The sequence below is a fragment of the Actinoallomurus vinaceus genome, assembly GCF_039542055.1.
GTDB classification, from domain to species: Bacteria; Actinomycetota; Actinomycetes; order Streptosporangiales; family Streptosporangiaceae; genus Actinoallomurus; species Actinoallomurus vinaceus.
This window is the reverse complement of the sequence record NZ_BAABHK010000013.1, coordinates 1-113,496: the sequence shown is the minus strand read 5'-3', so window position 1 is coordinate 113,496 and position 113,496 is coordinate 1. Positions and strand designations below refer to the sequence as shown.

Genomic DNA, 113,496 nt, shown 5'->3' with positions numbered 1-113,496 from the left:
CCACCCGGCCCACGGCTGAATCGCTACGCGTCCCGCGGCATGCGCGGCAGGGCGAGGATGAGGGCGAGACCGGCGAGTACGAGGGCCAGGGCGAACGCGCACCCGGCCGCGAACGCGTGGTCCCAGCCGCGGGGGACCGCCCGGAAGACCACCACGCCGACCAGGGCGACGCCCACGGAGCCGCCGACCTGCTGGGCCGTTGCCAGCACGCCCGAGGCGGTGCCGACGTGCCCCTCCCGTACGCCCTTCAGGGCCACGTTGAGCAGCGGCGTCTGCACCAGCCCCATGCCCCCGCCGAGGACGACCGTCGCCGCCATGATCGAGACCGTGGTGTACGGCTCCACGAGCAGCACGGTGAGCCCGGCCGCCGCGATCAACGCACCCACGACGAGCAGCCGGCGGCCGAGGAGCGGGGCAAGCCTGCCGGCGGCCAGCGACCCCGCCAGGAAGGCGAGCGCGAACGGCGTGAACGCCAGCCCGGCGCGCAGAGCGGACAGCCGCAGGCCCTCCTGCAGCTCCAGCGCCATCACGAAGTTGAAGCCGTTCACCATCACGTACCAGGTCAGGACGATTACGACGCCGAGGGTGAACGGACGGTCCCGGAACAACCGCAGGTCGACGAGCGGGTCGCCGGCCCGGCGTTCCGCGGCGGCGAAGGCGGCCAGCACGAGGGGAGCGGCGGCCAGGCAGAGCCACGTCCACACCGGCCAGCCCAGCTGACGGCCTTCGATCAGGGGCAGGACGAGGAGGATCAGCGCGGCGCTGAGCAGGGCCGTGCCGGGCCGGTCGATCCGGCCGGCGGTCGCGGCGCGCGACTCCGGGATCAGGACCCGGGCGGCCAGGAAGATCACCGCGCCGAGGGGCAGGTTCACGAGGAACACCGCACGCCAGGGCAGCATCTCGAGCATGACCCCGCCGAGCACCTGCCCCGCCACCGAGGCCATGCCCAGGACCGCGCCCATGACGGCGAACGGCCGGTCCCGGCGGTCCGGCGGGAAGAGCACCTGAATGAGGGAGAACGCCTGGGGCAGGGCGAGCGCGGAGCCGACCCCCTGGACGAGCCGGGCGGCGACCAGGAGTCCGGCGTCCGGCGCCAGGCCGCTGGCCACCGACGCCACGGTGAACAGCGCGACTCCCGCACAGAACATCCGCCGCCGGCCGTACCGGTCACCTAGGCGCCCGCCGGTGACGAGCGTGACGGCGTAGGTGAGCTGGAATCCCGCGAGCACGAGCTGTCCGACGGCCGGGGACGCGTGCAGGGCGCGTTCGATCGCGGGGACGGCCACCAGCACCTTGAACAGGTCGCTGATCGTGAGGAAGACACCCGCGTACGCCGCGATCAGCGCGGGCCACGGCCGGATCCCCGCCTGCTCGGGGGCTTGCGTGAGAGCTGTCATGCCTCCCACGATGGGAGGAACAGTAAACGGGTACCAGATGTGCTTCATCCTGGTATAAGGAGTACCGCCCAATGCCCAGCCGTGATGAGCTCGCCACCTTCCTCCGATTCCGCCGCGAACGCCTCACCCCTGAGGACGTCGGCCTGCCCGGGGGCGGGCGGCGCCGTACGCCGGGGCTGCGCCGGGAGGAGGTCGCCACGCTCGCCGGCGTCAGCACGACCTGGTACACCTGGCTCGAGCAGGCCCGTGACGTCACGCCAAGCCGGCAGGTGCTCGACGCGCTCGCCCGCACGCTGCAGCTGTCGCCGGCCGAGCACGACTACCTGTTCACCCTGGCCGGTCAGCCGGCCACGCCGGCGGCCGAGAAGGCCGACGTGCATCCGACGATGCGGGCGTTCGTCGACTCCCTCGACCCGCATCCCGCCTACATCGCCAACGAGACCTGGGACGTCCTCGCCTACAACCGCGCGCAGGCGGCACTGATCGCCGAGTACGACGAGCTGCCGCCGGAGCAGCGCAACGTGATCTGGCTGATGTTCAACCGTCCCGAGATCCGCGCGCGCGTCGTCGACTGGGAGGCCGACGCCCGCTCGATGGTGGCCAAGTTCCGGGCGGCGGCCGCCGAGCAGGCGGGCAACCCGCGCATGCGCGCGCTCACCGACGACCTGGTGAAGAGAAGCCCGGAGTTCCGCGACCTGTGGGCCGGCCACGACGTCCGTGGCCACGGACCGGCCCGCAAGCGCGTCGACCATCCGGCCGTCGGCCTGATCGAGCTCGACTACGTGAAGCTGGAGTGCGTCGGCCGCCCCGGGCAGGTCCTCACCGCCCACCTTCCCGCCGACCCCGAATCCGCCGCCAAGCTGCGGGCGCTGGTCGACGCCTCCTGACGCCGGGCTGCGGGCGCAAGCGGGGATGGCCACCCGGATTCTGCCTTTCGGCTCTTGCCGCTCTCTCGGCCGGCGGTGTTCCGGCGTGGGCGGGTGGGCCCGAAACAAAGTCCGTGTCACCCGCATTCGACGGCGTTGTGTACATTTGTACTTGTACTGATGTACACGAGCGGGCCAGGCCAGCAGGGCGGGCTCGGACGTGGGGCATGAGGTGGAGGTGTTCTGTGGTTGCTGCCCGTGATCCGGAGGGGCGACGCCGCGCCATCATCGAGGCGGCGGGGCAGCTGATCGCCGAGGTCGGCGTCGGCAAGCTCACCCATCGGCTGGTGGCCGAGCGCGCCGGCGTTCCGCTGGGCTCCACCACGTACTACTTCTCCTCGCTGGAGGAGCTGATCGACGAGACGATCGGGTACGTCGGTGAGGTGTTCGTGCAAGCGGTGCATTCGCTGTCCGAGGGCATCGCCTCCAGTGATGACGTGGCGGCCTCATTGGCGGAGCTGTTCACCGGGCAGATGCGGGACGCCAAGCAGTCGGTGCTGATGGTCGAGATGTACCTGGCCGCCGCCTACCGGCCCGAGTTGCGCCCGATCGCCCGCCGCTGGTTCGAGGAGATGGTCGATCTGCTGACCGTCCACGTTCCCGGACCCGCTGCCTTGGCCATCACGGTGTACCTGGACGGCGTGATGATCCAGGCGATGCTGCACGATGAGCCTCCCCTGGGCCGGGAGGCCCTAACCGATTCCCTGCGTGCGCTGCTGACCCTGCGGTGACGAGCGCGATGGGCGGCCGGCCGCCTGCTGTACGGCTGGTGATCGACTTTTGGTGCCCGGGTAGCTCGGGTGGATCTGTGCTGGGGGAACGGTAGAGATGGCTCAGGCCGGGGTTGAGGTACCTGCTCAGAAGGGCGAACAGGACAGGACGCCAGGGCGGGGTTGGCGGGGTTGGTTGCTGGAGGGGCTGACCGGGCAGAGCGCGCGGCACCCGGGTCCGCACGGGACGGTTTCGAGCGAGCGACACCGGCGCCCGTGGTGGCGGGTGATGTGCCTGACGGGCGTCGACTATTTCTCCACCCTGGGCTACCAGCCGGGTATCGCGGCGCTGGCGGCGGGTCCGCTGTCACCGGTGGCGACCCTGGTGCTGATCGCGTTGACCTTGTTCGGGGCACTGCCGGTCTACCGGCGGGTGGCGGCCGACAGCCCGCGCGGCGAGGGCTCGATCGCGATGCTGGAGCGGCTGCTGCCCTGGTGGGCGGGCAAACTGCTGGTGCTGGTGCTGCTGGGGTTCGCAGCGACCGACTTCATCATCACGATCACGATGTCGGCGGCGGATGCGACAGCCCACCTGGTGCACAATCCGCTGGCCCCTGCGGGGGCCGCCGGCAGCAGGGTGTGGATCACCCTTGTCATGGTGGGCGCGCTGGGCGCGGTGTTCCTCAAGGGGTTCCGGGAGGCGATCGGCATCGCCGTCGCGCTGGTGGCGGTCTTCTTGTCGCTGAACCTGGTGGTGCTGGTGACGGCGGCCTGGCACGTGGCGGCCAGGCCGGTCGTGGTGGAGGACTGGTGGGCGGCGGCCACCACCCAGCACAGCTCGGTCCTGGGCATGATCGGGGTGGCCCTGCTGGTGTTCCCCAAACTGGCGCTGGGCATGTCGGGGTTCGAGACCGGTGTGGCGGTGATGCCGCAGGTGCGCGGTGACGCCTCCGATACCGAGGCCCACCCGGCCGGGCGGATCCGCAACACCCGCCGCCTGCTGAGGACCGCCGCGCTGATCATGAGCGGATTCCTGCTGCTGTCGAGCCTGGCCACCACTCTGCTCATCCCGGCCCACGAGTTCCAACGCGGCGGGCAGGCCAACGGCCGCGCCCTGGCCTACCTGGCCCACCGGTACCTGGGCGGAGCGTTCGGCACGGTCTACGACGCCGCAACTATCGCGATCTTGTGGTTCGCAGGCGCGTCGGCTCTGGCCGGCCTGCTCAACCTGGTCCCGCGGTACCTGCCGCGCTATGGCATGGCCCCCGACTGGGCACGGGCGGTCCGGCCGCTGGTTCTGGTGTTCATGACGATCGCGATGATCATCACGGTGCTGTTTCAGGCCGACGTCGACGCCCAAGGCGGCGCCTACGCCACCGGCGTCCTGGTGCTCATGCTGGCGGGGGCGTTCGCCGTGACGATCGCCGCCCGCGCCAAGGGCCGGCACGCCGCCACCGTCGGATTCGGCCTCATCACCGCGGTGTTCGGCTACACGCTGGCCACCAACGTCGTCGAACGGCCCGACGGCATCAAGATCGCCTCAATGTTCATCCTCGGGATCTTGATCACCTCGTTCGCCTCCCGGGTGCACCGGGCGTTCGAACTGCGCAGCACCCGAGTCACCTTCGACGCCACCGCGACCACGCTGATCGACCGGGCCGTGGCCGCCGGACCGCTGCGGATCATCGCGCATGAACCCCAGCGCCGCGACGCCGCCGAATACCGCGACAAACGCAACGGCTTCCGCGAGGAGACCGCGACCTCGGCCGCCGACGACCGGCTCTTCTTGGAGGTCACCGTCAGCGACTCCTCAGACTTCACCACCGACCTGGACGTCACCGGCGAAAAACGCTACGGCAACGCCATCCTGACCGTCCGGGGACCGGTCGTCGCCAACACCATCGCCGCCGTGCTGATGGCCCTGCGCGACCGCACCGGCCAGATCCCCCACGCCTACTTCAACTGGACCGAAGGCCACCCCCTCGGCCACCTCCTGCGCTTCCTGATCTTCGGCGACGGCGAGGTCGCCCCCGTCACCCGCGAGGTCCTACGACGCGCCGAACCGGACCCCGAACAACGCCCCCGCATCCACGCCAGCTAAGTGGGAGCAAGCGCGCTCAGTACTCGGTGATGTGCTCTCCGATTTCGACAACCTGGGGGTTGGTGGGCCACTTGGCGGCCATGCGGGCGTGTACGCGGGTGATCTCTCCGAGGGTTTTGAGCCCTGCGGTCGCGGAGACGATCGCGTGGGCTTGCCGCAACCCCACCGATGCGGCGTCGGGTTCACCTCCGGCGGCGAAAGCGGCAGCGGCTCGGACGCGGTACGAGGCGACCCATTCGGAGTCGCGTACGACAGGGGGCAGGGCCTCGAGGGCGTCTGAGATCGTGTTGGCCGCGCGGACGTAGGCGGTCGGGTTGTCCGCCAGGTAGGTGAGGATGATGCCACGCTGCATCGTGAGGAGCTGTGGCCCGTAGAAGTAGAGGGACTCCGGGTCATCGCCGGATTTACTCCAGGTGATGACCTGTTCTGCCTCACCGATGGCGTGCAGAGCACCGTCCTCGTCGCCCATGATCGCGAGTGCGCGGCCTCGTTGCTGGATCGCCATGGTCCGGGTCCCGGTGGCCGTGGCCATCTCGGCGGCTGCATTCGATAGAGCGGCCATCGAGCCGATATCACCGGTCACCCACGCCAGATGCCCTTGCATGGACAAGGCGGTGGCCGTCAGGTCTGCGTTGCCTGCCTGGATACCGAGCCGTAGTGCCTGGTCGTACAGGGTTCCCGCGGCGTCGTGGCGGCCTGTGGCGGTATGGAGCCAGCCGTTGAACTGCGACGTGCCGGACGCGGTGGCGGCCAGATCCCCGGCCAGAGAACCGCGTGCTTCGCGGAGAAGCCGCAGAGTGAGCTTGAGTTGTTCCTTGGCCGGCTCGATGATCGCTGCGGACCCGATCATGTCCTCGATGCGGCGCTGACCTGCAAGCGTTCCGCTCAGGTCGGCAACGACGGCGGCGTCAACGCGCGATGGATTGCGCGCGGCCCGGATCAGCCGCTCTTCATCATCAGGGGTGCGCTGTCGGCCGTCGCCGTTCCCGGTTACGGCCGAGACCTCTCCTTGGCGAACCGCTCTGGTGATCGAGGCGGCCTCCTCCAACATGCTCAGCTCGACACCGAGCGCGATGGCTAAAGCGGGGAGATGAACGGTCGGAATGCGCCCACCGCGTTCATATCGCGAAATGTCCCAACGAGTCAGGCTGGATCCCGAGATCTCATTAACTCGTCCTGATAGGTCGGCCTGAGACAACTGCGCTTCGGCGCGTAGACGCGCGAGGAGTAGGGCGATCGGAAGTCGCGTCTGCTCGTTCATATGGCGGCTTTCGTCGGCTGCTGTGGGCCTGTCACCGGCCCACAGCCGGGGCTCCTCTCATCATGCCTCAGCGGGTGTGAGGTGGGAACGCATAGTTACCCACTCGACACGCATGCAAAGGAGATACGGATGGGAGAGGAGATCCCCGCCCGGAGGACCTGGAGCCATGCTTGGAAGGTTGATCGGCTGACCGAGTTGTGCCGGGAGCTGGTCAAGCGCGGGATCCGGGTCGAGATGAGCGACGCCCGCCCGGCATTGTCGGTGCGTTTGAGACTGACGACGCCCCGGGTCTCCATCCAGATCGCCGATGGGGCGTTCGTGTGGCGACGCGACGACACGGACCGGCACGCGGCCGACGACGTGTCCGGGGCGGCACACCGAATCGCCGCATACCCGAAAGCGCGTGACGGGGACGACGCGTCATGACGGGACGGCTGCGGTGGACGAGCGTGTTCCTCTGTCGGCTGTGGTTCGGATGGGAGCGTCCCGCCCGGCCCGACAGCGGCTTGTCATGAACCCCGATCAGGCCTGGGTGATCTCCCGACGGTTCCCGGGGCTGGTCTTCTGGTTCGGGCGGTGTACCCGGTCGTGGTGGGCGCTCGTCTGGGTTCCGTCCGGATGGCGGCTGGTCGAGGCCGCCGATACCGACCAGCTCACCCGCGCGGTGCTGGAGGCCCGCACGTGGCCGTGGCCTCGGACGGCAACGGTATCCGGCAGTGGGGGTGAGCGGCAGCCGTCGGGTGAAATGCGTATGCGGTGATATGTCGCCTGATATCGTTTAGGCTGATTCGCCAATGGCCGATCGTCCTGTCGGACGAGAACTCACATATCATCGGCCCGCAATCCCTAGGTTTCGGGATAACGCGTTTCCGTCGCCGTTCCTACCTTGGACTCGTCGAGATTCTTCGACCTCCAAGAGAGGAAATCTCATGCGAAACATCGGGATCCCCGCGCGGGTCGGGTTCAGGGGTGCCGTGGCCGCGGCCGCCCTGGGCGGCGCTCTCCTCGCGTCCATTCCCCCGGCCAACGCCGGCTCGGCTCGTAGCGTCGAGGTGTTCCTGAACAACCTCACCCGCTGCGACCTGCTCCTCGTCACCGCGCGCCTCGACCACGGCGAGTGGGAGAGCCAGCCGCCGCAGCTCATCCTGCTGGGCGACCAGGGACGGTGGGAGTCGGTGTCCCACGGGGTCGCCACCGGAACCGAGGGAGAAGCGGACTACTTCACTCAGTCCTGCCGGAATCCGGGCAACAACAACAAGCGGATCCATTTCCACTGGGACAATCCATTCATCGGATCGAACTCCTATGACAGCGCCGGCACCGACGGGGCCTTCCGCTCCAACATCGTCGGCGGCTCCGGAAACCACGCGGGCGTGTCCGTGAGCTTCCTGCCCGCCTGACGGATCCGGCGGGAGATGCCCCATGCGGCATCTCCCGCCGGCTTCATGAGGCCATCGCTCGCTGGAGATCGTCGGGGTCGGGGCCGTCGCCGCAGACCTCCGGCTCGGGCGGGCGCACGCGACGCGACCCTCGGGCGAGGGCGACGGCGGGGATGGCGGCGGCGAGGATGCTGATGGCGGCCAGGGCCGCGAAGCCGTACCGGGTGTCCGAGCGGTCGGTGATCGTCGCCACGACGAGCATGACGGCGACCGTGCCGGCGAGGGCGCAGGCGTTGGCGACGCCGAACACCCGCCCGATGCGGTGCTCGGGGGCCGAGGCGAGCAGCAGCGCCCGCGACGCGATGCGCGCCTGCCCGAACCCGCACGCGCCGATGAGCACCAACGGCATCAGCCCGGCGACGCCGTACCGCGGTTGCAGGATCAGCAGGCCGTTGCACAGCAGGTACCCGGCCAGGGCGATGCGCAGGTCGCCGAGCCGGTGGCCGACCAGGCGGTACGCCGCCGCCGCGAGCAGGAAGCCGGTGCCGCCGAGGGCGTCGACCAGGCCGAGGATCGCGCTGCCGCGATGCAGCTCGCCCACGACGAGGACGGGCAGGAGCGCGTTGAAGACCGTCACGACGACGCTGCCCTGGGCGTACAGGAGGATGAGCCAGCCGGTGGCCATGCGCCGGCCCGCCTCGGCGGGCGCGTCCTGCGGGCCGGTCACCGGCTCGGGGTCCGGGTGCGCGGGCCGGCGGCCGACCGCGAACACGCACAGCGCCGAGGCGGCGAACGTGCCGGCGTTGAACGCGAAGAGCGGCACGGCCCCGAACCACTGGACCGCGAAGCCGCCGACCGACGCCGACAGCAGCATCCCGGCCTGCATCGCGATCTCGTAGTTGGCGTTGAACCGGCGCAACTCGGCGGGCCGGACCCGCTCCTTGATCAGGCCCGCGCTGACCGGCACGAACAGGGTGGCGACCACCGCCAGCGCCAGGTTGGCGGCGTAGACGACGGCGTCCGTCGGCGCCCCGGCCGCCAGCCCGGCCGGCAGGGCCAGCGCGGCGACCGCGCCGGCCAGATCACAGCAGACCCAGAGCGTACGGCGGTCGAAGCGGTCGGCGACGCGGCCGAAGAAGGGGGACAGCACCGCCTGGGGAGCGGCGACCGCGATGAACAGCCAGCCGACCGCCAGCATCGTCCGCTCGGCCCGGACGAGCAGCAGCGCCGCGGCGATCAGCTGGATGTTGTTGCCCAGCGAGGTGATGAAGGTGGCGGGGATCAGCAGGCGCTCGGCCCGCCGGATCCGGGCGTCGTTGTGGGGGTGCACGGCGTCCTCGGCAAGTGTGGTCGGTCGGCCGCGGTCGGCGGCCGTACCGATGATCGCCGGTCCCGGCTGACATCTCCTGTCAGGAATCCGCCGCGATGATTCGCGCGACGTACTTGCCGGTGCCGCGCCCGTCGGCGAGCAGCTGGTGGGCGGCGGGGGCCTCGGCCAGCGACCCGATCTCGGTGACCGGGACGTCCAGCCGCCCCTCGGCGACGAGGCCGAGGACGCGGCGCAGCGCCACCGCCACGCGTTCGGGCGCCGTGACCGCCAAGGCGCTGATGCTGAACCCGCCGATGGCGACGTTTCCCGCGCGCAGTCGGTCGAGGCCGGGGAGCGCGGCGGCCTGCCCGCCGCCCGCGTTGCCGAACAGCACGACACGCCCGCTTGGATTGATCACCTCCAGGTCGGCGTCCAGCAGCGCGGTGCCCAGCGGATCCAGGACGACGTCGACGCCGTCGCCGGTGGCCGCTCGTACCGCCTCGGCCAGGTCGCCCTCGCGGGCGACGGCGGCGTCGTAGCCGCTCTTCAGGGCCGCGGGGATCTTGTCGGCGCGGCCCACGGTGCCGACGAGCCGTCCGCCGCCCAGCGCCGGGACGAGCTGCGCCACCGCGCCGCCGACGCCTCCGCTCGCCGAGTGCACCAGCACGGTCTCGCCGGGGGCGAACCGGGCGGCGTCCGTGAGCAGCAGCAGGGCGGTGGCGAGCATCAGCGGGGCCGCCGCGGCGACGGCCGACGGCACCTCGTCGGGGACCGGGACGGTGAGCGCGGCCGGTGCGACGGCGACCTCCGCCAGCCCGCCGGCTCCCGGCAGGAGCGCCGCCACCCGCTGCCCGGCGGCCAGGCTCGTGACGCCCGCGCCGACCTCCCGAACGGTCCCGGCCACCTCCTTGCCCGGCGCGAAGGGCCAGGACGCGTAGCCGGTGTCGCCGCGGCGGGCCATCACGTCGATGAAGTTGATCCCCGCGTGGGCGACGTCGATGGTCACCTCCCCGGCGCCGGGGCGCGGTGCCGCCACGTCCCGGACCTCCGTACGGTCGGGGCCCTGCGATGGCGCGGTCATGACCAGAGCACGCATGACGTCTCCTCGTTCGACTTTCGACGTTCGTCGTATGACGAAAGTCGTACCACAGTTGTACGATGGTTGTCGAAAGAGAGGTCGTCTCGATGCCCCGATCGCAACGCCGTGCGCTGACCCACCCGGAGGCCGACGAGCTGGACGTGCTGGACATCCTGCACGCGCTGTCGGATCCCACGCGGATGACGATCGTCCAGACGCTGCGCGCCGATCCGGAGCGGGCGTGCGGGACGTTCCCCGTGGATGTCGCGCCCTCGACGCTCACGCACCACTTCCGGGTGCTCCGCGAGGCGGGCGTCATCCGTCAGCGGGAGGACGGCAACCGACGGTGGACCACACTGCGGCGGGACGACCTGGAGGCCCGCTTCCCGGGGCTGCTCGACGCCGTCGTCACGGCGTACGAGCGGCAGGCGTCGCCGCCCGTCTCAGCGGCGGGCGGTCCCGGTCAGCCGCACTGATCGCCGTCGCAGGCGGCCGCGTCCGCCGCGGCCCCGGCCGCCACCGGCTCCTCGGAGGACGCGACGGCGGCCGCAGGTGAGTTCTCGGCGAGTAGGCGCCGGGGGCCGGAGCCCTCCTCGCCCAGCCGGTCGAACGGGTTGGACAGGCGGCACCGGCTCAGGGACAGGCAGCCGCAGCCGATGCAGTCGGTCAGGTCGTCGCGCAGTCGTTGCAACTGCTCGATGCGCTCGTCGAGCTCGCTCCGCCACGTGGCGGACAGCCGTTCCCAGTCCTTGCGGGTCGGGGTGCGCTCCTCCGGGAGCTGGGCGAGGGCCTCCCGGATCCGGCTCAGCGGGACGCCGACGCGCTGGGAGACCCGGATGAACGCCACGCGCCGCAGGACGTCCCGGGCATAGCGGCGCTGGTTGCCCGCCGTGCGGCGGCTGCGGATCAGTCCCTTGGCCTCGTAGAAGTGCAGGGCCGAGACGGCGACGCCGCTGCGCGCGGCCAGCTGTCCCACGGTGAGCTCGCCGGCGTCCCATCGGGGGTGTTCCATGCTCCCAACCCTAGATTCCTGAGAGCTCGGTCATGTGACTCCACCTACGCGTGACCGCGCGGGCTTTCTGTGTCGGTGGCTAGGCCACGTCGCAGAGGGCCAGCCCGGCCCTGTTGAGGACATTCGTCGCGCCGACGTGGTCGGCGTTGGCGGTGAGGCCACACGCCGTGCACTGGAACCTTGCTTGGGTGAGGCGGTTGTCCGCGCTGAGGTGCCCGCAGCCTCCGGCGGAAGGCGGGCAGGTGCGGGAGGTGTTGCGGGCGTCCACCGGGATCACCAGCCGACCGGCGCTTTCAGCCTTGTCCGCCAGGATTGCCAGGAACTGCCCCCAACCCGCATCCAGGATGCTGCGGTTGAGCCCGGCCTTGGCGGCGGCGCCGTTCGGCAGGAACGCCGCCGGGATCCTCAGCGCGGATCGCCTTCAACTCCGCCGACTGCTCGCCATAACGGATCGTCACACCCGCCCTGCGGTAGGCCGTCCGACGGTGCTCCAGAGCGCCGTTGTACAGCGAGCAGTGATCCCCCAACATCTCACCCAGCACGAGGGCCTGACGGGCCGTGGGACGCAGGAGGAACTTGTAGGCGCGGATCACGAGCCGTCCTCCTTCACCTTCGTCCAGGGCCGTTCGGACTGGGTATCGAGGTACCACTGCACCGTCTCGGCGCTCACCTCGCCGGCCGAGGCCGCGAAGTACGACGATGGCCACAAGGTCGGAAGCTTCGACCGCAGGTGCGGGAACTCCTGGCGCAGCACACGGGAGATCAAGCCCTTGAACTGGTTCGCGACATACGAGGCCGACGACTTCGGATCGTGCTTGACGAACAGATGGACGTGGTCGGGCATCACTTCCAGCGCCACGATCTCCCACCCCCGTTCGTCGACCTTGACCCGGACCAACTCCTCCAGGCGTGCCGCGACCCGGCCTTCGAGGACCGGGCGGCGGTACTTCGAGCACCACACCACGTGCAACCCCAGGTCGTACACGCCGCTGGAGAACCGGCGAACCGCCCTGGTCACAGCCACCCTACTAACACACAGGCATCACTTGCACACGAATTGTAGGGTCCTGGGCTCGCCACATGCGTGGTGGGCGGCCGTCCCGGCCGTGAAGGGCCCTGAAGGGGCCCTTCACCTCCCCTGCCGACCGAAGCCGGTGATTCCCTTGGAGAAGCCTGATGGACGGGCGAGCGGGGCGAGGTAAGCTCGTACTGACCGAATCGTGTTCGGTTCTTGTTGGGACGGAACCCCGAGAAGAGACTTGGAGGCGTCGTGGCCGAGGCGTACATCGTCGGAGCGGTCCGTACCCCGGTAGGCACGAAGAAGGGCGCGCTCGCCGCCGTGCACCCGGCCGACCTGGGCGCGCACGTGCTCAAGGAACTGGTCGAGCGCACAGGCGTCGACCCCGAGGCGGTCGACGACGTCATCATGGGCTGCGTCATGCAGGTCGGCCCGCAGTCGCTCGACCTCGCCCGTACGGCGTGGCTGTCCGCCGGGCTGCCCGAGCGGGTGCCCGGTGTCACCATCGACCGCCAGTGCGGATCGTCCCAGCAGGCGATCCACTTCGCCGCCCAGGGCGTCCTGTCCGGCACCCAGGATCTCGTCGTGGCCTCCGGCGTGGAGAACATGGGCATGGTCCCCATGGGCTCCAGCGTCGCCATGGCCCTGGAGAAGGGCATGCCGTTCCCGTACGGCGAGGGCTGGTCCGCGCGGTACGGCGACCAGGAGATCTCCCAGTTCCGCGGCGCGCAGTTGATGTGCGAGAAGTGGGGTTTCAAGCGTGGTGACCTCGAGGCGTTCGCCCTGGAGAGCCACCGGCGCGCGGTCAACGCGATCGAGAACGGCTACTTCGACCGGGAGACCGCGCCGATCGCCGGAGTGACCAAGGACGAGGGTGCCCGCCCGGACACCTCGCTGGAGAAGATGGCCGGGCTGAAGCCCCTGCGCGAGGGCTGGGAGCTGACCGCGGCCATCGCCTCCCAGATCTCCGTCGGCGCCGGCGCGCTGCTGATCGCCTCGGAGGAGGCCGTCCGGGAGCACGACCTGACCCCGCGGGCGCGCATCCACACGCTCGTCGTCGAGGGCTCCGACCCGGTGTACATGCTGACCGGGCCGATCCCGGCGACCGAGAAGGCCCTGCGGCGCGGCGGCCTGACGATCGACGACATCGACGTGTTCGAGGTCAACGAGGCGTTCGCGCCGGTCCCGCTGGCGTGGGCCCGGGAGACGGGCGCCTCGCTGGAGAAGACCAACCCGAACGGCGGCGCGATCGCCCTCGGCCACCCGCTCGGCGCGACGGGCAGCATCCTGATGACCAAGCTCCTGCACGAGCTGGAGCGCACCGGCGGCCGCTACGGCCTGCAGACGATGTGCGAGGGCGGCGGCCAGGCCAACGCCACCGTCATCGAGCGACTCTGACGGCCGACACGGAGGGCGGGGCGCCCCGCCCTCCGTGTCGCGGAGAGCCGCTCACCTCCCCTGCGGGAGGGAGTGAGCGGCGGGGCATCGGTCGCGCCGGTGAGGGCCGAAGATCGCGCACGTCGGCGATCCCATCGCCGGCGCCGGTCCCGAGGATGAGGGTCATGAAGAAACGAGCCTCCCTCGCAGCCCTCGCCCTGACCGCCGTCGTCGGCGCCGGCCTCGCCCCGGCCGCCTCAGCCGCGGCCACGGCACCTCTGCCGCCGCTGAAGCCGGACCTCCTGCGCGCGGCGATCTCCGGGCTGCCGAACGGGACCGTCACCAGCGCCATCGTCAAGGTCACCGGCCCGGCGGGGCGGTGGCAGGGCACCTCGGGAGTCGGCGACGTCGAGACCGGGGGGCCGGTACCCGCCGACGGCCGGTTCCGGATCGGCAGCGCCACCAAGGTGTTCACCGCCGCCGTGATCCTGCAGCTCGCCGCCGAGCGCCGGATCGACCTCGGCCAGTCGGTCCAGCACTACCTGCCCGGCGTGCTGCCCGCCTCCTTCCCGAGGATCACCGTCCGGCAGATCCTGAACCACACCAGCGGGCTGCCCGACGGCACCCTCGGGTTCGGCGACGCCCAGTGGTTCGTCGACCACCGCCTTCAGAGCTGGACGCTGGCGGAGATCGTCGCCGACTCGGTCAAGAACCCGATGGTCTTCCCGCCCGGTACCAAGCAGCAGTACAACGGCACCAACTACTTCCTCGCCGGAATGCTCGTCGAGAAGGTGACCGGCCGGTCGTACGGCGACGAGGTGCGGCGGCGGATCATCCGGCCGCTCCACCTGCGCGACACGTACGCGCCGGACCGCGACGACGTCCGCCTGCCCGGTCCGTACGCGCACGGGTACGTCGCCCTCACCGAGGACGGGAAGACGACGCTGCACGACGTGTCCGAGCAGAGCCCGTGGCCGTCCGCGGAAGGCGGGATGATCTCCACGACCGCCGACCTCACCCGCTTCGTCAACGCGCTGTTCCGGGGACGGGTCGTGCCGCGCCGGCAGCTCACGGAGATGTTCACCACGCCCGACGTCCCGTACATCGACGACAAGGAGTGCAACAGGGGCCCGGCCGCGGGCCGGGCGTGCTTCAGCGTCGGCATGACGAAGGTGACGATGCCGAACGGCGTCACCATCTGGGGCAAGACCGGCTCACGGCCCGGCTACACGAGCGGTATGTTCGCCACCCGCGACCTGCGCCGGACGGTCGTGTACTCACTGACCCCGACGGGCAACAAGGACGGCTCCGAGAGCCCGTACGTGAGCAAGATCGCCGCCGCCACCATCGACCCGGATCTGCTGTCGGGCGGCTGACGCGGCATCGTCCGAAGGTCGCGCCTTCCCGGGCGCGGCCTTCGTAAAGAAGCCCACAACCCGGGCGTGTAGCGCCCATGCGACGCGTGCCCCGTGCCCGACGATGGCACGCGTCATGGTCCTCACTGAAGAAGAACACCGGCCGCTGTACTCCGTCGGGCAGGCCGCCGCGATGCTGGAGACACGCCGGAGGTTCCTGCATCGTCTTGATCGGTACGGCGTCGTGAGCCCCCGGCGCACCCCCGGCGGCCATCGCCGTTATTCGGCGTACGAGATCGGCCGGATCCGGCGCGTCATCGAGCTCGCCGATGAGGGTGTCACCCTGGTCGGCATCCGCCACATCGTCGGCCTGGAGAAGCGCATCCGGGAGCTGGAAGCGCAGCTCGACGCGGCCTGGGACCGCGTCTTCCAGCTGGAGAAGCGTCCGGCGATCCCGCGGATGCGACGCGAGCGGATCCCTCCGATCTGAGGGCTCACGGGACCGGCCAGGGCCTGACCTCCAGGTCGCCGAGCCGGGCCAGGTCGACCCGGTCCTCGTCGGCGAGGACGCCGATCAGCTCCTCCGCCTCGGACGGCGTCACGTGGCGGCCCCGCGAGCACCGCGCGTCGGAGTCCGGGCTCTCCAGCCACAGCCGGGGACCGTCCTCCCACATCACCTGCACGATCGCGCCGGACCGGCCCTCGAACGTGGCGAAGTTGCCCTTCCGGGGCGTCAGGTCGACCAGAACGCGGCGGGACTCCGCGAGCGACATCGCGACCGCGTCGTCCTGCGTGCGGCCCCGGGCGTAGTCGCAGTAGGTCACCTGGAGCGGGCCGGCGACCTCCGGCTCGGGACCTCCGGGCCAGGCGGCGAGCTCGCCGAAGCGTCGTTCTCGCCAGGTCATGGAGACGGAGATCCGCGTGGCGAGATCGCCGTTCCACTTGGGAGCCAGGCCGTGCCGGCGCAGCGTCGCGGCGACCTCCTCGCCGATCCGCGTGGCGGCGGCGTCGTCTCCGTCGAAGGCGCCGTACGAGAGGTAGAGCGCGGATCCCTCGACGGCGGCCTCGACGTCCTGGCGGTGGCAGAAGGTGTAGCCGCGCGTCTCGGTGCCCTCCGGCACCTCGCCGCCGATCTCGGTGACCCCGCAGTTCTGGCAGCAGGTGAAGTCCGCCCGCGCCACGATGCCGGCCGCCTCGAGGTCCTGGAACGCCTGGAACAGCCGGTCGGTGTCGAGGACGTCCGGCCAGGTCGCCTGGTCGGCGAGGTAGGCCGCGAACTCCTCCTTGGCGATCTCGGTGGCCGCCTCGGCGACCAGGTCGGAGTCGGGTGCGGTGTCGAGGTAGTCGACGCACTCCTCGACGATGGTGTCGAAATCCTCGTCGCCGATGGCCAGGGCTTGGCGGATGAAGTTCCGCAGCAGGTCGCGGTCCTCGCTGTCGATCATCCGGCGATTATGACGACCGGCGGTGACACTCCGTCGTGGATCCGCGCGATCTCATGTCCGGGTGCGGTCGTAGTGCCGCCGGGCCTTGGTGCGGTTGCCGCACCGGCGCATCGAGCACCACTGCCGGTTGCGCGCCGGAGAGCGGTCGACGAAGCGGATGCCGCAGTCGTGCGCGGCGCACACCCGCAGCAGGTCGTCGCCGGTGAGCAGTCCGACGGCGTCGACCGCCAGCACGGCCAGCGCCGCCGCCGTCGACTCGTCGCGTGGCGCGCTGATGGGACGTCCCGCGCCGTCCAGCGCCAGGCGGGGGACCGGCGGCGCCGCCGCGATCGCCGCGTTGATCACGTCCGCCGCCTCCCGGGCGGTGCGGGGAAGGGCGTCGCCGGCCTCCGCGACCGTGCCGCGGTCCGGGGCGCTCGCGGCGGGGAACGCCAGGAGGTCGATCGCCTCGCGCAGGCGGCGGGTGGCCCGCAGGTCGTCGTCGGCGGGAACGCCGGGCAGGTCGGCCGCGCGCAGCCACGCCTCCAGGTCGGCGGCGGTGCGCAGCGTCTCGCGGCCGCCGAGTTTGCGGTCGCGGATCGTGTTGACCAGGTCGACGCTCGGCCGGCCTCCGTACCAGAGCCAATCTCCCATAACCCCATCTTATGGTTAGAATCGGCGCTAACCGCATAAGGGGGTTAGAGATGGCGATCGCAACGGTCAACGGCATCCGCCTGCACTACCGGCGGACGGGTGACGGGCCGCTTCTCGTCCTGCTGCACGGCTGGCCGCAGACCGGGCACTGCTGGCGGCACCTCGTCGGGCCGCTCGGCGAGGCGTACACGGTCCTGGTTCCCGACCTGCGCGGCTACGGGCGCAGCGACCTGCCGACGGACGGCCACGACAAGCGCACCCGCGCCGAGGACCTGCATCGGCTCATCCACGACCTCGGGTACGACTCGGCCACGGTGATCGGCCACGACCGGGGCGCCCGCGTGGCGCACCGCTGGGCGCTCGACCACCCCGGGGACATCGAGCGGCTCGTCGTCATGGACATCATCCCGACGCGCGAGATGTGGCGGCGGATGGACGCCGACCTGGCCCGCCGCACCTGGCACTGGCTCTTCCACCTGCAGCCCGACCTGCCCGAACTCCTCGCCGGGGCGAATCCCGAGGCGTACGTGCGGTACCTCATCGACAGCTGGGCGCACGTGCCGCTCCCGGAGGAGGACATCGCGGAGTACGTCCGGGCGTTCTCGCGGCCGGGCGCGCTGCGGGCGGGCTTCGACGACTACCGGGCGTTCCGGGAGGACGAGGAGCACGACGAGGCCGACGCCGGCCGGCGGATCCCGATGCCGCTGCTGGCCCTGTGGGGCGAGCACAGCTTCCTGCAGACGATCGACGCCGTCGCGGTCTGGCGCGACTACGCCGAGAACGTCACCGGCCGGATGATCGAGGACTGCGGCCACTTCCTCGCCGAGGAGCGCCCCGACGCCGTCCTGGAACGGCTCTGCCGTTTCCTCCCTCGGCTCTGAAGCCGTCTGTGGCCGTCCGCGGGGTGGCGGCTCCGGGAGCCGGGATGGTCAACGGCAGAGCTCCGTCACCAGTCGTTTCAACCGCCGGTCGTCGAGCGCGGTGCGATGGGCTAGGCGGTTGCGGGCGTCCCACAGCACGTGAAGCCGGTCAGCCTCCGTGCGGGACAGCCTGACGTGACTGTTGAGGTGGGCTCCCCACATGGCGCCGAGTTCCATTCCCATGAGCGCCTCGGCGGTCCCACCATTCGCCGAGAACGCGGGCGAAGTGCCCACCGGGCGCGAACGGTAGCGCTCAACGAGCTGGGGGGCCGGCAGCCGGGACCTGTGTCGGATCACCTCGGTGAACTCCTCACGTGCGTCGTCGAGCAGGGGGAGGAGGACACGGTTCTGGGCGAGCCACAGTCTTGTTTTTACGGTCTGCGCCAGATCGGGCTCGCACCCCGGATGGCAACGCAGTTGCCCGTCCCACGCATCGAGCAACCCCAGATCCCAGCCAGGTCGCAGCGTGTTGTCCGGCTCAAGGGCTGAACGACGCGCCCGGTGCGTGATGGCCATCAGGGCATGCCCCCTGGTGACGGCGCTGACTGCATGTCTCAGCTCATCGGGAAGGGTTTCCGGAACACCGTCCCAGCGGGCGGCGAGTTCCGTCGCCAGGTCGAGGAAGGGCCCACATACCTCGACCACCGTCGCTTGTACGACCGATTCCAGGAGCTGGTGGTGTGCTGCCGGGCCAGGTGAGTGTGGCCGGGTGACGGAGACGACCGTGGCGGTGTCCAACCGGCCGAGGACTCCCCACCACCAGTGGACGGTGGTGTCCTCGCGGGAGATCTGATCTGGCAGCTCTGGGGGTAGATCTGATGGGGTGGCCACGACGAGCATGCGCGGGCGCCGGGCTGGGGGCAGCCCGGCCTCTTTGACGGCGGCGGTCAGCCGCCGGAGCAGGTCGGTCGCGGCGGTGGGAGACGTCTCACGCCAGGCCCGTACGACGATCACCCGTGTGTCGGGGGAAACCGGCCGGTCCTCGGTCAAGCGCGCCAGTACATCATCCAGCCCCTCCGTGGGAGGGCTTCCTTCCCAGTAGGGATCGCGGAGCTCCTTGGTCAGCCGTTCCAGCAGTTCTGCTGCCGCGGACCGCATGGGGACCGATGGATCGGGCGCCGCTGTCGCCGGTGGGGATGGCCGGGCGTGGCTGTCGAAGTCCGACAGGCCGTCGTCGTAGTCCAGCGTCGGCTCCGCCGTCGTCCACTGGCCGGTCGGTGAGGCCTGTGGGGCACGCGGCGATGGTATCCGTGGAATGCGATCCGGCTCTGCGGGCGGCAGGAGCAAGAAGTCGCCGAGCTCGTGCAGCATCTCGCCCAGAAGTGTCTCAGCCGGTGCGTCCCTGTGGACATCGGGAAGCAGGCAGAGGCAGCTTCTTCCGCGCTCAAGGTCCCCCAAGAGACGGCGCAGCCAGACCCGTACGCCAGGCAGAGCGATCGGATCGGTGGTCAGGGCGAGAGTCACCGAGAGTCCCGTAGTGACTTAAGCGCACGGAAGGTCACCCAGTCGAGTGCGTACCCGTCCTCCCCGTCGTCGAGCACCCCGTGTTCGACCAGCCGCCGCGTCAGCGCGTGGATCTCCTCCAGCTCGAGGCCGGTGACAGAGGCGATGTCGGCGGGGCTGGAGGCCTCACCCGGCTCCAGATACGCGGTCCATTCGGAGAGCAGCCCGAGCTGACGGGCGTCGAGCTGTACATCTTCGATGTGCTTGTGGGCGAACTCCATCCGCCCCGTGAAAAGGAGCATCTCGTCCAGTGCCGCCTTCAAGGTGGCGCCCTGGCGGGAAGTGCGGTGCACGGTGCGCTCCACCAGCTTCGGCCACCCTCCGGTGACCTCCACCAGCTGACGTCGGTTGTCCGGTGTGTCGAAGGGACACTCAGGCCAGGCCCGCAGGCTGTCGGCGTTCCACCGTTCGGGGTGCACGACGCTGGTGACCGCTTCGTCCTGTCGGCCGTCCCAGGTGATGGGATCGACCAGGAGCACGGCCCCGCGGTGCAACTCACCCCGCGATGTGTGCCGGCTGAGCCGTTCGATACATCCCGTCAGGACTGCCTCCGGACAGCCGCGCAGGTCGGCCAGGACGATGCTGGGCTTGCGGCCTCGTACGTCCTGGGCCAGCACGTCGGGCAGGTCGTCGGCCGTGGCGTCGCGCACGCGCAGGTCCCGGGCATCGGAGTAGGACCGCACCGCCGCCTTGACGAGCGCGGGGGCGAACGCCGCGGTCAGGCAGACTGCCGACAGTCCTCGGCTGGTGGCAAGGTGCAGCTGATCCTCGGTCAGCGGGCTGTACCGGGTGATGCCCTCCTTGTCCTGTCCCACCAGGCGCCGGGAGAAGCGGGGGTTGTAGTCGTACGGCAAATCGAACTCGGTCTGTCGCAACTCGAGTTCGAGATCTTCGCGGGTACCGAGCATGTGCACGACGTTCGGGCTGCGCACGGCGTAGCGCCTCCGGTCGGCTTGCTGGATCAGCAGGCCGAGTCCGACCATCTCGTCCAGGTAGATTCGTACGTCGCTGGCGGTGAGCGAGCTGAACCCCTCCCGCCAATGCTGCTTGGCGGCGCGCAGCAGTTCGTCAGCGCTGTAGCCACGGTTGAAGCCGTCCGCCTGGCTGCGCAGGGCGATCACCAGGGCGAGCACGCGGTAGCGGTCCTCAAGGTTGATCGTGATCCGGAGCCGCTCGGCGATGTGGCGGTGCACCTGAGCGGAGCTCGCCACCGCGCGAACGTCCTCGTCGGTCACGGTGATCGGCCATTGCGCCGAGCCCAGGGACTTCTCCCGCAGCGCCGCCACGAGCCGATCACAGAAGATCTGGACCAGGCATGCCTGGTAGTTCGTCGCGGCGAGAACGCGCCAGACGAGTTCCGGACGTTCGAAGCGGTAGCCGAAGGCGGCCATCGGTTCGACCACGAGGCGCTGTGCTTCGGCCGGCTTCAGCGGCCCGATGAGCACGTCCGGCCCGCCGTGCGTCAGCGGCACGTTCGACAGGTGGCTGAAGCGCTGCACTTGGTGCAGGCCCGCAAAAACGATCTTGAAGCGCCGGTCGGTGCGGTCCATGAGGCCTTTGAGCCGGACGACATTCGCGAACGTTCCGTCGCCGCCACGGCCGGGCACCGGTTTCGAATCGGCGGTGAGGAAGGCGTCCGCCTCGTCGGCGAGCACCAGCACCCGCCGCTGGGGATTCTCCTCCAGCCAGCGGTGCACCTGGCTCAGCATCACGTCCGGCCCTGCCTCGGGCGAGACCTTGCTGCCGAGAACTCCAACGCGTTGCAGTTCAGCGGCGAGCACCGGCCAGATCCGTTCGGCGGGCTCGGCCTCGCCTACCCCGCGGGCCTTGAGGTCGAGGTAGATCGCCTTGCGCTCGGGCGTGTCGGGAAATGTCGCCTCCACCTTGCGAAGCAGCGCCGACTTGCCCAACTGACGTCCGCCGTAGAGGAACAGGGCGCCGAGCGGGTCGGTGACGGTAGTCATCTCCTGCCCACGACCGTAGAAGACCTCCGGCGGCACCAGCCCAGCGACGAAAGGCGTATACGGGTTGAAGGCTGTCCAGGGCAGGGTCACCCGCTGAGCCGCACGGAAGGAACGCGGCGACCGTGCGGCGACCCAGCCGAACACGGCCGGATCCACCACGAGCGCCTGCTGAGACGATGTGCGCACCTTTTCGGCCATCACCCGGCGGCCCCCGAGCCCGAGGGGGTACAGGTAGATGATGATGCAGGCGCCGGTGTCGCCGCTGTCCAGCAGGTCCAGCGGGCTTCGGCCGCGCTGCTCGTCGGAGACCACCAGGATCGTGTAGGCGGAGGCCGCGGAACCGAGCGCGGCGACGTAGCCGGGCGCCGATTCGATCGGCGTCGCGCGGGCCGTCAGCCGGAGCAGACCGCGCACACGGCGGTCCTCGCGTACCGGCGTGTGCGCGCACTCCAGGCCGAGCAGGCGCAGTACCGAAGGTACGTGTTTCTGCCACTCCGAGCCACGGACGCCCGGGTCGCATAGCTTGTCCCAGGCGTCCAGCGCGTTGTCGGCGCTCGCCGTGAGCGGCTGCCCTTCGCGGAAGTGATCGGCCCAGGGACGGGCGGAGTAGCCCTGTGGGCCGGCCTTGACGGCCGACTCGAGTTCCAGGCCGGCAGTGAAACCGTCGAGCTCCGCACCCCAATCGGTACCGCTCCAGTCGGGGAGGGGGTCACCTTTGCGTAGCAGCGCGAGGCACTCTTCGGCGGTCACCGTGTCCCCCGCGTCGAGCAGTGCGGTGAGCCGCTCCCGCTCGTCCACAGGCAGGTTCAGCGCGTTGAGGCTGCCCCGAAGACGTTCGACGTACTCCTCGACCAGCGAACGCAGCTCATCCTGTAGCGACCGGATCCGGGCGACCGTACCGCCGAAGGCCCCCTCCGGCACGGGCCGTCCCAACTGCTCCAGCCGTCCGGTGTAATCGCGCTCCGTCTGCGGGTCCAGATTCTGCTGGGTCCGCAGCTCGGCCAGCAGACCCGTTGCGGCCAGGTGCGTCTCGCGGTGTTCGTTCGACCAGCGCGCCCATTCGGTCTCGCGCCACTGACGCCAGTCGACCGGAATGGCATCGCGACCCGCCGGCACACACGGAACCAGGTCGCGCTCGAGGGCGGCGACGAAAGCGTCGGCCAGATGGAGGTCGCCGCGCCGACAGTAGGCGCGCAGCACCGCGCGGCTGTCGATGGGATCCAGCAGTGACAGGAGCGCATCGGCGAACCCGTCCGCGTCGGGGAGGGGAGTGCCTTCGTGAGAACGCGGCAGGTCCGGGGCGGCAAGCAGCGACTCGGCCCCTGGTTGTTCCTCGGGCTGCCGGGCTTCGGCTTCCAAGACGGGCACCGGGGCGATGGGGCGATCCTCGCCGAGCAACCATGTGCGCAGCCGTATGAGGGCGGCTCCCTCAACGCCCGGCAGCGGTGCCTCATCGCGGACCCGCTCCAGGGACCGGCGTAGCGCCGTGATGCAGTCGGCGCGGTCGTCCGCGGGCGCGGCCAGTGCCCGAGCGCGGGAGAGCAGGTCGGACACCTGGTCGATGCTGCGCAGCAGCGCTCGTTTCGCCGCCGCCTCGATCGGTTCCTTGGCCTGTTTCGGGGTGCGGATCGCCGCGTCCGCTTCCTCGATCATGCGCTCGGCCGAGCCTCGCTTGCGGAACAGCTCCCAGACCGCTTCGAGCGCCGTGGCATCGGCCTGCCCGTCGGCCCAGGAGCGGATGACGGCCAAGGCCCTCCCGAGCGGTTGTTCCTGGCGGAGCAGCCGCGTCCTGACCTGGGTGGCGCGCGTGTAGCCGATCCGCTGGCGCGGCAGGTCGGTCACGAGCTCGGTCGCCTCGGCCGCCAGGCGCTCCCGGGTGAGAGCCGGTTCCCTGGTGGCGCTCAGCCCGTTCCCCACGGGGTCGACCCGTTTGTAATGGCGCAACACGCCGACGGCGCTTTCGAGGAACCGTCCCCACACACCGGTTGTCATGCTGGAGAGGTCGGTCTGAAGCAGGAAGTCATTCTGCCAGCCGACCAGCATGCCCGCCCGCACGGACGCCACGGCGGTCAGTACGAATGCCGGCCGGTCGGGCCGGAGCACATCGACGTCCGGAACGAAGCCGGTCAAGACCGCGGCCGCCTCGCCCTCGCCGCCGCAAGAGAAAGAGGCGTGGGCGAAGGCCAGACACTCGGCCCGGTGCGTCTTCTCGCTCGAGCCGGCGGTCAGCCAGTAGGCCTCCTGGAGCCTGCCCTCACCCACGAGCCGCGCGACCGGCGACTCCTGCACCCCAGGATGCGCGGTGTCGGCCTCTGTGGCGAGCGGCTGCCAAGGGAGGAACCCGGTATTCGGCGCCTGACCCCCGCTTGAGGCGGGCTCTTCCGCGCTGGGTGACGAGTCGGGGGGTGCGGTCGCGACATTCTTGTCGTGCGGTGTCGCGGGTACAGGGTCGGGTGGGCCCTCATCTGGGATGCCCAAGAGCACCGACTTCGGCTCGCCGTCTGCCGCCGACGTGCCAGGGGCGTTTGGTGTATCTGGGCCGGCTGGCGTCGCCGTCGGCACCACGGGTGTCTCGCGGCGTCGGTGGGTGGCCGACGCCGGATTCTCCGCGTGTCCTCCAGCCTGTGACGGCCCGGGAGCATCGGACGCATCGGTGGATGGGCCCTCCGAGGGAGGCTTGCGCTCGTCCGAGGGTGCCCTATCGGGCGCAGTCACTCCGCCGAGCAGGGCAGATATCCGGTCTTCCAGGATAAGGAGGGATGCGTGAAGCGGCCTGACATGCGGCGCGCCCGGTGACGTCGCCGCGATGATCCCGGAGAGTTGCTCGTGCTGAGCGCGCAACTCGGCCAGTTCCTCGGCCCGCCTGGTCTCCGTCTCTTCCTCGGCCCGGATCTCTTCCGCGAGCCGATGCAGTTCGGCGAAGCCGGCCTCGCCCGGCCAGGAGCGACCGGCCTCGACGAGCCGGGCGGACAGCCTGGCCCGCTCCGTTGACCACATGGACAGCTCATCGATGAGCCGCTCCGGTACTCGCGAACCGGCACGAACCTGTGCGGCCGCATGGTCCAGCGTCTCCGCCAGGGAGGCGGCCCGGGCGCGAAGCGCCTCGGCCGCGGCGGTCAGGTCGGCTCCGGTGGTTCGTTCCGGCACAGCGTCGCCCTCTTCCGTTTCCACCGCCCGCTCCGGCGGCCGCGTCGATGAAGGAAGCCCGGCGGAGGCGCCGTCGTCCTGTCCCGACCCGCAGGGCTCGCCGGGGCCGGCAGCGGCCACCAGGAGCTCATCCCAGTGCTCTAGCACCAGCCGACTCGCCGGAGCCTCGCGGATGACGATGCCGTACATGGTCAGCCGTGCCAGCACGGGCTCGAGGCGTCCTAACATCGCGGTCAGCGCGGGCAGGTCCGGTTCGGCGAGATCCGACTCCGAGTACCCGAAGCGTCGTTCCAGCGTGTACCTCGCGTGCGCGACGGCGGCTTTTGCCACCAGGGTCAGCTCGCGGCTCTGGGCACGGCTCAGTGCGACGCGGGCGGAGAGCAGCTCACGCCGCCCGATCCGCAGTGCGGCGCCATTGCGTGTGGCTCCGATACCCGACAGCACCGGCAACGGTCCCGGAAGAAGCAGCAACGCTCGAAGCGAGTGGTCGTCCAGACCCATCAACCATGCCCTGAGCCCTGCCTCCGACGTCCCCATGCCGGGATACTGCCAGAGCGGTCACGCAACGCCAAGAGGGTTGCAAGGCGATGAAACCGGTCGAAGGGATGACCCACGCTGGCCCTATGGGGCGAGCACAGCTTCCTGCAGACGATCGACGCCGTCGCGGCCTGGCGCGACTACGCCGAGAACGTCACCGGCCGGATGATCGAGGACTGCGGCCACTTCCTCGCCGAGGAACGCCCCGATGCCGTCCTCGAAGAGCTGACGCGATTCCTGAAGCGCTGATCCCCCGGCGGGCGCGCCGCGAGAGACGCGGCGGCGACCGCCGGGGATCGGGAGCCCGGTCAGCGGGGGGCGGTGTTCGCCCAACCCATCTCCAGGAACAGCTCCTGCGTGAAGACGGTCCCCGGCTTCATGCCCTGGGTCTCGGCGCCCCGCCCGGACACCAGCACGGTCTCGGTGCCGAGCACCTGATAGGTGCCGGGCCGCAGCAGCAGTTCGACGTCGAACGTGCCGCGCGCGTCGGAGCTCCTCGCCGCCAGCGCGGTGGCGGTCCGTCCGCGGACGTCCGTGGTCCGGCCCTTGTTGCGGATGCCCTGCATGCCGGCGAGCGTCCGGAAGACGGCGGCGCGCAGCTTCGGCGAGCCGGGTTTCGCCAGGAAGTGCGCGGCGTTGGTGAGCGCGGCACTCGGGCCCCCCTTGCCGCCGGGGCTGAGCAGGTACGCCCGCAGCGCCGACGGGTCCTTCGGGAGCGCCTCGCGCTGGGCCTGGGTGATTTGCTGGGCCGCCGGGCATATCCGCGGCTTGGCGGCGCACTCCTTCCGCGCCCGGGCCAGCATCTTCTCGTAGCCCTTCCGCTGCGCCGGCGTCGTCCGTACGAGATCCCACTTGTCCGGGGTCGCGGTCTGCGCGATGTACTGGCCGTTGGAGAGCACGCGCCAGGTCGACGGCGATCCCGCGCGCTGCCAGGCGGCCCGGTCGGCGGACGTCTGGGGGATCGCCCCGGCGAACCGGCTGCGGAAGACGTCGTCATCCCCGTCGGTCCGGGCGATCCACTGGTCGATCTCGTGCCGGGCGCCGGTGATCACATAGTCGCCCTTCGCGACGTGGTACGCCTGACCGTCGATCACGTGGGAGTGCCAGTAGCGTCCGACCGGTTCGGAGGCGGCCTTCTGCGCGGCGGCGAGCAGCACCTGCTGCGCGGTGAGCTGCGTCGTCGGCATGGTCCGGGAGGCGGGGGAGCCGCCGCTCACCGTGAGGGCGACCGCGGTCGCGGCGGCCGCCGTCGCCACGCCCAGCCCGCCCAGCCCCAGCCGGAAGGTCGTGCCCCGCGGCCGTGGCCGGGGCTTCGCCTGGGCGAGGACGCGCCGCCGTCCCTCGGCGATCACCTCCGCCGACGGAGGCGCCTCCGCCAGGAAGCTCCGGATCATGCGCTGGTCATCCATCGTTGTCCTCCCCGAGTGCGGAGCGCACCTTCTTGCGGGCCCGGCTCAGGCGGGAGCCGACCGTTCCGTACGAGATGCCGAGCGCCACCGAGATCTCCTCATGGGAGAGCTCGGAGACGGCGCTGAGCAACAGGACGTCGCGCTGCCCGCGCGGCAGCGCGGCGAGCGCCTTGGCCAGGCGCGGCTGCAGGCCCTCGGCGCGAACCCAGTTCACGACGCGGTTCTCGTGGCTGTCGGCGACCTCTTCCGGGCCGAGCTTGGCCAGGGCGCGGTACCGGCGCATCTCGTGCCGCCGGTGTTGCGCGACGAGCCGCGTCGCGATGCCGAACAGCCAGGGCCGTACGGGGCCCTTCTCCGGGTCGTAGCCGCCGTGTTTGCGCAGGGCGATGACGAACGTGTCGGCGGCGATGTCGTCGGCGACGTCCCGGCCCAGGCGGCTCGCGACGTAGTCGTAGATGGCGGGGAAATGCTCGTCGTAGAGCGCGGCGAAGGCGTCGGGCGTGCGTGCGGCCGGCTCGGCGATCCGCGCGCCCTTCACGTTCTGACGTCCATCGTGGGCACCTTCCGGTGAGCGAGAGCTGTCACCGGTACTCCGACGAAGGCCCTGGGGCCTTTCCCGCCGCCCGACATGATCGACCCCCGGTTGCCGCCGCACTCTACGCGCGGCGGCCGCCGGGGATCTCCTCGTTCGTGCCTCCGTCCCGCCGTCATACGACGGTGCGGATCAGTCAGGGCCGGGGAAGGTCCAGGCGGTATTCGTTGGTGCGGTGATGCAGGCGGAAACCCAGGTGCCGGTTGACGGCCAGGAGGTCGGCGTCATGCTCGGCGTTGTCCGTGGCGACCTGGTCGACCTGCGGGTACTCGTCGTGCAGGGTGCGCAGCATCGCCGCTTTGATCCACAGGTCGAGTCCGAGGCCACGATGACCGGCGACCAGCGGGTGGTCGTGCTGGGTGACGCGTGTGCCGATACCGCCGGGGATCACGACCTCGGTGCAGCCGACGACCTGGCGGGCGTGCTCGGCGGCGACGGTCAGCAGCACATCGCCGGGGACCCTGCCGCGCCGGCCGGGCCGCGTGACATCCGCCGTCCCGGCCAGGCGGTAGCCCGGGTGCTCAACCGCGACCAGTTCGTCCAGCCAGGCCGGATGCACGTCGTCCATGGACAGCAGCAGGTGGTGAAGCGTACGGACCCGGGTCAGCCCCCGGCGCAGGCAGAGACCGTCGCCCGGCCCGTCCGCGGGCGCCGCCAGGATGACGCCGTTCCGCCCGCGGGCGCGGGCCTCGGCGGCCAGCGCGGCCAGCAGCCCGCTGCCGATGCCACGGCACCGGTAGGCCGGATGGACGTGCACCTGTGCCTTCGCGGTGGCGACAGGGGTGGACAGGCACAGCATCGCCAGCCCCACGACCTCGCCGTCCACGGTGGCCGCCCACGCGGCCGTCGGACCGGTGGCCAGTCGCATGCGGAACCGTTCGAGGTCCGGCGGCGCCAGACCGGGCAGGTCGTGGGCCATGGAGGCGACGACCACCGCATGCCAGGCCCGGACCTGCTCGGCCGCCGGCTCCCCGAGGGACACGATGGGGTCGACACTCATCCCTGGCAGCGAGGACGGTGAACCGCCGGATGCCGTTGTCATCGCCGGTGGGCGGGACGGGATCGCCCAAGCGTCCCCGCGCACCACACGGTGTCCTGATGAAGAGTCATGCACCGCAGCGTGGCGCGGACACCAGACCGCGATCAATGCCAGATTTGCGAACAGACCGATTAGCGAAACTTATGAGTACGATCCGTCTCAAATGGAGCTGCGCGATATCGAGATCTTCCTCACGCTGGCGGAGGAGCTGCACTTCGGCCGGACCGCCGACCGGCTGCACATCACCGCTGCCCGGGTCAGCCAATCGATCAAGCAGCAGGAACGCCGCATCGGCGGCCCGCTGTTCGAACGGACCACGCGCAGCGTCCGCCTCACCCCGCTCGGCCGGCAGCTCCGCGACGACCTGGCCCCCATGTTCCACGGGCTGCAGCAGAGCGTGGAGCGGGCCCAGCAGGCCGCCAGCGGCACCTTGGGGACCCTCACCCTGGGCACCATGGGCCCGCAGGGCTGGATGATCGACCAGATCGTCGAGCTGTTCCAGGAGCGGCACCCGAACGCGCGGCTCGTGCACCGCGACATCAACCCGGTCTACCCGTTCGACCTGCTGCGCTCCGGTGAGGTCGACATCGCGCTCCTCTGGCTGCCGGTCCGCGAACCCGACCTCACCGTCGGCCCGGTCACCCACACCTCCCCGCAGGCGCTCATGCTCGCCGCCACTCACCCCTACGCCGACCGTGACTCGGTCTGCCGGGAGGATTTCGGCGATCTCACCTTCATCGCGCACAGCTCCTCGGTCCCCGCGTACGTGGAGGAGGTGTTCCAGCCCTTCCACACTCCCTCCGGCCGTCCCGTCCCTCGCGGGCCCCTGGTCGCCAACTTCGACGACGAACTGAAAGCGGTCAGTTCGGGGCAGGCGGTCCTCGCGGTCCCGGCCGAGGCCGCGCGCTTCTACCCCTGGCCCAACCTCGTCTCCCTGCCCATCCGCGACGCCCCGCCCATACGATGGGCGCTCGTCTGGCGCACCGCCGCCGAAACCCCGATCGTCCAGGCCTTCGCCCAGGCCGCCACCGATCACACCGCCGACGGCTGACGTTCCGCCGGTCGGCGGAACCGGGCAGTGCGCCGCCGACGCCCCCGGGCGGGTGCGCCGTGCGCCGCGGTCCGGGCGCCGGAACACGGGTGCGCACCCTCGCACGCCGGTCAGGCCGCTGCCGGAGGACAGCGGGCCGAGGGCCGGAACGCGGGCGCGCACCCTCACGTGCTGGTCAGGTCGCCGCGGGCGGGCAGCGGTCCGGGCGCCGGAACAGCGGGCGCCGCACCCTCGCATGCCGGTCAGGTCGCGGTGGGCATGCGAAGGCCCGTCCGGCTGCGGGTCCGGACGGGCCTTCCCCGTCGACCTCAGGCGACGGTGCGGTGGACGTTCTCGCGTTCGGCCGGGCCGGGCTCGGCCTCGGCGATCCACGGGCCGGGGATAGACGGGTCGAGGACGCCCTCCTCCAGCCAGGTGAAGCGGCCGTCCAGCACCTGCCGGGCGACCTTCCCGTCGAGGGCGTCGGTGTTGTGCCAGAGCCGGTCGAACAGCTCGCCGATCCGCACCCGCGCCTGTTCGCAGAACGCGTCCGCCAGCTCGTACGCCTCGGGCCGGTCGTCGGCCTTGGCCCGGACGCAGACGGCGCTGATCGCGAAGAGCTCGGCGCCGATGTCGACCATGCGTCCGAGGAAGCCCTGCTTGCGTTCGAGCGCGCCCTGCCAGCGCCCGGCGGCGTAGAACACCGAGCGGGCCAGCTTGCGCGCGGAGCGCTCGACGTAGCGCAGGTGCCGCGCCAGCGGGCCGAACTCGGTGTACGACCCGGGGCGCTGCCCCGCCCCGGCGAGGAGCGTGGGGAACCAGGTGGAGTAGAAGCCGCCCGCGCGGCCGACCGCCTTGGCCTTCGCCTTCAGGTCGGCGTCGGGGTCGATGATGTCGCCGGCCACGGACAGGTGCGTGTCGACCGCCTCACGGGCGATGAGGAGCCGCATGATCTCCGAGGAGCCCTCGAAGATGCGGTTGATGCGCAGGTCGCGCAGGAGCTGCTCGGCGGGCACGCCCCGCTCGCCGCGCGCGGCCAGGGACTCGGCGGTCTCGTAGCCGCGACCGCCGCGGATCTGCACGAGTTCGTCGGCGACGCGGCAGGCCATCTCCGAGGCCCACAGCTTGGCCAGCGCCGCCTCGATGCGGATGTCGCCCCGCTCGTTGTCGGCGAGGGCGCTGGACAGGTCGACCATCGCCTCCAGCGCGTACGCCGTCGCGGCGATGAAGGAGATCTTGGTGGCCACGCCCTCGTGCTCGCCGATCGGGCGGCCCCACTGGACGCGCTCCTTCGACCACTCGCGGGCGATCTTGGTGCTCCACTTGGCCGCCCCCGCGCACATGGCCGGCAGCGACAGGCGCCCGGTGTTGAGCGTGGTCAGCGCGATCTTCAGACCCTGGCCCTCTTCGCCGATGAGGTTCGCGGCGGGCACGCGGACCTGGTGAAGGCGGGTGACGCCGTTCTCGATGCCGCGCAGGCCCATGAAGGCGTTGCGGTTCTCGACGGTGATGCCTTGGCTGTCCGCGTCGACGACGAACGCCGTGATGCCGCCCCGGTGGCCCTCGGACTTCGGCACCCGCGCCATGACGACGAGCAGGTCCGCGACGACGCCGTTGGTGGTCCACAGCTTGACGCCGTCGATGACGTAGTCGTCGCCGTCCGGAACGGCGACGGTGCGCAGCCGGGCCGGGTCGGAGCCGACGTCGGGCTCGGTGAGCAGGAACGCGCTGATCTCGTTGACACAGCGTGGCAGGAACGTCCGCTTCTGCTGGTCGGTGCCGAAGAGCTTGACCGGCTGGGGGACGCCGATGGACTGGTGCGCGGACAGCATCGCGCCGATGGCGGAGTGCGCGGACCCGGCGAGCATGAGCGCCTTGTTGTAGTAGACCTGGTTCAGGCCCAGGCCGCCGTACTGCTCGGGGACCTTCATGCCGAAGGCGCCGAGGGCCTTCAGCCCTTTGATCACGTCGTCGGGGATGCGGGCCTCGCGCTCGATGATCCGGGCGTCCACCTTCGTCTCGCAGAACTCCCGGAGCCGGGACAGGAACTCCTCGCCCTTGCCCCGCTCCTCCTCATCGGCCCGGGGGTGCGGATGGATGAGGTCGAGGCGGAAGTCGCCGAGGAACAGCTGCTTGCCGAAGCTGGGCAGGCGCCATGACGTCTCGCGTGCCTCTTCGGCGACGCGGCGGGCGGTGCGTTCGTCCACGTGCGCCATGAGGATCACCTCCGTAGGAAGTTACTCCTTGGTTCTACCCGCCAGTAGATCCGGTATTCGGGAGGTTCTCTCCGGCTTGCGGAGGCGGGGCGACGTACGGGTCGGCCGGCAGCGGACGGGTGACGCCTCGGTCCTCCCGGGTCAGCGGAGGCGGCGTGTTCGGGGGCGGGATGGCGCCTGCGCCCTCCCCGGTTCGCGGAGGCGGGGTCTGCGAAGGCGGAGTTTGTGGGGACGGGGTCTGTGGGGGCGGGATGGCGCTCGGGCCGCCCCTGGCTTGCGGGGGCGGCGCGACGCGTGGCAGCTCGACGCGGACGACCGTGCCCGCGCGCGGCGCCGAACGCAGCGCGGCGCGCCCGCCGTGCGCCGCCGCGATCGCCGCGACGATCGCCAGCCCCAGGCCGCTGCCGCCGCTGCCCTGAGCGTGGTGGAACCGGTCGAAGGCCCGCGCGGCCTCCTCCGGAGCCATCCCCGGCCCCTCGTCGGCGACCTCGAGGACGACCGCGGAGTCGGTCCGCGCCAGCCGTACGGTCGCCGGCGTGCGGGGCGGGGTGTGCGCCCGCACGTTGGCCAGCAGGTTCGCAAGGATCTGCCGGATCCGCGCCTCGTCGGCCACGGTGACCAGCGAGTCCGGCACCTCCAGCCGCACCGGCCGGCCCGGCTCCACGGCCGTCGCGTCCGCCGCGGCCTCCCGCGCCAGCGCCGCCAGGTCGACCGGTTCCGGAGAGAGCGCCGAGCCCTTGTCCAGGCGCGCGAGCTCCAGCAGCTCGTCGACGAGGCGGCCCATGCGCGCCGCCTCGCCGGAGATCCGCCGCATCGCCTCCTCGGCGGTGACCGCGCCCTGCTCGTACAGGTCGGAGTAGCCGCGGATGGTCGTCAGCGGCGTGCGGAGCTCGTGCGAGGCGTCCGCGGCGAACTCCCGCACCTTCGCCTCCGAGCGCAGCCGCGCGAGGAACGCCTGCTCGATCCGGCCGAGCATGACGTTGATCGCGCCGGCCAGCCGGCCCACCTCCGACGGCGACTCCTCCATCCGGGCGCTCAGGTCGCCGCCGCCCGCGATGCCGTGAGCCGTGGCCGCCATCCGGGACAACGGCGAGAGTCCCCGCCGGACCAGTCCGCGGCCGAGCAGGGCGACCAGACCGAGGATGACCAGCCCCGTGGCCGACTCGGCGACGAGGAGACCAGCCACGGTCGCGTGGACGTCGGTGAGCGGGTCCACGATGACGGTGGCGTTCCCGCGCGGCCCCACGAGACCGATCGCACGCATCCCCCCGAACCGGAACGGCTTCCCCCGCCGCGCCTCGGCGAAGAGTGGATCCAGGCCCAGCGTCCGTGCGCGCTCCAGCGCACGGGTCGGATCGGGATAACCGTTCCCCGCCGCCCAGAGCCGGCCCGCCGGGGTCACCTTGAGCACGACGTAGCGGCCGGAGACGCCGTTGTCCACGGTCGTGGCCAGCTTGGGGCTCCGGCGTACCGCCTCCAGCTGGTTGTTCACGCGGTGCAGCAGGTAGGTCCGCATCGCGACCGCGCTGGCCAGGCCCATCAGCGTCAGCCCCACCGCGGTGACGACGATCAGCCCGGCGACGAGCCGGGAATTGAGCGACCTCATGCCGGGGGCCGCAGAGCGTAGCCGACACCCCGCTGGGTGTGGATCAGGTCGGGCCCGAGCTTGCGGCGCAGGTAGCTGATGTAGGTCTCCACGACCGGCGAGCCCGCCGAGTGGTCCCAGCCCCAGACGTTCTCCAGCAGTTGCGCCCGGGTCAGCACCCGGCCCGGGTTGCGCATGAAGAACGCGAGCAGCCGGAACTCCGTCGGCGACAGCTCGATCTCGGCGCCGGCCCGGCGCACCGTCCAGTGGGCGACGTCGACCTCGAGGTCGCCCACGCGGAGAACCTCGTCGGCGGAGCCGCGCGGCCGGGCGCGCCGCAGCACCGCGCGTACGCGGGCGACGAGCGCGTCCACCGCGAACGGCTTGGTCACGTAGTCGTCGCCGCCGAGCGTCAGCCCCGTCACCGTGTCCGAGGGCGTGTCGCGGGCCGTCAGGAAGATGATCGGCGTCTCGTCGCCGTCGCCGCGCAGGCGGCGGCAGACCTCGAAGCCGTCCAGGTCGGGCAGCATGATGTCGAGCACGATGAGTCCGGGGCGGTCGTCGTGCACCCGACGCAGCGCCTCGGCTCCCGTGGCCGCCGTCACGACGGCGAATCCGTGGAAGCGCAGGGCGACCTCCACCAGATCCCGGATGTTCGGCTCGTCGTCGACGACGAGCACTCGTGGGTTGTCCATCGGCTCCATCATCGCGCCGTTCCCGTCCCCGGGGCAGGTGCGCCATCGACCCCAGGACGACGGCCACCGTCCCGGGACCGGTACGGCAAACGCCCCCGGGACGGCGGCCACCATCCTGGGAGCGGTACGGCCACCGACCGCAGTAGGGCGGCAAGCGCCCCCGGGAGGGCGGCCACCGACCTCGTCAGGGGCATCACCGACCGCAGGAGGGCGGCCACCGACTCCGTAAGGGCACCACCGACAGCTGGAGCGCGGCCACCGACCCCGGGGGGGACGGCCACCGACCGCAGGCGGGTGGCCATCGCCCCGTGAGGGGGGCCACCGACGCCGGGAAGCGGCCATCATCCCCGGGAAGGCGGGAACCGGCTTCCGGGGCGGGGCGGCGGGTCAGCTGTGGGAGGGGGTGGGCGACGCGGTCTCCTGGGCCGGGACCTTCTTCGGGACGACGACTCGTTTCGCCGTACGGGCGCCGCCGGCGTCCAGGCCCGCGACCACGACGAAGTCGCCCGTGGCCAGCTGCGACACGGTCGACTTCGCCCCGTTCTTGCGGACCCGGGTCTTGTCGTCGGTCTTCCACTGCCAGGTGACGCCGTCGGCGCTGCGGACGCTGAGCGTCCCGCCGCTCGTCGCGGTCAGCCGCCCTCGCTGCCAGTCGACCTGGGCGAAGCCCTTCTTCGTCCGGACGGTCGCCTGCCCGTGGATGCCGCGGACGGCGCGGACGCCGCGCAGCGGGTGCCGCTTTCCACCGTGGGCCGCCGCGGGCCGGGCGCCCCCGGACGCGCCCGCGGACGCGGGAACGGCCAGGTAGACGCCCGTGCCGACGACGCCGACGGCAAAGGCGGAGACACCGCCAACGATCTTCTTGTTCAACTTCGGCCTCCTTTCAGGTTGCCCTCATCCAGTGAAGAAGAAGGTCTTGAAGAACCCGGTGGAGGAATCTGGGAGATCCGTGGGAGATGGCCAGGAACGGTCCAAGACGGAGAGATTGCACAAAGCGCTTGACCGTGCCACAGGAGCCGGGGTTCGCTGTGCGTGATGAATGAGACACGGAGGCCAACCCTCATCGTCTCCGTGCAGCGCGCGCTGCATCTTCTGGAGGCGGTGGCGTCGCACCCCGGCGGCGCACCGGCCAAACAGCTCGCCCGTCAGGCCGGGCTGCCGCTGGCCACGACCTATCACCTGCTGCGCACACTCGTCCACGAGGGATACGTCGTACGCACGAGCGACGGGTCCTACCTCCTCGGCGACCGGGTCGACTCGCTGCAGGACGACCGACGCACCCAGGACCGGCTCGTACGGATCCGGGCCGTGTTGACCTCCCTCCGCGACGAGCTCGGCGTGGCGGCGTACCTCTGTATGTACGAGGAGGGGGAGTTCCGCGTCGTCGACATCGCGGACGGCCCACGGACGCCCCGGGTCGACCTGTCGGCCGGCCTCAGCCAGACGGCGCACGCCACCGCGATCGGCAAGTGCGTGCTGGCCCAGCTCGACCCACCCGCCCGGCGAGAGCACCTCGCCCGGCATCCGCTGATCGGCCTGACGCCGCACACCATCACCCATCGTGGCGAGCTCGAACGCCGGCTCGGCTCCCCGCTGGCCCTTGACAGGGAGGAGTACCTCCTCGGAACCGGGTGCGCCGCCGTACCGGTGACCGACGCGTCCGGAAAAACGGTCGGGGCCCTCGCGGTCTCCTGCAGCCCGGCGAGACTGGCGAAGATCGAGGCCTGCGCCCCGCGTCTCCGCACCGCCGCCGCTCGGATCAATCGAGCACTCACCATCTGAAAACAGCCATCTTGCGGTCACTACGGATTATCGTGAACCTTTGTGCCATAGGGCGGCAGCCCCCACAGATTCCCGCCCCGGGCCATGGTCCGACCTCGATGTGCTCATGGCCACGGCTGTCGAAGGGTTCTGGCCTTCCGGCCACCATGGTCCCGGGGCGGGGCACGATTTCACGTACGGCGCGTTCCGTTCACGGTGGCCGGATGAGCACCGGCTGTGGATAGACTTCTCACCCACCTGGGCCCGTCGTCGACATTCAGCGAGTGATCGCATGCCAGCAGCGAAGAACAATTCCATCGCACGCTCCCTCCTCGGCCTGCTCGGCAGCGGTCGGCCGGCACCGGAGACCTTCGAGGGTGATGATCAGCCGGCGGCAGGCGAGGGCCAGCTGGAGAACCACCTGGGCGGCGATGAGGCGAAGAACTACCGCCAGTACGAGTACGACACGGTGGCCCCCCACGTCGGCCGGTCACTGCTGGAGGTCGGCTCCGGCCTCGGCCACTTCTCCGAGCAGTTCGCGGGCCGCCTCGACTACCTCGTCGTCAGCGACAACGACCCCTACTGCGTCGAGCAGCTGAACAAGCGCTACCAGGGCAACGACGACGTCGAGGTGCTCGACCTCGCGCTGCCGGCCGAGATCAAGATCAAGCGCAAGGTCGACACCGTCGTCATGATGAACGTCCTGGAGCACATCAAGGACGACGTCCAGGCGCTGAAGGACCTCGCCGCGGTGGTCGAGCCCGGCGGCCGCATCGTCATCTGGGTGCCCGGCTACATGCAGCTGTACGGCGACTTCGACCGCAAGGTCGGCCACGTGACCCGCTACACGCCGAAGACCCTGGCCGCGACCGTCACCGGCGCCGGGCTCGACATCGACATGCTCAAGCCGATCAACTTCCTCGGCGGCATCGCCTGGTGGGCCGCGGTCCGCCGGGGCGGCGCGGGCTACCCCGACCCGAAGCTCGTCAAGATCTACGACCGTACGGTCGTGCCGACCACCCGCTTCATCGAGCGGTTCGTCCGCCCGCCGTTCGGCCAGACCGTCTTCTGCGTCGCCCGCGTGCCGGAGTAGGAACGCCCCGCACGGCGCCGGCCTGGACGGCCGCCGCGGCAAAGGAACTGCTCAACCGAGCACTTTGAGCAGTTCCTTCGCCAGCGGGCCGGCGGAGGCGGGGTTCTGTCCGGTGTACAGGTTGCGGTCCACGACCGTGTACGGCTTCCAGACCTCGCCGCGGGTGAAGTCGACGCCGAGGCCGACCAGTTCGTCCTCGAGCAGCCACCTGGCCTTGGGAGCCAGCCCGACGCCCTCCTCTTCGTCGTTGGTGAAACCCGTGACCTGGTAGCCGGCGAAAGGCGAAACCCCCTTTCGCCGGGTGGCCAGCATCGCGGCCGGCGCATGGCAGACGATGGCCAGGGGCTTGCCCGAGGCGAGGGCCGCGGTCAGCAGCCGGCCCGAGTCGGCGTCGTTCCACAGGTCTTCCATGGGGCCATGGCCCCCGGGGTAGTAGACGGCGTCGAAGTCCTCCAGGCGGACGTCCGCCAGTTCGATCGGCCGCCGCAACTCCTCGGCGGACCGCAGGATCCCCTCCTCTTCCAAGGCGATCTGCTCACCGCCGGCCATCGAGGGGCGCAGGCTCATGACGTCCACGTGCGGCACCACGCCACCGGGGGTGGCCACCACGACCTCATGTCCGGCCTCGGTGAGCGCGCTGTACGGGGCCGTGAACTCCTCGGCCCAGTAACCGGTCGGATGCCTGGTGCCGTCCTTGAGCGTCCAGTAACTCGCCCCGGTCACCACAAACAGGATCTTGGCCATAAGGAGTCGCCCCCTCTGTCGCTGTGTGATCAAAATGGCCGAGAATGTGATGTTTGCCACCTTATGCGCTATATGCGTCCATCAGGACTCCGGCCCCACGTACCCCTCGGCGATCACGGCAGTGGCGGTGAGCGGTCGCCGTACGGCTCGCCGAGACCTTTCGTTGTTCCGACCCCGAAGACTCTCGGCGATCACGGCACCGGAGGAGACTGGCGTCATGGATGAGCGAGCGGAGCTCGTGCGCAGGCTGGACTCCGCGGTGCAGGTTCTGCGGCATGGCCGGTTCGGGCTGTACGGCCCGGTGATCCGGGACCGGTTCCTGGGTGGACTGCCCGCCGCCGTGACGCCGACCGGGTACCGCGTGCTGCGGTTCATCGAGGTCAGTTCTCCGCCACCGCCCAGCGTGTCCGATGTCGCCGCCGCGCTCCTGGTCGACCGCGCTCGCGCGGTGCGCGTCGTCGACCGGCTGGCCGCGGACGGCCTGGTGGCCCGAGTCCGCGACGAACTGGATCGGCGGATCCGCCGGGTCGCGCTGACAGAGGACGGACGCCGCCATCTGCGGCTGGCCGCCGCCCGGCGATCGGAGCTCCTCGGCGAAGCGCTGTCCGACTGGTCGGGACCGGACCTGGAGCAACTGGCGGCCTACCTCGAACGGCTGAACGACTCCGTCGTCCGCAATCTGCCCTGACCCGGGAGCGCCTGAGCCGGCCGCCGAAATGGTTGTCCGGGTTAACCGCCGGGTCGTCGCCCCGTAGCGGTCAGTGGCGCGCTGTTCGCCGTCCGCCGGTACCGGGCGGACCGCGCCGATCTGAAGAGTTGTCCCCATGACGACGGCATCGCCGGGCGGCGGGCACGCCCAGGACACATATCCCCAGACGGACGGCGAGCAGAGCACGGCCACGGGCCCGGAAAGGACGGGCGGCGGGGTGAGCCGACGTGGCCTGCTCGGAGTGGCAGGTACCGGAGCGGCGGTAGGCCTCGCCGCCGTCACGGGCGTCCGGCCCGCAGCCGCCTCACCGACGCTGTGGAGCCGGCCCGAGGGGTCGGGCATGCCGCCGGTCAGCGGCCTGCACCTGCAGTTCGGCGAGGACGCCGCCAGAGAGGTCGTCGTGTCCTGGCAGACCTCGGTGCCCGTACGGCGGCCGAAGGTCCTGCTGGGCACAGCGGACAGTGGCTTCGGCCGCGAGGTGCCGGCCGAGACGTCGTTCTACAAGGACGGCCAGTCCGGGCAGACGATCTACGTGCATCACGCCAGACTGCGGCGGCTGCGCCCCGATACCGACTACGTGTACGCCGCGGTTCACAACGGAACGACGCCGGAGCCCGGGTCGTTCCGGACCGGTCCCCGCGGCAGGGCGCCGTTCACCTTCACCAGCTTCGGCGACCAGGGCACTCCCACCGTCGGGAAGCTGAACGGACCGAGGCCCGCGAAGATCACCGAGAGGCTGACGTATCTCAACGACAACCTCGGCTCGCCGTACGCGGGCGATGTGACCACCGCCGTCGAACGCGTCGCGCCGCTCTTCCACCTCATGAACGGTGACCTGTGCTACGCGAACCTGGCCACCGACCGCCTCCGTACCTGGTCGGACTGGTTCGACATGACGACCCGGTCCGCCCGGTTCCGGCCCTGGATGCCGGCCGTCGGCAACCATGAGAACGAGCTCGGCAATGGACCGATCGGCTTCGCCGCCTACCAGACCTACTTCGCGCTGCCCGGCAACGGCGGCGACGCGGAGACCGGGGGACTGTGGTACGCGTTCACCGTCGGATCCGTCCGCGTGGTGAGCCTGGCCAACGACGACGTCGTGTACCAGGACGCGGGCAACTCCTACGTCCGCGGTTACTCCGGTGGCGCCCAGCGGCGCTGGCTGGAGGCCGAACTCGCGCGCACCCGCGCGAACCGGGACATCGACTGGATCGTCGTCGTGATGCACCAGGTCGCCATCTCGACCGCCGACCATCCGGGCAACGGCGCCGACCTCGGCATCCGCCAGGAATGGCTGCCGCTGTTCGACAAGTACGGCGTCGACGTCGTCGTCTGCGGTCACGAACATCACTACGAGCGGTCCCACCCGATCCGCGGCCACGCTTCCAACGACACCATGACGCCCGACCCGGCGGCGACCGCCACCGACGTCGTCGACACGGGCAAGGGGACCGTCCACATGGTCATCGGGGGCGGCGGCACCTCGATCCCGTCGACGGACGTGCTCTTCGACAAGCCCCAGTGCAATGTGATCACCGGCGTCGGCCCGGCCGGTGCCAACGGCAAGAAGACCCCGGTCTACGTGACGGAACCGGCACCGTGGTCGGCGGTCCGCGACCGCGTGAACCCGTACGGCTTCGTCGCTTTCTCCGTCGACCCGGGCACCCGGCCCGGCGGCCGTACGACGATGGCCGTGACCTACTACGCCGTCACCGGCCTGTACGGCCAGACCACCCCGGTCGACACCTTCACCCTCCAACGGACCCGTCAAGACGGCTGACGGCTCCCCGAGAGCTCTGTCAGTGGGCGCTGCGATGCTGCGGCGATGACTCCCTGGAACCTGTTGGAACTCGACAAGGCTCTGCGCGTGAGCTGGGCCGCCGACGCCTACTCGCCCGACGGCCAGGCCGACTGGCGGCCCGACAATTCGCTGCATCACCTGGACCCTTGGCCCGGACTCGTCCGGCTCCGGGACCTGGCGGCGCCGGGCGGTGTGGTCAGGCTGTGTTTGAAGAGATGTCTCGTCGAGGGCCTTCTCGTGCCCAGTTCTCTGCGCGAGCGAGGGCCTGGCTGATCCAAGGCATCTTGTCGAGGCTGTAGGCGTTGACATCGTGATCAACTTGTTCGGCCACCGTGCGCTTCAGTGCCGCGTATTCGTCGCGATGGCTCTGATTGGCGCGAAGCCAGTCGCGTAGTAGCAGCATCTCTCTCCAGATCGGTGAAGAAACCGGATGGAAATGAACGTTGGCTGATCGTCCGGGATCGGCGTCCACCGCGACCTGCTCGTCATGGTGGGTTCCGTGTCGATCGATGCCGTAGAACGGGCCGACGACGTGGACGAAGCCGGCGCGGTGGCTGGCCGCCGCGCATGCGACCGCGGTTTGGAGGTCATCGACGACGACCTGAAGATCGATGATGTCCTTGGCGAACATTCCAGGCACGGAGGTCGATCCGATGTGGTCGATGCGGTGTGCTCTAACTCCCATTGCCAGGGTGAGCCGGTCCATGAGCCGGGCGGCTTGTTGCGCCCAGGACGGGTCGGGATCGGCCAGCACCACCCGCTGGCGCCTGGGAGCGCGCTTGCGCTGGGTGAGATTGGTCGCGAACGGCACTATCCGGCGTTGCCAGAGCTCACGCACCCCATCCGATCCGCCGCCGGTCTCTGGCGCCCAAACGTCCACTCCCGCGTTCTCCAGCGATGTTGGGCGTTCGTGCTCGGCGCGCACCCCGACTACGAGATGGCAGGAACCTGGGTCTGGTTCGGGCGTTTGAATCACCTGGACGTCGGCCGGCTTATCGGCTGCGAGTTCCTGCAGGCGCTTGAGCGTGTGGCGCACCGCTGTGGTGTCCCTGCCGGTGACCGTCAGCTTGAGCATGTGACCTCCCGTCGCGATCTCGATCGTCGCATGGCCGGGCACCGCGGGTGGCTTCCAGGTCGAGGTGGCGGAGCAAGTCTCATTCGCCGAGACCTTTCGTTGCTATGACACCGAAGAGCCTCGGCGATCATGTCTGCCGGTTGGCGTGCTCCCTGCGTTGGGAGGAAGCCAGAGCTTGTCACCCTGCAGGTGATCCCGTTTGACGCCGGTCCACATCCGGCCACGGGAGGCCGGTTCACAATCATCAGCTTCCGAGGCCAGGATCCGGATGCCGTCTATATCGAGACCATCGGCGGTGAGCTTCTGATCGAGAGTGAGGGTGTCGCCCAGTACCGGCGTGTGTTCCGCCGTCTGAATGCTGACGCCTTGTCGACTGAAGATACGATCGCGCTGATCGGCCGAATGGCCGGTTCATGACCCATTGGACGAGAGACGGTGCTCATGACCCAGCCCGATGTTCTGCGTGTCCTCGACTGGCGCAAGTCCCAGCGCTCTGAACAACAGGGCGCGTGCGTTGAAGTCGCCGTCGTCAAGAGCTGACCTGCTGGATAAGAGAAACCCCTGGTCGATGACCAGGGGTTTCTCTTATCGCCCGGTGGGTCCCTTGCTCGCCTCGGTTCAGCCGGTGAGGCGGAGGCGGTGGGCGGTGGCGGCGGCCTCGCCGCGGCTCGAGACGTCCAGTTTCGCGAGGATGTTGGAGACGTGGACGCTGGCGGTCTTGGCGGAGATGAACAGTGTCTCGGCGATCTCCCGGTTGCTGCGCCCCTCCGCCAGCAGGCGCAGCACCTCCTGCTCGCGGGGCGTCAGCCCGAGCGGCGCCTGACCGCCGGGCCCGCGGTCCAGGCGGAGCCGGGCGCGGCGGGCGACCTGGTCGATGTCCGCGCGCAGCGGTCGTGCTCCGAGGCGGTCGGCGATGTCGGCGGCGTCGCAGAGCATCCAGGTCGCGGCGTCGCGGTCTCCGTCGGCGATGGCGGCCTCGGCGGTCCGGAGGAGTGCGTGGGCCTGGGGGTACGGGGAGCCGAGCTCGCCCCACGCGGTTGCCGCCGCCTCCCATGCCGTACGGTCCGCTGCGCCGTTGGCCTGGGCGGACTCCGCGTCGAACGTCGCGCGCCAGGCCGCCATCACCGGGCCGTACGCCGGCTTCGCGGCGGCGATCGCTCGGAGCCGGTCGGCGAGCGCCCGGTCACCTTCCATGACGCAGGCCCGCATGCCCGCGACCAGGATCGGCCAGACATACCGGGCCTCCCGGCCCATGTCGTGGTCTGTGACGGCGCGTACGGTGGCCGCGACAGCGCCCGGGCCGTCGCCCTCGGCGAGACGCCACTCGATGCTCAGCCGCGCGATGGGGAGGAGCTGTTGCGGATAGGGGTCGTCCGCGGCGGAGAGCGTGGTGAGCCGCTCGATCGCCGTGGCCGCCGCGTCGCCGTGGCCGCGGGCGATGGCGATCGCGGCGCGGCATAGGAGCAGCTGAGAGAGCCGCCCCAGGCTAGGGGACACTTTCTCGGCGAGCTCGATGGTCTCCAGCGCCTCGTCCCAGCGGCCGAGCGCGACTTGCGCGTCGGACGTGTTGTGGGCCGCGATGATCCCCTTCGTACGGGCCTGGCCGAGCGATTCGGCCAGCGCCAGCGTCTGCCGCCCTGCGGCGATGGCCGCCTCGTACTCTCCCTGGACGAAGAGGACGTCGACGGTGTTGACGAGCGAGCGGAGCCGGGCGTCGTCGTCGTGCGCGCGAGCCGCCCGTGCAGCGGCCTGCTCCAGCGCGGCCAGCGCCTCGGCGAAGCGGCCGTGGATCGCCTCCGCGATCGCGAGGTTGTTCAGCGCGTCGGCCGCGGCACAGTCGTCACCGACGCGGTCGGCGAGCGCGAGGGACTCCTCGATGACCGGCCGTGCCTCATCATCGTCCAATAGGACCAGGATGCGGCCCAAAGGTTCCAGCACCGCCGCCCGCTCCGGCGAGTCCTCCGGCAGCAGGCGCTCGGCTCGCCGCAGGTCGTCGAGCGCGCCCGCTTGCCCTCGGTCGAACTTCAGCCGCGCCCGCCGCCGGAGGATCAGCGCGACCTGCTCGGGGTCGTGCTCCTCGTCGACCTCGGCGAGGGCGGCGCGGACGAACGCGAGGCCGCGGTCGGGTTCGCCGGAGGCGCCGGCCGCCTGGGCGGCGCGCCGGAGCACGCCGACGTGGTCGGTGCCGATCCGCGTCGCCGCGTCCGGCACCCGATCCCACAGCTCCAGGACGCGCTCCAGCATCTGCAACTGCTCGGCGTAGGCGAACGCGGCCTCCGACTCGCGGGCCGCCTCCCAGGCCGCCTGCAGGGCGCGCTCGTGATCGTGTGCGCCCTGCCAGTGCATGGCCACCTCGACGGCGGAGCGACCGCCGACGCTCAGCGACGGGTCGGCCTCCAGCGCCTCGGCGAACCGCTGGTGAAAGCGGGAATGCTCGCCCGGAAGCAGCTCGTCATGGATGGCCTCCCAGATGAGAGCGTGCCGGAAGGCGTACGCCTGATCGTCGACGATCAGGATGTTCCCGTCCACGGCAGGGCGCAGCAGGGACGACAGCGCCCTGTCGTCGAGTCCGGAGACGGCGGCGAGCAGCGCGTGCCCGAACCGTACGCCGGCGACGGCGGCCAGGCGCAGCAGGTCCTGTGCCTCCTCGGGCAGCCGGTGCACGCCGGCGAGTACGAGGTCCCGCAGCGACTCCGGCATTCCGCAGTCGGGGGAGTCGGCGGTCGCCTCGACGAGCAGCGGGATGCCGGAGCTGCGCTCGTACACCGCGTCGACGACTTTCGGGTCGGGTTCGCTGCCGAGGATGCCGGCGAGCTGGCCGGCGGTCTCTGCGCGCGTCAGCCGGGGGAGGTCGAGCCGGACCACGCCCTCGATGCGCTCCAGCTCCGCGATCACGGGGCGCATGGGATGGGACCGGTGCAGTTCGTCGGAGCGGAAGGTGATGATCAGTAGGACGGCGGCGTGCCGCAGGCTGCGCAGCAGGAAGATCAGCAGGTCGCGGGTGGACCGGTCGGCCCAGTGGGCGTCCTCGATGATCAGCGTCAGCGGGCGGCGTTCGGCGAGCCGTTCCAAGAGCACGAGCATCTGCTCGAACAGCCGTACCCGGGCGTTGTCCGGATCCGGATCGGCGGCCGGTTCGCCGAACTCGGGAAGCAGCCGTGCCAGGTCGCGTGCGCCGTCGTGCGGCATGAGCGCGGCGATCTCCGACGTGCCCACCTCGCGGACGAGCTGGCGGAGCGCGGCGGTGAACGGCGCGTAGGGGAAGCCGACGGTGCTGAGCTGCAGGCAGGCGCCGGTGAGGATCAGCGCCTCACCGGCGATCCGGTCGGCGAACTCCCCGACCAGCCGGGTCTTGCCGCCGCCCGCCTCGCCGCCGATCAGCACGCCACCGGGCGTCCCGGCCGTCGCCCGTCGTAGGGCGTCGGCCAGGACGGCGAGCTCCTCCTGTCGGCCCACGAACGCGGGGCTCACCTCACGTGCGCGCACGCCGTCCAGAATGCCACGCATATCGGGATCTCAGGCCGAGGTGACGCGCGGGCGCGGTGTCCGAAGGGACAGGCGCCGCCCGCGGGGGAGGCGGAGGAGCCGGCGTTCCCACGCCGCCTCCCGCCACTCCCGCGTACGCTCCGTGATCAGCGCGTACGTGATGTCGGGATGCATGGTGTCCTCCTGTATGAGTGGCTGACACCATCAAGACTCGGTCTAAGACGGGATCCGGCACATCGGGTGAATGTCCTATCCGGCGGTCCCTGTCCCGCCTAGACCTGTCGCTGGAATGCTCAGGGACTTAGGGCCTGTCTCGAAGCCCCGCTACGGACGGGGACTTTGAGACAGGCCCTAAACGATGCCGAGCCGGTGGGCGGCGGCCGCGGCCTCGCCACGGCTGCCGACCTGGAGCTTCGCCAGGATGTTGGACACGTGCACGCTGGCCGTCTTCGCGGAGATGAACAGCCGGCCGGCGATCTCTCGGTTGCTGCGGCCCTCCGCGACGAGCCGGAGCACCTCCAGCTCGCGCGGGGTCAGCCCGAGCGTGGGCGTGCCGGTCCGCCCGCCGAGGGCGATCCTGGACCGCCGGGCGTGTGCCTCGATCCGTTCGAGGAGCGGCCGGGCGCCGAGGCCCTCGGCGATCTCGGCGGCCTGCCGTAGCCGCGCGGTCGTGTCCTCCCGGGCCCCGGCGTCGTGCGGGTCGTTCGCCTCGGCGGTCCGCAGCAGCCCGTACGCCAGGGGATAGGGCTGCTTGAGGGCTTCGAAGGCGTCCGCGACGGCCGCCCACCCGTCCCGGTCGAGCACGCCCTCGGCGCGGGTCGCCTCGGCCTCGAAGAGCAGCGCGTACGCGTGCTGGACCCGGCCGCCCTCGGGGGTCTTCTCGGCGGCCGCCCGGATCCGGGTCAGCAGCCGCGTGGCGCGCTCGCCGCCCGCCTCCGCGCACGCCCGCGCGGCGGCGCACAGCAGCGGCAGGCCGTAGCGCACGCTGACCGACGGCTGCAGCTCCGTCAGCACGTGCTCGACGGCGTCGAGCGCGCCGGACAGGTCGCCCTCGGCGACCCGCAGGTCGATCCGCAGGCCCTCGGAGGGGAACAGCTCCTGGGTGCGGGAGAAGGTCGGGGCGAGCACCGCGTCCAGGGTGCTGACGGCGCGGGCGGCGGCGTCGAGGTCGCCGCGCGCGACCGCGATGACGCCGATGATGTAGTGCAGCGAGGCCCGGGTGAGGGGCGGCGGGGACAGCTCCAGGGCGTGCTCGATGACCTCGAGGGCCTCGTCCCAGCGGCCGAGCGAGACGAGCGGTTCGGCCAGGTTGATGCTCAGGAACGCCCCGGAGGTGCGGGCGACGCCGCTCTTGCCGGCGAGCGCGACGCCGCGCCGCGCGACCTCGACGGCGCGTTCGTGCTCGCCGAGGCCCTCGAGTACGTGGGACTCGTTCGTGGCGATGCGCAGCATCGCCGAGTCGTCCGCCCCGCCCCGCAGGTACACCGCCTCGGCCTTGGCCAGCTCGGCGAGGTGGCGTTCGCCGTCGTAGTCGGAGAAGTCGCAGCCGGCGATCGTCGTGAGCGCGTGCGCCTCGACCGTCGCGTCGCCGACCGCGCGGGCCGTGGTGAGGGCCTCGACGGCGAGCGCCCGCGCCTCCTCCAGGCCGGTCGGCAGCAGGTACAGCTGCTGGGCGAGGGTCGACAGCACGCGCGCCCGCGCTCCGCTGGGTGGGTCGGCGGGCACCAGCCGCGCGGCCTCCCGCAGGTCGTCGAGCGCCTTCGGATGGCCGAGGCGGATCTTGAGCCGGCCGCGGTACTCCAGGACGCCGGCGGCCCGGATCGGATCGTCGATCTCCTTCAACGCCGCCTTCGCGAAGGCGACGCCGCGTTCGGTCTCGCCCGCCAGGTCGGAGGCGTCGATCGCCATCTCCAGGACCCCGGCGTGGTCGACCCCCAGCCGCTCCGCCGCGTCCGGCACCTTGTCCCACAGCTCGAGGACGCGGTCGAGCATGCGAATGCACTCGGTGTACGCGGTCGCCTCCTTGGCGACCTGCGCGGCCTTCCAGGCGCTGACCAGAGCCCAGGTGGCGTCGTGCGCGGAGTACCAGTGGTGGGCGAGCTCGGCGGCCACACGGCCCATCGGGACCAGCGACGAATCCCGCTCGAGCGCCTCGGCGAACCGCGTGTGGGTGCGGGTGTGCTCGCCGGGCAGCAGGTCGCCGTGGACGGCCTCCCGCATCAGCGCGTGCCGGAAACCGTACGCGTCGCCGTCCACGACCAGGACGTTCGCCGCCACGGCGGGCCGGAGCACCCGGGACAGCGCGCCGTCGTCCAGGCCCGTCACCGCGGCGAGCAGCGGGTGCTCGACGCGGTCGCCGCCCGCGCTGGTGACGCGCAGGATCTCCTGGGTCTCCTCAGGCAGCTTCCGCACGCTGCCGAGGATCAGGTCGCGCAGCGACTCGGGCAGTTCACCGTTGATCCGGTCGTTGCAGTCCAGCAGGGCCTCGACGAACAGCGGGTTGCCCTCGCTCCGCTCGTACACGGCGTCGAGGGTCCGCTGGTCGAGGTCGCGGCCGAGGATGCCGCGGGCCTGTTCGGCGACGGCGCGGAGGGGCAGGCGGTCCAGATCGAGCCGCTGGACCCAGTCGGCACGGTCCAACTCGGCGAGCAGGGGGCGGAGCGGGTGGTCGCGGTGCAGCTCGTCGGACCGGTAGGTGACGATCACCAGTAGCCCGGACGGGATATTGCGGATCAGGTAGCTGAGCAGGTCGCGGGTGGATCGCTCCGCCCAGTGCGCGTCCTCGATGACCAGGACGGCCGGCTCGTCCGCGGTCAGCCGTTCGAAGAGCAGCAGCACGTGGTCGAACAGGCGAATACGCGCCTCCGCCGTCCCGGTCTCGGTGTCCGGCTCGCCGAACTCCGGGAGGAGCCGGGCGAGCCCCGCCGGTGTCCCACCGGGCAGCAGCGCGGCGACGCCCTCCACCCCGATCTCCCGGACCAGCCGGCGCAGCGCGGCGCTGAACGGGGCGAACGGCAGGCCCTCGGAGCTGATCTGTAGGCAGCCGCCGACGAAGGTCCGTACACCGGGCCGCGAGTCCAGGAATTCCCGGATCAGCCGGCTCTTGCCGACACCCGCCTCACCGCCGACGAGCAGGGCGGCCGGCGGCTCGCGGAGGACTCGGTCCAGGAAGGCGAGCTCATCGGCCCGACCCGCCAGGACGCTACTGACCATTCGCACGCCCCAAGGATGCCATCCGGCTGGGACAAACCGGACTGTTTATTCGTCCGGCGAACGCCCGTACGGTTTCCTTCGCGCGGGGCGGCAGGGCGTGGTGCCGTCAGTGCGTCGCGACCAACCTTGAGCGGTGTCGAGGTCCGGCGCCCGGCCGGGCGGCAGCGGCGGATCGTGCAGGGTCCGTACGGGGCTGCCGTCGAGGACGCCGCGCTGCTGAAAGTGGTCGACGGTCCTCATCTCGGACGGGGACAGGACGGGCGCGACCGGCGCGCCGGCGGCGGTCAGCCGAGCGACCGCGGTGTCCCGGGGCAGCGCGGCGATCCGCTCGGCGACGTCCCGGTCGAGTTCCTCGGCCCGGGCCAGTCGCTCGGGGAAGCTCAGGCCGGCGTGGCAGTCGAGTCCCAGAGCTTGGCAGGTGGCCGCCCACAGCCGGTCCTCCGACACGACCCCGAGGCCGACCCGCCCGCCGTCCCGGGCCGGGTAGACGCCGTATCCCGGTACGGGCCCGCGCGCCCGCCCGGACTCGGAACCACGGGGGACCGGGAGGGTGCCCATCCAGTTCGCCAGGACGTCGGCCATGCCCAGGTCGATACGCTCTCCCTGGCCCTTGTGGCACGCGGCCAGGATCGCGAAGGCGGCCATCGTCGCCGCGGCCATGTCCGCGACCGGGAACTCGTGCCCGCCGTCGTCCGGCGGGGCGGTGCCGGCGTACGCGCGGTAGTTGACGTCATGCCCCGGCAGCGCGGCGAGCGGGCCGCTCGCGCCGTACCCGGAGATCGAGCAGTAGACGATGCGAGGGTTGACCGCCCGTACGGCCTCGTAACCCACACCGAGCCGGTCGGCGACGCCGGGCCGGTAGCCCTCGACGAAGACGTCCGCGTCCGCCGCCAGCTCCAGGCACCGCGCCGCGTCGGCCTTGAGGTCGATCACGACGCTGCGCTTGTGCCGGTTGAGCAGGTCGAAGTGGCCGCGGAAGGCCCGCATCGGCTCACCGCCCGGCGGTTCGACCTTCAGCACCTCCGCGCCGAGCTGGGCCAGCAGCTGCGTGGCGTACGGCCCTGGCCGCCACATCGTCAGATCCAGCACCCGAAGCCCATCGAGCAGTCCCATGATTTCTTATACCAAGCATTTGCTCGGTGCAGGGGGCCGCGTAAGACAATTTGTCTCTTCAGGTGATTCCCGAGTTCGGGGTTTCGATCCAGGATGAATGCCATGTGGCCATAGGCCCCTTTCGCGTACGTTCCTGAGGCTGGTCTAACTCTGCCCCGCATCAGGAAGGTGTAATGCGACGCTCTCTCGCCGTGGTCGGTACGGCCACGGCTCTTACGGTTGTCTTCGCGTCGTCGGCAGCTGCCGCTACCGGCTGGCGCATCGTGGGCACCCATGTGAACGCCAGGATCCACGCCGTCGCGGCCGTCAGCGCCAAGGACGTCTGGGCCGTCGGCGACGAGACGGTCTCCGGTAAGTACCGTGCGCTCGTACGGCACTGGAACGGCAAGACGTGGAAGACGCTGGCGGTCCCCTCCGCCGTCAAGGGGATCTCCCTCTCACACGTGGCCGCCTCGTCGAGCACGAACGTCTGGGTCACCGGCGTCGACGTCCGCTCCTTTCAGAGCTACGCACTTCGGTGGGATGGCAGGAAGTGGCACACCGGCCCCAGCCATAAGGCCATCGAGCCGATCAGCGATGCGATCGCCGCCATCGGCAAGAAGGACGTCTGGCTGCTCGGCCTGGGTGCCCACCTTGCGGCCGGCCAGGCGCGGCACTTCGACGGCAAGAGCTGGAAGACCGTGTCCGTGCCCGGATTCGTGTCCAGCGTCAGCGCGGTGTCGAGCCGCGACATCTGGGCGACCGGCCTCGTTCCCGGCAAGACGCAGTACCAAGCGGCCGTGATGCACTGGAACGGCAAGAAGTGGCGCACGGTCCTGACCCCCGACAGTGAGACCGGCTTCAGCAGCGTTCTGGCGCTCGGTGCGAAGGACGTCTGGGTGTCCGGGTCGGCATCCGGCCACGGTGTGATCCTTCACTGGAACGGCAAGAAGTGGGCGACCACCACGCCCGCGGCCGGGGTCCGGGGGATCGGCGCGCTCGTCTCCGACGGGTCGAAGGGCCTGTGGGCGGTCGCGGACCAGACCCGGCTCCTGCGCTACCGCGCCGGACGGTGGAACCTGACCGCGCTGCCTCAGCGCTCCGGCTACACGACGCGGGTCTACGGACTCGCCCAGGTCAAGGGGGCGACCTCTGTGTGGGGCGTCGGCGCGCTGAGCGTGTCCGCCGGGGGTGATCTCACTGAGAAGGCCGACGTGATCGTCAAGTACGGTCGCTGATCAGGGGGAGGCGTCCGCCGGTATGGCGGACGCCTCCCGGCTTTCCACGACCGTCCACATTTGGGGAAACAAAGGCCGTCCGGTGTTCAGGCGGTGTGTAGATCGTCGTCAATTGTGGAATGCATCCCTCCGTACCTGATCAACACGGGGGGATGGATCAGTGCCCACGAATACCACGACGCGGTCGACCGCCCGCCGTTCCACGGCGAGCTCGAGCCGCACAGCGAAGAAGACCGCCACTGCCAAGAAGCCGTCCACCAAGGCCGCGACGGCGAAGAAGACCACGAGCACGTCCAGGACTTCGGTCACTCCGGCGGCCGCCGCGACGAAGGTGTCGTCCGCGGCCACCAAGGTCTCGTCGGCGGCGTCGAAGATGACGGCGGCGGCGAGCAAGGCCACCAACTCGGCCCAGGCGATGAACACCGCCCTGAAGGCGATGAACACCGCCACCAAGGCGATGATGACCGCAGCCGAGTCGCTCACCACGGCCGCGAAGTCGATGTCGGCGATGAAGATGCCGACGGCGGCGCCGTCCCGGGGGACGACGAAGAGGGCCACGACCACCAGGGCCACGGCGGCGAAGAAACCGGCCGCCAAGAGCACGGCGGCCAAGAAGACCACCGCGAAGAAGACGACGACCGCGAAGGCCAGGACCACGACGAAGGCGAAGCCGAAGAGCACCGCGAAGGCCACCGCCAAGGCCCCATCGGCACCGCCACCAGAGACCGCGACCGTCGGCGGGCCGACATCCGAGCGGGCCGGCGGGTTCCTCAACGGGCTGGTGGGGAACCGCAATCCGCTGTGACGGCCAGGGCGCGGCCGGCGCTGCGCCGTACCGCCCCGCCGCGGCGGTACGGCTCCGGCCCTGCGTGTGCCCGGACGCCGCCCGGTCCCTGACGTGAGAGACCCATGGAGAACCAACGATCATCGCCGAGCGGGACCGAGCCCGGCGAGCCCAGACCACTCCTGAATGCCGCTCGCGACGCGGAGCTGACAAACTGTCGTCGAGAGGTGATCCAAGGATGCAGGACAACGAGATTCTCGGTCATATCAACGAGCTTGTGGACGAGGAGCACACGCTCCGCGAGCGGTTGCAGAAGGGGGACCTGACCGCGGAGCAGGAGCACCAGCGGCTGCGCTCACTCGAAGTGCAGCTCGACCAGTGCTGGGACCTCCTGCGCCAGCGTCGGGCGCGGCGCGACGCCGGGGAGGACCCCGAGGCCGCCGAGTCCAGGCCGGAGGGCGAGGTCGAGGGCTACCTTCAGTAACGCCCGATCGGCCAGGTGTGCACCGGCGCGTTGGTGTGCATGCGGTCGATGTAGCGGCATGTCATGAGCCGCAGGGCCTCCTCGCGGTCGGTGTGGGCCGCGTGGACGGTCTCCGCCTGCCACGTCGCGCCGTTCCGGCCGGTCGCGCACCGGCGTTCGACGATGCCGAGCAGGCGGTCGCGGACGATCGTGTCGACGCCCCACCGGTCGAGGCCGGTGACGGCCTGCGGGAGCAGGTGCCGCAGGACGAGTTCGGTGACCGGCACCTCGCCGACCCCGGGCCAGAAGACCCGGGCGGCGAGGCCGTACCGCGCGCCCCGGCGCGCGTTGTCGGCGGCCGCGGCGAAGGGCATCCGCTCCCAGACCGGGTGCTCCTCCTCCGCCAGGGCCCGTACGAGGCCGTAGTAGAAGGCCGCGTTGGCCATGGTGTCGGCGACGGTCGGGCCGGCGGGCAGGACGCGGTTCTCCACGCGCAGGTGCGGGCGGCCGTCGACGACGGCGTACACCGGGCGGTTCCAGCGGTAGATCGTGCCGTTGTGCAGCGAGAGCTCGGCCAGCTCGGGGATCTCGCCGCTGGCCAGCGCCTCCAGGGGATCCTCGTCCTCGCACATCGGCAGCAGTGCGGAGAAGTAGCGTGAGTTCTCCTCGAACAGGTCGAAGACCGAGTCGATCCAGCGTTCGCCGAACCAGACGCGGGGCCGTACGCCCTGGACCTTGAGCTCCTCGGACCGCGTGTCGGTCGCCTGCTCGAACAGCGGGAGCCGGGTCTCGTGCCACAGCTCCCGGCCGAACAGGAACGGTGAGTTCGCGCCGAGCGCGACCTGGACCCCGGCGATGGCCTGGGCGGCGTTCCAGGACGCCGCGAAGTCGTCCGGGCCGACCTGCAGGTGGAACTGGACGCTCGTGCAGGCCGCCTCCGGCGTGATGCAGTCGGCGGACGTACAGAGGTGCTCGACGCCCTCGATGTCCAGCGCGAGGTTCTCGCCGCGGGCCGCGAGGACCTGCTCGTTGAGGAGCTTGTAGCGCGGGTTCGCCGACAGGGCCGCCTCGCCGACGTCGGACTCCCGCAGCGTCGGGAGGATGCCGATCATCGCCAGCCGCGCGCCCACCTCGCGCGCCCGCCCGTCGGCGTGGTTGAGATTGTCACGGATGCTCTGCTCGAGCATTGCCAGCGACTTGCCGGCCAGAGAGGTCGGCGGCATGTTGATCTCGATGTTGAACTGCGCGAGCTCCGTCGCCCAGGCGCCGGGATCGGCGATGGACTGGAGCACGGCCGCGTTGCGCATCGCGGGCCGGCCGGTCTCGTCGACGAGGTTGAGCTCGACCTCCATGCCGATGGAGGCCCGGTCGTCCTCGAACCGCGAGTCGCGCAGCATCGTCGACAGGGCTTCCAGGCAGCGTCGCACCTTTTCCCTGTAACGCCGCCGGTCCTCCTTGGTGATGGCGACCGCCGCCACGTCCCTGCCCATGCCAAGCCTCCGGGGGTGTTCGTCCCACCTTCCTCGGAGGAAGGCATACCCCTAGTCCACGATGGTAAGAATCGCGTCCCGATCTTTCGCGGCCGACGTGGCGAGAGTCTCATGCCGGGATCCGTGTTCCCGAAGTGCCTCGGCGATCCGCCCTGCCTCCACGGCGAGGGCGGCCTTCTCCCGGGCCGCCGCCGAGTCGGCCCGCCGCCGGTCGGTCCTTCGTTTGACGCAGACGAGGGCGCCGCCGGCGGCCGCCCCGCCGGAGACGATCGCGAGCGAGGTCAGCCCGGTACTCACCGCGAGGACCAGGACCGTCACGCCGAGGACCGCCACGGCGAGGCCACCCCACTCAGGCAAAGGACTCATGACACCGCCGGCGTCCATCTCGGCCTCGACCTCGGCCCGCGACTCCAGTCCCTTGGGACCGACCCATGCGAAGTGGTCGTTGACCCGTACGCGAACACGCTCCGGAGGTCTCAAGGACGCCTTGTCCGCGAGGTCTTCGGCGGCCGCGCGGAGCCACCTGCCGCCGGCGCGCGTCGCGACGGCCCGAAGCGCCCGCCGCTCGCTCTCGAACATGTCACGGCGGAGCAGCTCGAGGGTGTTCCCAGCAGGGGCATCCCACGGCTCGGGCCGCTCCGCATCATTCTCGATGATCTGGCGGAGTTCCCAGGCTCGATCGATCAGGGGCCGTTCGCGCGGACTGCCCTCATCGACGAGTGCGTTCAGCACGGAGCCGAGGTCCTCCGGGAGCGCGGCGCCCGTGAGATCTTCGCCCGCGTCGAGCGCGCCGACCGCCTCCTCGGCCCGGGCGCGCAGGAGGGCCAGGCGCACCGCCGACACCGGCGGATCGGCCAGCGAGGTCACCTTACGCAGTGTTCTCGGCAGCCAGGGGCGGTCCTCCTCACGTACGGCGAAGTTCGCTGCCTCGCGCCACGAGTCCCGCTCCGCCGCCGCGGTTTCGGCCGAAAGCCCGTCGACGAGTTCGGCGAGGCGCCGTTCGACGTGCGCCCTTCCAGGCTCGCCGAAGAGCCCGCTCGCGCAGGTGGTCCACAGCTGCCGTTGAATCCTGGTGACCGTGAGGTCGAGTGGCGGCAACGCCCGCGCCAGCCATGGGGCGGCCAGCGTGTGTGCCTCCGCCGCCACCAGGGCCAGCGTGAGGAAGAGCGCGGTACGGTCTTCGTCGCGTTCGCTCGCGACGGCGGCGTACTCGTCCGCTGCCACCTCATCGCCCCGGGCCAGCGCGGACAGCGCCTTGACGGCCGGTGCGAGCCAGTAACCCGGACATTCGTCCATTTCGAGCGGAGGCAGGTCGGCGCCCCCCTCCGCGAGACGCACCAGAAGCCGCCGCGTCACGCTGCGGACCTGGGCCTCCTGCTCGAATGCCGCGAGTTCCCGCCTCAGCTCCGAGAGCTCGACGAAGGCGTTGAACGAGTCTGTCAGCCGGTCGAGCCGCTGATCGACTGCGCTCTCCAACTCGGTGAGCTTCGACTGGAGCCTCCGCGCGTCCTTCTCCCCGCGGTCACGGGTGGCCTCCACCTCGCGCTGCAGTTCACGGATCTGGCGACTCTGCCTGTAGTCGGTCCACCAGTCGCTGCTCACACAACCCCCTCCTCGTCGGTAATGAGGCCGCGACTAGGCCACGATGGCAAGGATCGCGTCCCGGTCTTTCGCAGCCGACGTGGCCAAAGTCTCGTAGCGGGAGCGATGCTCCCGGATGGCCTCGGTGATCTGTCCGGCCTCGCGGGTGATCCGGGCCTTCTCCCGGACCGCGGCCTCGGCGGCCACCCGGCGGGCGTGCCGCTGCGTCAGCCAGAGGATCGCCCCGCCGACGGCCACCACTGCGGGCAGGACCGGGAGGGCGCCGAGCCCGAGGGGGATCGTGACGGCCAGGAGGACGATGCCGGCGATGGCCAGGATCAGACCGGCCCGCTCGGCGAGGGGGTTGGTGGCGTACTCGGCGTCGACCCCGGCCTCCGTCTCCGCCGTCGACTCCGGCCCGTCGGGTCCGATCGACAGGTGATAGCCGCCGACCCGGACCCGTAGGCGCTCCGGAGGACGATGGGACGCCTTCTCCGCCAGGTCGCCGGCTGCCGCGGCGATCCAGCGCCGTCCGGCGCGCAGGGCGAGCAGGCGCCGGGCCGGCGTGCTCTGCTCGAACATGTCGCCGCGCAGCAGGTCGCGGGTCTCACCTTCCGGGTCGTCCCACGCCTTCGGCGGCGTCGCCGTGCCGTTCTCGATGATCTGCCGCAGCTCGCGGGCCCGGGCGAGCAGGGGCGCCTCGTCGGCGCTGCCCTCGTCGACGAGCCTGGTCAGCAGCGCGCCGAACTCCTCCGGAACGGTGTCCGCCGTCTCGGCGGGGGGCTCGGCCGCGGGAAGGGTCTCCTCGATGCGGGCCCGCAGGCGGGTGAGGCGGGCGGCGTACGCGGGCGGCTCGGTCAGCGCGGCCTCGGACTGCAGCACCCTCGGCAGCCAGGAGGTCTCCGCCCGGCCGCTGCCCTCGGAGGCGATCTTCTCTCGCCAGCGACCGCCTTCCGCGGTGGCCGCCTCGGCCGGGAGGCCGTCGACGAACTCGGCCAGCCGTTGCTCGATGTGGGAGCGGCCCGTCTCGCCGAAGACGCCCTCGGCGCAGGCCGTCCACAGCAGCCGCTGCACCTGGGTGACCGTCGTGCCGAGGGGCGGCAGGGCCCGTGCCAGCCAGGGCGTGACCAGCGCGTGCCGGCCCGCCATCGCGAGCGCCAGCGTCAGGAACAGCGTCGTCCGCTCCTCGTCGCGGCTGGTCGCCTCGGCGGCGTGCGACTCGGCGGCCACCTCGTCGCCGCGGAGCAGGGCGTGCAGCGCCTCGGCGGCCGGTCCGAGCCAGTAGCCGGGGCAGTCCGCCAGGTCCAGGCGGGGCGGGTCGGCGACCGCCCGCAGCAGCCGCCGGGTCTCGGCACGGATGGCGGACTCCCGGTCGAACGCCGCGAGCTCCATCCGCAGGTCCGACAGCTCGACGAAGGCGTCGAACGACCGGGAGAGCCGGTCGATCCGCCGCTCGAGCGTGCCCTGAACCTCCGACAGCTTCGACTGCAGCGTCCGCGACCTGCGGTCCGCGTAGTCATAGGCCGCGTTGACCTCTTCTTGCAGGCCGCGGATCTGACGGTCCTGCCGATAGTCGGCCCAGTCGCTCACGCCGCCGCCTCCTTGATCAGACCCGGCACTGTATTCGCCGGAGATGCGACGTACGGCGGCCTCCGTGCGTTCCGTACGAAAGGGGCGTTAGTGGGCGCACTCTGGACTGCGACCGGAGCGACAAGGAAAGACGGCGCGTTGGGCGCCGCGAACCGCGCTCGCGCCATCGAGCGCCATCCGGCACAGCGACCGGACGAAGGAGGACGGCGCGTTTGAGCGCCTGCTCCCGCGCTCGCGGCGCGAGCGCGGGAGCGACGGTCTGCTGGGCTACATGCGCTCCGGCGTGGCGACGCCGAGCAGTTCCAGGCCCTTGACCAGCGTGCGCAGGGTCAGTGCGCACAGGGCCAGCCGGGACGCCTTCGTGGCCTCGTCGGGCGCCTTCAGCACCGGGCAGTTCTCGTAGAACGTGGTGTAGGCGGCGGCCAACTCGAAGAGGTAGGCGCAGAGCCGGTGCGGCTCGGCGGTCTCGCCGGTCTGGTGGACGGCGGCGCCGAAGCCCAGCAGGTGCAGCGCGAGCGCCCGCTCGGCGTCGTGGCCGAGCGCGATCGGCCCGGTCGCCTCGTCGGGAGCCAGGCCACCCTTGCGGAAGATCGACCGGATCCGCGCCGTGGCGTACTGGAGGTACGGGCCGGTGTTGCCCCGGAAGGAGATCATCCGGTCGAAGTCGAAGACGTACTCGCTGCCGCGCGCCGTCGACAGGTCGGCGTACTTCACCGCGCCCATGCCGACCGCCTCGACGACCTGCCGCCGGGTCTCCTCGTCGAACGGCTCGTCGTGTGGGACCTCGTCGAATGCCGCGCCCGCCCGCTCGACCGCCTCGTCCAGCAGCTCGGTCAGCTTGATCGACTTGCCGCTCCGGGTCCGGAAGATCTTCCCGTCCGGGCCCAGCACGTTGCCGATCTGGGCGTGCTCGGCGCTCACTCCCTCGGGCAGCCAGCCCGCCATCCGGGCGACCGCGAAGACCATCTGGAAGTGCAGCGCCTGCTGGCTGCCGACCACGTAGATCATCCGGTCGACGTTGATCTTGTCGACGCGGTACCGGATCGTGGCCAGGTCGGAGGTGGAGTAGTTGTAGCCGCCATCGCTCTTGCGGATGATCACCGGCAGCGGGTCGCCGTCCCGGCCGGTGAACCCGGGCGGGAACACGCACAGCGCGCCGTCGCTGATCACCGCGATGCCCTTGGCCCGCAGCTCGTCGGCGATGTCGCCGAGCATGTCGTCGTAGAAGCTCTCGCCCCGGATGTCGTCGTCGGTCAGCGTGACGCCGAGCCGGCCGTACACCTTGTGGAGGTAGATCTTCGACAGCTCGACCAGCCGCTCCCAGTGCCGGATGGTGTCCGGGTCGTGCGCCTGGAGCTTCACGACCCGCTCCCGCGACCGCTGGGCGAACTCCGGATCGGAGCCGAAGTGCTCCCGGGCCGACTGGTAGAAGGCGTTCGGGTCCGTCTCGAGGAGCTTGGCCTCCTCGGAGCCCTCACCCACGTCGAGCAGGAGCTCGATCAGCATGCCGTACGGCGTGCCCCAGTCGCCGACGTGGTTGTCCCGGATCACGTGGTGCCCGGCGAACTCCAGCACCCGCGCGATCGCGTCGCCGACGATCGTGGTCCGCAGGTGGCCGACGTGCATCTCCTTGGCGATGTTCGGCGAGGAGTACTCCACGATCGTCGTCTGCGGCGCGCCGGTCTTCTCGACGGCCAGCCGCTCGTCGCCGTACATCGCCTCGGCCTGCCCGGCGATCCAGCCGGCGCTGAGCGTGAGGTTGATGAACCCCGGGCCGCTGATCTCGACCTTCTCGCAGACGTCGGACACGTCGAGGCGCGCCACGATCTCGGTCGCGATGTCGCGCGGCTTTCGGCCCAGCTTCTTGGCGAGCGGGAGCGCGACGTTCGCCTGGAAGTCGGCGAACTGCGACGGGCGGATCACCGGGTCGGCGTCGGGCTCTCCGAACGCCGCTCCGAGAGCGGCCTGGACGCGGGCGGCGAGAACGTGCTGCGGGTCGGACATCAAGATCCTCGGTGAGTACGGCTTCGGCAGCCTGTGGCTGCGGCGTCCTTAAAGCCTATCGGCGAGCGGCTGCGGTCCCGTCCGAATATTCGCGTCGGGGGAGCGCGCCGCGAGGTCTTTGCCGTCGTTCTTGACGTCCAGAGGGGGCAAAAGGGGCGGGATACCGTCCGTACGGGCGGCAAAGTGATGTCAGGCGGTCTCGCCGACCACCTTGAACTCCAGGCCGGCCCGCTGGAGCCGGGCGAGGAGCGCGTCGCCCATCGCCTGGGCCGTGGTGACCTGGCCCGCCGTCTCGGGCAGGTCGTCGGAGGCCAGGCACAGGGCCGACTCCGCGAGCATCTTCGCGGTCTCCTCATAGCCGGGATCCCCGCCGGAGACCTTGGTGACGATCTTCCGGCCGCCGCCCTCGCCGGCGAAGTGCACGCTGAACCAGCTCTTGGCGCGCCTCTCGGGCGAGGGACCGTCCCCGGGCGTGAACCGTTCGAGCAGCCGGTCGCGTACGGGACCGACCTGGGCGGCCGCCGCGACGCCCGCCGCCCCGGCGGCCAGGCCGACGGCGGACGCCAGGTGCCGCACCGCCCCGAAGTGGCTGTAGGCGAAGTCCGGACCGTAGCGGTCCAGGGCCGCCGCCGAGCGCCGTACGACGTCGGGGTCGATGGTCGGCAGCGGCAGTGCCCAGGCGCCGAGTCCGGCGTTCCGGTGCGGCCGGCCCTGAACGGCGCGGACCCGGCGGTCCGGCACGGGAGGCTCCGCCTGCCGCCGCTCGCGGTGGATCCGCGCCGCCGTACGGAAGTGCGCCGCCGCGGTGATCGCGGAGTGGATCGTGCCGCTGGAGGGCGCGCCGCTCGCCTGGACGTATCCGCGCACCTGCAACGGGACGCCCTCGGGCAGCTGCTGGACGGTGAAGTAGACGCCCAGGTCATGCGGCACCGAGTCGAACCCGCAGGCGTGCACGATCCGCGCCCCGGTCTCGGCGGCCCGTGCGTGGTACCTGAGGTACATCAGGTCGACGAACTCCGGCTCCCCGGTGAGGTCGACGTAGTCCGTGCCGGCCTCGGCGCAGGCGGCCACGAGCGGCTCGCCGTACCTGACGTACGGGCCGACCGTGCTGATCACCACCCGGGCGGACGAGGCGATCTCCCGCAGGGAGGAGGCGTCGGACGCGTCGGCCCGCAGCAGCGGCAGATCGAGCCCCAGCCGATCGCTCAGTGCCCGGAGCTTCGCGGGGTTCCGCCCGGCCAGCGCCCACGTCCCGGTCGCGTGCGCGGCGAGATACTCGGCGGTGAGCGCCCCGGTGAACCCGGTGGCGCCGAACAGCACGATGTCAAAGGGACGATCCATGGGTCCTGCTTACCCCCTAGAACCCCGTTCTAGGAAGGCGTAACGGAACGACTGTGGCGAGCCACACGCGTCAGGGGCCTTCGGTGTCGGGCTCGCCGTGCGTACGGCGGGGGAACCGGTGCGGGCGGGCGACGGCCAGGCCCTCGCCGATCTGCTCGACGATCCGGCCGACGGCCAGGTCGCGGGCGAGGACGCACGCGGCTGCGACGCCGGTGGCCCGCGAGGCGCCGTGCGCGATGACGACGGTGCCGTTCAGGCCGAGGAGCACGCCGCCGCCGTGCGTCTCCGGGTCGAGGCGGTCGCGCAGCCCGCGCAGTTGCCGGCGCTGCAGCAGCGCCGCCACCCGGGAGATCCGGCCGGAGCCGATCGCCGTGCGCATCTCCGTGACCGCCAGCCGTACGGCGCCCTCGATGGTCTTTAGCGCGACGTTCCCGGTGAACCCGTCGGTGACCACGACGTCGACCGTGCCGGTCAGCAGGTCGGTGCCTTCGACGTTGCCGGTGAAGTGAACGCCGGGCACGTCCCCGGACAGCAGTTCGTGCGCGCGGCGGGTCAGCTTGTTGCCCTTGCCCGCCTCCTCGCCGATCGTCAGCAGTCCCACGCGCGGTGACTCGACGCCGAGCCTGATCCGCGCGTACGCGGTGCCGAGAGTGGCGAACTGGACGAGCATCTCCGGTTTGGCGTCGGCCGTGGCGCCGGCGTCCAGGAGCACCGTGGGGCGTGGGCGGGTGGGCAGCACCACCGCGAGCGCCGGACGCATGACGCCGGGCTGTCCGCGCAGGCGCAGCCGGGAGGTCGCGACGACCCCGCCGGTGGACCCTGCCGACACGAGCGCGGCGGCGTGGCCCCGGCGGATCAGGTGGCAGGCGACCGCCACCGACGAGCGGGGCCGCCGCCACCCGGCCAGTGCCCCCTCGTCCATGGCCAAGGCGTCCTCGGCGTGCACGATCGGGACCTCGCCGAGCGCGTCGTGCTCCCGCAGCAGATCCCGGATGCGGCGGGCCTGCCCCACGAGCACGAGCCGGACGCCGTGCTCGCGGACCGCGGCGACGGCACCGGCCACGATCTCCTCCGGCCCGTGGTCGCCGCCCATCGCGTCCACCGCGATCCGCGGACCCTCGGCGCGGGCGTCCGCTCGTCCCTCGACCCGCCTCTCGGCCGTCCCGCCGGCCTTCCTTCCGGCCCGCCCATTGGCCCGCCTCCCGGTCTGTCCCTCGGCCGGTCCGCCGGTCTGCCCGTCGGCGACTGTGCCTGACTGTCCCTCGGACGGCCTTCCGGTCTGCTCCTCGGCCACTCTGCCGATCTGCCCGTCGCCCGGTCTGCCGGCCGGTCCGGCAGTCGGTCTCCCGGTCTGCCCGTCGGTCTGCCGCCCGGTCTGTCCCTCGGTCCTCCTCCAGGTCGGCCTGCCGGGCCGGGTCTCGATCCGCCTCTCGGCGCGCCCGTCGGCGCGTCCTGCGGTCCGGCCCGTCATCCGGGGTCCTGACAGCCCTGGCCGAGGCAGGGTCGGCGGACGACCTCACGGCCGCTCACGGTGATGACGTAGTCCTGGCGCGGATGGACGGAGCCGGCCTCGTAGGCGACGGCGTCCACCCGGACCGGTTCGTTGCGGTTCGTACGGCCGACGCACCGCACCCGGACGACCGACAGTGTGTCCGCCGACAGGGTCCGGCAGTCCATGCGGGCGCGGACGGTGTACCCGATGCCGCGCAGCTCGTCGGCCGCGCCCTTGGCGGTGGCGTTGAGCAGCGAGCTCTCCGACACCTTGCGCACCGGATCGCCGCACGAGCCCGCCAGCAGCGCGATCAGCGTGATCAGGACGAACGCGAACGGTTTCACAGGTCGTGCACCGCCTGGGCGACGACGTCGGGCCGGTCGACCTGCACCAGATGTCCGACGTCGGGGAGGACGATCTGCCGCCCTCGCGGGCTGAGCGCGGCCAGGGCGGCGTGCGCCCGCCGCCACTTCCCGCCGGCGCCGCGCATGTCGCCGAGCGCGGTGATCACGCACAGGGGGATGTCGGGGAACGCTCGGTGCCGCCGAAGGGTGAGCAGGTCGGCGGCCATCCGTCGGTACGTGGTGTCCTCGACGAGAAGGGCCCCCAGGACGTGCCCGCGGGTGCAGACGGCGCGGACGAACTCCGGGGGCGCGACGTTCCCGCGCGCGCTCATCATCCGCATCGCCACACCGTGGACGGTGGGCCCGGCCAGCCGGGCGAAGCCGGTCACGCCAGCGACCGTACCCGTGAGGCGGGCGAGGGGTGCGAGGCGGGTCAGCGGGCCGGCGAACCTCGGCGTCCCGGGCTCCGCGCTCGGGTCGACGAGGACCATGCCGGCGACCAGGTCCGGGTGGAGCCGCGCGAACGCCTCGGCGTGGAACCCGGCGAACGAGTGCGCGACCACGGTCACCGGCGCGCCCGCCCACCGGGCCAGCGCGGCGAGCCGGTCGGCCTCCGCACGGAGGGTGCCGGTCCGCCGTACGGGAGGGCTGCCGCCGAGGCCCGGGCGGTCGAAGGCGATCGTGCGGCGCTGGTCGCGGAGCAGCCGGACGACGGGGATCCAGTCGAACCAGGCGCCGCCGAGCCCGGCGCTCAGCAGCAGAGGAGGGGATCCGGTTCCGTCCGAGACGACGTGCAGGCGGTCTCCGCCGACGGTGACGATCTCGCCGGGCAGGCGATCGTTCACGGGTATGTGGCCTTCTCCCGTACGGTCGCGTCCCCGGCCTTCCGTACGGCCGTGTTCCCGGTCCGCCGGATCGGGCGGGTGACGATCCGTCCGGGGGCGCGGGCGCGGCGTCGCCCGGTGTAGAGCTCGACGGCGATGACGAACAGCCACACCGAGATCACGGTCACCTGGATGCGCTCCATGACGCCGAGCGCCAGGCCGAAGTACATCAGGGGCAGCGTGGCCAGCGCGGTCGTGGTCTCCACGACCATGACCGGCCAGCTCCAGCGGGCGAGCACCGGCCAGCGGTCGTACCGGCGGGCGGCGATGGTGAGGGCGATGAGGCTGATGATGCCGCTCATGACGACCAGCGTGCTCGTCACCGAGTGGAACTCATGGGCGAAGGAGACCGTCTGGGACCGCTCGCGCAGCGCGCAGGTCGGGTCGGAGTTGGGCGCGCAGTCCATGGCGAACAGGGAGTCGCCGATCGAGAAGATCCCGAACAGCAGCAGGGCCAGCCAGCCGGCGAGCGCCCAGCCACGGGGCCGGAGCCGGCGCAGCACGGCGGCCGCGACCGTGATCGACAGGGCGCCCGCGAGGAAGTCACAGCCGGAGAAGAGCCCGTGGAAGTGCTGGTCGGTGGCGGACAGCTCGCTGACGTACCCGTTGACGGCGTCCAGGTGCGGGTTGAGGAGGAACTGCAGGATCCAGGAGCTGTAGACGACGCCCGCGACGGCAGCGAGGGGCGGCACGAACGCCGGTACACGCCCCAGGTCACGTGAACGCTCGGACGAGCTCACTCTCACTTCCTTCGGATCCCCCGCTCGACTTCCAGCATAGGTATCCGGTACCGGCTGCTGGGGACTACCCTGCGGCGGACTTAAGCCGCGAAGTGCGTGTTCTTACGATCCTTGGAAGATTCTGGAGAAAACGCCGGCGTCCTCGTCCAGCCCGCTGCAGGTGTCGTTCTTGGCCGTGGTGTCCAGGGTGCAGGGGGTGTCCCGGGTGATCGACCACATCGACAGGCGGTCCAGCCGGTGGGCGGCCGCCCAGTCGCGGACCTGCCGGGCGTCGGCGGACTGGAACCCGGCACCGGTGTCCGCCACGCCGATGACGGGCGCGATGCCCATCCGCTGCCACGTCGTGGCGGCGTCCTGGTGGTAGACCCGCTGCAGCTGGCCGTGGGCGGCGGTCGCGGCGGAGATCAGGGCGGGTCCGGTGCCGCCCGCCGGGAGGAGGTCGACGGTAGAGACGTCGGCCCCGGTCGCCGCGGCGCCACGCAGCGCGGCCAGCGCGGTGTCCGTGAGGCCGGAGCGGTGCAGGGGGAGCGTGAAGGACACGCGGAGGCGCGGGTCGTCGTGCTGGAGCCGGGCGAGTGCCTGGGCGCGGCGCCCGGCCGACGCGCTGTCGGCCAGCGCCTCGTCCGTCAGGAAGAAGTCGATCTGCTGCGTGTCCGCGGCGGCCAGCACGGAGCGGTACCGCGCGGTCAGGTCGTCGACGTCGGGGCAGCCGTGGGCGAGCTCGGTGGCGTGCGGGCCGCCGAAGGAGACGATGGCCTCGCCGGGGACCTTCGCGAGCCGCCTCCGGACGACCGGGTCGCCGATCGGCGTGGTGCCGCCCCACGTCGCGGTGCATCCGTCGCCGGCCGCGACGAAGCCGACGGTGTAGTCCCGTACGCCGGTCCGCGCCGCGGTTCTGGCGAAGTCCAGCGGCGGCCAGCTGAGCACGTCGGCGTACGGGGCGAACGTGATCCGGGCGGCGGGTGCGGCCGAGACGGTCGCCTCCGGCTGCGCGGTGGCCGACGGCGCGGCGGGCGCGGGCCGGGCGGCGGTGGCCTGGGTGCGCGGGCCGGAGAGCTCCGTCATCGCCGCGCCGGGCCGGGAGTCGAGACGGGACCGGGCCGAGGGGGTGGCGTGCTGCTCGAGGTGGGCGGTCGCGGCGAGCACGGCACCGCCCGTGCCGGGGATGAGCAGACCGGCCGAGAGCAGCGCGATCCTGCGGCTCAGGCGGGGTGATGCGCGGCGCTTGCGGTGTCTGCCCACGACCTCTCCTCGTGGGGCGGCAGGGACACCGCTGACGAGGGTGACCGCTGTCGCTGGTGGGATCCGTCCCCCGCAGTATGGCGCAGCCTTCGGACAAGATCACGAATTGGCCTCCGCGTGTCGGCGGGGCACTTCCGTGGCTGCTCAGACGTTGATCGTTCAGCGGGGCCCGCCGTTGAGCATCGATATGCCCAAGTGCGGGTACCAAATACGTAAGAAACGGGGCTTAACGGTTCAATAGGGGTGGGGAGCGTGGCGAGCCGCGGCGTGATGGCGTCGCGGCCAGACCGTGAAGGAGGGCGAACCCCGACAGCGGACGCCTGCGGCGGGTCCGGATGGGACCCGATGAGACAGGCGTCGCACGCGCGTTTCCCGTCGACTCGGAGGAGTAACGTCAACGTGACCTTGGTCAACGACGCGGCGCCGGCCGCGGTGAACACCACCGGCCGCAGGTTCCGCGCCTTTACGGCGAAGCACCTCGACGAGCTCACCGCTCGTGCTGGGCTGACCGCCGAGCAACGCCTGGCGATCCAGGCGGTCGCGACGGTCTTGCCGTTCCGTACCAACAGCTACGTCGTCGACGAGCTGATCGACTGGTCCGCCGCTCCGGAGGACCCGATGTACCGGCTCGTCTTCCCGCAGGAGGACATGCTTCCCGCGGAGGACGTCGCCCGCATCTCCGACCTGCTGCGCCGGGGAGCACCTAAGGCCGAGGTGGACGCCGCCGCCCATGAGGTGCGGATGAAGCTCAACCCGCACCCGGCGGGTCAGCTGCAGCTCAACATCCCGACCCTCAAAGAGGAGCCGGTGCCCGGGGTGCAGCACAAGTACCCCGAGACCGTGCTGTACTTCCCGAAGCAGGGGCAGACGTGCCACGCGTACTGCACCTACTGCTTCCGGTGGGCGCAGTTCGTCGGCGAGCCCGACCTGAAGATGGCGGGCGACGACGTCGACCGGCTCAAGCGCTACCTGCTCGCCCACCCGGAGGTCACGAGCGTCCTGATCACGGGCGGCGACCCGATGATCATGGGTGAGCCCGTCCTCCGCCGCTACATCGAGCCGCTGCTGGAGCTGGAGCAGCTCGAGTCGATCCGGATCGGCAGCAAGGCGCTGGCGTACTGGCCGCAGCGCTGGGTCACCGACCCCGACGCGGACGACACGCTCCGCCTGTTCGAGAAGGTCGTCGACGCGGGCAAGAACCTCGCGTTCATGGCGCACTTCACCCATCCGCGCGAGCTCGATCCCGATCTCGTGTCGGAGGCGAGCCGGCGCATCCGCGACACCGGCGCCGTCATCCGGACGCAGGCGCCGCTCATCCGCACGATCAACGACATGCCCCTGACGTGGGAGACCATGTGGCGGCGACAGCTGCAGTTGGGCATGGTGCCCTACTACATGTTCGTGGAACGTGACACCGGACCGCAGGACTACTTCGCCGTGCCGCTCGCCCGCGCGTACGAGGTCTTCCGAGACGCCTACAAGAACGTCTCGGGGCTCTGCCGCACCGTGCGCGGCCCGTCGATGTCCGCGACGCCCGGCAAGGTGTGCGTCGACGGCGTCGTCGAGATCGGCGGGGAGAAGCTGTTCGTCCTGCACTTCATCCAGTGCCGCGACCCGGAGTTCGTCAACCGGCCGTTCTTCGCCAAGTACGACCCGGAGGCCGTCTGGCTGACCGACCTCCGACCGGCCTTCGGAGACCGGTTCCCATTCGAGGGCATCGTCCCGGGCGGTGACGTCACCGCGCACGACGTCGTCGCGGCGGGCCCGTCCCTGCCATAGCCCTGGCCGCGAAATGTGGGGCCGTACCCGTGGTGCGGCCCCACGAACGCGGTCACTCGGGAGGCGGGTAAGCCGAGACCTCGATGAGGTTGCCGTCGGGGTCGCGGAAGTACACCGAGGTGATGGGGCCCTGCGCGCCGGTACGGGCGACCGGGCCCTCCTCGATCGGCACGCCGCAGTCCTCGAGGTGGCGTACGACCGCGTCGATCGGCGTCTCGGTGATCAGGCAGAGGTCCGCCGACCCAGGCGTGGGCCGGGCGGCCTTCGGCTCGAACTCCGCGCCCTGCCGGTGCAGGTTGATCTTGTGCGGTCCGAAGTTGAGCGCTTTGCGGCCCGCACCGAACGTGACCGGCTCCATTCCGAGGACCCGGGTGTAGAAGTCGACGGTCCGGTCGATGTCGGCGACGGTCAGGACCAGGTGGTCCAGGCGCACGAGTTCGATCACCCGTCGAGTGTAGGACCGCCACGGGCCGGCCCCCGCTCCGTCCGAGCGGGGGCCGGCCGTGGTCGGGCGGCCGTCAGTGGCCGTATTCGGGGGCGATCTGGGCGCGGGCCAGGGTGTGGGCGGTGATGTTGAAGCCGACGACGGCGGGCGACGCCTCATCGGGCACGCCCAGCTCCTCGACGTCGAGCGCGTGCACGGTGAAGACGTACCGGTGCGGCGTGCCCGGCGGCGGGGCCGCTCCGCCGAACTCCTTGTTCCCGTAGTCGTTGCGGGCGTGCTTGGCGCCCTCGGGCAGCTCCTTGGAGTCACCGCCGCCCGCCCCGGTCGGCAGCTCGGTCACCGACACGGGCAGGTCGTACAGGACCCAGTGCCAGAAGCCGCTGCCAGTCGGGGCGTCGGGGTCGTAGCAGGTGACGGCGAAGCTCCTGGTCTCCGCGGGGAAGCCCTCCCAGCGCAGGTGCGGGGACAGGTTCTCGCCGTTGAATCCCCAGTCGTTGAAGACGTGCGCGTTCGACATCTGCTCGCCGTGCGCCACGTCGTCGCTGGACACGGTGAAGGACGGGACCTCGGGCAGGAACTCATGGGGCAGCGGTGGCCGACCTGCCATGGCAATCTCCTCGATCGATTCGACGTTTACGCCACTCAATCATCTAGTAACCCCGGCCCGGGTCGACCACCGTCGGGGGCCGTTCGCCCCGCCGCAGGGACTCCCAGCAGGCGCGGAAGTCCTCGGCGACGTCGGAGTCGGCGGTCACACCGGCCGTGTGCGGCGTGATGACGGTTCGGGGCAGGTCCCAGACGGGGTCGTCGTGGCCCGGCGGTTCGTCGGGCAGGACGTCGAGGACCGCGCGCCGCAGCCGGCCACCGTGGAGCGCTTCGCCGAGCGCGTCGTACCGCACCGTCTCGCCGCGCCCCACGTTGATGAAGCAGGCCCCGCGCGCGGCGCCCAGGAGGCTCCGGCCGAAATAGCCGCGCGTGTCGTCGGTCAGCGGGAGCGCCGACACCAGCCATTCGGCCCGGGACACGTGCGTGACCGCTTCGGGCGCGCCGACCACCTGGTCGAATTCGGGGATGGCGCGTGGTGTCGCGGCCACACCGACGACCCGGAGCCCGACACTCCGCAGGAGTTCGGCGATCGCCCGTCCGATCCGGCCGGCGCCGAAGACGACGGCCAGATCACCGTCGACGAGATCGACGTCCTGCCGCTCCCAGCGTCGTTCTTCCTGCTGGGCCCGGTACAGCGACGTACGCTGCCGTTCCTCCAGCATCCAGGCGAGGATGTACTCGGCGATGCGCCGGCCCATCCGGCCGACGGTGCGGGTCAACATCACGCCATCGGGCCAGGGGCTGCCGCCGAGCACGGCGTCGACACCGGCGTTCGTGCTGTGGAACCACACCAGGTCGGTCAGGATGCCCTCGGGAACGACCGGCCCGATGTGGATCAGCGGGCCCCCGCCGCCTACCGCGTCCGGCGTGACGACGGGTCGCCCGGCGATGCGGGACAACCGTTCTCGCAGATCGCCGGACGTCCGGGCATCGACGGTCACCCGTGCATGGCCGAGCCAAGGAGGCGGTCCGCCATCCCGCTTTGGATGGGCTGCGGTCGAGGACTCCGTCATGACTTGGCGCTCCGTTCATGGGACGGCCGCCGATCTTAGTGCGCGTCAACTAACGTTGATCGTGTTTAACCATCGTTGGTTGATCCTCGCCTTTCGGTCGAGCGACGCCCCACAGGGGTGGGGCGGGCCGCGGCCGGCCAAGGGACCCATTGACGGTGCCGCGATGGGGGCGTCGTCTGCACCGCCCAGCCGATCACGGCCTTAGCCGCCTCATGCTGCGCCTGCTTGACACGCCGCTTGTGCCGGGCCTCCAGTTTGCGTTGCCGGGAGCGGTATTTCCGCCACCTGCGCGACCCTGTGGCTTCGTTAGCGAGAAGCAGCAGCGTTCGTCAGTTGGTTCGGGCAGCGGTTAGCGATCTTGAGCCGGGAAATCGTCGGTGAGAAGTGAGAGCGCTTGTGGGGCGGAACCGCGTTACGCCGACTCCGCGAAGCCCGCTAACGCGACTTTGCACTCCGATGCTGGTTGCCCCCCTGCTCCAAGGCGGCCTCGTAGGCGCGCAGGGCGGTGATGACCGTGGCGCGTTCGGCGGGATCGAGGTCGCGCATGACGCGTTCCCAGGCGGAGGCGCTGCCGGAAAGCCATTCGCCGATCGGTGCGGTGTAGGCGGGAGCGATGGCGATGATGCGGCGGCGGCGGTCGGCGGGATCGGCATTGCGTCGCAGGACGCCCGGCCGCGACAGCTCGCTGACCATGAGGCTGACGGTCGTCGGGGCCACCTCCAGCCGGGCGGCGAGCTCGTTGACGCTGGCGGGACCGTCGTACTCCAGGTGCGCCAGCAGCGCCAGATGGCGCGGCGCGAGATCTAGGCCCTGGAGCACTGGAGGGATGGGCAGGCGCTTGGCGCGGCCGACGAGCCGTGGCATGAGCAGCAGCAGGGTACGGACGGCCTCGTCGACGGCCGGACCGTCCGATTCCGTGGACATCGGCGACACCCCCAGGTATCTTTAAGTTCAAAGCCTTTGGAGTTAAAGGGAACGAGGTCCACTGTGCCGCATCTGACCGTCCACCTTCCAGAGAACAGGCTGTCGGGCAAGGAACCCGAACTCGTCACCGCTCTGACCGAGGCGATCGTCGACGTCTACGGCGAATGGGCCCGCGATCTGGTAAGTATCCGTCTTGCCGGAGTCCCTGCGGGTCGGTTCGCGCAGGGCGGCAAGGCCGTGGACACGAACGCCTCGGTGATTTTGGGCGTCCGCGCCGGCGTCTTCGATCGCCCCGACGCCGCCCAGATCACCGCGCGCCTCGGCGCCGCCCTCACCGACGCGACCACGCGCGTCCTCGGCGAGGAACTCCGCGCCGGCACCATGGTCGAACTCGTGGCGTCCCCGCCGGAACGAACCTTCGTAGGCGGTGCCCTAGCCGTGTGACCGCTCGCCGGGCCTGGGGCGATTCCGCCTCTCACGCTGGGGCGATGGCGGCCGCAGGGCTGGACGACGTCGGCACAACGCCTGATACGACGCCACGGCGGGTAGCCCCCGCTGACGTCACCGGCCAGGCCACGGCCCGTTCGGCGTGGACCGTCGTGTACGGGCCGGCCCGGTCGGCGAGGATGCCCTGTGCCAGCACGCGAGAACGAGGCCCACCGCGAACGCCAGCGGTGCCGCCGCCAGGACGACCCCGGCCGCCGCCGGCACGGCACCGTGCGCGAACCCGGCTGACGCGGGCACCCGCGCGTACCCGAACTCCCCGGCGGACAGCGTGAACGCGAGGACGGCGACCGCCGCGATCGCCGGGGCCAGCTGCGGTACGACGACCCGCAGGAACGCGGAGAGGCGGGTATGCCCGTCCACGAGCGCCTGTTCCTCGACGTCCGCCGGGAGGGCCCGCAGGAAGGCGCCGAGCAGCCACACCGCCACCGGGATCGTGATCACCGGGTGGACGAGCACGAGCGACCAGAGCGCGTCGCCTCGGCCGAACGGACCGGTGGCCGACGGAAGCGGCGGATACCGCAGCACCGGCGGCACCAGGGCGACGACGAAGGCCGCCCGCACCACCGCCCGGCCCCATCCGCGGGTCAGCCGGGTCAGCGCGTACGCCGCCGGCAGCGCGAACAGCAGCGTGAGGACGGTCACGAGCGCCCCGACGGCCAGGGCGTTCAGCGCGAACGCCGGAAACGGCGTCGACCGGAGCGGCGGGCGTACGTGCTCGACGCCGGCCCACCGGTCACGGCGCACGAACGCGACGATCACGTCCCACAGGAACGGCGCCGCGCAGAGCAGCGCGGACCCCACGGCCAGGGCGTACGTCCCCGACCGTGCCAGCACGTGCCGTACCGCGTGCCGCCGCCGCTGCCGGGCCAGCTCACGGGCCGCCGTCCGCGCGGCCATCCCGCTCGTGACGTTCATGAGCGCCGCAGCACACGGATCAGGCCGACCACCCCGGCCAGCGGCAACGGCAGCGACAGTACGGCGATCGCCGCGCCCGGCCCGACCGCGCCGCCGTCGGCGCCCCGGGCCAGGGCCAGAGAGGCGAGCGTCTGCGTGGAGCCCGCCGGGCCGCCGCCGGTCAGCAGGTCCACGACGGTCACGTCGGCGCAGACGACCGTCGCCGTCACCAGCGCGGCGACGGTCGTCGCCGGGAGGGTGAGCGGGATCGTGACCTCGAACGCGCGCCGCCACGGGCCCGCACCGTCGACGCGCGCGGCGTCCCGGATCTCGCGGGGGATCGCGGCCGTCCCGGCCATGACGAGGACGGCGGCGAGCGGCGCCAGCCGCCACACGTGCACCACGACGACCGCGGCCATGGCGGTCGCGGGTCGTTCGTGCCACGTGTCCCCGGGCGGTACCCCGGCGGCCCGCAGGACCCGCCCGGCCGGAGAGCCCGGGTGGTCGAGCAGCCACCGCCAGGAGATCGCCGACAACGCCACCGGCGTCGTCCATGGCAGCAGGACGAGCACCCGGATCAGCCACCGGCCCCGGAGGTCGGCGAGCAGGACATGGGCGAGGACCTGGCCGAGGAGCACCACGAGGACCGTCGACACACCGGTGATCAGCAACGTGTCGCCCAGCGACCGCCAGAACGCGCCCTCGCCGAGCACCGTCGCGAACCACCGCCCGCCGGCGAAGCGGTACGTCGGATCGGCGGCCGTCGCGTCGGAGAGCCCGAACGCCACCGTCAGGCCGAGCGGCACCGCGACCAGCGCCGTCAGGTACACGATCGATGGCAACAGGAACGCCCAGGCCAGCGGCCCGTCCCGGTCCGTGAACCGGCGCCGGCGGCCCGCCGGGGAGGCGTCCGCCGCCACGCCGGTCACCCGGCGATCCGTACGGGCGCGGTGCGGTTGCCGTACTCGGCGTCGAAGAAGCGCAGCCGGTCGGCCGGCACGGCGAACTCCCTCGCCTCACCGGCGGCCAGCGGAGTGGTCACGGTCGCGGGCAGCCGAGCGATCACCCGCGTCTCCGGGCAGATCCGCGACACCCGGCCGTACACGTGACGGTCTCCCGACAGGAACTCGATGCGGTCGACGCGCAGCGGCATGGTGACTCGCCCGTCCGGCGGGACCTCCTCGGCGGGCAGCAGGTGCTCGGGCCGGAAGCCGACGAGCCGGTCGCCGCGCGGCACCAGGTTCATCGGCGGCGTGCCGATGACGGTCGCCACGAACGTGTCGACCGGCTCCTCGTACAGGTCCTGGGGCGTGCCGACCTGCCGGAACCGCCCGGCGTCCAGCACGGCGACGCGGTCGCCGAGGCCCATCGCCTCGGCCTGGTCGTGCGTCACGCAGATCATCGCGGTGCCGAGACGCCGCTGCAGGGACCGCAGTTCGTCGCGGGCGGCCGCCCGCAGGCGGCCGTCCACGTCCGACAACGGCTCGTCGAGCAGCAGCACGGCCGGTTCCCGGGCCACGGCGCGGGCCAGGGCCACCCGGCGGCGTTCGTCCCCGGAGAGCCGCCCGGGGCGGCGGTCCAGCAGGTGCGCGATGCCGAGCAGGTCGGCGGCCCAGCGCGCCTTGCGCTCGCGCGTGCCGCGCGGCACGCGCTCGGCCTTGAGCGGGAACTCGATGTTGCCGCGCACGGTCTTGTGCGGGTACAGGGCGTGCGAGGCGGCCACCAGGCCGACCCGGCGGATCCGCGGCGGCAGACCGTTCATGAGGTGGCCGCCGAGGTGGACCTCGCCCGCGGTCGGGGCCTCGAGACCGGAGACGGCGCGCAGCAGGGTCGTCTTACCGGAGCCGGGCGGGCCCAGCAGGACGACGCACTCGCCCCGATCGGTCGCCAGGTCGATGCCGTCGAGCGCGCGCACCTGCCGCTTGCCGGGGCCTTCGTACACCTTCACCAGGCCCCGTACCTCGACGACCTTCACCACCGGGCGGGCGCGGACGGACGGGCGGTAGGGGAGGGCGGCGGACCGGCGGTACGCGCGGAGGACGGACTGACGGGATGGAGGAAGTCGTGTCGGGTCAGAGGACGCACATCCGGCATGGGACCTTCCCCGTGCAGAGGTTCCTCCTTCGAAAGTAGATCGATCTTGGCCGTGCGGCCAGCGGCAGTTGACGCACAGGACCGCATCCGTGGGGTTTTCTTCGGTAACCCGTGTGTTCTGTGTGACCAAAGCGCTACAGTGCGTGATCTAAATCGGCTGAGATCTGGGTGTGTGCCGGAAGTCAGGTGGTCGGCCCCCCAGCGACGAAGAGAGAACGGACCATGCGTGGACTCCCCATCGCCGCCCTGGCCGCCGTCGGTGCGGTCACCATCGGAAGCATCTCCCCGCCCGCCCGGGCCATACCGGGTCGGTCCGGTACGCACGGGGCCGCTCCGATGGCCGCAGCGCCGCCGTCCGCGATGTCCGGGGCCGCTCCGTTGGCCGCGCTGCGGCCGTCCGCGGTGTTCAACGTCCCGTCCGGATCGGCGGCGGAGCAGAACGCCATCGCGCACCACGTCAACCAGCTGGCCGCCGGCGCTCCCCGCGGGGCGCTGATCCGGATCGCGGTGTTCATGTTCACGTCCAAGGCGTTCGCCCAGACCCTGATCGACGCCAAGAGGCGCGGGGCGCGCGTGCAGCTCGTCGTCGACGCGAGCACCCGCGACAACGACGCCTACCGAAGCGTCGAACGCGCCCTGGGCACCAGCCGCAAGAGCTCATCCTGGGTGGTGGCCTGCCACAGCGGGTGCATCGGCGACACGATCATGCACAACAAGTTCTTCCTGTTCTCCCAGACGGGGCGGGCGCGCGACGTCGTGGTGCAGTCCTCGGCCAACCTGACGACGCGCAACCGCGTCAACGCCTGGAACAACGCCTTCACGATCAGCGATGCGCGGCTCTACCAGGCGTACGGGCGCTACTTCGCCGCGCTGGCGGCCCGGCACCACGAGCGCGACCACTACCGGGTCGCCCACAGCGGGCGCGTCACGGCCTACACCTTCCCCCGCGCGGGCGACTCGGCCAGGACCGACACCCTGTACGGGCTCTTGGGGCACGTCGGCTGCGCCCGGGGCACCGCGGTGCTCGTCACGACCTTCAACCTCAGCCGTACGGCCGTCGCCGAGCGGCTGTGGTCGCTCTCCCACCAGGGCTGCGACGTCCGGGTCATCTACACGAACCTCAGTCAGCGGGCCCGCGAGATCCTTCAGCAGGACGGCGGGCCGCAGCTGCTGAGCAGCCACTACCTGTACTTCGACCCGGACACCGGCGACGAGGTCGACGCCTTCGCCCATTCCAAGTACGTGCTGATCGACGGCACGTACGCCGGGCGCACCCGCAAGGTCGTGATCACCGGCAGCCCGAACTACACCGAGCCGGCCCTCCGCCACAACGACGAGACGATGATCACCATTGAGGGGGCGGACATCTACGGGGCCTACCAGCGCAACTTCGCGCGGCTCTGGCAGGCCGCCCAGTCCCACTACCAGCTGCACGGCCTCGTGCCTGACCCCGACGATCCGGCGGCATCGGTCGACGAATGACGCCTTGAACACGTAGACGGGGTCGGCCCATGGCTGGGCCGACCCCGTCTACGTGTGTACGAGCCTGCTCGAGAAGCCGTTTCCCCGGAACGACCAGGCTTCTCGCGGCAGGACCTACTTGCCGTTGGCCTCGGTGTAGGCGTCGACGACCTCGTCGGTGTCGCCGTCCATGACCAGCCGGCCCTCGTCGACCCAGAGGACCCGGTTGCACATCTCCCGGATCGAGTCGAGCTGGTGGGCGACGAGGAAGACCGCGCCGGCCTCGTTGCGCAGCTCGTCGATCTTGGCCGCGCTCTTGCGCCGGAACTTCGCGTCACCGGTGGCCAGCGCCTCGTCGATCAGCAGCACGTCGTGCGACTTGGACGCGGCGATCGCGAACCGCAGCCGGGAGCCCATGCCGGAGGAGTAGGCCCGCATCGGCAGCTGGATGAAGCCCTCCTTGAGACCGGCGAACTTCACGATCTCGTCGTACTTCTCCTTGACCTCGTCCGGGTTCATGCCCATCGCCAGGCAGCCGAGCACGATGTTGCGCTCACCGGTCAGGTCGTTCATCAGGGCGGCGTTGACGCCGAGCAGCGACGGCTGGCCCTCGGTGTAGACGCCGCCGCTCTGCGGCGGCAGGAGACCGGCGATGGCCTTCAGCAGCGTCGACTTGCCCGAACCGTTCGTGCCGATGACGCCGATCGCGTCGCCCTTGTACGCGACGAAGGACATCCCGCGGATCGCGTGGACCTCCTTCATCGACGGGCGGTTCTCCCGGCGCAGGACCCGCATGAACGCGCTGGCCGCGTTGCCCTTGCCGCCCGCTCCGAACACGCGGTAGATGATGTGCAGGTCGTCCACGATCACGATGGGCTCGCGGCTCGGGTCGATCACCACAGGGGGAGCCGACCCGTCGGGCGCTCCGGACACCTTGACCTTCTCCTTGACGGCATCAGCCACGGCCGTACCTCTCCTCGGCGCGGTAGAAGAACCAGAACCCCACGACGAACATCACCACGGCCCAGCCCGCGGCGTACCCCCACAGGTGAATCGTCTGCTCATGCAGCTTGTGCTTGACGTACCCCCGGTAGGTGTCCAGCAGGGAGTAGCGCATGAGCTCGGGGAAGATGTAGCCCGGGTTCGCCTCGAGCACGTGGCCGATCCACGGGTGGTGGGCCAGCCGGGGGGACTTCTTCAGCGCCGAGAGGCTGTAGATGATGCCGGAGAAGTAGAGCCAGGTCCGCAGGATGAACGGCAGCAGCTGGCTGATGTCCCGGTTGAACGCGCCGACCCGGGCGAGCACCAGGCTGATCCCCACGTTGAAGAGCAGCTGCATGATCAGGACCGGGACCAGCAGCAGCCAGCGCCAGGTCAGCGGCTCGCCGAACGCCAGCACGATGACGAACAGCACGCCCATCGAGACCAGCAGCTGCTGCAGCTCGATGATGGTGTACGCCAGGGGGAGGCTGGCCCGCGGGAAGTGCAGCGCGCGGATCAGCGACAGGTTGTCACCGACCGACTTGGCACCGGAGTTCACCGACCGCTGGGTGAACGTGAAGACGAAGACGCCCGTCACCAGGAAGGGAATGAACGTGTTGTGCGGCAGGTTGCGGCTGGTGTTCAGCAGCAGGCCGAAGATCAGGTAGTAGACGCCCGCGTTGAGCAGCGGGGTCAGGACCTGCCATACCTGTCCCAGTCGGGACTCGGTGTACATCGAGATGTTCTTGGCGGAGGCGAACGCCCAGATGAAGTGGCGTCGCTGCCAGACTTGGCGGATGTACTTACCGATGGGGGGACGAGCGGCGCTCTGCTTGAGCCCATTACGCGCGGCGAACTCGGCCAGCGAGGGGTTCCCGTTGATGTGAGGGGGCTCCGCGATCGCGCTGACCTGCCCGCCACCCGAGGCTCCGAGCCGTTCCGGGTGACTCATGCCGTGCAGCCTATTGCAGTCCGGGGCGCGGGAACGACCAACCGGCAGATGCAGTGCCAAGAATGTGATCTTTGGCGTGATCCGGTGAGCAACGGGGATACACCGGTTCATGTCCCTGTTGAATCGAGCGAGAGAGCAGGACAAGCGAGCTTTCGACGCGGTCGCGGCGGCCGAGCTGCCCGGGCTCGAGTACATCCTGCCCCGGCTCTCCAGGATCGCGAACCATTCGGTGCTGTGGGGCGGTGTCGCCGGGGGTCTCGCGCTCACCCGGCAGCCGCGGCTGCGCCGGGCGGCGCTGCGCGGGGTCATCGCGATCGGCCTGGCCAGCCCGCTGGCGAATCTGGTGGGCAAGCAGACGTTCCGCCGCTCGCGCCCGCTGATCGAGCTGTTCACCCCGTCGGCGCGCCCGGTCATCACCCGGGTCGGGGTCACGCTCATCCCCTCGATCCGCTCGCCGTGGCGGCTGCCGACGTCCCCGTCGTTCCCGTCCGGCCATTCGGCGTCGGCGGCGGCGTTCGCCACGGGGATCTCGCTGGAGGCGCCGGCAGCCGTGGCCGTGCCGGTGGGGATCACCGCCGCGGCGGTGGCCTTCTCCCGCATCTACACCGGCGCGCACTACCCGGGCGACGTGCTGGCCGGGGTCGCGCTGGGCACCGCCGCCGGCCTCGGCACCCGGCTGCTGTGGCCCTCCACGCCTCGATCGGCGAGCGCGCGGTGGGAGATGCCGGCCGAGGCGGTCCCCGGCGTCTCGGAGGACGGCGAGGGCCTCGTCGTGGTCGTGAACCCGGACGCGGGCAACGGTGACGTGACCCGGACCCTCAAGGAGCGGCTCCCCGCCGCGGAGATCGTCGAGTCCGGCGCCGACCTGGGCACGGCGCTGAAGGACGCCGCCGGACGCGCCGCGGTGCTCGGCGCCTGCGGTGGCGACGGCACGATCCGGGCCGCCGCCGGCGTGGCCCTCGATCACGACCTGCCGCTGCTGGTGATTCCCGGAGGGACCCTCAACCACTTCGCGCGGGCGCTGGGCGTCCACACCGTCGCCGACGCGGTCGCGGCCTACCGCTCCGGCGGCGTCGCGCGTGTGGACGTCGGCCGGGCCGGCGGCGAGATCTTCCTCAACACCGCGAGCTTCGGCGCGTACACCGAGCTCGTCCAGCGGCGCGAGCGGCTGGAGGGCCGGCTCGGCAAGTGGCCGGCGCTCGCCGTGGCTGGCGTCCGGGTGCTCCGCGACACCGAACCGGCGGACGTGTACGTCGACGGCCGCCGCAGGCGCGTGTGGTTCGCGTTCATCGGCAACTGCCGGTACGGCGCGCGCGGCGTCGCGCCGACCTGGCGTGAGCGCCTCGACGACGGGGCGCTCGACATCCGGCTGATCGGCGCGCGCCGCCACATCAGCCGGACCCGCGCGGTCGCGGCCCTGGTCCTCGGGCACCTGCGGCTGATGCCGGACTACAGCGCGTGGTCGGCGGGAAAGATCGAGCTCGCCGGCGCCCACGGCTCCCTGCGGCTGACCCGGGACGGAGAGGTCGGCGCCGCCGAGGGAACCGTGACCGTCACCAAGCAGGCCGCCGCCCTTGCCGTCTTCGTGCCCTCCAGGACGGCCGCCGGCTGACGATCATGCCCGGGACCGGCCAGGATTCGCGACTGCCCTGGTCGGGTAGGGCGGCTTGAGGGGGGTGGTCACGCAGAGCGACCGCCCGGCTTCAAGTCGATGGTCTCGGGCGTTCCCCATCCGGGGGGTCGGACCGGAACGTCAGTGTGCCGGGGGAGCGCCTGAGAGGGGGCTATGGCGAAAGGTGAGGTCATCCATGCAGCGCGAGAGCGACAAGCAGGGTACGGCCCAGGACGAGCACCTCCGGAAGGAGGCGAAGAACCTGATCAAGGGGAGCGGATCGGCGCGGCCGGAGCACGGCGGCACGGACGCCGAAGCCGCAGCACGTCCGCCGAGGCCGGCGCGGGGCATGTCACCCGCCGAGGTCGCTCGCAGGGCGGAGCTCAGCCGGCACCTGCCGCCGAGCGAGTTCCCCGCCGATCGGCGGCGGCTGCTCGCCCACCTGAAGAGCAAGGGCGCGCCCGACTCGCTGGTCGAGACGATCTCCAGGCTGCCCGAGGGCAAGGAGTTCCAGACCATCGGCGAGATCGTCCGTGAGATCGGCCTTACCGCCCCGCACTGAGACGTGGACCGGTGAACCTGCGAATCTCGAACCGGAGGCGCCCGTCCGGGCGCCTCCGCAGGACGGTGGCGCCGTCGCGGGGCCCGGCGGGTCCCGCGACCGGACGTACCCTGGTGCCATGGCGCTGACCGCGGGCACCTACCCGCTCGGGCCGCAGACCGGACGGCTCCTGCTCCGGACCTCGCGCAGCGGAGTCGGCCGCAAGGTGGGCCACGACCTGACGATCGAGGTCACCCGCTGGTCCGGTGAGGCCGTCGTCGATCCGGCGGACCCCGCGAGCCTGTCGGTGACCGTGTCGGTGGAGGTCGACTCGCTCACGGTGCGCGAGGGCACCGGCGGGGTGAAACCGCTGACCGACTCCGACCGCGCCGAGATCGAGAAGAACGCACGCGAGAAGGTCCTCCGGGCCGCCGAGCACCCGATGATCACCTTCCGGTCGACCGGCGCGGAGGGTACCCCTGAGGCGTTCACGATCACCGGCGAGCTGACGATCATGGGACGGGCGCGCCCGATCGCGGTCCGCGGCGCCGTGGAGGGCGACCGGGTCCGCGGCGGAGCGACCGTCGTCCAGACGCAGTGGGGCATCAAGCCGTACTCCGCCCTGCTCGGCGCGCTCAAGCTCGCCGACGAGGTCGGCGTGGAGTTCGACCTGGCCCTCCCCGCCGCCGGCTGACCGCCCTTCACCGCGTCATCGGGTGTCCGCCTGCGACGGCGGCGCCTTCTTCACTAGGCGCGCGGTCCGCCGGTCGAGGAGGGCGCACACGGCGACGGCACAGACGAAGAACGCCGCGCCTCCCTGCAGCACGCGCGTCTCGGTGTGGCCGCCGGGCAGGAGCAGGCCCGCGGTTCCGCCGCACAGGCCGGCGGCGACGGACAGGGCCATCTGCCGGACCCAGGCCCCGGCGTCGCCGGGGGTCGCGGCGAAGGCGTCCCGCACGCCGTACCAGGCGGCCGCCACGACGATCAGCGCCCCGGCGCCGGCCGACAGGTCGGCGGTGCCGAAGTTCAGGCCATACCGCACCGGGAGGGCGGGCACGAAGAACAGCACGAGAAACCAGCCGAAGGACCGGGCGATGGAGTCGACGCCCCGCCCCGGCGGGCGCTCCGGCACGACGCGCGCCGCCGCGCGGGCCGCGGCCGACACCGTCCCGGCGGCCACGGCGATCGGCAGCCGCGCCACCAGGTGCCGGAGGTTGTAGAGCAGCGCGGTGTCGTACACGACGAGGATGAGCAGGCCCAGTCCCAGGGTGGAGGCGGCGAAGACGAGGAGTCCGGGCAGCCCCCGGGCGTCATCGGCGGCGTCGCGGGACAGGCGGGCGGTCCACAGCGGCACGACCAGCCCGGCGGCGGCCCGGATGGCGAGGTCGTCCCAGGTGTACGGGTTGCGCAGCGACCACTCGATCAGGCCGAAGGTCACCGTGTACGACGCCGCCGCCCAGGGCACGAGCCGGAGCGCGCGCCGGTACACGGACCCGGAGAACCACCGGCACACCGTCAGGTACGCGAGGACGACGAAGGGGAGCTCGAGGAACGCCTGCACCCTCAGCACACTGGGCGCGAGCACCGTGGGAGCGGGGAACCACCGGGCCGCCGCATGGACCCAGGGCGCGTCGGCGAGCGCGAACCAGCCCTGCGGCAGGTAACGCGCGATGAACGAGGGATCGCCGTGATGGACCCGGATGACGTAGACGGTGAACAGGACCTGATTCAGGTAGATCAGCCCGGTGACGGCCGCCAGCGAGACGAGCGGATGCCCCTTCCAACCGCCCCATGCCGACCGGACCCGCCGTCGGCCCCGGGGCTCGGAGCGCACCGCCGGATCCTCCGGGCGCGCGCCCGCGAGCCGATCTTCCGAACGCCGCACGGATCGCTCCGGCGAGTGCCCGTCACCGCCGGGCTGCTCTGGCGAGTGCGCGTCACCGCCGTGTCGCGACAGTGCCAGGGCGGCCACCACGGTGGCGATGATGATCGCCGTCAGCGTCACGGACAAGGGCGCGTCTCCTCAGCCTCGACAGGCACTCTCGGCCGCGGCGCGCCCGCCCGGCTCAGCGGGGGCGCGCCACTCTCGTCTCGTCCCACACCGGCTCGGCGGACTCGTACACCGTCCCGTCCGCGCCGAAGACCGCGAAGCGGTCGAACGACCGGGCGAACCACCGGTCGTGCGTGACGGCCAGCACGGTACCCGAATAGGCCTCCAGGCCCTCCTGCAGCGCCTCGGCACTGGCCAGGTCGAGGTTGTCGGTGGGCTCGTCGAGCAGCAGCAGCGTGCAGCCGCTCAACTCCAGCAGCAGGATCTGCAACCGGGCCTGCTGGCCCCCGGACAGCGTCTCGAACGGCTGATCTCCGCAGTACTGCAGCTCGTACCGGGCCAGCGCGGCCATCGCCTCGTCGCGCAGCCGGGCGTGTTCGGTCATCAGGATCTCGGCCGGGGTACGGCCCTGCAGGTCCGGCCGGGCGTGGGTCTGCGCGAAGAGCCCCGGCACGACCCGCGCGCCGAGCCGGGCCGTGCCCGTGTGCGCGACGTCCTCGCCGGCCAGCAGCCGCAGGAAGTGGCTCTTGCCGGAGCCGTTGGAGCCGAGCACCGCCACGCGCTCGCCGTACCAGACCTCGAGGTCGAACGGGTGCATCAGGCCGGTCAGCTCCAGCCCTTCGCAGATGACGGCGCGCTTGCCGGTCCGGCCGCCGCGCAGGCGGACCTTGATGTTCTGGTCGCGCGGCGGGACCTCCGGCGGGCCGGCCTCCTCGAACCGCCGCAGCCGCGTCTGCGCGGCCTGGTAGCGCGACGCCATGTCGGAGTTGTTCGCCGCCTTCTGCTTGAACATGCGGACGAGCGCCTTGAGCTTGGCGTGCTCCTCGTCCCAGCGGCGGCGCAGCTCCTCCAGCCGCTCGTTGCGGTCGTGGCGGGCCCGCGCGTACGTCGTGAAGCCGTCGCCGTGCGTCCAGACGATCCCGGCCTCCACGGTGACGATCTGCCGGGCGGCCCGGGCCAGCAGCTCCCGGTCGTGGGACACGAGCAGCACGGTCTTGGGCGTCTCGCGCAGCCGCTCCTCCAGCCAGAGCTTGCCGGGCACGTCCAGGTAGTTGTCGGGCTCGTCGAGCAGCAGCACCTCGTCGGGACCCCGGAACAGCGCCTCCAGGGCGAGACGCTTCTGCTCCCCGCCGGACAGCGTCTTCACGTCGCGCCACCGGGCCCGGTCGTACGGCGTGCCGAGCGCGGCGACGCAGCAGGCGTCCCAGAGCACCTCGGCGTCGTAGCCGCCCGCGTCGCCCCACTCGGCGAGCGCGCGGGCGTAGCGCATCTGGGTGGGCTCGTCGTCGCGCTCCATCATGGCCAGCTCTGCCCGCTCCAGGGCCGCGGCGGCCTCGCGAACGCGCGGTGGAGCGGTGGACACGAGCAGGTCGTGGACGGTCGTCTCGTCGCGGATGTTGCCGACGAACTGCCGCATCACGCCCAGCCCGCCACTGCGGGTGATCGTGCCGCCCTGTGGCTCGAGGTCGCCGGCGACGAGCCGGAGAAGCGTGGTCTTGCCCGCGCCGTTCGGCCCGACCAGGGCGGCCACCGCTCCGTCGGCCACCCGGAACGACGCGTCGGCCAGCAGCACCCGGCCGTCGGGAAGGACATGGCTCAGATGCGCGACTTCGATGTGGCCCACGATCGCCCAGTCTCCGGCATCACACCGGGCGCGCCAACGGATTTTCCGGCCGCCACGCCCGTACGGACCGCCACGCCCGTACGGGCGCCGCACCCGTATGGCCGCGACGCCCGTACGGTCGCCGCGGCCGTACGGTCAGCCCTTGCCCAGGGTGTTCCAGCGGGACGGCGGCCAGACGATCACGAACGCCCGGCCGATCACGCTCTTCACCGGGATCGTGCCCTGGTAGCCGTCCTGCATGTGGAAGCGCGAGTCGGCGGAGTCCCCCCGGTGATCGCCCATCACCCAGAGGCGGCCCGCCGGGACCTTCACCGGGCCGAACGGTTTGTGGTCGTCCTCGAAGATGTACGGCTCGTTGAGCGGCTTCCCGTCGACGAGCACCCGGCCCTGCGAGTCGCAACACTGGACCGTCTGGCCGCCCACCGCGATCACGCGCTTGACGAGGTCCTTCTCGTTGGCCTGCGGCAGGCCGAACAGCCCGCCGACCCAGCCGACCGCGCGCCGCAGCGGGTTGCTCGGCGTGGCGATCCGCGTCTCCGGCTCCCACGACCCGGGGGCGCGGAACACCACGATGTCGCCCGGGTTCGGGTCGTGGAAGCGGTAACCGGCCTTGTAGACGAGGATCCGGTCCCCGGTGCAGCCGGCGCAGCCGTGCAGGGTCCGCTCCATCGACTCCGATGGAATGAAGAACGCCTGAACCAGGAACGTCTTGATAAGCAGCGACAGCACGAGGGCGATCCCGATCAGGATCGGTAGTTCGCGCCAAAATGACCGCTTTTTGGCGGGCTTTTTCTTTTCCGCCTCGCCTGAGGACTCGTCTGACACGTCTCGTACCGTAGACCGAATCCAGATGTGATCGGCGTAAGGGCCCCTCATCTCGGGGTTGTCCTCCCGGGTTGTCCACGTGACCGGTCCAGGGCCGGTACCCTCGGCTGCGTGAGTCGGGAAGGTGTCACTCCTCAGTCCGAAGACTTCTCCGCCTGGTACAACGAGGTCGTCGTCCAGGCCGAGCTGGTCGACCGCGGCCCGGTGCGGGGCACGATGGTCATCCGCCCGTACGGCTACCGCATGTGGGAGCTGCTGCAGGCCGACCTCGACGGACGCATCAAAGAGGCCGGGCACGGCAACGCCTGCTTCCCGATGTTCATCCCGGAGTCGTACTTCAAGCGCGAGGCCGAGCACGTCGAGGGGTTCTCGCCCGAGCTGGCCGTGGTGACGGTCGCCGGCGGCAAGGAGCTGGAGGAGCCGCTGGTCGTGCGGCCCACCTCCGAGACCGTCATCGGCGAGTACATGGCCAAGTGGATCGACTCGCACCGCGACCTGCCGCTGCTGCTCAACCAGTGGGCCAACGTCGTGCGCTGGGAGCTGCGGCCCCGCATGTTCCTGCGCACCACCGAGTTCCTCTGGCAGGAGGGGCACACCGCGCACGCGGACGAGGACGACGCGATGCGCGAGACGATGTGGGCGCTGGACGCCTACGCGGGCGTCGCCCGCGAGCTGGCCGCGATGCCGGTCATCGAGGGTGAGAAGACGCCGAGCGAGCGGTTCGCCGGGGCGGTGCGCACCTACTCGATCGAGGGCATGATGCGCGACGGCCGGGCCCTGCAGGCCGGCACCTCGCACTACCTCGGCACCAACTTCGCCAAGGTCTTCGACATCCAGTACCAGGACGCCCAGGGCGAGCTCGTGCACGCCCACACCACGTCCTGGGGCATGAGCACCCGCATGATCGGCGGCGTGATCATGACGCACGGCGACGACAAGGGCCTCGTGCTCCCGCCGCGCATCGCGACGTACCAAGCCGTGATCGTGCCGATCGGCCGCGACGAGACCGCCGAGCGCACGGTCGCCGCGGCGCGCGAGCTGGCGGACCGGCTGAAGAAGGCCGGCGTCCGCGTGCACGTCGACGAGCGCACCCAGCTCCGCCCGGGGTTCAAGTACAACGACTGGGAGATGCGCGGCGTCCCGATCCGGCTGGAGATCGGCCCCCGCGACCTCGACTCCGGCGTCGTGACGCTGGCCCGGCGCCTCGGCGACCAGGGCAAGGAGCAGATCCCGCTCGACCGGGTCCCGGAGGTGCTGCCCGGCATCCTCGAGGACTTCCAGGCGTTCCTGTACACCCGTGCGGAGCAGTACCGCGACGAGCACACCGCCGAGATCGACGACTGGGACTCCTTCCGCACCCAGGTCGCCGGCGGCTGGGCGCGCGTCCTGCACTGCGGCCGCACGGAGTGCGAGGACGAGATCAAGGCCGACACGGCGGCCACGCCGCGCGTGGTCCCGCTCGAGGCGCCCGAGGAGACCGGATCCTGCTTCCGATGCGGGCAGCCGTCCGCGTACGGCAAGCGGGTCATCTTCGGCCGCTCGTACTGACCTCGACCAGCCGCTGAAACCGCCCTCGTGCCGCGCACGGGGGCGGTTTCGTCGGTCAGTCGATCACCGGTGGCCGGGCCGGGCCGCCGCTCGGCCCGTCCCCTTCCCGGCACTCGGCGTCCTGCGGGTCCACCGGGTGCGGGCCGGCCTCCCGGCCGGTGCCGGACGCGTCGGTCTGTACGGGGTCGGCCGCCTCGGAGCCTTGGCGTTCGGGAGCGGGCGGCTCGGTCTGTACGGGGCCGGTCGCCTCGGCGTTTCGGCGTTCGGGAGCGGACGCGTCGGCCCGTACGGGGTCGGTCGCCTTGGAGCCTCGACGTTCGGCGTCGTGGTGCTCCTCCTCGGCCCGGGAGGGGATGCGGCGCCGGGTGAGCATCGGCTGCACGAACCACGCCCACGCGGCGACCGCCACGATCGCCGAAGCCGTCACGGCCGTCAGCGTGGAGGAGAAGAACCCTTTGGCGGCGACCGCCACGGCACTGGACATCGACACGGTGAGGGCCAGCGTGCCCACGATGCCGTACCGGTTCGACCGGGTGATCAGCAGGTCCTTACGGCCGGAGCGGAACAGCATCCGGTGCTGGGCGGCGGGGGCCATCAGGCAGATGGACGCGCACGCCGCCGTGATCAGCGACAGGTAGTACACCCAATGCCCGACGTGGCCGACCCGCTTGAACCCACTGGAGAACGGCAGCGTCAGCAGGAACGCGAAGAGGAACTGCACCCCGGCCACGATGACGCGCAGCTCTTGGAGCATCTCGAGGAGTTCGCGGTCGTACCGTGCCCGAGGTGTCTCGTCCCGTGCCGAAGATCCGGATGCCGGTGTGGCCATCGAACCTTTCGTCAGATCTCCTCGTCCTCATCCCCGGCGCCGGCCGCGACGCCCGCGAGGACGGGCTCCGGCACGGGCTGCAGGGACTCGTAGACCTTGACGGTCTCCTGCGTGACCCGCTCCCAGGCGAACCGGGACCGGATCCGGTCCACGGCACCGATGCTGAGGGCGGTCCGCTGCGTCTGGTCGGCGAGCAGGGCCCGGACCCGGCGGGCGATCTCCATGGGGCGGTCGGCCGGGACGTGGATGCCCGTGACGTTCTCGACGACCGAGTCGAGGTGGCCGCCCACGGGGGAGGCGACGACCGGCGTCCCGCAGGCCATCGACTCCAGCGGCATCCGGCCGACGGTCTCGTACGCCGGAACGCTGATCGTCAGGTCGGCGGAGCGCAGGAGCTTCGGGGCGTCATTGGCCGACACCCGGCCGATGAAGGTCACCCGGTCGGCGACGCCGGCCTCCTTGGCCTCGATCCGCAGCTGGTGGACGGTCTCGTCGGTCTCGAGGTCCTCCCGGTCCGGGCCGCCGGCCACGACGAGCTCGGCGCCGGGGATCCGGGCCAGCGCCTGGATGACCGAGGTCACGCCCTGGTACCGGCCGAGCCGCATGAGCGTGACCAGGCGCGCCGCCTCGCCGCAGGGCAGGGCCGGGCCGCTCGGGGAGAACTTGTCCACGTCGACGCCGGAGGGCACCAGCGTGATCTGGCGGCGATGAACGCCCAGCCGTACGAGTTCGGACCGCTCGCTCTCGGTCGTGGCGACGACCGCGCGCACGCTGCGGCCGATGGCCTTCTCCAGGCGGACCCGGGTGGGCGAGACCGGCTGCCCGGTCCGGGCCAGGGTCGTCCCCAGGGCGTGGAAGGACTGCACGACGGGGATGTCGAGGCCGTTCGCCCCGGCGATCGCGGCCAGGCCGCTCACCCAGTGGTGGGCGTGGACCACCTCGGGGCGTCGGCCGTGCCAGCGCCGCGCGAGCTCCGCGCCGAAGTCGGCGAGGTACGGCAGCAGCTCGTCATCGGCGAGCGGGCGGACGGGGCCGACCGCCAGCTGCTCCACGGTGACACCCGGGGCGAACCGCACCCGCTCCCGCGGATTGCGCCCGTCCTGCCGGGTGTAGACCGTGACCCGGTGTCCTTGCCGGCCGAGCTCGCGGGCGAGTTCGGCGAGGTGCGACCCGAGGCCGTCGTCGAGTCCGCCGGCGGTTCCGATGGGGCTGTCCTGGACCGAGACCATGGCGATGTTCATCATCGAGCAACCTCCAGGAAGTTCAGGCGGCCGGGCGCGTCGGTATCCGCGACGATCTCGGCCCATCCGGCTCCCGAAATGACGGAACGGGAACCGTGGGAGTCATCGGAGATGGGGAGGGCACGCGCGCGCTCACGGCCGGAGCAGGGGTCCGGCTGCGCGGGGGAAAGTGAGGGAATCGCGGACGTCAGACCGTTGACCAGGCCAGAAATGAAAATACGCATGCACACCCTCCGGAGATCGAGGGCGGATATGCCGCCCTCCGGTGGTGTGCCTGCGTCTTAGGCACGAGTTCCTGGACCCAATTATTACCTCATGCCCCGGTGCTTAAACAGCCCGACCCCGCCGGTAGGGGGCGGCGGCGATCCGGTGAGGACTCAGACGGCCGATCCGGACACCGCGACCCGGCCGGGGACGCCGCCGGTCTCGCCGGTGACGCGCAGCGCCAGCATCGACACGTCGTCGCGCAGCTCGCCGCCGCAGAACTCGGTCAGCGCGTGCTCGACCGCCAGCGGCATGTCGCCGACCGGGTGATCGGCGTGGGCGGCGAGGATCTCGACGAGTCGCTCGTGGCCGAAGCGGTTCCGCAGCGCGTCGGAGCTCTCCACGACACCGTCGGAGTACAGGAACAGAGTGTCGCCGGGCTCGAGTTCGAGCGACTCGACGCCGACCTCGAAATCGTCCGCGAACAGGCCGAGCGGGATGCCGCCGCCGCTCAGCGTGCGGATCAGCCCGTCGCGCCGGATCAGCACCGCGGGCGGATGCCCGGCGCTGCCGATCATGACGGCCAGGCCCTCGTCGCGCGGCTCGACGCAGGCCATCACGGCCGTGACGAAACGCTCTTGGTCGAGCAGCGTCTCGTTGACCATCGACAGGACCTCGTCGGGCTTGGCGTTCCACCGGGCGAGGATCCGGATGCCGTGCCGGGCACCGGCGTTCACGGCCGTCGCGTCGTCGCCCTTGCCGCACACGTCGCCCAGGGCGAGACCCCAGCCCGCCGCGGTGGGGAAGACGTCATAGAAGTCGCCGCCGAATCCGCTGTCTCGCGTGGCCACGACGTACCGCGCGGAGATCTCGGCGCCCGGGACGGCGGGCAGCTCGCGGGGCAGCAGGCCGGCGCGGAGCCGCTCGGTGACCTCCATGCGGCGGCGGTACCGCCGTCCGGTGCGGATCACCAGCGCGAGGTTGCGGGCCAAGCGCTCGACCAGCCCGAGGTCCATCAGGTCGAACGGGCCCTGCTCGCCCGAGACGGTCAGCGTGAGGGCGCCCAGCCGGTGCTCGCCGTCGTCCAGCGGTACGCAGATCAGCGACGACGCCTCGATCAGCCCGCACACCGGCAGATCGCCCTCGGTGGTGCCGAGTGTCCGCAGATCGTCGATGTGGGCCTCCAGCACGGACTGGCCGCTGTCGCACACGGAGACGGGCAGCGAGCCGGGGCCCGGATGGACGTTCTCCAGCATCCGGGCGATCTCCGAGGACCGCTCGTCCTCCGGTCCCATCACGACCTGCCGCCGCAGCGTGCCGTTCTGCTCGAGGTCGACGATGACCCAGTCGGCGAGTTCGGCCGCGAGCAGCCGGGCCGACCGGCGCACCGCCACCGACTCGGTCAGGGAGTCGTCCTCCAGCAGCATCCCGGTCGCGGTGGCGAGGACGTCCATCCGGTGCACGACCGTGGCCACCGCGTCGGGGGCCGTCACCTCGTGCGGCGCCTCGTCCGCCGCCGGCTCACGCGTCGCCGGGGCGGTCGCCGCGACCACGAGCGGGTCGGGCTCCCCGCTCACCCAGATCCGGGCGAGGGTCACGTCGGCGTTCACCGGGCCGTGCTTGGACAGGAAGCGCACCCGCGTACGGCGGCGCTGCCCGGAGTGGAACACCCCGGCGATGTGCGAGCCGACCGCCGCCCGCGTCGCCATGTCGCAGAACACCGGGAACGGCTTGCCGGTGAGATAGCCCGCTGACGAGCCCAGCAGTGCGCCGGCCTGGCGGTTCACCCGGCGGACCGTGCCATCGCGCTCCAGCAGGAACAGTGGCACGGGCGCGTCCTGGAAGACCGTGCGCAGCATCCGGCGCTCGCTCTCCGCGGCCTCCGACTTGGCCTCCGTGGAGGCGCGGTCCTCGCCGGTCGCGCCGAGCGCCGCCACGGCCAGCTCCAGTTCGACGAGGGCCGCCTCCAGCAGCGGGCGGGAGTCGGCGTCGGGCAGGGCGGCGGCACTGCGCAGCTCGCCCACCCGGGCCCTGAGCTTGGCGGTCTCCTGGAGGAGCGACTGGGTCTCCTGCTGGTCGGACATGACGCCTCCCAGCGTGGCGTGATCGCGGCCGGCGACCAAATCGGACGGCTGTTCGTACTCTAACGGCCGTCCACTGCTCCGGCGAGGCCAGACCGCCCCGGGCCGCCGCCGCCCGGCCCGCTGCCCTCGACGATCCGCCGGGCCAGCGCCGTCAGCTTGACGTGGCGGTTCTGCGAGATGCGCTTGAGCTCGTTGAACGCGGTGTCGGCGTCACAGCCCATCGCGTGCATGAGCACGCCCTTCGCCTGGTCGACGACGGCCCGCGCCTCCACGGCCTGCCGCAGCTGCACCGCCTCGCGATGGGCGTCCTCATAGTGCCGGGTGTTCGACACGGCCGCGCCGCCCTGCGCGGCGAGCAGGGCCCCGAGCCCGAGCTCCCGCCGGTCGAGCGCGCCCGGCACTACCCCGTACATCGTGAGCGTCATGAGGATCGGGCCGGTGCGGTGCACCGTCGTCGCGAAGCACCGCACTCCGCGCTGCAGCGCGATGGCGGTGAACCCGGGCCACCGGGTCTCGACCAGGGTGTCGCCGCAGAACACCGGGGCCTCGCTGCGCGCCACGTCGAAGATCGGGCCGTCCCGGCGGGTGCACTGGATCTCGCTCAGGTACGACAGATCCGGATGGGTGCCGGCCTGGTCCAGGGGCTCGGGGTCGTCCCCGGCGGTCCACCGGATCCCGGTCGCGCCCGCGCAGCCCCACACCGTACGGACCGTCAACTCGGTCACGCGCCTTAGCGCCGCGGTCTCCGACGCCTCGTGGATGAGGCCCAACCGGGCGATCTCCACGGCCAGTTCGCTGCTGATGTGCGGTCCGTAACCCACACCGTCCACGGTAACCGTCCTCAGCCGCCGGCGAGCTCGCCGCCGGTGGTGTAGGCGGATGCGTCATCGCCCTCGGGGATCACGTCCCGGAGCGAGACGATGCCCACCGCGCGGCCGTCCTCCACGACCGGTAGCCGCCGAACGCCTCGCTCGCGCATGAGACGCACGGCGGCGCCGGTCTCGTCGTCGGGCCCGATCGTCACCACTCCGGCGCTGCAGACCTGGTCGAGCCGCGTGCCGCGCAGGTCGCGCCCTTCCGCCACGGCGCGGACGACGATGTCGCGGTCGGTGAGCAGCCCGCACAGACGGCCGGCCTGGGTGACGAGCACCCCGCCGACTCCTTGGTCACGCATCAGTCGGGCCGCCTCGGTGAGCGGTGCGTCGAGAGGGAGGGCGACCGGCTCGGGCGTCATGACGTCGCGTACTTTTTGCGCCATTGCGAACACTCCCTTCGCCCGTCAAGCGCCGACTACCCCCGGAGGCGGGTCTTATTCCGGTCGCGGGGTCGCCGCGCGGGCGTCCGGAGCCCGGCGAGACCGGGACGTCCGCCGACGTCCGATCCTCAGAAATCGAAGATCGAACCGGTCTGGGTGCGCATCACGCAGGTGTTCGGGAACCGCGCGGTGTGCTTGACCGCCTCGCCGCGCAGCTGTCCTTCCGCGGTGGTCGTGACCGGTGAGTAGATCATGAAGCACGCGCGGGGGTTCTTCCCGTCCGAGGCGAGCGTGAAGTCGTCGCCGCGTGCCTTGGCGAGATCGGCGCAGGCCTGGGCGGCCTTCGGATGGGTGCCGCCGACCGGGTCGCACTGCAGCGTCACGGTCTTCGGCGCGGCCGAGCCCACGACCGTCTTGAGGGTGAGCTGGGTCGGCCCGTGCGCGGCCTGGCCGCCCGCGGCGATCGACTGCGCCGGCGAGGCGGACGGCGTGGCGGTGACGTCGCCCGGAACCGACGGCGCGCTCGGTGGGGCTTCCGGCGCTGTCTCGGCGCCCGGCGCGATGGGAGAGGCCGACATGTCGTGGACGACCGCGCCCGACGGCGCCGGCCGGACCTGCCGGACGAGACGCTGGGTCGCCCTGTCGTGGGCGCCCGTCGCTGGTGGCGCGGGTCTGCTCTGGGCTCCGGCCGGAGCCGCGGAAAGCGTTACTGGGATGGCTGCGGCGATGGAGAACGCCAGGAAACGTCGCATGTGATTTCCCCCCGGAAAGTCCGCCTGATCAGCGGAGCTCAATCGCTCACTGTAGCGCAACGGTCTCGGTCGGTAATCGGCTCGCGTGGTGGTACTGGAACCCGGGGTAGGTCCACGCAGATAGGATCAGGAGCGTTTCCACCCCTATACGCCCGGTGTGCGCCGAGAGGAGACCGGTGTCCGAGCAGGACTGGCAGGTCACCGTGCTCACCGAGCTCGGCACCCCGCTGTCCGGGCTCGTCACCGCCGACCCGAGTCGTCGCCCCATGCGCTCGTCCGCAGGCCCGGCGGCTCAGAGTCAGGAGCCGACCGGCGGCATTCCCGCGATTCCGTCGCCGGCCGACGAGCCGGAGGAGCCGCGCCCGGCCGAAGACGTCCCCGTGATCGGGGAACTGGCGGCCGAGCCCGCCGAGCGAACCTCGGCCGACCCGTTCGCCGACCGGCCCGTGACCGGCGCACCGGCGGGCGACGACCGGGCCATCCCGTTCGGCGGCTTCACCGGCGAGCCGACCGGTCAGGCGGCCCACCCGCCCCAGGACGTGCCGTCGGCCCACCCGCCACAGGACGCGCTGCCCCAGGACGCGCCGTCGGCGCAGGAGCCGCCGCCCGCGTGGTCGGAGGCGTCGGCTCCCGCCGCCGAGTCGCCGATCGCGCCGGACCCGGCCCCCGCGTGGACGGAGCAGCCGCCGGCGGAGCGGACCACGGCCGAACCCACCGACGCGCCGGCGCAGCCCTCACCGTCCTGGGACCAGAGCGCTCCGGCGCAGCCGGACCAGGGGGCGCAGCCTCGTCCGCAGCAGCCCCTGTCCGCCGCGTGGGAGCAGAACGCCCCGCCGCAGGCGGACCCGATGCCGCCGCAGGTGGAGCAGGGACAGCCGGCGTCGTGGGATCAGGGTCCGGGGCAGTGGGATCAGAGCGCGCCGCCCCGTCCCGAGCAGGTCCCGCCCCCGGCGTGGGAGCAGAGCGTCCCGCAGGCGGAGCATGCGGCGCCGACGGATTCAGGTTCGCCCGCGTCGTGGGATCAGGGGGCGCCACCGCGTCCCGAGCAGGCCTCACCTCCCCAGTGGGAGCAGAGTGCTCCGCCGCAGGCGGGCCAGGTGCCCTCGCCGCAGGCGGAGCAGGGACAGCCGGCGTCGTGGGACCAGGGCCCGGGGCAGTGGGATCAGGGAGTTGCACCCCGCCCGGAGCAGGCCGCGCCACCTGCGTGGGAGCAGAGCGTCCCGCAGGCGGAGCATGCGGCGCCGTCGCCGGACCCAGGTCCGCCCACGTCTTGGGACCAGGGGGCGCCACCCCGTCCCGAGCAGGCCTCACCTCCCCAGCGGGAGCAGCCGCAGGCGGGCCAGGCGCCGCCGCCCCAGTGGGAGCAGCAGGCGGATCAGGTGCCACCGCCGCCCCAGTGGGAGCAGAGCCCTCCGCCGCAGGGGGAGCAGGAGCCGTCCTCGTCGTGGGATCCGGCGCCTCAGGCGCAGTGGGATCAGGCTGCCCAGCCGGCGTGGGGTGCCGAGGCGGCGGAACAGCAGGGTGCCCCTGTCGCACCCGGGCGTGAGACCTGGGACTCCGGCTCCGAGGCGTGGCAGCAGGAGCCCGGCGAATCAGCGCCGCAGCCCCCGCGGAATCCGCACGCGCCGGGTCCGCCGCAGGGCGGCCCGCAGCAGGGCGGTCCGCCGGTCGCCGGCGGGCCGATCGCCGCCCGCGACCTCGTGCGCCGGTCCGCGTACGGCGACCCTCTCATGCGCCGGATGTCCCGGGGGATGCTCCGGGCCGTGGGGGCGGCCGCCGCCAACGACGTGCGCAAGGCCGCCGACGTGGAGGCCATGCTGAGCCGGCCGGTCCCGTCCTGCCGGCAGATCGCGGTCACCAGCATCCGGGGCGGCGCCGGCAAGACCACGGTCGCGGGGCTGACCGCTACGGTGATCGCCCAGTACCGGCAGGACCGCGTCCTGGCCGTGGACGCCGACTCGGGGCTCGGCTCGCTGCCGTTGCGGATGGGCGTGGGTCCCCAGCGTTCGCTGCACGACCTGATGTCGGCGCACCCGCAGTCCTTCGAGGAGGCGTCCCGGTACCTCGCCCAGACGACCGACGGGCTGTGGGTGCTGTCCGGGACGGCCGGAGGGCGGATCACCGGCGAGCTGGACCTGGCCACGTTCCGTGCCGCCGCCGGCGCGATGAGCCGCTACTTCGCCGCGACGGTCATCGACTGCGGGGCCGGGCTGCTGCCGGAGTTGCAGCGCGGCATCCTCGCCGACGCCCACGCCCAGGTCATGGTGACACCGGGCACGGTCGACGGGGCGCTCAGCGCGCACGGGGCCCTGGAATGGCAGGCGCGGAACGGCTACGACTATCTCCTGCCCCGTACGGTGATCGCGTTCGTGACGCACACGCCCCACGTCGACGCGGATCTGGGGCGTGCGGCGCAGATGCTCAGTTCGGGTGGGCTGCCGGTGGTGCACATCCCGTACGACCGGCACCTGGCCGCGGGAACGGCGGTAGAGTCCGCGCGGATCGGCCATGAGACCCGGGCGGCGGTCATCCGCATCGCGGTCGAGGCGTTCGCCCGGGCGGTCGCCGCGTGAGAACGACCCCGGACGCGTGAGAAGGACTCTCGACAGGCTCTGTGAGAACGACCCCCGATAGGAGGTGAGGCTCTTGACCAGCGACATCGTCGCGTTGGTGCGGCACCAGCCCGAGATCTCCACCGTCGTCGAAGGCATGATCGCCTTCGGCGAGTCGCTGGAGCCGTGCGACGCGGGGGACGGGGCCGTCCACCTCTATGACGGCGGGGGACGGCTGGCCGTCGCCATCGAGACGCCGCAGCTCGTCCAGGTGCGCGGTGAGGTGGAGCGGCTGCTGGGCCCGGAGCTCGCCGACCGCGTACGGGTGCCGATCTGGTGGGTCGAGGTACGCGCGGCGGCAGGAGTGCCGGACGCCGCCCGGATCGCGCGCCGGTTCGCGGACGACATCGTGCACTGGCAGGGCGGCACGGTCTGGGCCGGGCCTCCGGGCGTCGAGGAACACCCGTGAGCGGGCCGGCGGCGGACGCGCTGACGCCGAACGCCATGGTGATCCTGCAGGACCGGCCGGTCGTGGCGTTCACGAAGTGGCTCGCGGACGGGCTGCGCCTCTGCAGCGAGACGCGGCGCGGACTGCAGATCGTCACGGGGCCGGACTCGCGGATCACGGTGCCGCTTCGGCTGGTCCTCACCGGTCCGAAGACCCATTGGGTGGTCCGCGCGGACGGCGGCTACTACGACGGGCTGTCCGGCGTCCCGCTCGTGTGGGACGGCAGCGCGTTCGTCCCCGACCCGAGGGCCCGGACGTACGCGCCCGCCTACACGGCGCCTCCGAGCGAGCCGGTGGGGGCGCAGCTGACGGTGACGTTCCGGGTGCGCCACACGTCGGATACGGCGATCGGCGCGGCGGCGGAGCAGGTGTGCGCGGCGCTGACGGGCGAGCCGCCCGGAGGGTGGGGGATCGCCGAGCCCGCCACCGACGTGTGGCGGCGGGAGCAGCTGAGCGAGCTGTTCTGGTCGCGGGGGGCCGGCGCCACGTGGCTGACGATCGTGGGCGGGGGCGGCCGGCCCGCCGTCGGGACGCTGCTCGTGTCGAAGGTGGGCGAGGCGATCGAGGAGGCGGTGACGCTCGTCGTCGGGTACGCCGACCCGCGGGAGGTGCCGGTCGCCACGCTGTCGGCGCAGCTGGGCGGGATCGCCGCCGGGCGGCATCTGATCTCGCTGTTCGCCCAGCTCACCAACGGCCGCGCCGACCTGACGACCGTCCCGCGCTGGCTGGGGCCGCCTGGGCCGATCGGCATGGCCGTGGGCGGTGCGGCCCCGGGGCCGCCGGGGATTCCCGCGCAGCGGATCGGAGACGCCCAGTCGCCGGCCGTCTGGTACGTGCTCGGCGACGGCCGCCAGCAGGAGGGCTGGCAGCGCTACGAGCAGCTGACCCGGCACCTGCAGGGCGGGTTCTGACCCGCCGAAGCCGGGCCTGGGGGGGGGTTACGCGGCGCGGACGACGGCGACGCGCGGTGCGTACTCCTTGAGCTGCTCGCGCAGCTGACGGCGGCCGCGGTGCAGCCGGGACATCACCGTGCCGATGGGGGTGCCCATCATCTCGGCGATCTCCTTGTAGGGGTAGCCCTCGACGTCGGCGAGGTACACCGCGGTGCGGAACTCCACGGGGAGGTTGCGCAGCGCCTTGATCACGTCGGAGTCGGGCAGGCGGTCCAGAGCCTCGTGCTCGGCCGAGCGCAGGCCGGTGGAGGAGTGCGACTCGGCACGGGCCAGCTGCCAGTCCTCGATCTCGTCGGTGGCGGCGCGCTGGGGCTCACGCTGCTTCTTGCGGTAGGTGTTGATGAAGTTGTTGGTCAGGATGCGGTGCATCCAGGCCTTGAGGTTCGTGCCCTCTTCGAACTGGTGGAAGTTGACGTAGGCCTTGGCGAGGGTCTCCTGGACGAGATCCTCGGCGTCGGCCGGGTTGCGCGTCATCCGCACCGCGCTGGCGTACAGCGGGTCGATGAGCGGCGTGACGTCGCGCTGGTATCGCTCGACGTCCTGGCGGCGTGCATCGCTCGCCACAGTCGTCATTTCGTTGCTCCGTAAGGGGTGCTGACCTGGACGGATACTCCATCCGCGGTCGGGGGAGCTCCCCGCTGCGCGGGGCCGGGTCGAGGCGCCGGACACGGAGGGTCTCCGTGCAGCTGTCGGCTATGGTGTGCCCGCCAGGGGGCCATGAAATCGAATCGCCGATGCGCTGCCGACGACAGCGTCGGCTCGACCGGCGGGGAGGCTCGGCGCCTCACACTCGGGGCGCCTACCGGAAGCGTCATTCTAACGCAAGTGCAGCTCGCCGGGAAATGAGCTTCGTCACACTCCGTGTTCCTGCCGCGGAACGCGAAGGGCGTGGTCACGCGGTTCACGCCGCGTGACCACGCCCTCTGCGGCCGGCCCGCCGATCAGCCGATCAGCTGCTTCATCGCCTTACCGATGATCGTGTCGCGTTCGGCGGTGGACGGCACCTGCTCCAGCCCGAACCCGAAGAGCAGGGTGTCGGGGGTGGCGACGGCCGCGACGCCGAATCCCTGGGCCCGGTGGAAGTCCTTCACGTTCGGCGGGCTGCCCGCCGGCGGTCCGGGGGTGGACCAGGGGCCGAGGCCGCTCTCGAAGCCTTCGGCGTCGAGGGGGCCGGCGGTGGTCGTGACCTTGGTGTCGTCGACGAACGCGCCGGTGCCGCCGGTGGCCGGGTCCGTCACGTAGCTGATCGAGATCTCGATCTTCTTGCCGGCGTACGCCGACAGGTCGAACGACACCGGCTGCCAGCCGCCCGAGTTGCCGGTGAAGGAGTTCCAGGCGCCGCTGGTGCCCGTCGCGGTGCACGGGCTGCCCGGCGTCAGGTAGTGCTTCAGCCAGGGGTGCATGGCGAGCAGGAAGCCCGCGTCACAGTCGGACGGCACCGTGGTCTTCGTCCGGCCGCCCAGGTCGGGCAGTGTCGTCCAGTCCTCCGCGCCCGCGGTGTGCGCCTCGACGATCACGTGGTCGTAGCCCTCCTCCGTGTCGTAGGAGAACTTGGCCGCCAGTTTGGGCTGCGTGGCGGCCGTGACGCCGGTCAGGTCGACGGTGCGGGTCAGGCGCATGTACGAGCTGTCCGCGTGCGCCCCGGCGGCGTACCAGGAGCCTTCGACCGGGTCGAACGGCCCGCCCTTGCTCGTGTACTCCCCGGCCGCCCAGCTCTTGAACTGCGGGAACTGCTTGACCGGCAGGTTGTCGCTGGTCACGTCGAAGTTCCCGGCCTCGTTGAGGGGGTTGTCCGTGCTCGCGAGCCCGGCGGTGAGCCCGCCGAGCGGGGTGCCGGTGCCGCGGAAGCCGGTCGGGTTCTGCCGGGTCACCCGGCTGTACCCGCCGAGGTAGTACTGCACGAAGTCGTCGGCCAGCAGCTCGCAGTCGTCGCGCAGGTCGGCGGTGACGACGCACGGCTTCTCGGGGTGTCCCTTGAGGCCGTAGTAGATGCCGCCGCCGTTCGCCCCGGAGAGCGGGCCGAAGTAGCCGGCCGTCTCACCGGTGTAGAGCAGCTTGCCGCCCTCGTTGAGGTAGTCGCGCACGAACAGGGTCGTGTGGACCTCGCGGTCGGCGATCTGCGAGTCGGGGAACTTCTGGCTCCCGACCGGGACGTACTCGTCGGCCGCGTCCTGGGTGAGGCGGTTGTCGCCGAGGTACCAGACGACGCCCTTGAAGTGGCCGAGCACGCCGAGGTCGTGCGGGACGCCGTCCCGGTCGATGTCCCACACCACGGCCTTGATCTTGTTGGCCTTGAGCGCGTCGACGTACGCCTGGGCGTACTTCGGCTTGTTCGTGCCCGGCGGGTAGGTCGGGTTGACGCCCGTGTAGTCCTCGTCGGCGAGCACCAGCACCGAGGCGCCCTTCTGGTCCCGCACGGCGAAGGTGAACGGCGCGCTGACCTTCCCACCCGCGACGAACCAGGCCTGGACCTTGTCGCCGGGCCGCAGGCCGCGGATCGTGCCCCGGTACTCGGCAAAGTAGTTCTTGCTGTCGCGGCCGTACCGCTCGCCGCCCTGCCACTCGTGGACCGTGGCCGTACGCGCGTGACCGCCGTTGACCCGGTAGCGCAGCCGCTTGCCCGGCAGCGACCGGCGGATGACCGACGCCACCGTCTGCGTCGGGCCGTACGACGTGGCGAACGAGTCGACCGCGAAGTCCGGCACCGTACGGCCGACGGGGGAGACCGGGTGGGCCGGGTCGTGGGCGGAGGCGGCGAGGTCGAGTGAGAGCGGGAGGTTCTTCTCGAACTCCTTTTGGATCAGCTTCTCGCTGTCGGGGAACTGGAAGACCTGGGCGGTGCTGCCGCCGCAGTCGGCGGGCGTCCAGTCGTCGTTCGGGTCGCTGTTCACCGCCGTGAGGCAGGTGCTCTGCTCCGGGGTGTAGGTCAGCGTGCCGAGCACCGACTCGGTGTACCCGTCGGTCTCGCCGTTGGTGGTGTACAGCTGCGCGCCGAGCTCCGGCGTGTAGCCGGGGACGGCCGAGTGGTCGATGTCGCCGAGGACCGCCTCGTGGATCAGGTCGTCCGGGCTGCGGGTGAGCGACTGCCAGCCCACGCCGTGCAGCAGCAGCTGCGCCGCCGAGTGCCAGTTCAGCAGGAACTTCGGGCGGATCTTCTTATAGAGGGCGATCTGCGCCTGGGTCTCCGGCTCCGACGCCGGGCCGGTGCCGCGGTAGGTCTCGTCGGCCGTGGTCGCCGAGGAGCCCTCGTTGTCGTAGCCCCACTTGTAGGGGAAGTTGCGGTTCGGGTCGACGCCGTCGTTCGAGGTGATCTTGCCGTCGCCGTCGTTGTCCCGGAGGTTCTTGCGCCAGAACCGGTTGCCCGGCGTGAACGTGTAGTCGTAGCCGTCGACGTTCACGACCGGGATGAACCACAGCTCGTCGGTGTTGACGGCCTTGGTCACCTGGGGGTTCTTGTCGTAGTTGTCCAGGAAGTAGTGGAGCAGCCGCCGTACGGTCTCCGGCGCGATCCACTCCCGGGCGTGCTGGGTGGCCTGGTAGACGACCGCCGGGCGGCGGCCCGGTTGCAGCGAGCGGGCGTTCCTCGTCACCTTGATCGCGGTGATCGGCTTGCCCTGCACGGTGGTGCCGATGTCGACGGCCTGGGCGATGTCCGCGTGCGCCGCCGCCGCGTTGAGGATCTCCTCGCGGATGCCGCCGGACCCGCTGTACGGGCGGAAGACGTGGTCGCCCTTGGCGGCCAGGGTGGCGCGCTGGGCGGCGGTCCTGCCGTTCACGACGCTGAGCTTCAGGTCGAGGCCCTGGGCGCGCAGGCGCTGGGCCTGTCGGCCGCCCATGAGGATCTCGACGTGCGCCTTGTCGCCGGTGACCTTGCCGACGTGGATGTCCTCGTCGTCGAGCCCGGCGCCGTGCAGGGCCCGGGTCTGGGCGAGGGAGATGTCGCCGGTGTAGAGGTCGACATGATCGCTGACGGCACCGGGTTTCGGTGGCGACGCGCCCGCCGGCGTGGATTGCAGGCCGACGATCAAGGCCGAGGCGGCCAGGACGGAAAGGAACACGCGCTTCACGGCGACTCCGGATTGACTGGAGGTCCCATGTGGGGTGGCGCAATGTTCCCTCAGGGTCAAGAGCGGTTAAAGACGCCTAGCCGAAGCCGGACGGCCTCATGTGGTCACCGGGGCGTGCAGGTCATCCAGTCCGGTTACGTAATCGCATCGAAACGCAGCGAGTTGGCCTGCGCGGATGTAACGTCGGTCACATCGCGGGTCGGGGGGCCGTGCGTTGGATGCTCGCCTGGAAGGGGGATCCTCGGTGGTCACTCGACAACGCCCCGCCGCCCGGCTCACCGCGGCCGGCACGTCACCCCGGCTGCTCGATCAGCACCTGCTCGGGGTGGCCCCGCTCGCCGTGGTCCTGCTCGACGAGTCCGGCCGGGTCACCCACTGGAACCCCGTCGCGGAGGACCTGTTCGGCGCCTCGTACGACGCGGTGGCGGGCCGTCCGCTGCGTTCGCTGCTGCGGCTGCCGCAGGAGCACCGGTCGGCGTTCGAGTCCGGCGGCCGCCATGTGCGTCACGTCTGGACCGGGGTGTTCCTCGTCCCCCGCCTCGACGACGGCCGGCTGCGGGAGATCGCCTGGTGGGTCTACCCGCTGCCCGGCCCGGACGGCGCCCGGGGGCTCGCCGTGGCCGCCGACGCCCAGCGGATCCGGGAGAACGGCCCCGGGCTGGCGCTCGGCGACGTCCTCATGGCGCCTCCGCCGCGCAGCCCGCTCAGCGGCAACGGCGGCGTCCGCTTCCTCCGGGTCGAGCCCACGCTCGTGCAGTCGTCCACCGACGCCCCGCTGTTCCGGCGACGGCTCATGGAGATGCTGCCGTCCGACGGCGACGCGGAGCGGATCGCCGATCACGTCCTGGCCCGCGGCTACCCGGCCGTCAACGTCAGCGTCACCGTACGCCTGCCGTTCGCGGATCATCGGGCCGGGTCACCGCGGCTGAAGCGCGTCCGGCCCACCGTCCAGCCCCCGCACGATCCGCCGGTCGTCGACGCGATGGAGCAGGCGGCGGCCCAGGAACGCCTCGACTTCCTCAACCACGTCGGCGCCCGGCTCGCCGACACCCTCGACCCGGTGCAGACCGCCGGGGCCCTGTGCGACGCGCTCGTGCCCTCGTTCGCCGACTTCGCCGGTGTCCAGCTGCTCGAGTCGATCGTCTCGGACCAGGAGCTGCCGCCCGCGGAGGCGGACGCGTCTCCCAGCGTCGTCCGCGTGGCAATGCGGTACGACGAGGAGGACGGCCGCTGGGACGACCTGGTCCCGCTGGGAGAGGTGATCCGGCTGCCCGCGGGCCTGCCGCTCATCCGTGACCTCACGACCGGGCACAGCCTCAGCTACCCCCGGGTCAGCGACCGCATCAGCCGCCGCATCTCCGCCCACGTCGGCGGCCGCGACCTGCGGGCCCTGCTACGCGGCCGGGCGCTGCTCATCACGCCGCTCATCGCCCGCGGCAAGGTCTTAGGCACCATCGTCCTGATGCGCCGGCGCGACCGGCCGCCGTTCGGCGAGCCCGACGTGGCGCTGGTCGAGGAGCTGGGCCGCCGGGCCGCGGTCTGCGTCGACAACGGACGCCTCTACCGCCGGGAGGCGCGCGTCGCGGCACAGCTGCAGCACAGCATGCTGCCCGACGCGCCGCCCGTCGTCGCCGGCGCGCAGATCCGCTACCGCTACGTCCCGGCCGACGAGGCCGTCCGGGTCGGCGGCGACTGGTTCGACGCGATCCCCCTGCCCGGCAGCAGGCTCGCGCTCGTCGTCGGCGACGTCATGGGCCACGGACTCACCTCCGCCGCGATCATGGGTCAGCTGCGCACCGCCGTGCGCACGCTCGCCGCCCAGGATCTCCCGCCCGACCAGCTGCTCCGCCAGCTCGACGACCTCGCCCGGCGGCTCGGCGACGACTGCCTCGCCACCTGCATCTACGCCGTGTACGACCCGGTGGCGCGGCGCTGCGAGATCGCCAACGCGGGGCACCTGCCGCCGGTCCTGGTCTCCCCGTCCGGCGAGTCCTGGCTCCTCGAGGTCCCGCCCGGCGCGCCGATCGGCGTGGGCGGCGTCGCCTTCGAGACGGTCGGCTTCGACGTGGAGGACGGCAGCCAGTTCGTTCTGTGCACCGACGGCCTCGTCGAACGCCGCGGCCGGCCCCTCGACGCCGGGCTCACCGCGATGCGGGAGTTCCTCAGCGGCCCGCTCCGCCCGCTCGAGACCGTCTGCGAGACCCTCATCGAGAGCTTCTGCACGGCGGGCCGGCACGACGACGACATCGCCCTGCTGGCCGTGAGCCTCGAGGGCATTCCCAAGGAGGACGTCTTCTCCTGGGCCCTCACGGCGACGCCGAGTGTCGTACGCGAGACCCGGCGGCTCGCCCGCCAGGCCCTGGAGACCTGGGGTCTGACGGCCCTGGCGCCCAACGTCGAGCTCCTGGTCAGCGAGCTGGTCACCAACGCCGTCGTCCACGGCGCCGGCGACATCGGGCTCCGCCTGATCCGCGCGAACTCCCTGCTGTGCGAGGTCCGCGACGACGGGCACGACCTGCCGCATCTGTGCCGCGCCGAGGCCACCGACGAGAACGGCCGCGGCCTGCAACTCGTCAGCGCGCTCGCCGAGCGCTGGGGCACCCAGCGGACCCCGACCGGCAAGGTCGTCTGGTTCGAACACTCCCTCTAGGCGGAGGTCAGCCCTCGATCTGCTTGGACCGCTCGTTGTAGACGCCGGTGTACTCCTGGCGCGACAGCTTCTGGATCTCTTTCATGATCTCGTCCACCATCGCGCGCCGGGCCTTCGCCGGCGGCATGTCCGCGAACGCCGCGTACTCGATCGGCTTGCCGAACTTCACGCCCGGCCGGTGCAGGCGGGGGATCGGGATCTTGGAGCCGACCGGCATGATCTTCTCGGTGCCCTTCACCGCGACCGGGACGACACTGGCGCCGGCGTTGAGCGCCAGCCACCCCACGCCCGTGTGGCCGCGGTAGAGCCGGCCGTCCTCCGAGCGGGTGCCCTCCGGGTAGATCGCGAAGGCGTTGCCGTTGTTCAGGACGCCGAGCGCGATGTCCAGCGCGGCGACCGCGGCGCGCTGCTCGGTGCGCGGCACCGGGATGTGGCCCATCGCGTCCAGGAACGCCCCGAGGACCCGCGCCACGCCCTTGCCCTCGAAGTACTCCGCCTTGGCGATGAACGTCACCCGACGCGGCACCACGAGCGGGATCAGCACACTGTCCACGAACGACAGGTGGTTGCTGGCGAGGATGACCGGGCCATCCTCGGGGACGTTCTCCAGCCCCACCACGACCGGCCGGAACACGATCCGGAGCAGCGGGCGGACCACCCGGTACATGAACCAGTACAGCAACTGTGCCTCCTACGACTCTCCGTCACTGTAGACCCGGTGAGACCGGGAGGCTGACACCCGAAGCTAGTGGATCATCGTCGGGTCGCACTGGTACTGCCTGGTCTGACGCAGCGGACGGAACCCCAGCCGTTCGTTCACCGCGAGCATGTGGGTGTTGTCCTCGGCGTTGTCGGTCTCGATCTCCAGCACGGCGGGCCACTCGGCGCGCAGCCACTCCAGCATCGCCGCCTTGACCCACAGCCCGAGGCCCTTCCCGCGATGCGCGGACACGACCGCCGTGTCGTACTGGATCGCGCGCGTGCCGTCCCCGACCGGGATCACCAGCTCCGTGAAGCCCGCGATCGTGTCGTCATGCAGCGTGGCCACCGTCAGCAAGGTGTCCCCGCGCTTCTCGACGACCTCGGCCATGTCCCGTACGCGGTCGATGTCCCAGGTGGTCGTGCCGAAGTCCATCTTTCCCGTCGGCATGTCGCCCATCGCGCTCTTGGCCGCGGCGAACGCCTCCGCCAGGTCGTCGGGCACCACTCCGAGCCATCGGATCAGGCGGTATCCCGGGTGCTCGGTCCGTACGATCTGGTCGACCCCTTGGGCCTCGGGGACGTTCAGCAGCAGGAGGCTGAGGGACAGCGCGCAGATGAAGCCGTTCGTCTCGAGGAAGGCCGCGCCGGAGGTCTCCGAGGACGCCTCCACGACGAGGCTCCGGCGCTTCTCGTCCCGCGCCGCCCGCGCGACCGTCCGCAGCAGGTGCGTCCCGACGCCCCGCCGGCGGTGTTCGGGGTGGACGTGCAGGGTGAACTCCCCGAGGTGACGCCGGCCCGCCCCCTCGAACAGCCGGAGTCGCGCCACCCCCGTCACCGCGCCGTCCGCCGTGGCGACCCACATCAGGTGACGGCTGCCGGCCCCGGGCGTGGTGAGCTGGCCGTGCACCTGGTCGAGTGTCGGCGCCGGCTCGCCGGGAAAATCGTCTGCGACCGACGCCGCGACGACCTCGTGCCACGCGGCGACGTCGGTGTCGGAAACATCGCGCAGTCGCTGAACCCTGTCCAAGGACGCTCCTCGATCGTTGGCCCACGCTTTCCTATGGACCGTACGCGCCATAGCCCGACCACGTCTTTGATTCCGAAGAGCAGCCCTGGCCGGCAATCACAAGGGAATTCCCCGCCGGTTCGGACGGCGTTACAGGTCCGCCCGCGACGACGCTTATGCCCCACATGTCGCGTACGCTTCCGAGGACGTGCGGGCAGGTCGCGGCGGCGGCCCGCCGGGCCGAGGGACAGATGTCAGCGGATGCGAAGGGTGGACAGCGTGGGCGACCTCCAACGGGTTCTGGTGGTCATCCCGACGTACAACGAGCGGGAGAACCTGGAGATCATCGTCGACCGGGTCCGCGCCGCCGCTCCGGCGGCCGACATCCTGATCGCCGACGACGCCAGCCCGGACGGTACCGGGGTGATCGCCGACGAGATCGCCGCCCGCGACGAGCAGGTCCACGTCCTGCACCGCGCGGGCAAGGAGGGCCTCGGCGCGGCGTACGTCGCCGGGTTCGGCTGGGGCCTGGAGCGCGACTACGACGTGCTCGTGGAGATGGACGCCGACGGCTCCCACCGGCCCGAAGAGCTCCCGAGGCTGCTGAGCGCCCTCGAGAACAGTGACCTGGCCATCGGATCCCGGTGGGTGCGCGGTGGCAAGGTCGAGAACTGGCCGAAGAACCGCGAGGTCCTCTCACGTGGTGCGAACACCTACGCGCGGCTCATGCTGGGCATCCCCGTGCACGACTCGACCGGCGGGTTCCGCGCCTACCGCGCCACCACGCTGCGCAAGATCGGCATCGACGACGTCGTCTCCCAGGGATACTGCTTCCAGGTCGACCTGACCTTGCGCACGATCCGCCACGGCCTCCAGGTGGCGGAGGTGCCGATCACCTTCGTCGAGCGGGAGCGCGGCAGTTCGAAGATGAGCCGCGACATCATCGTCGAGGCCTTCCGGCGCGTCACCGAGTGGGGCGTGCAGTACCGCATGGCCCGCCTCACCCGCCGCACCTGAGCGGGTCTCGCCGCCGTACGCGACGCGGTGTCCCGAGGGGGTACGCCGCCGTGTTCCGGGCGTGGGCCGTGGCCGAACGGGGGAAGCCGTCACGCGCCGCCCGGATTTAGCGCCAAAAGCGCGCCGAGCGGCGCTTTCCGGTCATTCCGGATTTCGGTAAATGCATACGCATGTGTGGCGTAACATCGGGTGCGCGGTTTTTGGGCACTTCCTCCCCCCGCACAGAAAGCGCACATGCACCACGGCCTCCCCCTCCCCGGATCCGACGAGGTAAGCGAGAAACCGACCCTCGAACACCCTCGGTCATCCGGCGATCGAACCTCGGTCCGCGACCGGTGGTGGCGCGACCCGTACCTCGTCGTCGCGATCCCCGCCGGGCTCTGGGCGATCCTTGTCACGCTCCGGCACACCTGGACCAGCGACTTCCTGCTGCACCTGGCGACGATCGACTCGCTGGCACGCGACCTGTGGAACCCGACCGACCCGCTGGTCGGCCAGGCCTCCGGCAGCCCCTACTACTCCCCGTACGCCGTCCTGCTGGGCCTGATCAAGGCGACGACGGGACTGTCCGCCCGGCCGGTGCTCGAATTCGCCGGGCTCGTCAACGTCGCACTGCTGCTCTTCGCTCTGCGCCGCTTCTGCCGCCACCTGGGCGGCGGACGCCTCGTGGCGGCACTGGCCCTGATCTTCACCCTCCTCCTGTGGGGCGTCGCTCCCGTCGCCTGGAGCGGCTTCCTGGGGCTGTACTCCCTCTCCTGGATCATGAGCTACCCCAGCGTCATCGGCACGGCGCTCATGCTCCTGGTCTGGGACGCGTTCCTGCGTCACCGTTCGCGGCCCGAGGGCGTGGGCGCGCTGGCCACCGTCGCGCTGCTCGGCGCCCTGGTCGTCCTGATCCACCCGTTCACCGCCGTGAACATGACGATCGGCCTCGTCGCGTTCGTCCTGGCCGACCCGAAGGCCTCCCTCCGCGCGCGGCCGGTGGGTCTCGCCGTGGGCGCGGCGGCGGCCTTCCTCCTCGTCATGGTGTGGCCCTGGTCGGACGTCTCGACCCTGTTCGGGGCGGCGGGCAGCTTCGACGCCGTCCACAAGGTCCTCCTCACGGACGTCGTCAAGGACGGCGGATTCGCCGCGTACGGCCTCGCCCTCGTCGGCCTGCCCGCACTCGTCACCGGCGGCCGCCGCCCGCTCGGCCGCGAACTGCAGATCCTCTTCCTCCTCGCCGTCGCGTTGATCTCCATCGGCGCGGCCACCGGCTCGTACGGCCTGGCGCGCGCCATACCGGTCGCCATGCTGCCCCTCCACCTGGCACTCGCGTCCTACCTCGCCGGCCGGGCCAGGGGCTGGAGACCGTACGCGGCGGTCGCCCTCATCGCCTGCTGCGCCGGCCTGTTCGGCGAGTCGGCCGGCCTGATCCGCGCCTACTGGGGCGACGTCTCCCCGGCCACGCTCCGCGCCTGGGGAGCCCCAACACCCGCCCCCTCGTACGACCGGGTCCTCGACGGCATCAGGCCCGGCGAGGTGGTCATCACCGACACCTGGGCCCTCGCCCGCCTCGTCAACGCCCGGGGCGCCCACACCGTCGCACCCGCCTGGCCGTACCCGTTCGTCGACGAGGCCGCCCGCAACCGCGACACGACGGCCTTCTTCGCCCCGGGGACCGACCCGCAGGACCGGCTGGCCATCGCGGACCGCTACGGCATCACCTGCGCCCTGGTCACCCGCGACCGCGCCGTCCTCGAACGGGGCGCCCTCCCCGGCTTCACCGTCACCGCCCGCATGACCAACCCCCGAGCCGTCCGCCTCTGCCGCCCCTGACCCCACCGCTCGGCCGGGTTGGATCGGCCGGGTTGCTGCGGTCGGCCAGGGCGTTCGGGCTGGAGCAGCGGGGCGGGCCGGTCGGGCCGGCGTGGCGGGTCAGGCCGGTGGCGCTGCAGCGGCCGGCCGGTTGGAGCGGCGGGGACAGGCCGGTGCGGCTGGAGCGGTCGGCCGGTTGGAGCGGTCGGGTCGAGGTGGCTGCTCAGCCGGCGGCCGGTCCGCCGCCTGTCCGGAAGCGCTCGATGAGCCGGCCACCGTAGGTCGCCGCCGCGGGCGCGAGCAGCCACGCGAACGGAATGGCGGGTATGACCCAGGGGAGCGCGGCCGTCACCGCGAAGAAGCCCGCCACCGCCCAGGAACTGCTCGCGCCCCGCCGTACCTCCGCCACCTCGGCGTCCGACGACAGGACGGACGGGCTGCGGTGGGCGACCTCCTTCACCGCCGCCTCAGAGAACAACAGCGCCGCCTCCGCCGCCGCGAACACGCACAGTGCGAGGGGATTGTCGATGGCGTGCCCGAGCAACGCGGTCGGGAACGGAAGAAGAGCCACGAAGAGCAGCAAGGGCGCATGCCACGCGGTGAACGCCCGGTTCAGCCGATCGACCTGGTCCATGAGCACGTGATGCCTGCGCCACACGGTCCACAGCAGGGCGAAGGCCAGGAGGAAGGCGAAGAACGACTCCCACTCGTGCGTCAGGAACCGCCACAGACTGGCGGAACTCTTCAGCGCATCGCCCTCGGGCCGCTTGATCTCGATCACGAGAAGCGTCATGGCGATCGCGAAGATGGCGTCGGTGAACATCGCCATCCGCTCGGGAGTGTCCCCCGGAGAGGGCTCCACCCGCTCGGGAGTGTCCGTCGGGGCGGGCATTGCCCGCTCGCGGTCCACGTCGCCGACTGTCATGCACACTCTCCTCGCCGTGCGATGGGTGAGGATCACATGGCGCGCCGAACCCACGGTGACCGAGGCGCCGGGCCGCAGGTGATCACTGGACGAGAAAAATACAGCCGAACGAGCATGAACCGCACCATTCGCCCCTCGTCGCAGCCATCTTGCCGCCGTCCTTGACCCCCCAGACCCGGCAAAGCGCCCGCCGCACCGTCCACGCCGGCGGCAACGAGTCAACGACGGCTACAAGGTCTCGCTCGCGACGACGGCCGCCACGGTCACGGCATCCGGAAAGGTCACGCCCGGCCCGGGTTCGTCGCGACGGTCAGGACGACGGACCGGGATCCCACGGCGACGACGCGCGTACCGACGTCGACGAAACCGGCGCCCGACGCGAGCGACGCCGCGTCCCCGGCCGTCTCGGGCAGCGGCAGGTCCGCGGCGATGAGCTCGGCGAACCGCCCGGAGGGCCGGAACTGCGACGCCAACGGCAGCGTGAAGCCCGCCCGTCCACCGGGCCGGAGCGCGCGTCGCCAGTCGGCCAACGCCCGCATACCGAGAAAGTGAAGAGACGAGGCGCACAGGATCACGTCGAGTCCGCCGTCCGTCACGGGCAAGGGCATCGCCGCCCCGACACGCCAGTCGATGCCTTGGTCCGAACCGAGCCGCTCGGCGCGGATCCGGCCCGCCCGGATCATTCCCGCCGAGAGGTCGACGGCAAGAATCGGTGTCCCCGCACGAGAGCGCGTGCGCGCGACCGCCAGCGCCACGGCCCCGCTCCCACACGCGACGTCGGCGATCCTGTCTTCGACCACCGGACCCGAGAACGCGAGCAGGGCTCGGGCGACCTCATCGTGATGTTCGTCGTCGTAGTCGCCGGCCAGCTCATCGAACGCCTGCGCCATCCGCACCATGGCCACACCGTACGGTTCCCAATGGGTCAACCCCTCATCTTGATCGACGTGCGTCGGCCTCCGTGACCAGCGAAGCGGTCGACCGGCGACGCAGGCGGAAGGGGTTCCGTACAGGACGGAACCCCTTCACGGTCCGGACTTACAGGCTGATCAGGGGAAGAGCCGCTCGAAACGGAACGATGTGCGGCCCGCCGGGTCCGAGAGGATGTCCGCGGCGAAGGTCGCCCCGACGGCGTTGATACGGGTCGCCTGCAACCTGATCGTCGTCGGCCCGCCGACCCTGATGCGCTCACTGATCGGGGCGGTCGTGTTCACCCCGTACGGGGCCGCCCCCGGATTGCCGTCGATGATCTGGGTGATGAGCCGCTCGCTGTTCGGCAGGACGGTGCCGGAGGTGACGTCGAAGAGCCGGGCGACGATGTACGCGTTGACCGGGGGTTTGCCGCTGAGCCGCCCGCGGACGTCCAGGTCCAGCGCGTAGATGCCGGCCCCGGGAAGCGTGACCTGCAGGCTGGAGTTCGTCCAGACGCCGGACGCGGTCGGCTGAAGGTTGAGGCCGACCGGCAGGTAGGCGATTCCCGAGGGCCCGAGTTGCGCCCCGTACGGCGCGGAGGCTGTACGCGCGGCCGGCGTGATGTCGCGCCCGCCCGTCGCCGCGGTGCCGGCGTGGGCGGAGCCGGTGAAGAGGCCGGCGAACATGACGGTTCCGAGGGCAGCGGTTAGTCGACGCATGGCGTCCTTCCTGGTCAGAGGCCCTAACGTTCAACCAATCCCTACCCGTGCATTACTCAGTCCATGCACTCAGAGTAACTATAAGAATGCGGAACGTCTTCGTAGGTCGCGTCATCCTCCGGTACGACGCGAACGGCGGCTCTCACGGGTGACGCGCGCCGAACACCACCGTCCCTAGCGTGATGGCTCTCATGATCAAGGGAGTACACGTGGTCAAGCGCAAGCGTGCGCTGGGAGGCGCACTCACATTGGCCGTGGCAGTGGGTGTCGCAGTGGGCGTGTCGGCGGGTAACGACGTGCTGCGCCGGGATGCCGCCACGGTCACCGCCGCCGGATCCACCGCGGCCGAGTCCACCGGCGCTGCCGGCCATGCTCGGCTGCGCGAACTCCTGCAGCGGCTGACCACGGTCGACGGCGGGCCCGGAGCGCTCGTCGAAGTGCGGAACCGGCGCGGCAGCTCGGTGCTGACCAGCGGCGTCGCGGACGTGAAGAGCCACGCGCCGGTGCGCCGCGACAGCAGGTTCCGGATCGGCAGCATGACCAAGCCGTTCGTGGCGACGGTCGTGCTCCAGCTGGTGGGAGAGCATCGCGTCGTTCTCGACGCGCCGGTGGAGCGCTACCTGCCCGGCGTCGTCCGCGGACACGGCAACGACGGGCGTGTGATCACCGTCCGTCAGCTGCTCCAGCACACCAGCGGCCTGCCCGACGTCCTCACCTACCTCAGCCCGCAGGAGATCCTCAAGGACCCGCTCGCCCACCACGACACCCGCGACCTCGTGAACATCGCGCTCGCCCACCCTCCGACCTTCAAGCCCGGCCACGGCTGGCGCTACTCCAACACGAACTACCTGCTGGCCGGCATGCTCATCGAGAACGTGACCGGCCACCCGTACGGCGAGGAGATCCGCCGCCGCATCATCACACCGCTCGGCCTGCGCGAGACGTACGTGCCGGGTGACGCATCGGCGATCCCCGGACCGCACCCCCGCGGGTACGTGCGGCCGGGCGAGGACGCGCCGCTCATGGACATCACCGCGATCAACCCTTCGATCGCGGGCCCGGCCGGCGAGATGATCTCCAGCGGCACCGACCTCAACCGGTTCCTGGGCGCGCTCGTACGTGGCAGGCTGCTGCGCCCGGCCCAGCTGCGGGAGATGATGAGGACCCGGCCGACCGGCAACCCGGACGGCCGGGCGTACGGCCTCGGCCTGGAGAGCAGGCCACTGCCCTGCGGCGGCCTCTACTGGGGGCACGGGGGTAACATCTTCGGGTACGAGACGGCGGGCGGTGCCACGGTCGACGGCAGGCAGGCGACGGTCATGGTGAACCTCGACCCGGGTGGCTCGGACGCGCAGGACGAGGACATGAAGGCCGCCGTCCAGACGGCGCTCTGCGAGGCCCGGCCCGCGTCCTAGGCGCGCGGCCACCTGGCCGGCTCGGCCGGGTTGCGCCCCCGTCTACCGGCGCGTTTGCGAGCCGTCCGTGGTGGCCGGCGGGCCGGTGGTGACGGCGAGGTGCAGCTTGGTCTCGTCCGCACTGCCGGGCACGGCAGTCATGATCACAATCTTGAGCTCGGAGTCACCGTCGGTCAGCACGTCGCAGTCCACGATGACCGGTCCCACCGAGGGGTGCTCGATCGTTTTGTGGTCCTCACGGTGAGCGGCCACCGTACCGGCCGCCCACAGCTCGGCGAACCGTTGGTTGCTCGCACTCAATACGCGGATCAGCTCTGCCAGGCGCGTGTCCTGAGGGAAGCGGCCGGTGGCGCGGCGCAGGTCGGCCACAACGGCGGCGTCGATGGCGTCCTTGTCCAGTTCGGTCACCGGCCATAGCGCGAGGCGAGCGGGACCTTCATCCACCGGGAACCTGTCGCGGGCGAAATTGCGCAGCCGTGGTGGCGACGTCGAGGGATCGCCCAGCAGCGCAGCCCAACTTCGGTTCCACCAGATCAGCTGCCAATCCGCCGCGAACACGGCGACCGCGACGTCCCCGAGCCGGCTGAGCACACGCTGAACGCCGGGCGGGATGTGGTCGGAGATCGCGCCGTCCACCGGCGGGACGAGGTTGGCCAGCCGGTACAGATGATCCCGCTCGGCGGGGGAGAGCTGCAGGGCACGCGCAAGGGACGCGACGACCTGTGCCGAGGGCGTCGTGGCCCGCCCCTGCTCCAAGCGCACGACGTAGTCGACCGACACACCGGCGAGTTCGGCGAGTTCCTCGCGGCGCAGCCCGACCGCGCGGCGCGCCCGGCCCACCGGCAGCGCCGCGGCCGACGGGGGCAGCCGATCCCGCCAGGCACGGATCATCGCACCGAGCCCGGCCCCGGGTGCCGTCGTCATGATGCTCATCCTCCTGCATCTCCGGTCATCGACGGTGGTACTGCTGCTCCTACCGTTGAGGCGTCCCTGGCCGGGCGCCACGGGCGGACGAACAATGACCGCATGTCGATCATCTTCATCACCGGAGCGAACAAGGGCCTCGGCCGCGAGACCGCCCGCCGCCTCCTCGAACTCGGTCACACCGTGCTCGTCGGAGCCCGCGACCCCGAACGGGGCGCGGAGGCCGCCGCCAAACTCGGCGCGCGGTTCGTCCCCATCGACGTGACCGACGACGCGTCCGTCACCGCCGCGGCCGCGAACGTCGCCGAGCACGAGGGCTTGATCGATGTCCTGATCAACAACGCCGGCGTCCACGGCCCCTTTGGCGATCCCAGCACCCTGACCGGTGACGACGCGCTCGGTGTCCTCGACGTCAACGTCGCCGGTGTGGTCCGAACGACCACCGCGTTCCTGCCGCTGCTGCGCCGATCATCAGACCCGGTCATCATCAACGTCAGCAGCGGAATGGGCTCGCTCGCCCACACCCACGACCCGTCGCGGGCCGAATCTTCGGTCATCGCGCCGCTCTACACCGCCTCGAAGGCGGCGCTCACGATGCTGACCACCCAATACGCCAAAGCGTTCGCCGACATCCGCATCAACGCCGCCGATCCCGGCTACACGGCGACCGACCTCAACGGCCACACCGGCCCCCAGACCGTCACCGAAGGCACGGACGCCATCGTCGGCCTCGCAACCGAGAAGCCCGGCGCCGGCTCCGGACGCTTCGTCGACCGAGCCGGTGAGATCGCCTGGTCTTGAACCCACCAGACACGCCTCGGCTCCTACGTCAAGGGGCGGCCTGCCCAGCAGATGGGGACGACCCGACCGGGTCAGACGCTGCCGCTGCTGAATCGGTCGGAGACCCAAGCAACTCCGCGTCGATCACATCGTGGAGCGGATGTCGGCGCGCCTACACAGCGTTGAGCTTCGCCCCCAGACTCCGGTTACGGCTGGAAGTACTCCGACATCAGGCGGCTGACCCATTCCGGCTGCTTGACGTTCACCGGGCGGAACTCCGCCATCGTCGGCTTCAGGTCGATGACCGGGGTGCCCGAGACCGCGTCGAGGCCCACCACCGTCAATTCGCGGCCGTGGACGGATTCGATGGCGCAGCACGTTACCCCGATGCGGTTCGGTCTGCGGGGGCCGCGGCCAGCGAATACGCCAACGGACGGGAGGTCGGAGCGGCCGCGGTAGGGGCGGGGTTCGCGGTAATCGTCCCGTTCCGGGAACTGGTCGAAGATGAAGAGGACCTCCACGTGGGAGAAGCCCTCCAGACCCTGGAGGCACGCCTCGCCGAAGCGCTCGTCGATGGTGATCGTGCTGCGGACGGCACCCCAGTTGTCCGTGTGCTGGACATCCGTCCGGTCGTTCCGGACCGTACCTATCGGTGTGATCTCGAAGCTCGGCATGTCCGGACGCTATCCCCACCGCGCCCATACCAGCGCCGAGGCCATCGACACTGCCGTCGACCACGCCCTCACCCGCCAGCGAGACCGGAAGGACCGAGTGGGGGTGCCACCGAAGTGACCGGTGGTGCAGGTGGGGCGACAATGCGGCCCTTACGATCGCCCCTGCATGGCTGGGTTCATCACGGGCTGGGGGCGATCGCTGCGGTCAGTACAGCTAGCCGACGCGGAGGCCCTCGCGTAGCTTCTCGACCAGGGTGATGAAAAGCGAGAAGTTGGGAATCCCGGCGACCTCCTGCTTGTGCAGCGGCCGGAACTTGCCTTCCTGCTTGATGGTGATCCAACCCTTCTCGACCTTCACCTCCTGGATCGACACCCATGGCGCTGCGTGCCTTCCGCGGCGAACTCCGTTGCGATCGATGGTCACGTCGCCGAAGGTCAGGCTCTCGCCGCGTTCCAGGGATTCCAAGGCGCCGGGCAGCTTGGCCCGGGTGACGTAGTTGGCCACCGCCCTGCCGAGGTCAGCGTATTGGCGGCCCCGCGGGTTGGCGCTGATGGCGAATCCGGGATTGCGGTGGAGCTTCGGATCCCGGTAGAAACCATCGAGCTTGGTCGACGCTCCGTTGGCGAGGGTCAGGGTGTAGGTGAAGTACGTGGCGTCGTAGGTGCCGTTGTTGTACCGGTTGGTGACACGCTCGTGGACGGTCGCGAGCTGATCCCATCGGAAGGCCTCGGGGGCCTTGCCGTGGTTCTGCCGCACCAGGCCCGCTTCGAACTCATACACCCGGTTGACCTTTTTGCGAGAGAGCCCGGCCTGGATGGCGAAGATCTCGCGGAGCTTCCCAAGATGATGCTCCTGGGCGACTCGCTCCGCCTCGGGGGTGACCTGCGCCCAGGGCCCGTCCGCGGAAAGCACCATCAAGTCCATCCCTGCCCACCCTTCACCGCCCAGATGCCAAGGAGGCTCACAAATATACATACGCGTCTCTATGACGGCGATGACCGCCTGGCTGGGCGGTGACCCCGGGCCGTTTTAAGATCGCGCAGATCGTGCCTGTATGCGCGAAACGGCCATCAAGACAGCGAACCCACTAAGATCAACTAGCCGACATGGCAGCCAGAGCCCCACGGCTCAGAGCCTGCAGAGGGGAATTCTTGTCAGACGCGGCCAATCTGCGTGATCAACTGACGGGCACCGTAGGCCCAAAATCGCTCGACGGCATGCCTGAGGTACCACCATCCTCGGATCATGAGCGTTGAACTCATCCGCGTCCCCGGTCTTTGCGATGCCCAGTATGCGTACGCGTCCGTCGCTTCGCCTGACTCGCTGGTGTACACCGCTGGTGCATGTCCGCTGGATAAGGACGGGGCGACCGTAGGGGTCGGGGACATCAGGCTGCAGGCGCAGCAATGCATCCTGAACCTCCGCGCAGCCCTGACCGCTAGCGGATCCAGCATCACCGACGTGCTCAAAACGACGGTCTATGTGGCATCCTCCGCGCGCGCCGATCTTGTGGCTGCGTGGGAAGAGATCAGTGCGGTGTTCGGCGAACACGATGCGCCGAGCACTCTCCTCGGCGTCGCCGTACTCGGCTACCCCGATCAACTCGTCGAGTTGGAAGCGGTGGCACTGAGGCGGCGCTGAGCGCTCGGCTCCCCTACCGGGTCATCCCCTCTGCCGTCCCTACCTTGATCGTGGGTTGCTCGGGCCGTCGTAGGGTTCAAGCGCCCGGGGGTGCGCCGGGGGTTGCGTCCAGGGACGTGGTGTACGAGTTTCCGCTGATCAGAGGCGTGGCGTCGTGAACTGAGACGGCCATCGCGTGATCCTTCGAGATGCGAAGTCAAGATCGAAGGAGACCAACGCGATGGCCG

Annotated in this window: 99 protein-coding genes; 35 read left to right on the top strand and 64 right to left on the bottom strand. The window is 71.2% G+C overall.

What is annotated here, in order from left to right:
- Window positions 1–23 precede the first annotated feature (23 nt).
- Window positions 24–1,397, bottom strand: coding sequence for an MFS transporter (locus tag ABEA24_RS36670; RefSeq protein ID WP_345437078.1), 1,374 nt, complete (start codon window positions 1,395–1,397; stop codon window positions 24–26).
- Between the two features lie 71 nt (window positions 1,398–1,468).
- Between ABEA24_RS36670 and ABEA24_RS36665 the strand changes: the two genes are divergently transcribed.
- The 3 genes from ABEA24_RS36665 to ABEA24_RS36655 all read left to right on the top strand — a co-directional run bounded on the left by ABEA24_RS36665 (window position 1,469) and on the right by ABEA24_RS36655 (window position 5,134).
- On the top strand, window positions 1,469–2,284 hold the full coding sequence (locus ABEA24_RS36665; RefSeq protein ID WP_345437075.1) for a helix-turn-helix transcriptional regulator: 816 nt from the start codon (window positions 1,469–1,471) through the stop codon (window positions 2,282–2,284).
- A gap of 224 nt (window positions 2,285–2,508) precedes the next feature.
- Complete coding sequence (locus tag ABEA24_RS36660; protein WP_345437073.1) at window positions 2,509–3,054, top strand: TetR/AcrR family transcriptional regulator; 546 nt, start codon at window positions 2,509–2,511, stop codon at window positions 3,052–3,054.
- A gap of 268 nt (window positions 3,055–3,322) precedes the next feature.
- Window positions 3,323–5,134 carry an APC family permease gene (locus ABEA24_RS36655; protein WP_345437071.1) on the top strand — a complete coding sequence of 604 codons (1,812 nt, stop codon included), beginning with the start codon at window positions 3,323–3,325 and terminating at the stop codon, window positions 5,132–5,134.
- Window positions 5,135–5,150: 16 nt separating this feature from the next.
- Here the strand turns inward: ABEA24_RS36655 and ABEA24_RS36650 are convergent, their stop codons facing one another.
- Complete coding sequence (locus ABEA24_RS36650; protein WP_345437069.1) at window positions 5,151–6,395, bottom strand: helix-turn-helix domain-containing protein; 1,245 nt, start codon at window positions 6,393–6,395, stop codon at window positions 5,151–5,153.
- 129 nt (window positions 6,396–6,524) lie between these two features.
- Between ABEA24_RS36650 and ABEA24_RS36645 the strand changes: the two genes are divergently transcribed.
- Together ABEA24_RS36645 and ABEA24_RS36640 are read left to right on the top strand one after the other, a co-directional pair.
- Entirely contained in the window at window positions 6,525–6,821 is a 297-nt protein-coding gene (locus tag ABEA24_RS36645; RefSeq protein ID WP_345437067.1) for a hypothetical protein, read from the top strand.
- A 503-nt stretch (window positions 6,822–7,324) separates the two neighbouring features.
- A complete protein-coding gene (locus ABEA24_RS36640; RefSeq protein WP_345437065.1) occupies window positions 7,325–7,795 on the top strand; it encodes an aegerolysin family protein in 471 nt (156 codons plus the stop codon).
- Window positions 7,796–7,838: 43 nt separating this feature from the next.
- Here the strand turns inward: ABEA24_RS36640 and ABEA24_RS36635 are convergent, their stop codons facing one another.
- Window positions 7,839–9,104 (bottom strand): MFS transporter, encoded by a 1,266-nt coding sequence (locus ABEA24_RS36635; RefSeq protein ID WP_345437063.1) that lies wholly within the window; start codon window positions 9,102–9,104, stop codon window positions 7,839–7,841.
- Between the two features lie 79 nt (window positions 9,105–9,183).
- Window positions 9,184–10,179, bottom strand: coding sequence for a quinone oxidoreductase family protein (locus ABEA24_RS36630; RefSeq protein WP_345437061.1), 996 nt, complete (start codon window positions 10,177–10,179; stop codon window positions 9,184–9,186).
- 62 nt (window positions 10,180–10,241) lie between these two features.
- Between ABEA24_RS36630 and ABEA24_RS36625 the strand changes: the two genes are divergently transcribed.
- Entirely contained in the window at window positions 10,242–10,637 is a 396-nt protein-coding gene (locus tag ABEA24_RS36625) for an ArsR/SmtB family transcription factor (protein WP_345437059.1), read from the top strand.
- Here the strand turns inward: ABEA24_RS36625 and soxR are convergent.
- From soxR to tnpA, 4 genes are all read right to left on the bottom strand, one after another.
- Window positions 10,625–11,173, bottom strand: coding sequence for a redox-sensitive transcriptional activator SoxR (soxR, locus tag ABEA24_RS36620; protein ID WP_345437057.1), 549 nt, complete (start codon window positions 11,171–11,173; stop codon window positions 10,625–10,627). The two genes, ABEA24_RS36625 and soxR, sit on opposite strands and share 13 nt — an antisense overlap.
- A 79-nt stretch (window positions 11,174–11,252) precedes the next feature.
- A complete protein-coding gene (locus tag ABEA24_RS36615; RefSeq protein ID WP_345437055.1) occupies window positions 11,253–11,450 on the bottom strand; it encodes a zinc ribbon domain-containing protein in 198 nt (65 codons plus the stop codon).
- A gap of 16 nt (window positions 11,451–11,466) precedes the next feature.
- The gene (locus tag ABEA24_RS36610) at window positions 11,467–11,766 is read right to left on the bottom strand and encodes a helix-turn-helix domain-containing protein (protein ID WP_345437053.1); all 300 of its coding nucleotides are present in this window, start codon (window positions 11,764–11,766) and stop codon (window positions 11,467–11,469) included.
- Complete coding sequence (tnpA, locus tag ABEA24_RS36605; RefSeq protein ID WP_345437051.1) at window positions 11,763–12,197, bottom strand: IS200/IS605 family transposase; 435 nt, start codon at window positions 12,195–12,197, stop codon at window positions 11,763–11,765. The genes ABEA24_RS36610 and tnpA overlap by 4 nt, the downstream gene beginning before the upstream one ends.
- A gap of 246 nt (window positions 12,198–12,443) precedes the next feature.
- Here tnpA and ABEA24_RS36600 point away from each other — a divergent pair, with 246 nt between their 5' ends.
- The 3 genes from ABEA24_RS36600 (at window position 12,444) to ABEA24_RS36590 (ending at window position 15,413) form a co-directional block, all read left to right on the top strand.
- Complete coding sequence (locus ABEA24_RS36600) at window positions 12,444–13,589, top strand: acetyl-CoA C-acetyltransferase (protein ID WP_345437049.1); 1,146 nt, start codon at window positions 12,444–12,446, stop codon at window positions 13,587–13,589.
- Between the two features lie 164 nt (window positions 13,590–13,753).
- Entirely contained in the window at window positions 13,754–14,944 is a 1,191-nt protein-coding gene (locus tag ABEA24_RS36595) for a serine hydrolase domain-containing protein (protein ID WP_345437047.1), read from the top strand.
- Between the two features lie 103 nt (window positions 14,945–15,047).
- Window positions 15,048–15,413, top strand: a complete 366-nt coding sequence (locus tag ABEA24_RS36590; protein WP_345437045.1) for a MerR family transcriptional regulator — start codon at window positions 15,048–15,050, stop codon at window positions 15,411–15,413.
- Between the two features lie 4 nt (window positions 15,414–15,417).
- Here ABEA24_RS36590 and ABEA24_RS36585 read toward each other — a convergent pair whose 3' ends face one another.
- Both ABEA24_RS36585 and ABEA24_RS36580 read right to left on the bottom strand, forming a co-directional pair.
- On the bottom strand, window positions 15,418–16,368 hold the full coding sequence (locus ABEA24_RS36585) for a DUF6891 domain-containing protein (RefSeq protein ID WP_345437043.1): 951 nt from the start codon (window positions 16,366–16,368) through the stop codon (window positions 15,418–15,420).
- A gap of 51 nt (window positions 16,369–16,419) precedes the next feature.
- A complete protein-coding gene (locus ABEA24_RS36580; protein ID WP_345437041.1) occupies window positions 16,420–17,001 on the bottom strand; it encodes a CGNR zinc finger domain-containing protein in 582 nt (193 codons plus the stop codon).
- A 50-nt stretch (window positions 17,002–17,051) separates the two neighbouring features.
- On the opposite strand from ABEA24_RS36580, the gene ABEA24_RS36575 reads away from it, so the two are divergent.
- Window positions 17,052–17,882, top strand: a complete 831-nt coding sequence (locus ABEA24_RS36575) for an alpha/beta fold hydrolase (protein WP_345437039.1) — start codon at window positions 17,052–17,054, stop codon at window positions 17,880–17,882.
- 48 nt (window positions 17,883–17,930) lie between these two features.
- Here the strand turns inward: ABEA24_RS36575 and ABEA24_RS36570 are convergent, their stop codons facing one another.
- The 5 genes from ABEA24_RS36570 to ABEA24_RS36550 form a co-directional block, all read right to left on the bottom strand.
- Window positions 17,931–19,232, bottom strand: a complete 1,302-nt coding sequence (locus ABEA24_RS36570; RefSeq protein ID WP_345437037.1) for a hypothetical protein — start codon at window positions 19,230–19,232, stop codon at window positions 17,931–17,933.
- Between the two features lie 149 nt (window positions 19,233–19,381).
- Window positions 19,382–25,072, bottom strand: a complete 5,691-nt coding sequence (locus ABEA24_RS36565) for a hypothetical protein (protein WP_345437035.1) — start codon at window positions 25,070–25,072, stop codon at window positions 19,382–19,384.
- A 308-nt stretch (window positions 25,073–25,380) separates the two neighbouring features.
- Window positions 25,381–26,481, bottom strand: a complete 1,101-nt coding sequence (locus ABEA24_RS36560) for a CU044_5270 family protein (RefSeq protein WP_345437033.1) — start codon at window positions 26,479–26,481, stop codon at window positions 25,381–25,383.
- Entirely contained in the window at window positions 26,474–27,019 is a 546-nt protein-coding gene (locus ABEA24_RS36555; protein WP_345437031.1) for an RNA polymerase sigma factor, read from the bottom strand. Before ABEA24_RS36555 ends, ABEA24_RS36560 begins: the two co-directional genes overlap by 8 nt.
- Before the next feature lie 190 nt (window positions 27,020–27,209).
- Window positions 27,210–28,073 (bottom strand): GNAT family N-acetyltransferase, encoded by an 864-nt coding sequence (locus ABEA24_RS36550; protein WP_345437029.1) that lies wholly within the window; start codon window positions 28,071–28,073, stop codon window positions 27,210–27,212.
- Window positions 28,074–28,275: 202 nt separating this feature from the next.
- Between ABEA24_RS36550 and ABEA24_RS36545 the strand changes: the two genes are divergently transcribed.
- Window positions 28,276–29,163 (top strand): LysR family transcriptional regulator, encoded by an 888-nt coding sequence (locus ABEA24_RS36545; protein ID WP_345437027.1) that lies wholly within the window; start codon window positions 28,276–28,278, stop codon window positions 29,161–29,163.
- Window positions 29,164–29,471: 308 nt separating this feature from the next.
- On the opposite strand, the gene ABEA24_RS36540 is transcribed toward ABEA24_RS36545, so the two are convergent.
- The 4 genes from ABEA24_RS36540 to ABEA24_RS36525 form a co-directional block, all read right to left on the bottom strand.
- Entirely contained in the window at window positions 29,472–31,358 is a 1,887-nt protein-coding gene (locus ABEA24_RS36540) for an acyl-CoA dehydrogenase family protein (RefSeq protein ID WP_345437025.1), read from the bottom strand.
- A gap of 34 nt (window positions 31,359–31,392) precedes the next feature.
- Window positions 31,393–32,964 (bottom strand): sensor histidine kinase, encoded by a 1,572-nt coding sequence (locus tag ABEA24_RS36535; protein WP_345437023.1) that lies wholly within the window; start codon window positions 32,962–32,964, stop codon window positions 31,393–31,395.
- The gene (locus tag ABEA24_RS36530; protein ID WP_345437021.1) at window positions 32,961–33,638 is read right to left on the bottom strand and encodes a response regulator transcription factor; all 678 of its coding nucleotides are present in this window, start codon (window positions 33,636–33,638) and stop codon (window positions 32,961–32,963) included. Before ABEA24_RS36530 ends, ABEA24_RS36535 begins: the two co-directional genes overlap by 4 nt.
- A gap of 387 nt (window positions 33,639–34,025) precedes the next feature.
- A complete protein-coding gene (locus tag ABEA24_RS36525) occupies window positions 34,026–34,508 on the bottom strand; it encodes a hypothetical protein (RefSeq protein ID WP_345437019.1) in 483 nt (160 codons plus the stop codon).
- A gap of 165 nt (window positions 34,509–34,673) precedes the next feature.
- Between ABEA24_RS36525 and ABEA24_RS36520 the strand changes: the two genes are divergently transcribed.
- Both ABEA24_RS36520 and ABEA24_RS36515 read left to right on the top strand, forming a co-directional pair.
- The gene (locus ABEA24_RS36520; protein ID WP_345437017.1) at window positions 34,674–35,420 is read left to right on the top strand and encodes an IclR family transcriptional regulator; all 747 of its coding nucleotides are present in this window, start codon (window positions 34,674–34,676) and stop codon (window positions 35,418–35,420) included.
- 271 nt (window positions 35,421–35,691) lie between these two features.
- A complete protein-coding gene (locus tag ABEA24_RS36515; protein ID WP_345437015.1) occupies window positions 35,692–36,492 on the top strand; it encodes a class I SAM-dependent methyltransferase in 801 nt (266 codons plus the stop codon).
- Between the two features lie 51 nt (window positions 36,493–36,543).
- Here the strand turns inward: ABEA24_RS36515 and ABEA24_RS36510 are convergent, their stop codons facing one another.
- A complete protein-coding gene (locus ABEA24_RS36510) occupies window positions 36,544–37,236 on the bottom strand; it encodes a type 1 glutamine amidotransferase domain-containing protein (RefSeq protein ID WP_345437013.1) in 693 nt (230 codons plus the stop codon).
- Between the two features lie 217 nt (window positions 37,237–37,453).
- Between ABEA24_RS36510 and ABEA24_RS36505 the strand changes: the two genes are divergently transcribed.
- Both ABEA24_RS36505 and ABEA24_RS36500 read left to right on the top strand, forming a co-directional pair.
- Entirely contained in the window at window positions 37,454–37,924 is a 471-nt protein-coding gene (locus ABEA24_RS36505) for a MarR family winged helix-turn-helix transcriptional regulator (RefSeq protein WP_345437011.1), read from the top strand.
- 136 nt (window positions 37,925–38,060) lie between these two features.
- A complete protein-coding gene (locus tag ABEA24_RS36500) occupies window positions 38,061–39,725 on the top strand; it encodes a purple acid phosphatase family protein (protein WP_345437009.1) in 1,665 nt (554 codons plus the stop codon).
- A 217-nt stretch (window positions 39,726–39,942) separates the two neighbouring features.
- Here the strand turns inward: ABEA24_RS36500 and ABEA24_RS36495 are convergent, their stop codons facing one another.
- Window positions 39,943–40,821, bottom strand: a complete 879-nt coding sequence (locus ABEA24_RS36495; protein WP_345437007.1) for a GrpB family protein — start codon at window positions 40,819–40,821, stop codon at window positions 39,943–39,945.
- Window positions 40,822–41,010: 189 nt separating this feature from the next.
- On the opposite strand from ABEA24_RS36495, the gene ABEA24_RS36490 reads away from it, so the two are divergent.
- Both ABEA24_RS36490 and ABEA24_RS53785 read left to right on the top strand, forming a co-directional pair.
- A complete protein-coding gene (locus ABEA24_RS36490) occupies window positions 41,011–41,238 on the top strand; it encodes a Scr1 family TA system antitoxin-like transcriptional regulator (protein WP_345437005.1) in 228 nt (75 codons plus the stop codon).
- A gap of 24 nt (window positions 41,239–41,262) precedes the next feature.
- A complete protein-coding gene (locus ABEA24_RS53785) occupies window positions 41,263–41,361 on the top strand; it encodes a DUF397 domain-containing protein (RefSeq protein WP_425551282.1) in 99 nt (32 codons plus the stop codon).
- 78 nt (window positions 41,362–41,439) lie between these two features.
- On the opposite strand, the gene ABEA24_RS36485 is transcribed toward ABEA24_RS53785, so the two are convergent.
- The 4 genes from ABEA24_RS36485 to ABEA24_RS36470 all read right to left on the bottom strand — a co-directional run bounded on the left by ABEA24_RS36485 (window position 41,440) and on the right by ABEA24_RS36470 (window position 48,633).
- A complete protein-coding gene (locus ABEA24_RS36485; RefSeq protein WP_345437003.1) occupies window positions 41,440–44,307 on the bottom strand; it encodes an ATP-binding protein in 2,868 nt (955 codons plus the stop codon).
- Window positions 44,308–44,337: 30 nt separating this feature from the next.
- Window positions 44,338–44,481: a hypothetical protein gene (locus ABEA24_RS36480; protein ID WP_345437001.1), complete on the bottom strand. Its 144-nt coding sequence runs from the start codon at window positions 44,479–44,481 to the stop codon at window positions 44,338–44,340.
- 177 nt (window positions 44,482–44,658) lie between these two features.
- On the bottom strand, window positions 44,659–47,520 hold the full coding sequence (locus ABEA24_RS36475) for a helix-turn-helix transcriptional regulator (protein WP_345437464.1): 2,862 nt from the start codon (window positions 47,518–47,520) through the stop codon (window positions 44,659–44,661).
- Window positions 47,521–47,565: 45 nt separating this feature from the next.
- Complete coding sequence (locus tag ABEA24_RS36470) at window positions 47,566–48,633, bottom strand: CaiB/BaiF CoA transferase family protein (protein WP_345436999.1); 1,068 nt, start codon at window positions 48,631–48,633, stop codon at window positions 47,566–47,568.
- Window positions 48,634–48,806: 173 nt separating this feature from the next.
- Here ABEA24_RS36470 and ABEA24_RS36465 point away from each other — a divergent pair, with 173 nt between their 5' ends.
- Entirely contained in the window at window positions 48,807–49,850 is a 1,044-nt protein-coding gene (locus tag ABEA24_RS36465) for a hypothetical protein (RefSeq protein WP_345436997.1), read from the top strand.
- Window positions 49,851–49,958: 108 nt separating this feature from the next.
- Here the strand turns inward: ABEA24_RS36465 and ABEA24_RS36460 are convergent, their stop codons facing one another.
- Complete coding sequence (locus ABEA24_RS36460; RefSeq protein WP_345436995.1) at window positions 49,959–50,507, bottom strand: hypothetical protein; 549 nt, start codon at window positions 50,505–50,507, stop codon at window positions 49,959–49,961.
- Window positions 50,508–50,872: 365 nt separating this feature from the next.
- On the opposite strand from ABEA24_RS36460, the gene ABEA24_RS36455 reads away from it, so the two are divergent.
- A complete protein-coding gene (locus tag ABEA24_RS36455) occupies window positions 50,873–51,118 on the top strand; it encodes a DUF2630 family protein (protein WP_345436993.1) in 246 nt (81 codons plus the stop codon).
- Here ABEA24_RS36455 and ABEA24_RS36450 read toward each other — a convergent pair.
- From ABEA24_RS36450 to ABEA24_RS36405, 10 genes are all read right to left on the bottom strand, one after another.
- Window positions 51,112–52,587, bottom strand: coding sequence for a glutamate-cysteine ligase family protein (locus ABEA24_RS36450; protein ID WP_345436991.1), 1,476 nt, complete (start codon window positions 52,585–52,587; stop codon window positions 51,112–51,114). The genes ABEA24_RS36455 and ABEA24_RS36450 overlap by 7 nt on opposite strands.
- A 51-nt stretch (window positions 52,588–52,638) precedes the next feature.
- Window positions 52,639–54,189 carry a hypothetical protein gene (locus ABEA24_RS36445; protein WP_345436989.1) on the bottom strand — a complete coding sequence of 517 codons (1,551 nt, stop codon included), beginning with the start codon at window positions 54,187–54,189 and terminating at the stop codon, window positions 52,639–52,641.
- Between the two features lie 33 nt (window positions 54,190–54,222).
- Window positions 54,223–55,758 (bottom strand): hypothetical protein, encoded by a 1,536-nt coding sequence (locus ABEA24_RS36440; RefSeq protein WP_345436987.1) that lies wholly within the window; start codon window positions 55,756–55,758, stop codon window positions 54,223–54,225.
- A 267-nt stretch (window positions 55,759–56,025) separates the two neighbouring features.
- Entirely contained in the window at window positions 56,026–57,762 is a 1,737-nt protein-coding gene (gene argS, locus ABEA24_RS36435) for an arginine--tRNA ligase (RefSeq protein ID WP_345436985.1), read from the bottom strand.
- Between the two features lie 189 nt (window positions 57,763–57,951).
- A complete protein-coding gene (locus ABEA24_RS36430; RefSeq protein ID WP_345436983.1) occupies window positions 57,952–59,103 on the bottom strand; it encodes a saccharopine dehydrogenase family protein in 1,152 nt (383 codons plus the stop codon).
- A gap of 70 nt (window positions 59,104–59,173) precedes the next feature.
- The gene (gene plsX, locus ABEA24_RS36425) at window positions 59,174–60,196 is read right to left on the bottom strand and encodes a phosphate acyltransferase PlsX (protein ID WP_425551285.1); all 1,023 of its coding nucleotides are present in this window, start codon (window positions 60,194–60,196) and stop codon (window positions 59,174–59,176) included.
- A gap of 374 nt (window positions 60,197–60,570) precedes the next feature.
- A complete protein-coding gene (locus ABEA24_RS36420; RefSeq protein WP_345436981.1) occupies window positions 60,571–60,939 on the bottom strand; it encodes a hypothetical protein in 369 nt (122 codons plus the stop codon).
- Window positions 60,936–61,784, bottom strand: a complete 849-nt coding sequence (locus ABEA24_RS36415; RefSeq protein WP_345436979.1) for an alpha/beta fold hydrolase — start codon at window positions 61,782–61,784, stop codon at window positions 60,936–60,938. Before ABEA24_RS36415 ends, ABEA24_RS36420 begins: the two co-directional genes overlap by 4 nt.
- Window positions 61,781–62,563, bottom strand: coding sequence for a DUF998 domain-containing protein (locus ABEA24_RS36410; RefSeq protein WP_345436977.1), 783 nt, complete (start codon window positions 62,561–62,563; stop codon window positions 61,781–61,783). The genes ABEA24_RS36415 and ABEA24_RS36410 overlap by 4 nt, the downstream gene beginning before the upstream one ends.
- A gap of 102 nt (window positions 62,564–62,665) precedes the next feature.
- Window positions 62,666–63,805, bottom strand: a complete 1,140-nt coding sequence (locus tag ABEA24_RS36405; RefSeq protein WP_345436975.1) for a glycoside hydrolase family 18 protein — start codon at window positions 63,803–63,805, stop codon at window positions 62,666–62,668.
- Window positions 63,806–64,204: 399 nt separating this feature from the next.
- Here ABEA24_RS36405 and ABEA24_RS36400 point away from each other — a divergent pair, with 399 nt between their 5' ends.
- The gene (locus ABEA24_RS36400; protein WP_345436973.1) at window positions 64,205–65,584 is read left to right on the top strand and encodes a KamA family radical SAM protein; all 1,380 of its coding nucleotides are present in this window, start codon (window positions 64,205–64,207) and stop codon (window positions 65,582–65,584) included.
- 52 nt (window positions 65,585–65,636) lie between these two features.
- Here ABEA24_RS36400 and ABEA24_RS36395 read toward each other — a convergent pair whose 3' ends face one another.
- The 4 genes from ABEA24_RS36395 to ABEA24_RS36380 all read right to left on the bottom strand — a co-directional run bounded on the left by ABEA24_RS36395 (window position 65,637) and on the right by ABEA24_RS36380 (window position 68,572).
- Complete coding sequence (locus ABEA24_RS36395; RefSeq protein ID WP_345436971.1) at window positions 65,637–66,029, bottom strand: VOC family protein; 393 nt, start codon at window positions 66,027–66,029, stop codon at window positions 65,637–65,639.
- A gap of 73 nt (window positions 66,030–66,102) precedes the next feature.
- Window positions 66,103–66,636: a YbhB/YbcL family Raf kinase inhibitor-like protein gene (locus tag ABEA24_RS36390; protein WP_345436969.1), complete on the bottom strand. Its 534-nt coding sequence runs from the start codon at window positions 66,634–66,636 to the stop codon at window positions 66,103–66,105.
- Between the two features lie 43 nt (window positions 66,637–66,679).
- Window positions 66,680–67,576 (bottom strand): NAD(P)-dependent oxidoreductase, encoded by an 897-nt coding sequence (locus tag ABEA24_RS36385; protein ID WP_345436967.1) that lies wholly within the window; start codon window positions 67,574–67,576, stop codon window positions 66,680–66,682.
- Between the two features lie 507 nt (window positions 67,577–68,083).
- A complete protein-coding gene (locus ABEA24_RS36380; RefSeq protein ID WP_345436966.1) occupies window positions 68,084–68,572 on the bottom strand; it encodes a MarR family winged helix-turn-helix transcriptional regulator in 489 nt (162 codons plus the stop codon).
- Between the two features lie 63 nt (window positions 68,573–68,635).
- On the opposite strand from ABEA24_RS36380, the gene ABEA24_RS36375 reads away from it, so the two are divergent.
- Complete coding sequence (locus ABEA24_RS36375) at window positions 68,636–69,016, top strand: tautomerase family protein (RefSeq protein ID WP_345436965.1); 381 nt, start codon at window positions 68,636–68,638, stop codon at window positions 69,014–69,016.
- A 117-nt stretch (window positions 69,017–69,133) separates the two neighbouring features.
- On the opposite strand, the gene ABEA24_RS36370 is transcribed toward ABEA24_RS36375, so the two are convergent.
- From ABEA24_RS36370 to ABEA24_RS36360, 3 genes are read right to left on the bottom strand one after another with little or no spacing between them, the layout of a single operon-like run.
- Window positions 69,134–69,994 (bottom strand): ABC transporter permease subunit, encoded by an 861-nt coding sequence (locus tag ABEA24_RS36370; RefSeq protein WP_345436964.1) that lies wholly within the window; start codon window positions 69,992–69,994, stop codon window positions 69,134–69,136.
- Window positions 69,991–70,902, bottom strand: coding sequence for a carbohydrate ABC transporter permease (locus tag ABEA24_RS36365; RefSeq protein ID WP_345436963.1), 912 nt, complete (start codon window positions 70,900–70,902; stop codon window positions 69,991–69,993). Before ABEA24_RS36365 ends, ABEA24_RS36370 begins: the two co-directional genes overlap by 4 nt.
- A complete protein-coding gene (locus tag ABEA24_RS36360) occupies window positions 70,899–71,948 on the bottom strand; it encodes an ABC transporter ATP-binding protein (protein WP_345436962.1) in 1,050 nt (349 codons plus the stop codon). Before ABEA24_RS36360 ends, ABEA24_RS36365 begins: the two co-directional genes overlap by 4 nt.
- Window positions 71,949–72,289: 341 nt before the next feature.
- Here ABEA24_RS36360 and ABEA24_RS36355 point away from each other — a divergent pair, with 341 nt between their 5' ends.
- On the top strand, window positions 72,290–73,549 hold the full coding sequence (locus ABEA24_RS36355; RefSeq protein WP_345436961.1) for a phospholipase D-like domain-containing protein: 1,260 nt from the start codon (window positions 72,290–72,292) through the stop codon (window positions 73,547–73,549).
- Between the two features lie 114 nt (window positions 73,550–73,663).
- Here ABEA24_RS36355 and ABEA24_RS36350 read toward each other — a convergent pair whose 3' ends face one another.
- Complete coding sequence (locus ABEA24_RS36350; protein WP_425551281.1) at window positions 73,664–74,491, bottom strand: ABC transporter ATP-binding protein; 828 nt, start codon at window positions 74,489–74,491, stop codon at window positions 73,664–73,666.
- Entirely contained in the window at window positions 74,484–75,461 is a 978-nt protein-coding gene (locus tag ABEA24_RS36345) for an ABC transporter permease (RefSeq protein ID WP_345436960.1), read from the bottom strand. Before ABEA24_RS36345 ends, ABEA24_RS36350 begins: the two co-directional genes overlap by 8 nt.
- A gap of 118 nt (window positions 75,462–75,579) precedes the next feature.
- Between ABEA24_RS36345 and ABEA24_RS36340 the strand changes: the two genes are divergently transcribed.
- From ABEA24_RS36340 to ABEA24_RS36330, 3 genes are all read left to right on the top strand, one after another.
- Window positions 75,580–77,073 carry a bifunctional phosphatase PAP2/diacylglycerol kinase family protein gene (locus ABEA24_RS36340; RefSeq protein ID WP_345436959.1) on the top strand — a complete coding sequence of 498 codons (1,494 nt, stop codon included), beginning with the start codon at window positions 75,580–75,582 and terminating at the stop codon, window positions 77,071–77,073.
- A gap of 196 nt (window positions 77,074–77,269) precedes the next feature.
- Entirely contained in the window at window positions 77,270–77,635 is a 366-nt protein-coding gene (locus tag ABEA24_RS36335; protein ID WP_345436958.1) for a DUF2795 domain-containing protein, read from the top strand.
- A 118-nt stretch (window positions 77,636–77,753) separates the two neighbouring features.
- Window positions 77,754–78,308, top strand: coding sequence for a YceI family protein (locus tag ABEA24_RS36330; RefSeq protein WP_345436957.1), 555 nt, complete (start codon window positions 77,754–77,756; stop codon window positions 78,306–78,308).
- 15 nt (window positions 78,309–78,323) lie between these two features.
- On the opposite strand, the gene ABEA24_RS36325 is transcribed toward ABEA24_RS36330, so the two are convergent.
- The 3 genes from ABEA24_RS36325 to lepB form a co-directional block, all read right to left on the bottom strand.
- Window positions 78,324–79,625, bottom strand: a complete 1,302-nt coding sequence (locus ABEA24_RS36325) for a hypothetical protein (RefSeq protein ID WP_345436956.1) — start codon at window positions 79,623–79,625, stop codon at window positions 78,324–78,326.
- Between the two features lie 55 nt (window positions 79,626–79,680).
- On the bottom strand, window positions 79,681–81,288 hold the full coding sequence (locus ABEA24_RS36320; protein ID WP_345436955.1) for an ABC-F family ATP-binding cassette domain-containing protein: 1,608 nt from the start codon (window positions 81,286–81,288) through the stop codon (window positions 79,681–79,683).
- A gap of 135 nt (window positions 81,289–81,423) precedes the next feature.
- Window positions 81,424–82,113 carry a signal peptidase I gene (gene lepB / locus ABEA24_RS36315; RefSeq protein WP_345436954.1) on the bottom strand — a complete coding sequence of 230 codons (690 nt, stop codon included), beginning with the start codon at window positions 82,111–82,113 and terminating at the stop codon, window positions 81,424–81,426.
- Between the two features lie 111 nt (window positions 82,114–82,224).
- On the opposite strand from lepB, the gene proS reads away from it, so the two are divergent.
- The gene (gene proS / locus ABEA24_RS36310; RefSeq protein ID WP_345436953.1) at window positions 82,225–83,661 is read left to right on the top strand and encodes a proline--tRNA ligase; all 1,437 of its coding nucleotides are present in this window, start codon (window positions 82,225–82,227) and stop codon (window positions 83,659–83,661) included.
- A gap of 55 nt (window positions 83,662–83,716) precedes the next feature.
- On the opposite strand, the gene ABEA24_RS36305 is transcribed toward proS, so the two are convergent.
- From ABEA24_RS36305 to ABEA24_RS36280, 6 genes are all read right to left on the bottom strand, one after another.
- Window positions 83,717–84,490 (bottom strand): DUF6328 family protein, encoded by a 774-nt coding sequence (locus tag ABEA24_RS36305; protein ID WP_345436952.1) that lies wholly within the window; start codon window positions 84,488–84,490, stop codon window positions 83,717–83,719.
- Window positions 84,491–84,501: 11 nt separating this feature from the next.
- A complete protein-coding gene (locus ABEA24_RS36300) occupies window positions 84,502–85,734 on the bottom strand; it encodes a glycosyltransferase (RefSeq protein ID WP_345436951.1) in 1,233 nt (410 codons plus the stop codon).
- 374 nt (window positions 85,735–86,108) lie between these two features.
- Window positions 86,109–88,019: a SpoIIE family protein phosphatase gene (locus ABEA24_RS36295; protein WP_345436950.1), complete on the bottom strand. Its 1,911-nt coding sequence runs from the start codon at window positions 88,017–88,019 to the stop codon at window positions 86,109–86,111.
- Window positions 88,020–88,078: 59 nt separating this feature from the next.
- On the bottom strand, window positions 88,079–88,840 hold the full coding sequence (locus ABEA24_RS36290; RefSeq protein WP_345436949.1) for a GAF and ANTAR domain-containing protein: 762 nt from the start codon (window positions 88,838–88,840) through the stop codon (window positions 88,079–88,081).
- 20 nt (window positions 88,841–88,860) lie between these two features.
- Window positions 88,861–89,277, bottom strand: coding sequence for a CBS domain-containing protein (locus ABEA24_RS36285; protein ID WP_345436947.1), 417 nt, complete (start codon window positions 89,275–89,277; stop codon window positions 88,861–88,863).
- A gap of 125 nt (window positions 89,278–89,402) precedes the next feature.
- Window positions 89,403–90,026, bottom strand: coding sequence for an SSI family serine proteinase inhibitor (locus ABEA24_RS36280; protein ID WP_345436946.1), 624 nt, complete (start codon window positions 90,024–90,026; stop codon window positions 89,403–89,405).
- Between the two features lie 176 nt (window positions 90,027–90,202).
- Here ABEA24_RS36280 and ABEA24_RS36275 point away from each other — a divergent pair, with 176 nt between their 5' ends.
- From ABEA24_RS36275 to ABEA24_RS36265, 3 genes are all read left to right on the top strand, one after another.
- Complete coding sequence (locus ABEA24_RS36275; RefSeq protein WP_345436945.1) at window positions 90,203–92,599, top strand: nucleotide-binding protein; 2,397 nt, start codon at window positions 90,203–90,205, stop codon at window positions 92,597–92,599.
- A gap of 73 nt (window positions 92,600–92,672) precedes the next feature.
- Entirely contained in the window at window positions 92,673–93,047 is a 375-nt protein-coding gene (locus ABEA24_RS36270; protein ID WP_345436943.1) for a hypothetical protein, read from the top strand.
- Entirely contained in the window at window positions 93,044–93,997 is a 954-nt protein-coding gene (locus ABEA24_RS36265) for a DUF6177 family protein (protein ID WP_345436941.1), read from the top strand. The genes ABEA24_RS36270 and ABEA24_RS36265 overlap by 4 nt, the downstream gene beginning before the upstream one ends.
- 27 nt (window positions 93,998–94,024) lie before the next feature.
- Here ABEA24_RS36265 and ABEA24_RS36260 read toward each other — a convergent pair whose 3' ends face one another.
- Window positions 94,025–94,612: a sigma-70 family RNA polymerase sigma factor gene (locus ABEA24_RS36260; RefSeq protein ID WP_345436939.1), complete on the bottom strand. Its 588-nt coding sequence runs from the start codon at window positions 94,610–94,612 to the stop codon at window positions 94,025–94,027.
- Window positions 94,613–94,980: 368 nt separating this feature from the next.
- Window positions 94,981–98,106 (bottom strand): M14 family metallopeptidase, encoded by a 3,126-nt coding sequence (locus ABEA24_RS36255; protein ID WP_345436937.1) that lies wholly within the window; start codon window positions 98,104–98,106, stop codon window positions 94,981–94,983.
- Window positions 98,107–98,350: 244 nt separating this feature from the next.
- On the opposite strand from ABEA24_RS36255, the gene ABEA24_RS36250 reads away from it, so the two are divergent.
- Window positions 98,351–100,756, top strand: a complete 2,406-nt coding sequence (locus ABEA24_RS36250) for an ATP-binding SpoIIE family protein phosphatase (RefSeq protein WP_345436935.1) — start codon at window positions 98,351–98,353, stop codon at window positions 100,754–100,756.
- A gap of 7 nt (window positions 100,757–100,763) precedes the next feature.
- Here ABEA24_RS36250 and ABEA24_RS36245 read toward each other — a convergent pair whose 3' ends face one another.
- Complete coding sequence (locus ABEA24_RS36245) at window positions 100,764–101,438, bottom strand: lysophospholipid acyltransferase family protein (RefSeq protein WP_345436933.1); 675 nt, start codon at window positions 101,436–101,438, stop codon at window positions 100,764–100,766.
- Between the two features lie 63 nt (window positions 101,439–101,501).
- Window positions 101,502–102,485: a GNAT family N-acetyltransferase gene (locus tag ABEA24_RS36240; protein WP_345436931.1), complete on the bottom strand. Its 984-nt coding sequence runs from the start codon at window positions 102,483–102,485 to the stop codon at window positions 101,502–101,504.
- Window positions 102,486–102,743: 258 nt separating this feature from the next.
- On the opposite strand from ABEA24_RS36240, the gene ABEA24_RS36235 reads away from it, so the two are divergent.
- Entirely contained in the window at window positions 102,744–103,481 is a 738-nt protein-coding gene (locus ABEA24_RS36235) for a polyprenol monophosphomannose synthase (RefSeq protein ID WP_425551280.1), read from the top strand.
- 234 nt (window positions 103,482–103,715) lie between these two features.
- Complete coding sequence (locus tag ABEA24_RS36230; RefSeq protein ID WP_345436927.1) at window positions 103,716–105,299, top strand: hypothetical protein; 1,584 nt, start codon at window positions 103,716–103,718, stop codon at window positions 105,297–105,299.
- A 202-nt stretch (window positions 105,300–105,501) separates the two neighbouring features.
- On the opposite strand, the gene ABEA24_RS36225 is transcribed toward ABEA24_RS36230, so the two are convergent.
- The 3 genes from ABEA24_RS36225 to ABEA24_RS36215 all read right to left on the bottom strand — a co-directional run bounded on the left by ABEA24_RS36225 (window position 105,502) and on the right by ABEA24_RS36215 (window position 107,834).
- A complete protein-coding gene (locus ABEA24_RS36225; protein ID WP_345436925.1) occupies window positions 105,502–106,203 on the bottom strand; it encodes a TMEM175 family protein in 702 nt (233 codons plus the stop codon).
- A gap of 281 nt (window positions 106,204–106,484) precedes the next feature.
- Window positions 106,485–107,102 carry a class I SAM-dependent methyltransferase gene (locus tag ABEA24_RS36220; protein ID WP_345436923.1) on the bottom strand — a complete coding sequence of 206 codons (618 nt, stop codon included), beginning with the start codon at window positions 107,100–107,102 and terminating at the stop codon, window positions 106,485–106,487.
- A 150-nt stretch (window positions 107,103–107,252) separates the two neighbouring features.
- A complete protein-coding gene (locus tag ABEA24_RS36215) occupies window positions 107,253–107,834 on the bottom strand; it encodes a hypothetical protein (protein WP_345436921.1) in 582 nt (193 codons plus the stop codon).
- A 191-nt stretch (window positions 107,835–108,025) separates the two neighbouring features.
- Here ABEA24_RS36215 and ABEA24_RS36210 point away from each other — a divergent pair, with 191 nt between their 5' ends.
- Window positions 108,026–109,249, top strand: coding sequence for a serine hydrolase domain-containing protein (locus ABEA24_RS36210; protein ID WP_345436919.1), 1,224 nt, complete (start codon window positions 108,026–108,028; stop codon window positions 109,247–109,249).
- A gap of 42 nt (window positions 109,250–109,291) precedes the next feature.
- Here ABEA24_RS36210 and ABEA24_RS36205 read toward each other — a convergent pair whose 3' ends face one another.
- Entirely contained in the window at window positions 109,292–110,173 is an 882-nt protein-coding gene (locus ABEA24_RS36205) for a helix-turn-helix transcriptional regulator (RefSeq protein ID WP_345436917.1), read from the bottom strand.
- Between the two features lie 102 nt (window positions 110,174–110,275).
- Here ABEA24_RS36205 and ABEA24_RS36200 point away from each other — a divergent pair, with 102 nt between their 5' ends.
- Complete coding sequence (locus ABEA24_RS36200; protein ID WP_345436915.1) at window positions 110,276–110,974, top strand: SDR family NAD(P)-dependent oxidoreductase; 699 nt, start codon at window positions 110,276–110,278, stop codon at window positions 110,972–110,974.
- Between the two features lie 185 nt (window positions 110,975–111,159).
- Here ABEA24_RS36200 and ABEA24_RS36195 read toward each other — a convergent pair whose 3' ends face one another.
- Window positions 111,160–111,627 (bottom strand): SAM-dependent methyltransferase, encoded by a 468-nt coding sequence (locus ABEA24_RS36195; RefSeq protein WP_345436913.1) that lies wholly within the window; start codon window positions 111,625–111,627, stop codon window positions 111,160–111,162.
- A 214-nt stretch (window positions 111,628–111,841) separates the two neighbouring features.
- Complete coding sequence (locus ABEA24_RS36190) at window positions 111,842–112,552, bottom strand: DUF6585 family protein (RefSeq protein ID WP_345436911.1); 711 nt, start codon at window positions 112,550–112,552, stop codon at window positions 111,842–111,844.
- Window positions 112,553–112,873: 321 nt separating this feature from the next.
- On the opposite strand from ABEA24_RS36190, the gene ABEA24_RS36185 reads away from it, so the two are divergent.
- Window positions 112,874–113,269: a RidA family protein gene (locus tag ABEA24_RS36185; protein ID WP_345436909.1), complete on the top strand. Its 396-nt coding sequence runs from the start codon at window positions 112,874–112,876 to the stop codon at window positions 113,267–113,269.
- Window positions 113,270–113,496 lie beyond the last annotated feature (227 nt).

What these genes read in the sequence shown, in the direction of transcription:
- ABEA24_RS36625 (WP_345437059.1), top strand. Translation starts at nt 10,242, where the DNA reads ATGGTTGTCGAAAGAGAGGTCGTCTCGATGCCCCGATCGCAACGCCGT.
- ABEA24_RS36575 (WP_345437039.1), top strand. Translation starts at nt 17,052, where the DNA reads ATGGCGATCGCAACGGTCAACGGCATCCGCCTGCACTACCGGCGGACG.
- ABEA24_RS36655 (WP_345437071.1), top strand. Translation starts at nt 3,323, where the DNA reads ATGTGCCTGACGGGCGTCGACTATTTCTCCACCCTGGGCTACCAGCCG.
- ABEA24_RS36210 (WP_345436919.1), top strand. Translation starts at nt 108,026, where the DNA reads ATGATCAAGGGAGTACACGTGGTCAAGCGCAAGCGTGCGCTGGGAGGC.
- ABEA24_RS36305 (WP_345436952.1), bottom strand. Translation starts at nt 84,490, where the DNA reads ATGGCCACACCGGCATCCGGATCTTCGGCACGGGACGAGACACCTCGG.
- ABEA24_RS36480 (WP_345437001.1), bottom strand. Translation starts at nt 44,481, where the DNA reads ATGCATCCCGACATCACGTACGCGCTGATCACGGAGCGTACGCGGGAG.
- ABEA24_RS53785 (WP_425551282.1), top strand. Translation starts at nt 41,263, where the DNA reads ATGACCCAGCCCGATGTTCTGCGTGTCCTCGACTGGCGCAAGTCCCAG.
- ABEA24_RS36370 (WP_345436964.1), bottom strand. Translation starts at nt 69,994, where the DNA reads ATGAACGTCACGAGCGGGATGGCCGCGCGGACGGCGGCCCGTGAGCTG.
- ABEA24_RS36520 (WP_345437017.1), top strand. Translation starts at nt 34,674, where the DNA reads ATGAATGAGACACGGAGGCCAACCCTCATCGTCTCCGTGCAGCGCGCG.
- ABEA24_RS36220 (WP_345436923.1), bottom strand. Translation starts at nt 107,102, where the DNA reads ATGGTGCGGATGGCGCAGGCGTTCGATGAGCTGGCCGGCGACTACGAC.
- ABEA24_RS36515 (WP_345437015.1), top strand. Translation starts at nt 35,692, where the DNA reads ATGCCAGCAGCGAAGAACAATTCCATCGCACGCTCCCTCCTCGGCCTG.
- ABEA24_RS36455 (WP_345436993.1), top strand. Translation starts at nt 50,873, where the DNA reads ATGCAGGACAACGAGATTCTCGGTCATATCAACGAGCTTGTGGACGAG.
- ABEA24_RS36595 (WP_345437047.1), top strand. Translation starts at nt 13,754, where the DNA reads ATGAAGAAACGAGCCTCCCTCGCAGCCCTCGCCCTGACCGCCGTCGTC.
- ABEA24_RS36475 (WP_345437464.1), bottom strand. Translation starts at nt 47,520, where the DNA reads ATGGTCAGTAGCGTCCTGGCGGGTCGGGCCGATGAGCTCGCCTTCCTG.
- ABEA24_RS36640 (WP_345437065.1), top strand. Translation starts at nt 7,325, where the DNA reads ATGCGAAACATCGGGATCCCCGCGCGGGTCGGGTTCAGGGGTGCCGTG.
- ABEA24_RS36450 (WP_345436991.1), bottom strand. Translation starts at nt 52,587, where the DNA reads ATGGGCAGGGACGTGGCGGCGGTCGCCATCACCAAGGAGGACCGGCGG.
- ABEA24_RS36470 (WP_345436999.1), bottom strand. Translation starts at nt 48,633, where the DNA reads ATGGGACTGCTCGATGGGCTTCGGGTGCTGGATCTGACGATGTGGCGG.
- ABEA24_RS36215 (WP_345436921.1), bottom strand. Translation starts at nt 107,834, where the DNA reads ATGCGTCGACTAACCGCTGCCCTCGGAACCGTCATGTTCGCCGGCCTC.
- ABEA24_RS36190 (WP_345436911.1), bottom strand. Translation starts at nt 112,552, where the DNA reads ATGGACTTGATGGTGCTTTCCGCGGACGGGCCCTGGGCGCAGGTCACC.
- ABEA24_RS36500 (WP_345437009.1), top strand. Translation starts at nt 38,061, where the DNA reads ATGACGACGGCATCGCCGGGCGGCGGGCACGCCCAGGACACATATCCC.
- ABEA24_RS36465 (WP_345436997.1), top strand. Translation starts at nt 48,807, where the DNA reads ATGCGACGCTCTCTCGCCGTGGTCGGTACGGCCACGGCTCTTACGGTT.
- ABEA24_RS36585 (WP_345437043.1), bottom strand. Translation starts at nt 16,368, where the DNA reads ATGATCGACAGCGAGGACCGCGACCTGCTGCGGAACTTCATCCGCCAA.
- ABEA24_RS36580 (WP_345437041.1), bottom strand. Translation starts at nt 17,001, where the DNA reads ATGGGAGATTGGCTCTGGTACGGAGGCCGGCCGAGCGTCGACCTGGTC.
- ABEA24_RS36195 (WP_345436913.1), bottom strand. Translation starts at nt 111,627, where the DNA reads ATGCCGAGCTTCGAGATCACACCGATAGGTACGGTCCGGAACGACCGG.
- ABEA24_RS36185 (WP_345436909.1), top strand. Translation starts at nt 112,874, where the DNA reads ATGAGCGTTGAACTCATCCGCGTCCCCGGTCTTTGCGATGCCCAGTAT.
- ABEA24_RS36295 (WP_345436950.1), bottom strand. Translation starts at nt 88,019, where the DNA reads ATGTCCGACCAGCAGGAGACCCAGTCGCTCCTCCAGGAGACCGCCAAG.
- ABEA24_RS36335 (WP_345436958.1), top strand. Translation starts at nt 77,270, where the DNA reads ATGCAGCGCGAGAGCGACAAGCAGGGTACGGCCCAGGACGAGCACCTC.
- ABEA24_RS36565 (WP_345437035.1), bottom strand. Translation starts at nt 25,072, where the DNA reads ATGGGGACGTCGGAGGCAGGGCTCAGGGCATGGTTGATGGGTCTGGAC.
- plsX (WP_425551285.1), bottom strand. Translation starts at nt 60,196, where the DNA reads ATGGGCGGCGACCACGGGCCGGAGGAGATCGTGGCCGGTGCCGTCGCC.
- ABEA24_RS36535 (WP_345437023.1), bottom strand. Translation starts at nt 32,964, where the DNA reads ATGAGGTCGCTCAATTCCCGGCTCGTCGCCGGGCTGATCGTCGTCACC.
- ABEA24_RS36390 (WP_345436969.1), bottom strand. Translation starts at nt 66,636, where the DNA reads ATGGCAGGTCGGCCACCGCTGCCCCATGAGTTCCTGCCCGAGGTCCCG.
- ABEA24_RS36550 (WP_345437029.1), bottom strand. Translation starts at nt 28,073, where the DNA reads ATGAGTGTCGACCCCATCGTGTCCCTCGGGGAGCCGGCGGCCGAGCAG.
- ABEA24_RS36510 (WP_345437013.1), bottom strand. Translation starts at nt 37,236, where the DNA reads ATGGCCAAGATCCTGTTTGTGGTGACCGGGGCGAGTTACTGGACGCTC.
- ABEA24_RS36495 (WP_345437007.1), bottom strand. Translation starts at nt 40,821, where the DNA reads ATGCTCAAGCTGACGGTCACCGGCAGGGACACCACAGCGGTGCGCCAC.
- argS (WP_345436985.1), bottom strand. Translation starts at nt 57,762, where the DNA reads ATGTCCGACCCGCAGCACGTTCTCGCCGCCCGCGTCCAGGCCGCTCTC.
- ABEA24_RS36330 (WP_345436957.1), top strand. Translation starts at nt 77,754, where the DNA reads ATGGCGCTGACCGCGGGCACCTACCCGCTCGGGCCGCAGACCGGACGG.
- ABEA24_RS36590 (WP_345437045.1), top strand. Translation starts at nt 15,048, where the DNA reads ATGGCACGCGTCATGGTCCTCACTGAAGAAGAACACCGGCCGCTGTAC.
- ABEA24_RS36285 (WP_345436947.1), bottom strand. Translation starts at nt 89,277, where the DNA reads ATGGCGCAAAAAGTACGCGACGTCATGACGCCCGAGCCGGTCGCCCTC.
- ABEA24_RS36545 (WP_345437027.1), top strand. Translation starts at nt 28,276, where the DNA reads ATGGAGCTGCGCGATATCGAGATCTTCCTCACGCTGGCGGAGGAGCTG.
- ABEA24_RS36430 (WP_345436983.1), bottom strand. Translation starts at nt 59,103, where the DNA reads ATGGATCGTCCCTTTGACATCGTGCTGTTCGGCGCCACCGGGTTCACC.
- ABEA24_RS36355 (WP_345436961.1), top strand. Translation starts at nt 72,290, where the DNA reads ATGCGTGGACTCCCCATCGCCGCCCTGGCCGCCGTCGGTGCGGTCACC.
- ABEA24_RS36505 (WP_345437011.1), top strand. Translation starts at nt 37,454, where the DNA reads ATGGATGAGCGAGCGGAGCTCGTGCGCAGGCTGGACTCCGCGGTGCAG.
- ABEA24_RS36205 (WP_345436917.1), bottom strand. Translation starts at nt 110,173, where the DNA reads ATGACGACGGCACCCGGGGCCGGGCTCGGTGCGATGATCCGTGCCTGG.
- ABEA24_RS36645 (WP_345437067.1), top strand. Translation starts at nt 6,525, where the DNA reads ATGGGAGAGGAGATCCCCGCCCGGAGGACCTGGAGCCATGCTTGGAAG.
- ABEA24_RS36540 (WP_345437025.1), bottom strand. Translation starts at nt 31,358, where the DNA reads ATGGCGCACGTGGACGAACGCACCGCCCGCCGCGTCGCCGAAGAGGCA.
- ABEA24_RS36200 (WP_345436915.1), top strand. Translation starts at nt 110,276, where the DNA reads ATGTCGATCATCTTCATCACCGGAGCGAACAAGGGCCTCGGCCGCGAG.
- ABEA24_RS36345 (WP_345436960.1), bottom strand. Translation starts at nt 75,461, where the DNA reads ATGAGTCACCCGGAACGGCTCGGAGCCTCGGGTGGCGGGCAGGTCAGC.
- ABEA24_RS36280 (WP_345436946.1), bottom strand. Translation starts at nt 90,026, where the DNA reads ATGCGACGTTTCCTGGCGTTCTCCATCGCCGCAGCCATCCCAGTAACG.
- ABEA24_RS36225 (WP_345436925.1), bottom strand. Translation starts at nt 106,203, where the DNA reads ATGACAGTCGGCGACGTGGACCGCGAGCGGGCAATGCCCGCCCCGACG.
- ABEA24_RS36530 (WP_345437021.1), bottom strand. Translation starts at nt 33,638, where the DNA reads ATGGACAACCCACGAGTGCTCGTCGTCGACGACGAGCCGAACATCCGG.
- ABEA24_RS36570 (WP_345437037.1), bottom strand. Translation starts at nt 19,232, where the DNA reads ATGCTGCACGAGCTCGGCGACTTCTTGCTCCTGCCGCCCGCAGAGCCG.
- ABEA24_RS36665 (WP_345437075.1), top strand. Translation starts at nt 1,469, where the DNA reads ATGCCCAGCCGTGATGAGCTCGCCACCTTCCTCCGATTCCGCCGCGAA.
- ABEA24_RS36300 (WP_345436951.1), bottom strand. Translation starts at nt 85,734, where the DNA reads ATGATGAACATCGCCATGGTCTCGGTCCAGGACAGCCCCATCGGAACC.
- ABEA24_RS36260 (WP_345436939.1), bottom strand. Translation starts at nt 94,612, where the DNA reads ATGACGACTGTGGCGAGCGATGCACGCCGCCAGGACGTCGAGCGATAC.
- ABEA24_RS36560 (WP_345437033.1), bottom strand. Translation starts at nt 26,481, where the DNA reads ATGGATGACCAGCGCATGATCCGGAGCTTCCTGGCGGAGGCGCCTCCG.
- ABEA24_RS36380 (WP_345436966.1), bottom strand. Translation starts at nt 68,572, where the DNA reads ATGTCCACGGAATCGGACGGTCCGGCCGTCGACGAGGCCGTCCGTACC.
- ABEA24_RS36670 (WP_345437078.1), bottom strand. Translation starts at nt 1,397, where the DNA reads ATGACAGCTCTCACGCAAGCCCCCGAGCAGGCGGGGATCCGGCCGTGG.
- soxR (WP_345437057.1), bottom strand. Translation starts at nt 11,173, where the DNA reads ATGGAACACCCCCGATGGGACGCCGGCGAGCTCACCGTGGGACAGCTG.
- ABEA24_RS36230 (WP_345436927.1), top strand. Translation starts at nt 103,716, where the DNA reads ATGCACCACGGCCTCCCCCTCCCCGGATCCGACGAGGTAAGCGAGAAA.
- ABEA24_RS36630 (WP_345437061.1), bottom strand. Translation starts at nt 10,179, where the DNA reads ATGCGTGCTCTGGTCATGACCGCGCCATCGCAGGGCCCCGACCGTACG.
- ABEA24_RS36650 (WP_345437069.1), bottom strand. Translation starts at nt 6,395, where the DNA reads ATGAACGAGCAGACGCGACTTCCGATCGCCCTACTCCTCGCGCGTCTA.